The following is a 112,937-nucleotide window of genomic DNA, read 5'->3' on the forward strand; positions in this document are numbered from 1 at the left end:
GGGCCTGGCCAACCGCGGCTACGTGATGGAGTCCGGCGAGATCACCATGACCGGCCCGGCCAAGCAGCTGCTGGCCGACCCCAAGGTGCGCGCGGCCTACCTGGGCGAATAAACCGCCGGCACCAGGCGATGCGGCCGCGCGGGAGTGCCGCCGCATCGCCAAGTCCTTCACCGCCAGCTCCAGGAGTGACCATGCAAAGATGCCGGCATGGAACACGCTGAGGACGGCCCCGGACCCCAAGGCCAGCACGCCGGCGAGGCCCGCTGGCGCGGGCTGTTCGAGCGCATGGGCGAAGGCTTCTTCGTCGCCGAGGCCCTGCGCGACGCCGCGGGCCGCATGACAGACTTCCGCTTCGTCGAGGTCAACCCGGCCTTCGAGCGGCTCACCGGCATCCCCATGCAGCACGCACTGGGCCGCCCGGTGCGCGAAGTCATTCCGGGCGTGCCGGACGATCTCATACGCACTTACGCCCGCGTGGTGGACAGCGGCGAGCCCGCGGAGTTCGAAGTGCACGTGCCCGCGCTCAACGACCGCTGGTACGAGGCCCGCGCCCGCGCCCTGGGCCACGGCCAGTTCTGCGTGCTCTTCCTGGAGATCACCCAGCGCAAGGCCGTGGAGCTGGCGCTGGTGCGCAGCGAGGCGCGCTACCGCACGCTGTTCGAGTCCATAGACGAGGGCTTTTGCATCCTGCAGTTGCTCTTCGACGCCGCGGGGCAGCCGCACGACTACCGCTTCGTGGAGATCAACCCGGCCTTCGAGCGCCACACCGGCATGGCCGGCGCGCTTGGGCGCACGGCGCGCGAGCTCATTCCCAACCTGGAGCTGACGTGGGTGCACACCTACGCGCGCGTGGCGGTCTCGGGCGAGCCGCTGCGCTTCGAGGACCACGCGCCCTCCATGGGCCGCTGGTTCGACGTGTTCGCCTTTCGCATCGGCAACCCGGCCGAGCACAAGGTGGCGCTGCTGTTCAGCGACATCACGCAGCGCAAGCAGGTGGAGCAGGCGCTGCGCGAGGCTGACGCGCGCAAGGACGAGTTTCTCGCCACCCTGGCGCACGAGCTGCGCAACCCGCTGGCGCCCATCTCCAACGGCCTGGCCATACTGCGCCACGCCGAGGCCGGCAGCGCCGTGGGCGTGCGCGCGCGGGAGCTGATGGAGCGCCAGCTCGCCCACATGGTCCGGCTGGTGGACGATTTGCTCGACGTCTCCCGCGTGAGCCGCGGCAAGGTGGAGCTGCGCAAGGCTACGGTGGCGCTGGGCGCGCTGGTGGAAGCCGCGCTGGAGACCAGCCGCCCGCTGCTGGACGCCGCCGGCCACCGGCTGGAGCTGGCGCTGCCCGCCGAGCCCGTGCTGCTGGACGCCGACGCCACGCGGCTGTCGCAGGTCTTGAGCAACCTGCTCAACAACGCCGCCAAGTACACGCGCGAGGGTGGGCATGTGCGCCTGGCCGCGCGTTGCCTGCCGCAGCGGCGCGTGAGCATCGCCGTGAGCGACAACGGCATAGGCATACCGCCGCAGATGCTGGACAAGGTGTTCGACCTGTTCACGCAGGTGGGCGCCGCGCTGGAGCGCTCGCAGGGCGGCCTGGGCATTGGGCTGTCGCTGGCGCGGCGCCTGGTGGAGATGCACGGCGGCCACATCAGCGCCGCCAGCGACGGGGCGGGGCGGGGCAGCACCTTCACGGTCGAGCTGCCCACGCTGTGAAGGGTTGCCTGATGCAGGCCAACTTATGCATGCATTGCCCTATTTTTTCAGCCCCGCGTCAGCCGCTTTGACCACGATGCCTGCCTGCATTTTTGAGGAATGAGCATGGCAATGAAGTACGTCGTGATCGGTGCCGGCCCCGCCGGCGTGCGGGCCGTGGAGGCGCTGCGCGAGCACGACCCGGATGGGCTGATCACGCTGGTCAGTGGCGAGCCGGGCGAGCCCTATGCCCGCATGGCGATCCCCTACATCCTCAACGGCTCGATTGACGAAGCCGGCGCGCTGCAGCGCAAGACGCCGCTGCACTACGAGACGCTGGGCATCCGCTACCTCAACCGCAAGGCGCTGCGCGTGCAGGCCCGGCCCACTGGCGGCACGGTGGAGCTGGACGACGGCAGCACGCTGGACTACGACCGGCTGCTGGTGGCCACGGGCTCCTCGCCCTCGCTGCCGCCCATTCCCGGCACGGACCTGCCCGGCGTGGTGACGTGCTGGACGCTGGAAGACGCCCGCGCCATTGCCGACAAGCTCAAGCCCGGCGCCCGCGTGGTGATGATCGGTGCCGGCTTCGTGGCGGGCGTGTGCATGAAGGCGCTGGTGGGCACGGGCGTGAAGCTGTCGGTGATTGCCGGCCGTGCCGGGCAGATCCTGCGCACCATGATGACCCCCGTGGGCAGCCGCATGCTGCAGCGCTGGCTGGAGGGCAAGGGCGTGGAGGTGATCACCTCCGGCCGCACCGAGCGCATCGAGCCCGGTCCGCGCCTGGTGATGGACACGCGCACCATTGACGCCGACCTCATCATCCTGGCCACCGGCGTGCACCCCAACATCGCCTTCCTGGAGGGCACGGGCGCCAAGATCGACCAGGGCATCCTCATCGACGACCGCATGCGCACCACGGTGCCTTGCGTGTACGCCGCGGGCGACGTGGCGCAGGGCCGCGACTTCTCGACGGGCGAGTGGGTGGTGCACGCGCTGCAGCCCACGGCCACGGAGCACGGGCGCATTGCGGCGCTCAACATGGTGGGCAAGGACGTGCCCTACCGCGGCAGCCTGAGCATGAACGTGCTGGACACGGTGGGCCTGATCTCGCACACCTTTGGCGAGTGGAAGGGCCGCGAGGGCGGTGAAGTCGTGGAGCTGACCGACGAGGCGCGCAACCTGTACACCCGGCTGTGCTTCCACGGCGACCGCCTGGTGGGCGCCATCACCATAGGCCAGCCGCGCCACGTGGGCGCCCTGCGCGGGCTGATCCACTCCGGCCGCGCGCTGGGTGAGTGGAAGGCGGAGTTGATGCAGAACCCGCACAAGGTGATGGAAGCCTTCGTGGGGCTGACGCACGCCTGAGCGGCGTCATCCGCTGGACAGGAAGCCGCCAAGGGCGGCTTCCAGTTCAGCCCGGAATCTCAGGCTCCACCAGCGCCGCCAATTGCGCCAGGGATTCTTGCCAGCCGAAATAACACATTTCGACGGGAATGGCCTCCGGAATGCCGGACTGCACGATGCGCATGTCCGTGCCGCAGGACACCTCCGTCAATTCAATCGTGACCTGCAATTCGCCGGGCAGGTTGGGGTCGTCAAACCGGTCCGTGTAGCGAATGCGCTGGCCTGGTTCCAATTCCAGATACTCGCCGCCAAAGGAGTGGGCGTGGCCGGAGCCGAAATTGGTGAACGACATTTTGAATGTGCCGCCGACCTTGGCTTCCAGGTGGTGTACCTGGCAGGTAAAGCCATGGGGCGGCAGCCATTTCGCGAGTGCATCGCCCTCCACAAATGCTCGATAAACCCGTTGGGCCGGTGCGCGCAGCACGCGGTGAAGATGAACAGTGCCGGTGGGCATGGTGCGTCTCCTGAATAGGCGGTGATGTCGCCGTCGACGGATGTGGACTGGCAGGAAATCAGAGAGCGTTCATTGCATACTTTCTCTTGAATTCCGGTATCCAGTCTTCGTGCCTTGGGTTGTGCTCGATTTCCCTGACCAATTCTTGTGTGCTGATAGCGACTACTCTGGATTTTAATTCTTCAGGCAAGAAGCTGGTAAGAAATGGCATCAAGCTGCGCCTGTCTTCACCGGTGCGACTTGAAAACACGGGACTTCGTTCATCGCTCAGCAGGACGAAAGTGCCATTTTTTTCGATGGAGAAAAGAATTTCCCTGAAGAACTGGTAGTGCATGGCAAATATGCACTGGCGTTCATTCTTCAATTGGTCCGTGATGCCGTGCTTGCTCATGAGCGGCCAATATTTTCGGCCGATGAAGTGCAAAAAGCAATCGTCTTCAAAGCCAATGGGGCTGGCTCCAGAACAGTCTCCAAGCCCAAACACTGAACAGCCGCCGAATGCTCTTTCATCGAATTTCGACTCGATGAAAATGAAGGGCTGGCCGTTCTTGTCTTTGAGTGCAATATCGATGGAGGTGGGTTGCCCCGCGTCCTCGTTGAACACTTTCCTGTCCTCGTATTCGAAAACGGCTTCGGCGATTTCCGAGGCGCCTTCCACGTTCTTGGATTTCAACAAGGAGATGAGTGGAGAATAATCTTGTCTCGTAATGAGCGGTCCAATGAGATTGAATGCCATGGCCTGGCTGCTCATCCCATGATGGAGATATTTGTGCAGAGGGAAAGGCGATTTTTTCTCGGAGGCGGCTTCGCGCTGCTTTTGAATATAGTCGGCTACTTCAGGCAGAATCAGGTTGGATGGCCATTGTTCCCATTCTCCCAGGCAGTAGGGCATGTGAGTATGCGTGGGAAGCTTCTTGGACTTGAACCAATCAGCGGCCGCCAGCCTCAGCATCTCCGAAAACTTTTTTTGTTTTAGAAGGGGCCATTGAAGGGCCCGTTTTTTACTGTTGGTTGGGTGTTGCATGTTCCGAAAATTGATAGACCGTGAGCTTGCGATCAACGCCGAATAGGCAAAGGGCTTTTCTCAAGCGTGCGCAGCACCGAACTGGATTTGCTGCATCGTATACCGGGGTCGTCGGCCCTGTTACGCGGGAACATGAATGTGCCCCTTGATATGTTTGAGATTGGCCACGATGGTGAATGTCATGATGACCAGCAAAGACCAGGAGCTCCATTTTCCGATATGGACTGCCGACCACGCTCCCACATTCATCAAAATATGATGGACTGTTTTAGATGGCACCCTTTTATTGGGTAAAAGGCAAAATGTGTGGCTTATCTGCTTCGGCCGAAATTTTTGGGAATGTGCACGGGCAATACAAGTGAAACATCGGTTGGTTCGCCATTCACCAGGTAAGGATCAAATCGCATTGCCCTTATGGCGCGCAACGATGCTTCATCCAGGTCTGCATTTCCACAGGAAGACAGAAGTGCTGTCCGAACCACTGCGCCGTCCGTGGCTACATGCGCTCGGATGATGGCAGGACCGGTCACTTTGCCCTTCACCACTATGGCCGGAATACGTATTTCGAATTCCGAGGTGGTTCTCAAGTCTTCGATTTTGACCACGGTTGAAGGCCAACTTTCATTTGCCGCGCAGCAGAAAGGGGCTGCGAAGACCAGCAAGCTGATGGCAATGAATATCCGTGAGAAAAATTGCATTGGGAGGTTTATGGTTTTCATGGAATTCTTGTGAGTTCGGCGGTCGGAGCAAACACAGCTTTTTCGATCTTTTGAAAATTAGGGTCGGGTTGATAAGACGGAAATTTGGTGCTTAAGCTTGATTAGGTCGAAGAGGTCGCCAAGTTCCACAAGGATTTCCGTAGGACCGCCCGCGAGAAATGTCAGTTCGGCGGCTAGTTGTGAGCGATATGTCACGCACACCACTCTCGCAAAAACGCAGTGCAGTTTAGAGATGAAGCGGACCAATAAATTGCGATGATAGCAGCCCTCAACGTTCGAAGAGAGGGCTGTTGTAACGGTAAAGCTACGAAGGGTGCTCAAAACCGCGGCTTATAGATATTCCGTTATGGTAGAATTTTTGAAGCGATTTACCACTTTTTTGCGAAATTGCTTTTTACGGCGGTAAAAATATACGAGTTCAAGCCGTGCCCCTGGGTGGCTAAGGTTTTCATCCGATCAACCATAGCCCTGCCTGGCTGAATATGGTTGTATAGATAGTTGCGATGTGTGCCAGATTTGAATACCACGTGAATTGAGTCGTCAGCTGACTCATATGCTACTACATTCGAGTTTCCGTTGAGATTGCGGTAAGGTGTCATCTTTCCTCTTGAAAAACGGTTGGCCTAATGTGTGCGCTCAGTAGGTCTCAAATTAGGGTTTGAGGCGACCAAAAATATTTTTGATCCTTGAGATTGACAGGATCGAAGGCCATCTAGCCTTGCACCGATTTTCGTAGCATCGCCTGCGAGAACCAGAAAGCGGACTGTAAGCCGTGAGCAATACGTCACACGCACCGTCTCTGCAAACGCCGCAGTGCATTTCAAAGACGAAACAGACCGACAACTCATAGCGCCAGCATCACTCAACGTAAATTGACCCGATCGGTAACTGGGCGCCGCCGCGGCATGAACAACTCGAACGTGGCATTTCCACTCTACGCACTGCCTTGGCATATCGCGCTAACTCGCCCTCCGCTATAGATTCAGCGGCGGATGGACAGGACTGATACACGAAGCGACTTCGACACCTGGAAATTTCGCGTCGCCAAGTCTTTAGTCGCCTTGGAAATTCAGGAGCTGGCCTTGACGAAAATCAGATTAAACCGCCTAGCCTGCTAGACCGCCTGCGTTCACAGGACCAAGCGCTTCGTTGTTTTCACGAAGACACCGTCCAAAAAATAAGCGAGAAGAAATCACAAAATTTCTTTCCCGCCTTTAATCAATATCAAGTTAAAGCCGCTTTGCTGTTGCTTTATCTCAATGTCCTAAAAGTTGATTTGTTTTGGCTGGTCAGCATCGTTTTCTCCCGCTCGCCGCGTGCGCTCAGTCCAGCCGCCCAGGCGACAGCGCCCGCACATCCACCCCCTGGTCCTGCAACCCCTGCGGCAGCGGCTCGCCCAAAGCCAGGCTGCGCGCCAGCAGCGCCGCGCCCGGCGCGCTCTGTATGCCGTAGCCGCCTTGCGCGGCCAGCCAGAAGAAGCCTTCGGCCTGCACGTCCCAGCCGATCACCATGTCGCCGTCGGCCACGAAGGAGCGCAAACCCGCCCAGGTGTGCCCCGGGCGGCGGATGGTCATGGTGGTGGCCTGCTCGATGCGGTAGATGCCCATCGCCACGTCCAGCTCTTCCGGCACCACGTCGTGCGGCGCCACCGGGTCGGCATTGGCCGGCGAGCCCAGCAACTGCCCCGCATCCGGCTTGAAGTAATAGCTCTCGTCCACGCCCACCACCGCCGGCCAGCGGCTGGCGTCCACGCCCGCGGGCGCCGAGAAGGTAAAGGCGCTGCGCCGCCGCGGCTCCAGGCCGATCAGGCGCACGCCGGCCAGCTTCGCAATCTCGTCGGCCCAGGCGCCGGCGGCATTCACCACGTGGCGCGCCTGCACGGCTTGCCCGTCGGCCAGCCGCACGGTCCACAGGCCGTCCGCGCGCGACAGCGCCACCACCTCCGCGTGGTTGCGCACCTGCCCGCCGCGCTGGCGCAGCCCGCGCAGGTAGCCCTGGTGCAGCGCGTGCACGTCGATGTCGCTGGCGCTGTCCTCGGCCAGGCCCGCGCCCGTGGCCTCGGGGCGCAGGCAGGGCACCAGCGCCAGCATCTCGTCGCGGCCCACGCGGCGCACGCCGCCGCCGCGCTCGGAGAGTTCCCGCCACGCCGCCTCCAGCAGCTCGCCCTGGTCCGGCTGCGCCACGTGCAGCACGCCGCGCGGCGACAGCAGCGGCTCGCTGCCGAACACCTCCGGCGGCGCGTCGAAGAAGGCGCGGCTGGCCCGCGTGAGCGCGCGTATGGCCGGCGTGCCGTAGCTCTCCATGTACAGCGCCGCCGAGCGGCCCGTAGTGTGGTAGCCCGGCTGGCTCTCTCGCTCCAGCAGCAGCACGCCGGCCCGCTCCGCAATCTCATAAGCGGCCGAGGCGCCGGCAATGCCGGCACCGATCACGATGAAATCAAAACGGTCCATGGCGTTTCAGACCGCCGAGGCGGTGCCGGTGGAGGTGCCGCCCAGCACGGGCGGCGCGGTGACGATGGAGTCCAGCGCCGGCTCGGCCCGCCGCAGCCGGCCCGCGTCCGGCACCGGCCGGCGCAGCGCGTCCATGCCGTTGAAGGCCTGCTCCATCGCGTGCGCCACGCCCAGCGTGTGGCGGTCGGCGCGGAAGCGCCCAACCACCTGCAGGCCGAAAGGCATGCCCGCGTGGTCCGTGCCGCAGGGCAGGCTCAGCGCGGGGTGCGTGGTCAGCGTGGTGACGTAGGTCAGCGACAGCCAGCGGTAGTAGTTCTCCTGGGCCTGCCCGTTGATGGTGGCGGCGTGCGGCTGCGTCCAGGGGAAGGGCGACACGGGCGTGGTGGGCGCCAGGATCACGTCCACGTCGCGGAAGGCGGCCTGGAAGCGCGCCAGGATGCGCGTCTGCTCGGCCTGCGCCCAGGCGCAGTCCAGCAGCCGCATCGCGGCGCCCATCTCGTAGTTGGCGCGCGGGTTGGGGCCCAGGCTCATCGGGTCGCGCTCGTAGGCCTCGCGCATGCCGGCCACGAAGGCCTCGGCGCGCAGCACGTCGAAGCAGCGGTGCACCTCGCCCAAGTCCAGCGCCAGCGGCTCGCAACTGCGGAAGAGGTGGCGCATGGCCTGCACCTTCTCGCGGAACACGGCGCGTATGCCGTCGTCCACGGCGCAGGCGCCGAAGTCCTCGGTGTAGCCCACGCGCAGGCCGCTCAGGTCCACGTCCTGCGGCAGCAAGAAGCTCATCGGGTCCAGCTCGTAGGTCAGCGGGTCGGTGGCCGATACGCCGGCCGTGGCCGCGAGCTGCAGGCAGGCGTCGGCCACGGTGCGGCCCATGGGGCCGACCACGGAGATGGGCGTCCAGCCCAGCGGCTTGCGCGAGCTGGGCACCACGCCGGGCGAGGGCCGGAAGCCCACCACGCCGCACTTGGCCGCCGGAATGCGCAGCGAGCCGCCCGTGTCCGAGCCCGTGCACACCGGCAGCAGGTCCAGCGCCAGCGCCGCGGCCGAGCCGCCGGAGGAGCCGCCCGCGTTCAGGTTCGGGTTGAAGGGGTTGCCCGTGGCGCCCCAGACCGGGTTGAAGCTGTTCGCGCCCGCGCCCATCTCCGGCACGTTGGTCTTGCCCGCCACGATGGCGCCGGCCGCGCGCAGCCGCGCCACCAGCACGTTGTCGGCCGCCGGCACGTTGCCGCGGTGTATGGGCGAGCCGTAGGTGGTGAGCAGCCCGGCCGTCTCTTCCAGGTCCTTCACGCCCAGCGGCAGGCCGTGCAGCAGGCCCAGCGGCTCGCCCTTCATGACGGCCTGCTCGGCGGCGCGGGCCTCCTCGCGGGCGCGCTCGAAGCAGGTGGCGGTGACGGCGTTGACGTAGGGGTTCACCGCCTCGATGCGCGCGATGCATGCCTGCAGCAGCTCGACCGGCGAGAGCTGCCGCGCACCGATGCGGCGGCGCATCTCGACGGCGCTCAGGGCGGTGATGTCGGTGTTCTGCATGGGGTTTGTCTCTCTCGGTTTTTGGGGGTGTCAGTGAAGTCAGCGGCTCAGGCCGCGCGCGGCCACGGGCCACACGGCTTCGACGCGCTCGCCGCGGAAGGCCACGATCTCGTCGTGCAAATTGAAAGTCGGGTCGCAGTGGCCGGGCACCAGGCGCAGCAGGCTGCCCAGCGCGGGCAGCGGTGCGCCCGCCACGAGGCCGTGCTCGTCGTTGGCTTGTGTGTAGGCCAACGCGCCATCGGCGGGCCACAGCACCGGCAGGCCGCACTCCAGCGTCAGCGATTTGAGCCCCGCGTCCACCACGGCGTGCGTACCCGCGGCCGTGCTCATCACGCGCGTGGCGACGAACAAGGCGTGCTCGAAGCGCAGCGCGCCGGCCTCGTTGTCGGCGTAGTCGCGGTCCATGAAGGCGTAGGAGCCCGGCTGCAGCTCGGTGTAGACGCCGCTTTCCAGGTCCCACTCCACGCTGCCCGTGCCGCCGCCGGTGACGGTGGCGCAGCGCACCCCGGCGTTTTCCAGCGCCGTCACGACCTCGCCGGCCCGCGCCGCCGCGCGCAGCGCCTGTTCGCGCCGCTCGGCCCGGCTGCGCAGGTGCTGCAGCCCGCCCTGGTAGGCCTGCAGCCCGGCGAAGCTCAATTGCGGATGCGGCGCCAGCCGCTGCAGCAGCCGCTGCACGGCGGCCGCGTCGGCCACGCCGCAGCGGCCCTGGCCGATGTCGATTTCCACCAGCACGTCGAGGGAGCTGCCGGCCTCGCGCGTGGCCTCGGCCAGCGTGTCCACCTGCGCGGCGTCGTCCACGCACACGCTCAAGCGGGCCTGGCGAGCCCACTGCGCCAGCGCGCGCGCCTTGAGCGGCGAGGCCAGCTCGTTGCTCACGTGCACGTCGCGCACCCCGGCAAGCAGGAAGGGCAGCGCCTCGCTGGCCTTCTGGCAGCACACGCCCACCGCGCCGCGCGCCATCTGCGCCAGCGCCACGGCAGGGCACTTGTGCGCCTTGGCATGCGGGCGCAAGTGCACGCCGGCGGCGTCGGCCGCGGCCTGCATGCGGGCCAGGTTGCGCTCGAAGGCGTCCAGGTCCAGCAGCAGGGCGGGCGTGTCCACCTCGGCAAGGGCTTGGCCCGCCGTGGCGGCGGGCGGGAAGGGCAGGAAACCTTCCGTCATGGGCATGGCGTGAGCCTTTCGGTCAGTCGGCGGTGATGTGGGCGCGCTGCGCAGTTTCACGCATCAGCGGCAGCTCCTTTTGGATGAGCGCCTCCACTGCCGCGCCGTTCTGGTAGCCGGGCTCGAAGCCGCTGGCCGCGAGTTTCTCCCGCACGTCCGGCTGCTCCATCACCTCGGCCAGCGCCTTCTCCAGCTTGGCCTTCACCGCGGGCGGCAGGCCGCGCGGGGCCACCACCGCCAGCCAGGTGTCGGCGTCCAGGGCGTAGCCGCTTTCGGCGAAGGTGGGCACGCCCGGCAGCAGCGTGGAGCGCTTGGCCGTGGTGACGGCGATGGGCTTGATCTTGCCGCCCTTGAGCTGCGGAATGGCCGCGGCCACGGTGTCCACGGCAAAGGGCACCTGGCCGCCCATGAGGTCCGTCATCGCCGGGGCGCTGCCCTTGTAGGGCACGTGCATGAGCTGCGTGCCGGTGATGTGCGCCAGCAGCTCGCCGGTGAAGTGCGCCGTGGAGCCGTTGCCGAAGGAGGCGAAGGCCAGCTTGCCGGGCTGCGACTTGGCCAGCGCGACGAACTCCTTGGGGTTGTTGGCCGGCACGTCCTTATTGGCCAGCAGGATCAATCCCGTGCGCGCCACCAGCCCCACCGGCTCGAAGCTCTTCACGGGGTCGTAGGGCAGCTTGGGCTGGATGGCCGGGTTGACGGTGAAGGTGGTGCCCGAGCTCACCAGCAGCGTGTGGCCATCGGCCGGGGCCTTGGCCACGAAGCTGGCGCCAATGACGGTGCCGGCGCCGGCGCGGTTGTCCGCCATCACGGTCTGGCCCAGCTTGGCCTCCAGCGCCTTGGCCAGCAGCCGCCCGGCCACGTCGGTGGCACCGCCCGGCGGGAAGGGGATCACCAGTTGGATCGGCTTGGTGGGGTACGTCGTGTCCGCCGCCCAGGCAACGCCCAGCGGCGCCGCGAGCGCCGCGGCCGCAACCGTGGCATGGAGCAGGAAAGTGGGCTTCTTCATGGGGCGTTCCTTTGGGCGGGGGTGGTTGAGAGAGAAACCTTGCGTGGAATTCAGGCTGCCGCGTCTGAAGCGGCGGCGGCCTCCTGGCCGCGGGCCAGGAAGCGGGCGTACTCGTCCTCGGGGACGAACAGGCCCCCGGTGGTCCAGGCGATGTGCGTGGCCGCGGCCATGTGCAGCCGCAGGCCGTGCCGCTCGATGTAGGCCTGGCCCGCGGACGTGTCGCGCAGCATGGCGGGGCCGGTGAAGCCGGCCGCGGCCGAGGGCTCAATGCGCAGCCCCTCGGTGCGGGCGGCGGCGTGCAGCAGCTTGAACAGCGTCTCGTCCTGCACCGTGTAGACGCCGCCCAGCAACGGCCCCGCCACGGCGGCGGCCAGCTCCGAGGCGCTGGGCACGGCCAGGCCGTCGGCCTCGGTGCGGTTGTCCAGGCCCACGTCGTAGACCGACGGGTTGCTGCCCAAAAATTCGAAGCCCGGCGTGGTGGCCAGCATCTGCAGCAGGAAGCACGGCGATGCCGTGGGCTCGGCGAAGAAGCAGTGCACGTGGGGGCCGAAGATCTGCGCCAGGCCGAAGGCGACACCGCCCGGCGCGCCGCCCACGCCGCAGGGCAGGTACACGAAGAGCGGGTGCTGCGCGTCCACCGGGCGGCCCAGGGCGGCCAGTTGCCGCGCCAGGTGCGGGGCCGCGGCGGCGTAGCCCAGGAACAGCGAGCGCGAGCGCTCGTCGTCCACGAAGTGGCAAGCCGGGTCGGCCTCGGCCTCGCGGCGGCCCGCGGCCACGGCCTGGGCGTAGTCGCCCGCGTGCTCCACCACGTCCACGCCGCGTGCGCGCAGCCGGGCCTTTTTCCAGTCCTTGGCGTCGGCCGACATGTGCACCACGGCCTTGAAGCCCAGGGCCGAGGCCATCACGCCAATGGCCAGGCCCAGGTTGCCCGTGGAGCCCACGGCCACCTGGTGGCGGGCGAACAGGGCGCGCGCGGCCGGGCCGGCCAGCACGCGGTAGTCGCCGTCCGGCGTGAGCAGGCCATGGCGCAGCGCCAGCGCCTCGGCGTGCTCCAGCACCTCGTGGATGCCGCCGCGCGCCTTGACGGAGCCCGCCACCGGCAGGCCGTGGTCGGCCTTCACGAACAGGGTGCCGAAGTCCGGCGACAGGCCCAGCGCCTGCTGCAGCGCGGGCACGGGCAGCAGTTCGGACTCGATCACGCCCTCCCGCGCCTGCAGCTCCGGGAACAGCCCGGCCAGCAGCGGCGCGAAGCGGCGCCAGCGCGCCACGGCCGCCTCCACATCAAGCTGGCTAATACCTGCGCCGTTTGGCGCCTGGGCGGCGGGCCGCGGCGCGGTGGCCGCCCACAGCACCGGCTCGCCCCGCTGCAGGGCTTGAAGGTCGAAGGTGCCCGCCTGCTGGGCGGCAAGGGTGCCGGCCGGTGCGGTGCCCGGCGGGGTTGCGGTGGTCGGTTGCGGCATGGAGTCGTCTTTATTCGTCGTCTGGTGTTGCCATGGTGGGCCGGCCGGCGCTGCCGCGCAAAGCATTTATATTGCCCTGGTCATTAGTCAAACTGGGGCATGACGTGGATACCAGGCTCTCTCCGTCCGTTCTTGCATGGTTGCGGTGCTTCGAAGCCGCAGCCCGGTGCATGAGCTTCACCAAGGCCGCCACGGAGTTGTGCGTGACGCAGGGCGCGGTGAGCCAGCAGGTCAAGCAACTTGAGGGCTGGCTGCAGCGGCCGCTGTTCCTGCGCAGCCCGCGCAGCCTGGTGCTCACGCCGGAGGGGCAGTGGCTGGCCTCGGTGGTGCGCGAGTCCTTCCAGGCCATAGAGGGCACGCTGGTGCAGTTGCGCATCCCGCCGGCCGCGGGGCCGCTGGCGCTGAGCTGCGCGCCGTCCTTCGCCATGGGCTGGCTCACGCCGCGCCTGGGCGACTTCTATCGCAGCCACCCGGACATCGGCCTGCGCGTCATCGGCGAGTTCCATGCGCTGGACCGCGAGCGCATGGCGCGCGACGAGGTAGCCGCCGCGCTGCGCTACGACCTGGGCCGCTACCAGGACCTGGTGGCCATCGAGATCCTGGACGAATGGCTGCTGCCCGTGGCCAGCCCCGCCTTCCTGGCCGCGCACCCGCAACTGCGCTCGGCGGCGGACCTGCGGCCGGAGCTGCTGTTGCACGACAGCAGCGCCTGGGACGGCGCCGGCCCCTGCGAGGAGTGGGCGCACTGGCTGCGCCACACCGGCGTGGAGCTGCCCGGCCTGGAGCAGGGGCACCACTTCAACCTGTCGCTGCTGGCGCAGGGCGCGGCGCTGGCCGGGCAGGGCATTGCCATTGGGAGGGCGGCGCTGGTGCTGGACGAGCTGGCCGCCGGCCGCCTGGTGGTGCCCTTCGGACTCCCGGTGCGCTCGCGGGCTTCGTACCACTTTGTCTGCCCCATGCAGCGCACGGCGCGCGCGGAAAACGTGCTGGCCTGGCTCACGGCGCAGGCGGCGCGCTTTCGCGTGCAGCGCGACGCGCTGCTGCAGCCGCTCGCGCTCGCGTAGGCGCCGAGCGCATTCAGGGCCAACCCCAAGCGGGAAAACCCCTTCAAGCCGTGGCGCAAGCGGCAAACCGGCTGTCGCAACCGCAAACCGCGCCAGGCCCCCGCGCCACACCATGGCGTCACCTTCCACCCCCCCAAGGAGACGACCATGGACATGCCCAGCACCATCCGCCTGCGCAACGGCGAACCGGCCTGGAAGACCTTCAGCAAGGAGGAATACGCACGGCGCATCGCCACGTTGCGTGCGCAACTCGTGGCCGAGAACATCGACGCCGCGCTCTTCAGCTCCTACCACAACGTCGCCTACTACAGCGACTTCCTCTACTGCAGCTTCGGCCGCTTCTACGGCCTGGCGGTGACGCACGCCAAGACCACCGTCATCGCCGCCAACATCGACGGCGCCCAGCCCTGGCGCAAGTCCGTGGCCGACGACGTGCTCACCTACACCGACTGGCAGCGCGGCAACTTCTTCCGCGCCGCGGCGCAATGCCTGCCCGCGCGCGGGCGCATCGGCGTGGAGCTCGACCACCTGCCCGTGGACCGGCTGCAGGCGCTCAGGGACGCGCTGCCGGGCGTGGAGTTCGTGGACATCTCCGCGGCCTGCATGCGGCTGCGCATGGTCAAGAGCGCCGAGGAGATCGAGTTCATCGCCGCCGGTGCGCAGGTCTGCGACGTGGGCGGCGCGGCGCTGGTGGCCGCGGTGAAGGAGGGCGTGCCGGAGCACGAGGTGGCGCTGGCGTCCACCACGGCCATGGTGCGCGAGATCGCGCGCCGCTACCCCGGCGCCGAGCTGATGGACACCTGGACCTGGTTCCAGTCCGGCCTCAACACCGACGGCGCCCACAACCCGGTGACCACGCGCCGCGTGCAAAAGGGCGACATCCTGAGCCTGAACTGCTTCTCCATGATCAGCGGCTACTACACCGCGCTGGAGCGCACGCTGTTCCTGGACCACGCCAGCGACGCCCATTTGAAACTCTGGGAGATCAACTGCAAGGTCCACGACGAGGGCAAGAAGCTGCTGGTGCCCGGCGCCAGGTGCAGCGACATCGCCCACCAGCTCAACGAGATCTACCTGGAGCACGACCTGCTGCAGTACCGCACCTTCGGCTACGGCCACAGCTTTGGCGTGCTCAGCCACTACTACGGCCGCGAGGCCGGGCTGGAGCTGCGCGAGGACATCGACACCGTGCTGCAGCCCAACATGGTGGTGTCCATGGAGCCCATGATCATGCTGCCTGAAGGCCTGCCCGGCGCGGGCGGCTACCGCGAGCACGACATCCTGGTAATCACGCCCGAGGGCAACCGCAACCTCACCGGTTTCCCCTACGGGCCCGCGCACAACATCATCAAGGCCTGAGCCTTCAGCCGGCGCGCGGCACGCCCGCCCACAGCGGGCGTGCCGCCTTCAACAGCACTCACCCGGGGCTGCGGGCCGTGGCTTCAAGCCCCGGGGCGGCCCAAGGCACAGCAGGGGACACGCATGTCCAAGCAACCCACGTCCGCCATGGCGGGCAGGCCCGCGGCGGGGCACGAGCAGCGCATGCTGCGCCGTGCCGCGGCGGGCAGTTTCGTCGGCAACTTCGTGGAGTGGTTCGACTACGCCGCCTACGGCTACCTGGCCACGGTGATCGCCACCGTGTTCTTCCCGTCGGAGGACAAGACCACGGCGCTGCTGTCCACCTTCGCGGTGTTCGCCATCTCCTTCTTCATACGGCCCCTGGGCGGCATCGTCTGGGGCCACATCGGCGACCGGCTGGGCCGCCGCCAGGCGCTGTCGCTGTCCATCCTGATCATGTCGGCCTCGACCTTCGTCATGGCCTTCCTGCCCGGCCACGAGCGCTGGGGCCTTTGGGCCGCCGTGGCGCTGCTGCTGGTGCGCGTGGTGCAGGGCTTTTCGGCCGCCGGCGAGTACGCGGGCGCCGCGGCCTTCATCGCCGAATACGCCCCGGCCAAAAAGCGCGGCTTCTACACCAGCCTGGTGCCGGCCAGCACCGCCGCGGGCCTGCTGTTCGGCTCGCTGCTGGTGGCCGGGCTGCACGCCTGGCTCACGCCCGCGCAGTTGCACGACTGGGGCTGGCGGCTGCCCTTCCTGCTGGCCGCGCCCTTCGGCCTGATCGGCCGCTGGATACGCAACAGCCTGGAGGACACGCCCGCCTTCCGCGCGCTGGAGGCCAGCACGCTCAACGCGCACGAGGCCACGCCCATTCGCGAGCTGCTTTCTCGCCACCGCCGCGCGCTGCTGGTGGCCCTGGGGGTGGCCTGCCTCAACGCCGTGGGCTTCTACGTGCTGCTGTCCTACATGCCCACCTACCTCAGCACCGAGCAGGGGCTGTCGGAATCGCGCTCCTTCATGGCCGCCACCATCGCGCTGCTCACCTACATCGGCTTCATCTTCGTGGTCGGCGCGGTGTCGGACCGCGTGGGCCGCAAGGCGATGCTGGTGCTGGCCTCGCTGCTGTTCATGGCCGCCAGCGTGCCGCTGTTCGGCGTGCTGGGCGCGGCGGACTACGCCACGCTGGTGCTGGTGCAGATCGCCTTCGGCGCGCTGCTGGCCATGAACGACGGCACGCTGGCGTGCTTCCTGGCCGAGCTGTTCCCCACCCGCGTGCGCTACAGCGGCTTCGCCTTCAGCTTCAACCTGGCCAACACGCTGTTCGGCGGCACGGCACCCTTCGTCTGCACCTGGCTGATACGGCAGACCGGCACGCCGCTGGCGCCGGCTTGGTACCTGGTGGCGGCCGCGTCCGTGGCCCTGGTGGCGCTGTTCTTCGCGCGCCGGCCCGCCGGGCTGTCGCTGGACGCCGTGGGCAGCAAGGCCATGGACGCCGCCTGAAGCCCCGCCCACCCCTGCCGTCCCGACCGCGCCGCCCCGGCGGCGCAGGCGGCAGGCCCAGGACTTTCGCAAGCCCCGCCGCATGAGCATCATCAGCCTTCTTTGCACAGCACCCGGCGCGCTGTCCGGCCCGCGTCCCGCCCTGCGGAGCCGGCCGGCCACGCGCGCGCTCTCGATGATGAATGGCGGCCTGCAACGGTTCGGCTTCCTGGTCGTGCCCAACTTCTCCCTGATCGCGCTGAGCGCGGCCATCGACCCGCTGCGCCTGGCCAACGCGGTGCTGGAGCGGCGGGCCTACGAGTACGCCGTGGTGGCCGCCACCCGCGAGCCCGTGCCTTCGAGCGACGGCATACGCGTGGTGCCCGACCTCACCATGGCCGACGCGCTCGACTTCGACGCGGTGTTCGTGATCGGCCCCAACCCGCTGCCGCGCCAGGGCTACGGCGAGTGCGTCGCCTGGCTGCGCCGCATGGCCGCCGCCGGTGCCACGCTGGGCGGCATAGACACGGGCAGCTACGTGCTGGCCAAGGCCGGGCTGCTCAAGGGCTACCGCTGCACCATCCACTGGGAGGACCGCGACGCGCTGCTGGAGGACTTTCCCGGCATCGAGGTCTCCGAGCAGCTCTTCGAGATCGACCGCGACCGCCACACCTGCAGCGGCGGCATCAGCCCGCTGGACATGATGACCACGCTGCTGAGCCGCCCGCCGGGCAGCCGCGCCCTGGCCGAGCAGGTCTCGGACCTGCTGGTGGCGCAGCGCCGCGGCGGCGAGGAAAAGCAGGTCGTCCCGCTGCGCCACCGCCTGGCCGGTGGCCACCCGCTGGTGGTCTCGGCGCTGGAGATGATGGAAAGCAACCTGGAGGAGCCGCTGAGCCCCACCGAGATCGCCGGCTACCTGGGCATCTCGCGGCGCCAGCTGGAGCGGCTGTTCAGCGAGCAGCTGGGCATGTCGCCCGCGCGCAAGTACCTGCAACTGCGCCTGGAGCGCGCGCGGCGCGCGCTGCTGCGCAGCTCCCGCGCGCCGGAGGACATCGCGCAGTCCACCGGCTTCGTCTCCATGCCCCACTTCATCACCCGCTACCGCGAGGCCTACGGCTACACGCCGGCCGCCGATCGCGCCAAGCACCGCTCCTGAACCACGGCGGCCGCGGGGCGTGGCGAGTGCCGCCCGCGCCCGCGCCTGAAGGACCCAGCCCATGAACGCTTTCCACCGCGGCGCAGTGGCGCCCCTTGCGCCTGTTGCGCCCGCCCCGTCCGCGCGTCCCGCGCTCAACGTCGGCTTCGTGCTCGCGCCCAGCTTCACCATGGTGGCCTTCTCCGGCTTCCTGGACGCCTTGCGCCTAGCCGCGGACGAGGGCGACCGCAGCCGCCCCATCCATTGCCGCTGGAGCGTGCTGGCCGAGGAGCTGCGGCCCCAGCGCGCGAGCAACGGCGTGGAGGTGATGCCCACGGCGCGCCTGGGCGATCCGTCGGCCTTCGACTACATCGTGGTGGTGGGCGGGCTGCTGCACGGCGAGCAGAAGGTGCCGGCCGCGGTCACCGAGTTCCTGCGCGCCGCTGCCGCGCGCGGCGTGCCGCTGGTGGGCCTGTGCACCGGCGCCTTCGTCCTGGCGCGCGCCGGGCTGATGGAGGGCCGGCGCTGCTGCGTGAGCTGGTACCACCATCAGGAGTTCGTCCGCGAGTTCCCGCTGCTGCGCGCGGAGTCGCACGAGATGTTCGTGGTGGACCGCGACCGGCTCACCTGCGCCGGCGGCACCAGCGTCGTCCACCTCGCGGCCTGGCTGCTGGAGCGCCACTGCGGCAAGGCCGCCGCGGGCAAGGCGCTGCGCATCCTGCTGGAGGAGGGCGCCTTGCCCGCGCGCACGCCGCAACCTCAACCCGAGCTGGCCGAGAGCACCGCCGACCAGCGCGTGCGCCAGGCCATGTGGCTGATGGAGCAGAACCGCTCCAGCCCCATGCCGCTGCCCGCGGTGGCGCAGCAGGTCCACCTCAGCGTGCGCCACCTGGAGCGGCGCTTTCGCAAAGCCATAGGCATGAGCCCGCACGAGTTCTCGGTGCGGCTGCGGCTGCGCCACGCCCACTGGCTGGCCAGCCACACGCAAATGCCCCTGTCGCAGATCGCGCTGGAGTGCGGCTTCAGCGACAGCTCCAGCTTTTCAAGGCGCTTTCGCGAGGTGTTCAGCTACCCGGCCAGCACGCTGCGGCGCGGGCAGGCGGGCGTCGAGGCCGCCGGTGCGCCGCGGCCCGCGGCCGAGCCCGGCGCGGGCGGCTGGCCGCTCAGCGCTGCAGCAGCGCCGCGGCCTGCGGCGCCGGCAGCGCGGGGCTGAACAGCCAGCCCTGGTAGGCCTCGCAGCCCAGCTCGCGCAGCCGCTGCAGCTGCTCCGGCTTTTCCACGCCCTCGGCCACGATGCTGCAGCCCAGCGTGTGGCCCAGGCCGATGACGGCGCGCACGATGGCCTCGTCGCTGGCGTCCTGCGCCATGTCGCGCACGAAGGAGCGGTCGATCTTGATTGCCGTGATGGGGAATGCCTTGAGCCATGCCAGCGACGAGTGCCCGGTGCCGAAGTCGTCCAGGTGCACCTCCACGCCCAGCTCCACCAGCGCCTGCAACTGCTCGGCCACGGTGGCGAAGTCGTCGATCACGGCCGACTCCGTCACCTCCACCGACAGCCGCTGCGCCGGCACGCCGTGGCGCTGCAGCTCCTGCGCGATGCGCGCCACCAGCCCCGGGTGCAGGAACTCGCGCGGCGAGAGGTTGATCGCCACGCGCGCGGTGAAGCCCTCGTCCTGCCACTGCCGCATCTGCCGGCAGGCCATGCGCAGCACGGCCTCGCCCAGCGCGCCTATGAGCCCGGTGTCCTCCGCCACGGGGATGAACACGCCCGGCGGCACCACGCCCAGCTCCGCGTCGGTCCAGCGCAGCAGCGCCTCGAAGCCGTGCACCTGGCCGCTGGCCACGTCCACCTGGGGCTGGAAGTGCAGCGACAGCGCGTCCTCGCGCAGCGCGGCCTGCAGCCGCGCGTGCACGCGCAGCGCCTGGCGCGCGCGCTCGCCCAGCGCGGCGTCGTACAGCGTGGTCTGGCCGCGGCCCAGGCGCTTGGACTCGTGCAGCGCCAGGTCGGCGCAGCGCAGCAGCAGGTCGGCGTCCTGCGCGTGCGCAGGGCAGTCGGCCAGGCCCATGGCCGCCGCCACCGGCCACTCCAGCGTGCCGCAGCGCACGCCCGGCGCCAGCGCCTGCGCGAGCTGCCGCGCCAGCTCGGCCGGCGCCAGTTGCGGCGCGATCACGCCGAACACGTCGCCGCCCAAGCGGGCCACGAAGCAGCTGGCGGGCAGCGTGGCGACCAGCCGGTCCGCCAGCGCCTTGAGCAGCATGTCGGCCGCGCTGCCGCCGTGGCGTTCGTTGACCTGCTTGAAGCCCACGCAGTTCATCATGGCCACGGCCGCGGTGCCGCCGGCCTGTCCCGCGGCCTGTGCGATGGCCTGCCGCAGCGCCTCCACGAAGCGCCAGCGGTTGGGCAGCCCGGTGAGCATGTCGTGCGTGGCGCGGTGCTCCAGCTCGGCCTGGTGGGCACGGCGGTGCGAGACGTCGCTCACGCAGGCCGTCATGCGCATGCCGCCGGCCATTTGCGTGCGCGTCACCGAGACCTCCACGTCCAGCAGCGTGCCGTCCTTGCGCTGCCCCGGCACCGAGGCCAGGCGGCGGTCGGCAGCGTCGTCGCCGTTGGCCCAATCGGCACGGTGGTGCGCGTGGCGCTCGTGCAGGTGCGCGGGCAGCAGCAGGTCCACCGGACGGCCCTGGAGCTCGCCCGCGCCCCAGCCGAACATGGACTCCAGCGCGCGGTTGGCCAGCTGGATCTCGCCCTGCGGGTTGATCACCACCACGCCCACGGGCGCGAGCTCCAGCAGCGCGCGGTACTCGGCGCCGCGCTGCTCGATCTCCAGGCGCGCCTGCTCCAGGCGCAGGTAGGGGCGCTTCACGCGCTGCAGGAACATGACGCGGTAGAGGCAGCCGTAGGCCAGCACCTTGTAGACGTGGCCCAGCAGGTTGGTCGCGGAAGTGATGCGGTCGCCGTAGATCACGAAGAAGCACTCGCCCAGCAGCATGAGCAGCAGTGCGTCGCACAGCGGCGCGTGGTCGGCGCGCCGCGGGGGCGGCATGGCCGCCATGCGCAGGAGCTGCACCCCCAGCGCCACGGCCAGCAGGGCCATGATGGCGCCCTCGGCCGCCAGCTTCAGCGTCGTGAGCCCCTGGCCGGGCACGAAGGTGTGCGGGAACAGCTCGGGCCGGAACACCGCCAGCACGCCCAGCACCAGGCTCAGGGCCACGCCCGCCAGCACGGCGCGCGCCGCCGCGTGGGCGCCCACGCCCTGCGCCGCGCGCGGGAAGCACCAGGCGATGAGCGCGACCGCCCCCAGCAAGCGCGCCAGCAGCCACAGCACGATGGACTTGTGCGGCGTGTTCTCCGAGACGAAATGCGGCATGCCCGCGAAGGACAGCAGGTGCAGCAGGTCCAGCACGGCCACGGCGATGAAAGCCGCGCCCAGCGCGCGGCTCATGGCGCGCCGGCGCTGGTCGAGCACGCAACTGGCGGTCAGGCCCACCGACATGCTCACCACCACCGCCACCACCTCCAGCAGCGTGTGCAGCGACAAGAACTCGGCCTGCGGCAGCGCCACGTCCAGCGCGCCGCCGCTCCAGGCCTGCACGTACAGCAGCGGCGCCATCACCACCAGTGCCGCCACCCAGGCGGCGGGCCGCCACAGCGCCAGGCGCGTCAGGGCCCCGGTTGGGCTGGCGGGCAGGGAGGTGGACCGGTCTGGAATTTCTGCGGACATGCGGGCTATTCAGGGTGGCGGACTCCATCAGCCGCCGGGCGCGCCAGCGCGCGCTCCCCAGGCCGGGCGGATGCTCAGCCCCCCAGTGTGACCGGTGGGTCACTTGGCCGGTGCCCGGAAGAGCGGGCCTTATGCCGTCCATTCCTGCCGTCCGCACCGCGCGGCACTTACCCCCCGCTGCTGTGGATAACTCTGTGGTGTACCTGCAGGCGGCGGCGCCAAGTGATTGATTTCACAGGCGTTGACTCGCCGTGCCTCAAAAAGAGGCAATTTGGGGCTGGAACGCTGCTGCGGCGGCAGCCGCGGGCCGCGCCGGGGGCTTCAGGCCACGCGCTGGCGCTGCGTGCCCAGCACTGCGCCGTCCAGGGTGAGCACGTCGCCCCGGTGCAGGTAGCGCGGCGGCTGGCGGCCCATGCCCACGCCGGCGGGCGTGCCGGTGAGCACCACGTCGCCGGGCTGCAGCGTCATGAAGCTGCTGAGGTAGGCCACGAGGTGGGCGACGGGAAAGATCATGTCGGCCGTGCTGCCGCGCTGCATCACCGTGCCGTTGAGCGCGAGTTGCAGCGGCAGGGCTTGCGGGTCGGGGATCTCGTCGCAAGTCACCAGCCAGGGCCCAAGCGGGCCGAAGCCGTCGAAACTCTTGCCCTTGGTCCATTGGCCGTTGCGGCGCAGTTGCCAGTCGCGCTCGGACACGTCGTTGGCCAGGCAGTAGCCGGCCACGTGCGACAGGGCCTGCGACGCCGGCACCCGGCGCGCGGCCGTGCCCATCACCACCGCCAGCTCGATCTCCCAGTCGGTGGCCGTGGAGCCTGGCGGCAGCGGCAGCTCGTCGTTTGGGCCGGCCAGGGCCGTGACGGCCTTGTTGAACACGATGGGTTCCGTGGGCGCCTCCAGAGCGGCTTCGCGGGCGTGGTCGCGGTAGTTAAGGCCTATGGCGATGCACTGGCGCACGCCGCCCACGGGCGGCCCAAGCCGCGTGTCGGCGGGCAGCAGCGGCATGCGCTCCAGGTCTATGGCGGCCAGGGCGCGCAGCTTGTCCGGGGACAGCCATTGGGGCGTGATGTCCTCCACCAGCAGCGAGAGGTCGCGCGGGCGGCCCTGGCCGTCCAGCGCACCGGCGCGCTCGGCGCCGGGCGGCCCGTGGCGCAGCAGCTTCATGGCGCGGCCCTCACGCGAAGATGCTTTCGAGGTCCGCCTCGCCCGCGCTGCCGCCCAAGTTGAGGCTGCTCTCGATGTGGTCGAGATGGTGCAGCATCAACGACTGCGCGGACTCCACGTCGCCGCGCTTGACCGCGGCCACGATCTCCTCGTGCTCGTCGGCGCGGCAGCTCGTGGCCGTGGGCGCGTCGTAGAGCGAGATGATCAGGCAGGTCAGCGTGGAGAGCTCGCGCATGGTGCGCGCCAGGGCCGAGTTGCCGGCCAGCTCGGCCAGCAGCGTGTGGAATTCGCCCGACAGGCGGACGATGGCGCGCTTGTCCTCGCGGCGGCGGGCGTCGGCTTCCTGGTCGAGGTGGCGGCGCAGCCGCTGCAGCTTCACGTCGTCCAGCGTCGCCACCAGGCGGCGCAGCACGCCGGGCTCTATGAGGCGGCGGGCCTCGAACACGTCCTGCGCCTGCTCTATGGTGGGCTTGGCGACGAAGGCGCCGCGCTGCGGAACCAGCTCCACCACCTGCTCGTGCGCCAGCCGCGCCAGCACCTCGCGGATCTTGGCGCGGCTGGTGCCGAAGATGGTGGCCAGCCGGTCTTCGCCCAGCTTGGTGCCGGGCACCAGCCGGTGCTCCAGGATGGCCGCCGAGATTTTTTCAACGATCTCGTCGAAGGTGTGTTCGCGGCCGGCGGCCTCGGCGCGCGCAGTGGCTTTGGATGGCATCACGTCGGATTTTAGGGACGGGGGTGAGGTGGGGCTCGCGCAGTCCCGGCAAACGAGCTTCACGGGCGGTGGCTGCCGGCCAGCAGCCGCGCCAGGGCCTCGCTCAGGCCCTGGTTGGGTTTGACGGGCGGCGGCGCGAAGCTGCCGCGGCGCGCGGGCACCGGGGCCAGCGACACCAGGCTTTGCGCGTGGTTCACGGCGCTGGAGACGCCGTCGACCACCGGCACGGGAATGCGCTGCCGGATCGTGCGCGCCAGCCCGGCCAGCGGCGCACCGGCGATGATGATGACGTCCGCGCCGTCGTCCTCCACGGCCGAGCGGCACAGCGCCTGCAGCCGCTCGGCGTGGTCCTCCTGCACCGTGGCGATGTCGCGCAGCGGCTGGTCCAGGCTGCGGATGCTGGCCAGCCTGTCCAGCAGCCCGTTGGCCTGCACCGTCTCGCGGTACCAGGCCTGTATGCGCGCGGAGATGGCGATGATGGAAAAGCGCTGGCCCAGCATGCAGGCGCTCATGAGCGCCGCCTCGGTCAGGCCCACCACGGGAATGTCCAGCGCCTCGCGCAGGCCCGCCAGGCCCGGGTCGCCGAAGGCGGCCACCACGATGGCGTCGTGCTCGCGCCAGTGCTCGGCCGCCAGCGTGGCTGCGGCGTAGGCGCCAATGAGGGCCTCGAAGCGCGTTTCGATGTAGGCCACGCCCAGCGGCGCGGTGAGCACGCGCACCTCGGTGCCGGGCGCGGCGGCGCGCCTGGCCTCGGCCTCTATGAGGTCCGAAACGCTCTGGGACGTGTTGGGGTTGATGAGCAGGAGCTTCATGGCGGTGTCCTTGGCTGGAGGCACGGCGGCGCTCAGGCCGCGGCGCTGCGCTTGGGCAGCAGGCTTGGGCGGCCGCGGCGCAGGAAGCGGCCGGCGCCGGGGCGGGGGTGGAACTGCCGGCCGTCCCAGACCACGTCGCCGCCGGCCAGGGTGAGCGCGGGCCAGGCCTGCAACTCCATGCCCTCGTAGGGCGTGTAGTCCACGGCGTGGTGCAGTTGCGTGTTGGCGATGGTGCGCGGCGACTCGTCCCACACCACCAGGTCGGCGTCGGCGCCCACGGCGATGGTGCCCTTGCGCGGGTGCAGCCCGTAGGCCTTGGCGGGGTTGGTGGAGGTCAGCTCCACGAAGCGGTTGATGGTGATGCGCCCCTCCAGCACGCCCTTGGAGTACAGCAGCGGCAGCCGCGTCTCTATGCCCGGAATGCCGTTGGGAATGTGGCGGAAGGCCACCTCCTCGCCGCCGGGCTTCTTGCCCTGCGTGCCTTCGTAGCTGAAGGGCGCGTGGTCGGAGGAAAAGATGGTGAACAGCCCGTCGGCCAGGCCGCGCCAGATCACGTCCTGGTTGGCGCGGTTGCGCGGCGGCGGGCTGCACACGCAGCGCGCGCCCAGGTAGTTGTCGTCCAGCCCCAGGTCCTCGGCGGTGAGGAAGAGGTATTGCGGGCAGGTCTCGGCGAAGACGTTGAGCCCCTGCGCGCGGGCCCAGCGGATCTGCTCCACCGCCTCGCGGCCGGAGACGTGGACGATCATGATGGGCACGTCCACCAGCTCCGACAGCGCGATGGCGCGGTGCGTGGCCTCGCGCTCCACCAGCAGCGGCCGCGCGTGGGCGTGGAAGCGCGGCGCGGTGCGGCCGCTGGCCTCCAGCCGCTTGCTCAGCCACTCGATGCAGTCGGCGTTCTCCGCATGGATCATGGCCATGGCGTCGTGCCGGCGCGCCACCTCCAGCACGTCCAGGATCTGGCCGTCGTCGAGCTTGAGGTCGTCGTAGGTCATGTAGATCTTGAACGAGGTGTAGCCCTCGGCGATGAGCCGCGGCAGCTCCTCGTTCAAGACCTGCGGCGTGGGGTCGCTCACGATGAGGTGGAAGGCGTGGTCCACGTGGGCGCGGCCTTCGGCGCGGTGGTGGTAGTCCTGCACCGCGGCCAGCAGCGACTGGCCCTTTTGTTGCGCGGCAAACGGGATCACGGTGGTGGTGCCGCCGCAGGCCGCGGCGCGGGTGCCGCTGTCGAAGTCGTCGGCCATGCGCACCGGCGCTTCCATGGGCTGGTCGAGGTGGCAGTGCGCGTCCACGCCGCCGGGCGTGACCCAGCGGTGGGCGGCGTCCAGCTCGCGTGCGCCGGGCGGCAGCGCCAGGCCCAGCTGCACGATGCGCCCGTCGCGCACGGCGATGTCGGCCTCGAAGCAGTCGCTGGCCGTGGCGATGCGCGCGTTGCGAATCACCAGATCAAAGGCTTGGGAATCCATGGTCTTGGCTCTTGAAAAAGGGCAAGCGTTGGGCACCGCGTCGGGCGGCGCCGTGACGCGGCGACTCGTCGAAGAGGCTGCCCCAGCCCCGCAGCGCGCGCGTGTCGGCGCCGGCCATGCGCAGCGCCTTCCACACCACGGTGGAGACGGTGTCGTACAGCGGCACGCCGGTGCGCTCCTCCAGCGTGCTGGCCAGTTGCGCCGCGCGCAGGTTGGTGCAGAAGGTGGTGATGGCGTCGGGCTTGTCGCGCGCCACCTCGCACACCAGCTCCGTGAGCGTCTGCGGCGACACCTCGGCAAAGCGGAAGTTGACGTGCAGGTCCAGGTGGCGCTCGGCCACGCACTGGATGCCCCGCGCCGCGTAGTTGGCGACGATGCGCTGCTGCACCTCGGCCACGTAGGGCGTCACCAGGCCGAGCGTGCGCGCGCCGCGCAGTTGCAGCGCCTCATTGAGCGCCAGCACCGAGGTGGTGGCGGGGATGCCGGTGGCCTCGGCGATGCGGCTGCACAGCCGCTCGTCGGCTTCGAAGCCCAGCCAGCCGGCCGAGGTGCCGCTCCAGCAGATCACGTCCACCCGCGCGTCGGCCAGCAGCCGCGCGGCTTCGAGGATCTTGCTGTCGTCGAACTGGCGCAGCGCCGCGTCGCGCAGCGAGATCTCGGTGACGGGAAAGCGCGCGAAGTGCGCCGAGGCGCCGGGCACGCGCGAGACCATCTCGCTGGTCAGCGGCTCCAGGGCGGTGTTGGAGGAGGGGGTGAGCACCCCGATGCGGTAGCGTTGGTTCATGGTGAGCTGTTGCGTTGGCAATGGCGGGGCTTACAGCCGCGGCGTGTCGGTCGGGTCGGCGCTGGTGCCGGGCTCGGTGGGCGCCTGGCGCGCCAGGTCGAGCTCGCGCTGCAGCGCGTTGGCGTCGGTGCCGTCCTGCGCGCCGCGCTCGATGGCGGGCAGCACGTAGTCGTTGACGACGCTTCTGAAGGTCTTGACGTTGTCGGCGTCGCGCAGGCCGCCGGCGATGGAGAGCATGCTCGTCATCACCACCACCGTCCTGCGCTGCGGCAGCACCGCGATGAACTGGCCCTTGAAGCCCATGGCGTCCACCTCGGGCTCGCCGCGCACGATGTGGTTGACCCACCAGTAGTAGCCGAAGTCCGGCGCCGCGTGCGGCGTCGTCATCTGCTGGATCCACGCCTGCGGGACGAGCTGCCGCCCCTGCCAGCGGCCCTGGTCCAGCACCAGCTGGCCGATCTTGGCCATGTCCATGGGGCGCAGGCGCAGGCCCCAGCCTGACGAGACCAGCCCGGTGTCGTCCGCACGCTCCCAGGCGGCGTTGACCATGCCCAGGGGCTCGAACAGCGCGCGGCGGGCGTACTGCTCGACGGGCATGCCGGCGCCGGCGCTGAGCATGGCCGCGGCGATGACGGGGTTGATGTCGGTGTACTCGAAGCTGCGCCCGGGCGCCTCCTTCTGGCGCGTGCCGGCCGCCAGCGCCAGGCGGTCCGGCGCGCCGTAGTAGATGGGATCGTCCTTGGGCTTGAAGTCGTAGTGCAGCCCGCTGGACATGGACAGCACGTGGCGCAGCGTCACCTCGCGCTTGTCGGCGAAGCCCGCCGCCAGGGGCGGGCGCCAGCGGCCGACCACGTCGGCCGCCTTGTCGTCCAGCGACAGCTGGCCGTCGCGCACGAGCATGCCCGCCAGCAGCGAGCTCACGCTCTTGGTGATGGAGTAGAGCTCGTAGTTGTGGCCGCGCTGGAGCTGGTCGCCGTAGCGCTCGAAGACGAGCTTGCCGTCCTTGACCACGAGCAGGCTGCGCACGGCCAGCTTGTCGCGGCGCAGCCACTGCGACAGGTCCACCAGCTTGGCGGAGTCCATGCCGACGGCTTCGGGTGCCGCGGCGGGAAAGTCCACCGGGTTGGTTTGCGCCCGCGGCGCCGTGGCGGCCAGGCCCAGGCCGAACGCCAGGGCGGCTTGCAGGAAGAGGGGTTTCATCGTCGTGCCTCCTGGTTCAGACCGGAATCTTCTTGCTGTAGTCGATCAGCAGCGTCGAGCACACGAACAGGCCCGCGCCGGCCGCCGCGAACAGCATGAGCGCCATGAAGTAGGAGCCCGTGGCCTGCACGATGAGGCCCACGATGATGGGCACGCCGATGCCGGCGCAGTTGCCGCCCAGGTTCATGGTGCCGCCCAGGAAGCCCACGCGGTCGCGCGTGCCCAGGATGGACGGCACGCACCAGAACAGGCCGCACCAGCGCAGGAAGAACAGCGTCACCGACAGCAGCGCCACCACGGCCACCGGGTCCTTGATCTGCGCCACCATGTAGATGGAGACGGTCGCAACCACCGAGGCGATGCCGAACAGCGTGCGCAGCACCTTGCTCTGCGAGGCGCCGGCGGCGCGCCACTTGTCGGCGATCCAGCCGCCGAACATCTCGCCCACGAAGCCCGAGAAGAACATGATGAACACGGCGCCGCCCATCTGCTTGATGTCGAAGCCGTGCACCTTGGCGAGGTAGTTGGGCATCCAGGTCAGCAGCCCGTAGAACAGGGCGTTGAAGCACATCCAGCCGAAGAACATGCCCCACACCGAGCGGTAGCGGAAAAAGTCGAGCACGCGGCCGCTGGTGGCCTTGGGCGCATTGGCGGCATCTTCGGCGTGGGACGCCTCGATGTAGTGGGCCTCGGCCTCGTTCACGCCGGGATGCTCGCGCGGGTGGTTGCGGATGTAGCTCCAGGCGAAGAAGCCGGCCACCACGGTGCCGACGCCGGCGATGACGAAGGCCAGCCGCCACGAGCCCAGCGCCGCGATCAGCCCCGAGATCAGGATGGCCCCCAGCGCCGCGCCCAGCGGCGCGCCGCCGTCCAGCAGCGTGGCGCCGCGGCCGCGTTCGTTCTGCGTCATCCAGATGCCGTTGAGCTTGCCGCCCGCCGGGTAGATGGGCGCCTCGGCCGCGCCCAGGCCCAGCCGCGTCACCAGCAGGCTGACCCAGCCCGTGCACACCGCGGCGATGGCCTGGAAGAAGCCCCAGCCCAGCGTGGCGCCGGCAATGGCCACGCGCGGGCCGAAGCGGTCGGCCAGCATGCCGCCGGGAATCTGCATGAGGGCATAGGTCCAGAAGAAGGAGCTCAGCAGCAGGCCTTGCGTGGCCGGGCCGATGTCGAACTCCTTGGCGATCAGCGGCATGGCCACCGACAGCGAGGCGCGGTCGATGTAGTTGATCGAGATGAGAAACAACATCATCAAGAAGATCTTCCAGCGCACCTTGGTGGGCTGCAGCGCTGGGTTGGCGATTGCCGCCGTGGGGGCTTGCATCGTTCGTCTCCGGTGGTTTGGGCGCGTGCCGGCGGGGGTTCGTACCGGGGTGGCCGCGCACTGGTCTTGAAAGGCAGGCGGCCCGTGCCCACTGCAAGTGTCCGGACGTCGACACAGGCCGTGGCTGAAATCTAGGTGCTGTCGACAAAAGTGTCAAAAGCATTGTCGACAAAAATGTCGACGATTAAGGTAAACACTTAGGCCTGCAGTGCCGGCGCGCTTGCGGCCGGTATAAGCACGCCCTGGGACGGACCAGCAGGAGGCCATGGAGATGAGGAAGGTGTGCATCGTGGGCGCGGGCGCCATAGGCGGCCTGATCGGGGCGCGGCTGGCGGCGGCGGGCGAGGTGGAGGTGAGCGCGCTGGCGCGCGGCGCGACGCTGCAGGCGCTGCGCACGCACGGCTGGCGGCTGCAGACCGCCCTTGGTGCCGTGACGGGCCCGGCGCGGGCCAGCGAGGCCGCGGCCGAGCTGGGCGAGCAGGACCTGGTGGTGATCGCCGTGAAGGGCCCGGCGCTGACCGGGGTTGCGCGCGGGCTGGCGCCGCTGCTGGGCCCGCGCACGCTGGTGCTGCCGGCCATGAACGGCGTGCCCTGGTGGTTCTGCCAGGGCTGGCCGGGATTCGAGGAGCCGCTGCGCAGCGTGGACCCGGGCGGCGTGGTCGCCCGCGCCATTCCCTTCGATCAGGTCCTGGGCTGCGTGGTGCACGCCAGCACCTTCACCAGCGAGCCGGGGCTGGTGGTGCACCGCATGGGCGACGGGCTCATCGTGGGCGAGCCCCGGGGCGGGCGCAGCGAGCGTGCCGAGGGCGTGGTGCAACTGCTCGCGCGCGCCGGCTTCAACGCCACGCACTCGGCCGACGTGCGCTTTGACGCCTGGTTCAAGCTCTGGGGCAACCTGACCATGAACCCGGTGAGCGCGCTCACCGGTGCCACCGTGGACCGCGTGCTGGCCGATGCGCTGGTGCGCGACTTCTGCTCCGCGGCCATGCGCGAGGCGGCGGCCATAGGCGAGCGGCTGGGCTGCGCCGTCGCCCAAAGCCCCGAGGACCGCCACGCCGTCACGGCCAGGCTGGGGGCCGTCAAGACGTCCATGCTGCAGGACGTGGAGGCCGGCCGCGCGCTGGAGCTGGACGCCATCGTGGGCGCCGTGCACGAGATGGGCCAGCGCCTGGGGGTGCCCACGCCCAACGTGAGCGCGCTGCTGGGCCTCACGCGGCTGTTTGGGCGGGTGCGGGGGCTGTACCCGCAGGCGTGAGGCCGTTCAGGGAAAGCGCAGGAGCGCCGCCGCAGCCCTGCGCCGCGGCGCCTCAGTCCGCCTTGAACCCGCTGGCCTTCACGATGCCGGCCCAGCGCTGCGTTTCCGCCTTGACCACGCGCTCGGTTTCCATGCGCGTGAGGCCGGTGACGGTGAAGCCCGCCTCCTGCAGCTTCTGGCGCACCTGCGGCGCCTGGACGGCGGCCACGGCCTGGCGGCCCAGTTGATCGGCCACGGCCGCAGGCGTGCCCGCCGGGACGAACAGCGCGAACCAGGCCGAGAAGTCCAGCTTGGGCCAGCCCGCCTCGGCAAAGGTGGCGACGTCCGGCAGCAGCGGCGAGCGCACCGCGGCGGTGGTGGCCAGCGCGCGCAGCTTGCCGCCCTTGACCTGGGGCACGGCCAGCGCCGTGGAGACGAAGGCGGCCTGCACGTCGCCGGCCACCAGCGCCGTGATGGCGTCGCCCGTGGCGCGGTAGTGCACGGGCTCTATGCGCAGTTGCGCCTGCTCGGCCAGCAGCTCGGCGCCGAAGTGGCCCGGCGTGCCGGCGCCGAAGGTGGCGAAGTTCACCCGGTCGCCGGCCGACTTGGCCTTGGCGGCGGCGAGAAAGCCTTTCAAATCCTGCGCGGGCGAGCCGGCGGGCACGACCAGGACGAAGTCCGAGCGCACCACCTCGGCCACCGGCAGCAGCTCGCGCGCCGGGTCGTAGGGCAGCTTGCTGTAGGCCGCCGGGGCGATGGCGATGGAGCCCACCTCGCCCAACAGCACCGTGCTGCCGTCGGCCGCGCTCTTGGCCACGGCCTGCGTGGCGATCTGCCCGCCCGCGCCGGCGCGGTTGTCGATGACCACGGGCTGCTTCATCACTTCACCCAACTGCTGGCCCAAGGTGCGGGCCAGCACGTCGGGGCCGGTGCCGGGCGGAAAGCCCACGACGAGTTTCAGCGGGCTTTGCGCGGCCGCCCCCAGCGGGGGCAGGGCCAGCGCGCCCAGGCTCAGCATCAGGTGGCGGCGGCGCATGGCGGGTGTCTCCGGGTCTTCTTGATGTGCGCCAGTGTGTTGGGCGGACGGCGGCGGGGCTGTCATCCCAGAGGACGACAGGAAAGGCCTGCCTGTCATCCTCTGGGTGGACTGCCGGCGGGCAGCGCCTGCGCCAGCATGGCGCACCGCACCAGACACCCCGCCACCCCCATGTCCCAGCCCGCCGATGTCTCCTTCCCCAGCGCCCCGGCGCTGACGCCGCTGTGCCGCATCACCTGCGAGGTCGATGCGCTGGTGAGCCTGGGTCCCGCGCCGGGCGGCGAGCGCCGCTACGTACCGCTGGGCGGCGGCACCGTGCGGGGGCCGGAGATGAACGGCGAGCTGGTGCCCGGCGGCGTGGACTGGCAGGTGCTGCGCGCCGACGGCGTGCTGCAGATCGCCGCGCACTACGTGCTGCGCCTGGACGACGGCAGCCTGGTGGAGGTGCAAAGCGACGGGCTGCGCCATGGCCCAGCGGAAGTGATGGCGCGGCTGGCACGCGGCGAGGCTGTGGCGCCGCACGAGTATTTCTTTCGCACCCTCGTGCGCTTCACCACCGGCGCGCCGGCTTGGGCGCACCTGAACAAGACCATGGCCATCGCCGTGGGCCAGCGCGAGGCGAGGCGCGTGGTGCTGGACTTGTATCGGCTGGCTTGAGGCTCAGGCAGCGGCTGCGGCCATGAAGGCGGCGAACAGCTCGCTCTTGAAACGCATGTCCAGCCGCTCGAAGGCCCGCGCGCGGTAGGTCTTGACGGTGGCCAGGCTCAGGCCGAGGTCGGCGGCGATGCCGTCGTAGGTCATGCCGCGCAGCAGCCGCTCCAGCACGTCCAGCTCGCGCGGGGTGAGGGCGTCGCAGCGCCGGCGCAGGGCCTCGCGGTGCGTGGGCGCGGCGGCGGGCGCGGGCAGGGCGGCGAAAGGGCCGTCCGCCACCGCCTGCTCGCCCTGCCACGACGCATGCCGCGCCACGGCGGCCAGCAGCAGCGGGGCGATCCGGCCGAAGCGGGCGACGTGGTCGCCCGTGAAGCCCGCATGTGGCGCGTGGCGGTAGAGGTTGACGGCCAGCAGCGAGCCGTCGGCTTCCAGCCGCGCCACGGACAGCCGCTCGGCCATGCCGTGGCGCAGGTAGATGGCTTGGCGGTGGTCGGCGCTGGGCGCCTCGTCGGCGTGCATGCGCAGCATCACGGCGCGTTGGGCGCCGCCTTGGGCGCGCACGGCGTCGAAGCTGCGGTCGCGCCGGTACAGGCCTGCGTCGCGGTAGATGGCGAAGCATTCGCCCGTGCTGTCGGGCACGCCGCGGCTGGCGGCGCAATGCAGCCGGGGTGCGCGGCGCGGATGCAGCCGGTACACGGCCCAGGAGGCGGCGCCCACCGCCTCGTCCAGCCCGGCCAGGGTGTCGGCGGCAAAGCTGGGCCGGCCCACGGCGGCGACCGCGCGTGCCAGCGCCGCCTCGGCCGGGTCCAGGGCCGTGTCCTTGAGCGTCCATGCCTGCATGGCGGGTCTCCTTGCGCGCCGGTGGATCAACGCCGCGGGGCCGGCGGCGGGCCGTTGGCGTGTGGGCTCAGAAGTCGCCGGCCCCGTCGGCCGCGCCCGCGGCCAGCGCCAGCGTATCCGCTGCCGCGCGCGGGTCGCGGCGCAGGGCGTCCAGTTGCGCCAGCAACGCGTCCAGCTCCGGCAGCAATTGCGTGAAGTACACGGCCGCCGTGGCCTGCTTGCGGCGGGTGAAGGCGGCCTCGCCGTCATGCGCGGCCGCGTCGTCGGCGCGGGCCCACAGCGCACCCAGCAGCGCCAGGCCGCAGCCGCGCAGCGCGGCCGGGGCCACGAGGCCGGCGGGGGCGTCGGCGTCCATCACGGCGCGCAGGCTGGACAGCAGCCGCTCGGCCGCCGCCGCGGCGGGCGCGGCCCAGGGCGACGCCACGCGTTCCAGCAGCCGGTCGAGCAACCGGGCCAGCGCCTGGGCGTGGTCCGGCAGCAGCCGGCGCTGCCACAGGTCCAGCGCCTGGATCTCGTTGGTGCCCTCGTAGAGCAGGGACACGCGCAGGTCGCGCAGGCGTTGTTCGACGCCCCATTCCGACACGTAGCCATGCCCGCCGAACACCTGCAGCGCGTCGCTGACGGAAGTGAAGCCTTGGGCGGTAAGCAGCGCCTTGACGATGGGGGTGAGCAGCGACGCTTCGCGCAGCGCGTGCTCGCGCTCGGCGGGCTCGGGGTGGGCGTGGGCCTCGTCCAGCCGCAGGGCGGTCCACAGCGCCAGCATGCGGCCGCCCTCGGTCCAGGCGCGGGTGTGGGCCAGCAGGCGCTGCACGGGGGCGTGGCGCAGGATGGGCGCGCCGCCCTGGGCGCGGTCCAGCGCGTAGCTCTGTGCCTGGGCGAGCGCCGCCGCGGCGGCGCCCACGCCTTGCAGGCCGACGTTGATGCGGGCGGCGTTCATCATCACGAACATGGCGTTCAGGCCCCGGCCCGCCTCGCCCACGCGCCAGCCCGTGGCGCCGTCGAAGCGCAGCACGCAGGTCGGGCTGGCGTGCAGGCCCATCTTCTCCTCGATGCGCTCCACCACCACGGCGTTGCGGGTGCCGTCCGGCAGCCACTTGGGCACCAGGAAGAGGCTCAGGCCGCGCGAGCCGGGCGCGGCGTCCGGCAGCCGCGCCAGGACGAGGTGAACGATCTGGTGGGTGAGGTCGTGGTCGCCGCCGGAGATGAAGATCTTGGTGCCTTCCACGCGCACGCTGCCGTCGTCGTGGGGCGTGGCGCGGGTGCGGCAGCCGCCCAAGTCGCTGCCGGCCTGCGGCTCGGTCAGGGCCATGGTCACCAGGCTGCGCCCGGCGGCGATGTCGGCGAGGTAGCGGTCCTTGAGCTCCGGGCTGCCGTGGGCGTGCAGGCAGGCATAGCCGCCGTGCAGGATGCCGAAGTACATGCCCCAGCCCGGGTTGGTGGCGCTCACGGCCTCGTGCAGCACGGCGTCCACCACGTGGGGCAGGCCCTGGCCGCCGTCCTCGGGGTGGCAGGCCAGCAGCGGCCAGCCGGCTTCCACGAACTCGCTCCAGGCCCAGGCGAAGCCGGTGGGCGCGCGCACGTTGCCGCCTTCGAGGTGGCAGCCCTCGCGGTCGCCCGCGGCGTTGAGCGGCGCGAGCAGCCCGTTGCAGAACTCGTGGGCAGCCTCGGCGACCTGGGAGATGAGGTCGGCGTCCACCTCGGCATAAGGCGGCAGCGCCGCCAGTGCGGCTGGGGCCTGCAGCAGGTGCTGCAGGACGAAGCGGGTGTCGCGAAGGGCGTCGGTCACGGTGGGTCCTGGAGGGGTTGGAAGGGGTGTAGAGACAGGAAAGGGCGGTCCTGAGAAGACGGGTTGGATGTCGTCTGCCGTCAGCAAGGGCGCTTCGCCCTCTGCCCCGTCATGCCCGCTTTCGCGGGCACGACGGACGAGGGTGCGAAGCGCCTTCGCACCGTCCGCGACTCACGCCTCCGGCGTGAACCCCACCTTCTTGACGATGGGCCCCCAGGCGGCGTTTTCCTCGCGCACGGCGCGGGCGATGTCCTCCGGCGTGTTGGCGCCGGCTTCCAGGCCGAGCTGGGCGAAGGCGTCTATCGTGTCCTGCGTGGACACGGCCGCCTTGATGGCCGCCGCGGCGCGGTTGACCACCTCGGCCGGCGTCTTGAGCGGCAGGAAGAAGCCGTACCACTCCTGCATCACCAGCGACTTGAAGCCCTGTTCGGCATAGGTCGGCACGTCCGGCAGGAAGCGCGAGCGCTGCGCGCCGGAGGTGGCCAGCACGCGCACCTTGCCGTTCTTGATGTAGGGAAGGTGGTCGCCGATGGGCGAGCTCATGGCGGCGATCTGGCCGCCCACGAGGTCCTGCACGCCGGGGGCGGAGCCGCGGTAGGGCACGTGGTTGAGGTCCACGCCGCTTTCCTTGGCCAGCAGCGCCGCCACGAAGTGGTTGGGCGTGCCCGCGCCCGGCGTGGCGTAGCTGGCCTTGGAGGGGTTGGCCTTGGCCCAGGCCAGGAAGTCCTTGAGCGTCTTGACGCTGTCGGGCACGGCCGGCCCAACCGCCAGGGCGAAGTTGATGCTGCAGGCGGTGGAGACGGGGATGAAGTCGTTGATGCCGTAACTCAGGCTCTTGTAGATGTGCGGGTACAGCGTGATGGGCGACGCGGGCGACAGGAGCATCGTGGTGCCGTCCGGCGCGCTGCGCTTGAGCTCCTCCACGGCCAGGCGCCCGCCCACGCCGGGCTTGTTCTCCACCAGCGAGATCTTGGCGAAGCTGCCGCGCAGCCGCTCGCCCACGCGGCGCGAGACGGCGTCGGTCGTGCCGCCCGCGGGGAAGCCGCAGAGCACGCGCGTCTGCTCCACCAGCGTCTGCGCCTGCGCCAGGCGCGGCAGGCCCAGCAGGCCCAGCAGGGAAAGGCTGCCGCCGGCGGTGGCGGCGAGGAACTGTCTGCGATCCAGCGTCATGGTCAAGTCTCCTGAGTAGTGGCCGGCCGCTGCTGCGGCCTGTTGGTGTGGTTTTGGGTGCCGGGGGTGCCGGGGTGGCCGCAGAGCCGTGAGGTGTTGGGCTTGGGGCCTTGGGCTTCGGTGTGGGGAGCGCTTGCGCCGTCAGCGCGGCGCCATGCGCAGCGCGCCGTCTATCCGTATGACTTCGCCGTTGAGGTGGCCGTTGGCGGCGATGTGCGCGGCCAGTTGGGCAAACTCTTCGGGGCGCCCAAGCTGCTTGGGGAAGGGAATGGACGCGGCCAGCGATTGCTGCACCTCGGCCGGCAGCTCCTGCAGCAGCGGCGTGGCGAACAGGCCCGGCGCAATGGTCATGACGCGGATGCCCCACTGCGCGAGGTCGCGCGCCAGCGGCAGCGTCATGGCGGTGATGCCGCCCTTGGAGGCGGCGTAGGCCTCCTGGCCGACCTGGCCGTCGAAGGCGGCGACGCTGGCGGTGTTGACGATGACGCCGCGCTCGCCCGCGGCGTTCAGCGGCTCCAGCTTGGCGGCCTGCGCGGCAAAGAGGCGCACGACGTTGTAGGTGCCCACCAGGTTGACGCGCACCGTGCGCTCGAAGTCGGCCAGCGGCGCGGGCGAGCCGTCGCGCTGGATGACGCGCTTGGCGCCGCCGATGCCGGCCACGTTCATGAGGATGCGCGCGGGGCCGAAGGCTTCGCGGGCCATGGCCAGGGCGCGGACGACGCTGGCCTCGTCGGTGATGTCGCAGTGCAGCGCCAGGCCGTTGATGTCGGCGGCCACGCGCTTGGCGCCGGCCTCGTTGACGTCCAGCACCGCCACCTGCGCGCCCAAGCGGGCGAGCTCGCGCGCGGTGGCCTCGCCGAGGCCCGATCCGCCGCCGGTGACGAGAGCGGCTTGTCCGTGGATGTCCATGTGCTTGTTTCCTTGTTGGTGCGACTTTGGGCTGGCTGTTCTTTGTGTCGGCCGTTGCTCGTGTGGGCTGTCGTCTGCGTGGGGGCAGCCGACGCCGGCATCGCTGCGTTTACTGCTTCGTCATCCCCGCGAAGGCGGGGATCCAGGCGGCCCCAAGCCGGAGCGCAGCGGCCTTGCAGGCACGTTGAACCCAAGAACCCGGCAGGCCTGCCGCTCAGCTTGCGGCCTCCCTGGGGGCCGCCTGGATTCCCGCCTTCGCGGGAATGACGAAGTGGGGGGCGGGGCGCATCTGCTGACGGCCTACGAGGGTTCATCCAAGGCGTGCCGCAGCAGTTCCCCATCACCCCCTCACCGCCGCGGCACGATCAACCACGGGTCCGAGCCCTCGTACATCGCTTCCACCAGCGGCGCGCGGGTGGCGAGCACGGCGCGCTGGTTGATGGAGCCCTTGTCGGTGACCTCGCCCTTGTCCAGCGAGGGCGGCTCCACCAGCACGTGCAGCCGCGCCACGCGGCTGGCGCTGCCCGTGCCCTCGGCCCACAGCCGGTCGGCCAGGCGCTGGAAGAAGTCGCGCACCGCCGCGTGGTGCAGCACCTCGGGTGCCGGCGTGCCCGCAGGCAGCGCGGCGAGCTTGCGGCACTCGTCCAGGCGCGGGAACACCATCAGCCCCACTTCGCCGCGGTTCAGGCCCGTGACCACCGCGTCCGCCACGCAAGGCGCGCCGGCCAGCATCACCTTGGAGCGCAGCGGGCCCACGCTCACGAAGGTGCCGGTGGAGAGCTTGAAATCCTCGGCAATGCGGCCGTCGAAGAGCAGGCCCTTTTGCGGGTCCGTCGCGTCCACGAACTTCACGGCGTCGCCGGTGCAATAGAAGCCTTCATCGTCGAAGGCCTCGGCCGTCTGCTGCGGGTTGCGCCAGTAGCCGGGCATGACGTTGGGCCCGCGGAAGCGGATTTCCACCTTGTCGGCCACCGGCACCAGCTTCACGTCCACGCCCGGGCAGGGCAGGCCGACGTGGCCGGTCTGCAGCTCCTTGTTGAGCGCGAAGGTGCAGGACGGGGCCGTCTCCGTCATGCCCAGGCCCGTGATCATCAGGATGCGCTCGCCGACGGTGGCCTCGGCATGGGCGTGCAGCTTGTCGAGAGTCGCCTGCGACAGCACGGCGCCGGCGTACTTGAACAGCTTCACGCGGGCAAAGAGCGTCTTGCGCAGCTGCTCGTCCGTGTCCATGGCGGCGGCGATCTCGTCGAAGCCGCGGGGCACGTTGAAGTAGATGGTCGGGGAAATCTCGCGCAGGTTGCGCAGCGTCTCGGCCATGCCGGCGGCCGTTGGGCGGCCGTCGTCGATGTAGAGCGTGCCGCCGTGGTAGAGCGTGATGCCCACGTTGTGGTTGCCGCCGAAGGTGTGGTTCCAGGGCAGCCAGTCCACGAGCACGGGCGGCTCGTCCTGCAGGAAGGGGTAGGCCTGCGTGGCCATCTGCAGGTTGGCGCACATCATGCGCTGGGTGTTGACCACGCCCTTGGGCGCCTTGGTGGAGCCGGAGGTGAACAGGAACTTCACGATGGTGTCCGGCCCCACCTCGGCATGCGCCAGCTCCTCGCGGGTGCCGGGCTCGGTGGCGGTGAGGGCGGAGAAGGGCGTCACGGCGCGGCCTTCCAGGCTGCCTTCGGCCAGCACCACTTCCACGTCCTCGCCAACGACCGCTTCGATGGCCCTGGCATAGCGCGCGTCGGCGGCGAAGACCAGGCCGGGCGTGGTCACGCTGAAGATGTGGCGCAGCTTGGCGAAGTCGGTGGCCACCAGCGAGTACGCGGGCGAGATGGGCACGTAGGGCACGCCCACCCACTGCGCGGCCGTGGACAGGATGAAATGCTCCAGGTCGTTGTCCGACAGGATGGCGATGGGGCGCTGCGCCGACAGCGGCCGGGTCGCCAGCGCCTGGCCCACGCGCTGGGCCAGCTCCAGCATCTGCGCGTAGGTGATGCGGCGCCAATCGCCGCCCATCGCCGGGTCGCGCTTGGCGACGAAGGTGCGGTTGGGCGCCACGCGGGCCCAGCGCTCCAGCCGGTCGGTGAGCCGCGCGGGATAGGGCTGCAGCGGCTCGGTGGATCGCAGCACCAGCACGCCGCCTTGCTTTTCTTCGATGGTCGCGCTCAGGCAGCCGCCGACACGCGCCGCCCGGTACTTGGCCAGGATGCTCATGGCTTGTCTCCTCGTGTCTCAGTGTGGGGGGCGTGCGGGCTCAGCCCTTGAGCACCTTGCCGGCGCGCTTTTCCAGGAAGGCGCGCAGCCGCTCCTGGGCGTCGGGCGTGCTCTCGGCGACGGCGGCCATCAGGCTCTCGGTGAACTGGCCCTCGGACTGCGACTGGTCGGCGATGCGCGGCAGCGCGTGCATGACGGCGTAGTTGCTCATGGGGGCGTTGGTGGCGATGCGGCGGGCCAGCTCCACGGCCTTGTCCAGCGCCTGGCCCTCGGCCACGCGGTACTGCACCAGGCCGACGGCCTGGGCCTCGTCGGCGTCGTAGACGCGGCCGGTGAGCATGAGGTCGGTCATGCGCGACACGCCGATGAGGCGCGGAATGCGCACCGAGCCGCCGCCGCCCACGAAGATGCCGCGCTGCCCCTCGGGCAGGCCGAAGTAGGCCGAGTCGTCGGCCACGCGGATGTGGCAGCTCGACGCCAGCTCCAGCCCGCCGCCCACCACCGCGCCATGCAGCGCGGCCACGACCGGCACGCGGCCGAACTGCACGGCGTCAAAGGCCGCATGCCACATGCGCGAGTGCTGCACGCCGGCACCGATGTCGCGCTCCACCAGCTCCGACAGGTCCAGCCCGGCGCAGAAGTGCTCGCCCTCGCCGCTGACCACCACCGCGCGGGTGGCCTGCGGCAGGTTGATGAACACGGTGTGCAACTGCTGGATGAGCGGATCGCTGATGGCGTTGCGCTTGGCCGGGCGCATCAGGCGCACGTGCAGCACGGGGCCGCAGGTTTCCACGTGCAGCAGGTCCAGATCGGCCAGCAGGCCGGCGGCGGGGGTGAAGTCGGGATGCATGGTTGTTCGGTGTGGTGCGTTGATGGTTAATAGTCTTAAGCAAATTGACGGGTGGTGATCTTGGTGTTTTCCCTGAATACACAGTCATAGTTGTGAATGTGGGCTGGACGGGTTAGGGGAATCCCGGTGATGCGGACTCTGAATGATTAATAAACTTAAGCATATGCCGTTGCCCAGGAGTCTCCAGGGCCGTTCCGGGCGCGGCATGAAGTCCAACAACAGCACAGGAGACCTCGTTGCCCATGCGTACCAAGCCTTTCGTTATCGGACCCGCTTTGCCGCTGGGGTTGGGCGCGCTGGCGCTGTTGTCGCTGGCCGCCTGCGGCGGCAGCGGCGATGACGCCGCGCCCGTTCCCGCCGACACGGCCCATGCGCTGCCGCAGCTGGCCGCCGCCACCCCAGCCGCGCTGGCGGGCGGCTGCGACGAGCTGGGCGCCAAGCTGGCGGGGCAGGCCGGCACCGTCATCGACAAGGTCAGCACGGTCGCGGCCGGCACGGTGCTGACGGCCAGCACGCCGGCTCCCGAGCACTGCCTGGTGGAAGGCCACATGGCCCAGCGCACCAGCACGGTGGACGGCCGCAGCTACGCCGTCGGCTTCCAGTTGCGCCTGCCCAAGGCCTGGAACGGGCGCTTCTATTACCAGGCCAACGGCGGCATGGACGGCGCGGTGGTGCCCGCAGCGGGCGCCCTGGGCGGCGGGCCGCTCACCGGCGCGCTGGTCCAGGGCTTTGCCGTGATCAGCTCGGACGCGGGCCACCAGCCCAACACCGACCCCACCTTCGGCATCGATCCGCAGGCGCGGCTGGACTACGGCTACCAGGCCGTGGAGAAGCTCACGCCCATGGCCAAGGAGTCCATACGCCGCGCCTACGGCAAGGCGCCGGACCGCTCCTACTTCGGCGGCTGCTCCAACGGCGGGCGCCACACCTTCGTGGCCGCGGCGCGGCACCCGGACTGGTACGACGGCTACCTCGCCGGTGCGCCGGGTTTCAATTTGCCCAAGGCGGCGGTGGCCAGCATCTGGGGCGGGCAGCGCTACGCCTCGCTGGTGGCCGCGCCCAACGACCCGGCCACGCCGGCGGGCCTGGAAACGGCCTTCACGCTGGCGGAGCGCCAGCTCGTGGGCCGCGCCGTGCTGGCCAAGTGCGATGCGCTGGACGGCGCCGCCGACGGCCTGGTGCAGGACACGGCGGCCTGCCAGGCGGCCTTCAACCTGGCGCGCGACGTGCCCAGTTGCGGCAGCGGCGGGCGCGACGGCAGTTGCCTGAGCGACGCGCAGAAGACGGTGGTGGCCTCCATCTTTGCCGGCGCCACCACCAGCACCGGCGCCCCGATCTACGCCAGCTTCCCCTGGGACAGCGGCATCGCCGGCAGCGGCATCGCCTCCTGGGAGTTCGCCTCGCCGCTGCAGCGCGACGCGGGCGCCGTGGCCTTCATCTTCAACACGCCGCCGCAAGCGGCCGCCGGCTTCGACGGCGCGGCCTTCGCGCTGGGCGCCAGCATCGATGCGCTGGCCGCGGGCATCACGGCCACGGCCGGGGTCTATGCCGAGTCGGCCATGGGCTTCATGGCCCCGCCCAATCCGACGGACCTGGGCGCGCTCAAGAACCGCGGCGCCAAGATGATGGTCTACCACGGCGTGGGCGACCCGATCTTCTCGGTCAACGACACCGCCGCCTGGTATGACGGCCTGCGCGCCAGCAACGGCGGCGATGCCGGCAGCTTCGCCAGGCTCTACCGCGTGCCCGGCATGGGCCACTGCTCCGGCGGCCCGGCCACGGACCAGTTCGACATGCTCACGCCGCTGGTGAAGTGGGTGGAGCAGGGCCAGGCGCCGCAGGCCGTCGTGGCCTCGGCGCGCGGCGGCGTCAACGCCGACGTGCCCGCAAGCTGGGCCGCGGACCGCACCCGCCCGCTGTGCCCCTACCCGCAGGTCGCGCGCTACAAGGGCAGCGGCAGCCTGGAGGCGGCTGAAAGCTTCAGCTGCCAGTGATCAACCTCGCACGGCCTGCCCCAAGGCGGGCCGTGCATTCCCCCGAGACACCCATGGACCTCGACAAGCTCATCGCCATAGACATCCACACGCACGCCGAGGTGTCGTGCTGGAACCCCTTCGACAACTACGCCGAGGAGTACGACCGCGCCGCCGACAAGTACTTCAAGAACGGCAAGCGGCCGACTATCGCCGAGACGGTGGCCTACTACCGCGAGCGCAACATCGGCCTGGTGATGTTCACGGTGGACTCGGAGGCCAAGCTCGGTCGCCGGCGCATTCCCAACGAGGAGATCGCGCGGGCCGCGCGCGACAACGCGGACATGATGGTCGCCTTCGCAAGCATCGACCCGCACAAGGGCAAGATGGGCGCGCGCGAGGCGCGGCGGCTGATCGAGGAAGAGGGCGTCAAGGGCTTCAAGTTCCACCCGACGGTGCAGGACTTCCTGCCCTACGACCGCATGGCCTGGCCCATCTACGAGGTCATCGCCGAGTACAAGCTGCCGGCCATCTTCCACAGCGGCCACTCCGGCATCGGCAGCGGCATGCGCTGCGGCGGCGGTTTGAAGCTCGCCAACTCCAACCCCATGCTGCTGGAGGAGGTGGCCATCGACTGGCCGGACATCGAGATCGTCATCGCCCACCCGAGCTGGCCGTGGCAGGACGAGGCGCTGTCGCTGGCGCTGCACAAGCCCAACGTCTGGATAGACCTCTCCGGCTGGAGCCCCAAGTATTTCCCGGCGCAACTGGTGCAGTACGCCAACTCGCTGCTCAAGGACCGCATGCTCTTCGGCAGCGACTACCCCCTCATCACGCCGGAGCGCTGGATGAAGGATTTCGACGAGGCCGGCTTCAAGCCTGAAGTCAAGCCGCTCATCTTCAAGGAGAACGCGGCGCGGCTGCTGCGTCTCAGGTGAAGGAGGCCTGCGCTTGCCCGTGCAACGCGCAGCCGATGCAGTTCCACAACCAAAGGAAGGGAACGAGGAGACATGAACAAGCACACCCTCATTGCCGCCGCGGCCCTGGCCGCCGCGGCCGGCGCCGCGCAGGCGCAGGCGCAGGCGCCTGCCGGCGTGCAGCTCTACGGCCTGATCGACGTGGCCGTCGAGCGGCTCAACCACGTGGCGCCCACCGGCGGCGCGGCCAACGGCGGCACGCTCACGCGCATGCCCAACATCACGGCCACGCTGCCCTCGCGCTGGGGCCTGCGCGGCAGCGAGGACCTGGGCGGCGGCCTGCGCGCCATCTTCACGCTGGAGTCCGGCTTCGGCCCGGACACGGGCGGGCTCAACCAGTCCGGGCGGCTGTTCGGCCGCCAGGCCTTCGTCGGCCTGGCCGGCCCCGGCTGGGGCCAGGTGACGCTGGGGCGGCAGTACAGCTACTTCTACCTGTCCATGCTGGACGCGGGCATCTTCGGCCCCAACATCTACGGCGTGGGCTCGCTGGACCCCTACATCCCGCAGGCGCGCTTTGACAACGCCATCGCCTGGCAGGGCCGCTGGGGCGCCTTCAGCGCGGGCCTGAACTACAGCTTGGGCCGCGACATCGGCGCCGCGCCGGGCGGCACGGCCTGCGGCGGCGAGAGCGCCGCCGACAAGCAGGCCTGCCGCGCCGCCTCGGCCATGCTCAAGTACGACACCGAGGGCTGGGGCGGCGCCCTGGCGTGGGACCGCCAGCGCGGCGGCGCGGGCTCCTCGGCCACGGCCGGGCTGACCTCCAGCGACCTGCACGACCAGCGCCTCTTCGCCACCGCCTACGCCAAGCTGGGCGCGTGGAAGGTGGGCGCGGGCTGGATCCGGCGCGACAACGAGTCCGTCACCGCCATCGCGCGGCGCAGCGACATCGGCTACGTGGAGGCGGCCTACGCCGTCACCCCGGCGCTGTCGCTGGAGGCGCAGCTGGCCAAGCTGGACTACCGCGGCAGCGACAACCAGGCGACCCTGCTGTCGCTGCGCACGACCTATGCGCTGTCCAAGCGCACGGCGGCCTACGTGACGGCCGGGCACATCCGCAACGACGGCGCGCGCATGAACGTGTCGGCCAGCGGCGGCTCGCCCGGCGGCCTGCCCGCCTTCGACGGCTCGCAGACCGGCCTGGCCGTGGGCGTGCGGCACGCGTTCTGACGCGCCGGCCGTTCGGCACGGGCGGCGTGGCCCGGTAGCATTCCGGCCCTCCGGTTTGATGCGCCACGCCGCCTTTGCCCATGACCCAGGACACCGCCCGCACGCAACGCCTGCTCGACCAGCTCCGCCGCCTGTTCCTGCTGCCCGAGGCGCCCGCGCCTGAGCTGGCCGCGCTGCAGCGGCAGCTCATGGGCGGCGAGGCGGCCTCGCCAGCCTTCACGGACGCCCAGGGCCGCGTGCGGCTGATGGCCGTGGGCCTGCACGGCGTCTCGCGCGGGCAGGGCGATGCGCACTGCGCCGCGCTGCTGCACCTGGGCAAGGCGCTGATCGAGGACTTGTCGCTGCCCGAAGCGGCCTTCTCCGTCAATGGCCGCGAGGGCTACGACTTGTGGCTGCCGCTGGCCGAGCCGGTGCCGGCCGACGAGGCGCGCGAGTTCCTGTCGCTGCTCCAGGAGGCGTACCTGCCGGAGCTGCCCGCCGTGCGGCTGCGGCCGGGCGCCGCGGGCGATGCCGCCACGCCCGCCGGCGGCGTGGCGCTGCCGCCGGGGCTGCATGCGGCCACCGCGCTGTGGTCGGTGTTCATCGCGCCCGGGCTGGCGCCCTCGTTCAGCGCGGAAGCCGGCATAGACCTGCCGCCCAACCTCGACAAGCAGGCCGAGCTGCTGGCGCGGCTGGAGCCCATCCCGCCAGCCCTGTTCCAGGAGGCGCTGGGCCGCCTGCGCCAGCGCGTGCGGGGTGCGGTACCGGCGCAGGAAGCCGGCGCGGCTGCGGCGTGCGCCCAAGCGGAAGCACCGCCCGCGCCTGCCGTGGGGGAGCGTGCGGCGCCGGGGCCGCTGGCGGGCGTGCGCGACGAGCTGATGCGCGCGCTCACCGACACGGCGGCCGCCGTGGTGGCCACGCCGTTTCCCGGGCTGACCAGCCTGCTGCACGGCGGCTTTCGCGCCGGGCGGCTGTACCTGCTGCTGGCCCCGCCCAAGGCCGGCAAGACGACGCTGGCGGCGCATTGCCTGGACCATGCCGCGGCCAACGGCCACCCGGCGCTGTATGCGGGCTACGAGATGGCGCGCGAGCAGCTCGTCCATGGCGCGCTGGCGCGCCGGCTCAAGCTGGACGCGCGGCGCATCGAAGGCGGCCTGCTGGCGCCGGAGGACGTCGTGCGCGTGGCCGCGGCGCTGGACGCCTATCTCGCCCGCGAGGGCCAGGCGCTGACGCTGTGGGAAGCGGACGCGGCCGTGGGCCTGGCCGGGCTGGCGGCGTGGGCGCGGGCGGCGCGCGAGTCCTTCGCGGGCAGGACGCCGCTGCTGGTGGTGGACCCGCTGCCGCTGCTGCGCAGCGGCATTGCGGCGCTGGACGCGCACGCCGACGCCGCCCATCGCCTGGGCGCCCTGGCCGCGGCCTGCAAGGACCTGGCGCGCGGCACCGGCGCCGCGGTGCTGGCGCTGTGTCCCGCGGGCGGGCCGCTGGCCGGCGACGTGCAGGAGCTGCCGGACGGGCGCGAGGTTCAAGCCCTTTATGGCGCCGCCGACGGCGTGCTGGTGCTGCAGGCGTCCGGCCCGCGTGCGGCCGACGAGGCCACGCCGCAGCGCCTGCAGTTGTCGCTGGCGCTGCACCGCGGGCGCACGGGCCGCGTGCTGCTGGACCACTGGCGCGCCTTCCATGCGATGGAGGAGGCGGCGGTGGGCGAGGGGCAGCCCGGCCTGGCGCGGGATTGAGCGCAGGTCGCGCAGGGGCTTGTCCTTCGCCGTCCCGTGCATTGCGCATGGCCGGGACGATATTTAGTTTCTTCCCTACCGTCCGAGCGGCATTGCTTGCTGCTACTGTGGGTCTTCACAGTGGAGGTCCACACCATGGCCCGTGCATTCAACACCCCTCCCGCGTCCCGGCGCGAAGCCCGGCGCGAAGCCCTGCGTGACGGCCTGCCGCTGACCGTGGAACTGCTCAAGAACCGGCTGGCCTGCGACATCCCGGTGGGCTACGTGGAGGACTACGTGGCGCTGGACTGGCTGGAATGGCATGGCGGCACGTTGCGGCTCACGGCCACGGGCCAGAACGTGTGCCGCTACGCGACGTCGATGCAGCACAAGCGGCAGGCGTAGGCGGCGGGCCGCGCCGGGCTGGCGCCGCAAGCCTTTGCGGCGTGCGGCGGCTTGTGGTGTTCCCGGCTCTTGTCCGGTTTCAGCGCTTGGTCAGTGCCATCAGCACATCGGCGTACCACGCGCAGTTGAGGCCCAGGGCCTCGTCCTGCACCAGATCGCGGCTGGCCATGTCCATGCGCGCCGAGTGCACACCCAGCAGCTTCCACGGCAGCGCCTTGAGCGCGGCGTTGGGCGCCGGGTCGCGCATCACCACGGGAGCGCCGCTGGTGCCGCGGTGGGTACGCGCATCGGTCAGGAAATAACCCTGTCCCTGGAAGCGCAGGCCGAACGACGAGGCGATCGCCGCCTGGCGCACGACGGGCAGATGGTGCAGCGCGTCGTGAAAGCCCAGGGGAAAGCCTGGGATCAGCAGCGGGCTGCCGACTTCCACGTCCTCCAGCGATGACTGCAGGTGTGCCGGCGTGAACGCGGCGAAGGCCATGGCGCGGGGCAGGGCCGCGCGGTCCAGCTCGACGGCGGCCACGTCTATGGCGCCGCCGTCGTCACCGGCATCGCGCCACACGCTGCGGCCGTCGCGGTACAGCAGCATGGAGAAGGCCACGGAGCGGCCCAGGTCTGCGCTGTCGGTGTGCAGTTCCAGCTCCATGCGGTCGGGGAAATGCCCGCTGGGTTCGTCGTGCAGCACGTGGCGGCTGGTGACCACGAACAGCCGGCCTTCGCGCTCGAAAAAGAAGCCGCTGGCGCCCGTGAGCACGCGGTCCTGCTCGTACGTGGTGATGCGTGCCGCGGCCAGCAGCAAGGGCTCTATGGCGCCTATGCGGCGGCCGGTCATTGCGCCGCCTTGGGCGCGGGTGCCAGCAGGTCGTGCGTGCGCCGCACGTCGTGCTCGAAGGCGGCGATGGAGTGCTCGGAGATGGGCGTGTGCAGCAGCGCGGTGCGTGCCATTTCGGCGCAGCGCTCGAATGTGGCCGGGAGTTGGGCGCGGGCCGATGCAGGCATGACCTGCAGCAGCGCGGTGATCAGCGCGTCCAGGGCCACGAGGTTGCCCTTGAGCTCGCAGATGCGCTCGGTGGCTTCCTGCAGGTTGTTCATCGCGGCTCCTCAAAATGAAAAAAGCCGCGGCCGGGGGCCGCGGCTTGGTCGCCATGGAGGCCGTGCCGGGCACGGCCTGCGGTCATCAGACCGGGCGGATGTTGGAGGCTTGCGGGCCCTTCTGGCCTTGCGTCACTTCGAACTGCACGCGCTGCTGCTCGCTCAGCGAGCGAAAGCCGCCGTTGTTCTGGATCTGGCTGAAGTGGGCGAACAAGTCCTTGCTGCCGTCATCGGGAGTGATGAAGCCGAAGCCCTTGCCATCGTCGAACCACTTCACGGTGCCGGTTTGAGTCGTCATGTCGAAATCTCTCTGTGCTGTTTCACGCGCCACACATGCGGCGCAGGCAGAGACGCCAAGAAAATCATCCAGAGATTCGACCGGAACCGGCCGGCGGCGCCAGCGGAAAACAGAGGAGACCTGTTGAAGACGGTCTTGAGTACCTACCCGGACACCTTAACACCAAGACCCGGCGCTTGCCGGCGCGGGGCTTTGCGGGCCGTCTTTGTTTCGAAGGCATGGTGCAGGTCGCAGTACCCCTTCAGGTTGACAACGCAACCAGGTGAGCCGGGCCGCAGCCGTGCCAAGACAGGACTGGCCATGGGGCCGTCTCAGCCCCGCCGTGGGCTCCTGGTACGAGAAGTGCTACATTAACGCGTTCGCACGCGCGATGCGTGCCCACTCCTGCAAGCCTGTACGCGACCGACGCAGCCTTGCTCGCCTCGCCTCTTCGGTCACGTTGCCGGCGCCGCCGGCCCTTCAAGAAGGCAAGGGCGGCTTCGCGGCCTGTTTGGGCCCTGTGAAGGGGCCGTCTCCCGTGTTCCCCTGCCTCCACGCAAGGCGCCGGCTTTTTCGGCAGGCTTGCGCTGCCGGCCGCATTGAGAGATTTCCATCGACATTTTCACCACCGTCGGCAAGTACCGCGTCTCGCCCTTGGCCAAGCAGCGCCATGACGGCCGTTACACGGCTTCCGTCTCCATCCGCAGCGGCACGCACGACCGCGTGATGCGCCTCATTCCCGTCTTCGACACCGCCCAGGCGGCGCTGTGCCATGCCCAGTCCGAGGGTCTGGCGTGGATCGATGACCGTACAACCACACTACAGAAAGCGTGATGCCATGGCCAAGGAAGAACTCATCTCCATGAACGGAGTCGTGCGCGAGGTGTTGCCCGACTCGAGGTTTCGCGTGTCGCTGGAAAACGGGCATGAGCTCGTGGCGTACACGGCCGGGCGCATGAAGAAGCACCATATTCGCATCTTGGCCGGCGACAACGTGTCGCTGGAGCTGTCGCCCTACGACCTCAGCAAGGGCCGCATCACCTTCCGCCACCTGGAGCGTCGCGGCCCGCCGCCGGCCAACGTATCGCGTCCGCGCGGCCCGGCGCGTTGATGCGCCGGCGGCCCGGGCCCTGACCACCTTTTGCAAGGCGCCGTTCAGGCGCCGTGCTTCGGGGCTCACGCCCCGGGCGTGCACCGCGCGGCTCAGCCCAGCGCCTGGGCGCTGTCGCGCAAGGCCGCACCGGCCTGGGCCATGGCGCCCAGCGCCTGCTCGCCGTCGGCGGGCTGCACGTTCACTGCCGCGACCGCGTCGCGCAGCACCACCACGTCAAACCCGTGCTCCCGCGCGTCCAGCACCGTGCTCTTGACGCAGTAGTCGGTAGCCAGGCCGCCGACGAAGAGGCGCCGCACCCCGGCGGCCTTCAATTGCGCGGCCAGCTCCGTGCCGGCGAAGCCGGAGTAGGCCTCCTGGCCCGTCTCGGTTCCCTTGGACACGACGGTGGCGCCCGGGGGCCATTGCAGCGCTTGCGGGAATGCCGCGCCCGCGCTGCCCGCCACGCAGTGGGGCGGCCAGGGGCCGCCCTGCGCGGTGAAGGAACAGTGCGCGGCGGGGTGCCAGTCGCGCGTGGCGAACACCGGCAGGCCTTGCCGCGCGAAGGCGGCCAGGCAGCGCTGCAGCGGCGCCAGCACCCGGTCGCCTTGCGGCACGGCCAGGGCGCCGCCGGGCAGGAAGTCGTGCTGCACGTCCACGAGCAGCAGCGCGTCGCCGGGGCCGGGGGGCGCGTCGCGGGCGGCGTCGGGGGAAAGCGTCGGGTTCATCGAGCGGGTTTGTTTGGGCGGTTGGTTGGGCAGGGCCGGCCGCGGGTGCGGCCCTCAGGGGTCTATACCATGCCGGCGCACCATCAATACCGGCACGGGCGCACAGCGCAGCGTGATTTCCGCATCGCTGCCCAGCGCCAGCCGCGTGAGGCCGCGGCGGCCGTGCGTGCCCATGACGATGAGCCGGCAGCTTTGCTGGGACGCCGACTCGGCGATCAAGTCGCCCACGCGGCCGGAGATCATCTCGCGCACCAGGCTTTCGGCCGGGACGCCGGCCTCGCTGGCGTCCCGGCTGGCCTGGGCGAGCAGCTCCTTGCCGAAGTCCCACAAGTCCTGGCGCAGCGCCTCGGCGTTGGTGGCTGCGGCCATGTCGATGAGCAGCGGGTATTCGTTGACCACGTGCAGCAGCACGAGGGTGGACTTGAGCTCGCGGGCCAGGGCGATGGCTTCGCGCAGGCCTTGGGCGGCGGCGTCGCTGCCGTCTATGGGGACGAGGATCCTGGCGTACATCCGGCTTCTCCAAGTGGTGCCGCGGGGGGCGGCGGGTGGGTCATCCGACGGCTGGGCCGTCGGCCCTGTCCTGCTGCACGAGCAGCACGGGAACCAGCGCGGCATGCACCACGCGCTCGGCGTCGCTGCCCAGCAGCAGCCGGGTGCGGCCGTTGCGGCCGTGCGTGCCCATGACGATGAGGCTGCAGTCCTGGCGCGTGGCCTCGTCCACGATGGCGGCGGACACGCGGCTGGACATCACCTCGCGCAGCACCGTGTCGCAGGCCACGCCGGACTGTCCGGCCTGCTGGCCGCAGGCCTGCAGCAAGGCCTGGCCGCGGGCCAGCAGCGCCTCGCGCGCCTCGTCGAAGCCGGCCTGTGTCGCCTTGGCCAGCAGCAGTTGGTAGGTGTCCACCACGTGCAGCAGCACCAGCGCGGAACCCAGGGCGCGACCCAGCGCGGCCGCTTCGCGCAGTGCGCGCACGGAGGCGTCGCTGCCATCCACCGGAACCAGGATTCTTGGGTACACGGTGTCCTCCGTTAGAGCTTGCCAGGCGGGGCACGGTGCGGAAGCGCCCGCGCGAGAACCCATTTTTCGAGAGGAAGGGGTGCTTGGCTTGATCAGGCGCAAGTTTGCGGCCGACCCTCACGCAGCCGAGGGGACGCGGGTGGGCGCCCGGCAGGGCCGTGCCGGGTGTCGGCCTGGTGCGGGCACACATCGGCCATGGGGGCGAACGCGCAGCGGGAGGCGCGCCTCGCGCACCCGGGTGCGGCTCAATCCGGCGCCGCCTGCGCGCCGTCCACGTAGAACACCAGGGCCGGGGGCTGCTCGCCGGGGCTGATGGACAGCGGCTGGCGCTGCAGCCGGCCGCGGTGCAGCAGGTCCACGTCGTACTGGCCGCCGGGCAGGTCCACCAGCACCCATGAGCCCGTGAGCATGCGGTCGTAGCCGGGCCGGGGCGTCGCTTGGTCGGCGGGGCCGGGCTGCTGCGTGATGCGCAGCCGTGCGCCCTGCACGGGCTGCAGCGGCGCGGCGTGGCCGGCCACCATCACCAGCAGGTTGTGCTGCGCGCGGCGGACGATGAGCTGCGTCTCGTCCTGCGGGTCGCTGCCGCCTTCGGCATAGGGCCAGCCCGCGGGGCTGGTGCCGGTGAGCACGGCAGCACCCACGCCCAGGGTCAGCGCGGCGCAGGCCGCGGCCAGCAGGCAGGGGATGCGATTGCTGTTCATGACAAAGCCTCCGCGCAGGTGCGGCCGGCCGCGCGCCCGCAGCCGCGAGCCGCCGGCGCGTGCCGCGCACCCTTGGTACAGCTTAGGCGGTCGCCTTGGCCCAGTTTTGACTTTGTGCAAGCCGCCGGCGGCTGCGGACCGTCCACGTGTAACGCCCTGTGCGGCGCCCGCGTGGGCCGGGGGCACTGCCAGGGCTGCCAGGGCTGTCAGGGCTGGCAGGGCAGGTAGGGCAGGTGGCGGCATCGCGCCGGCCTGGCGGGCGGGCGCAGGCCCTGCCGTCCCGGGCGGACTTGCGCGGGTGCGGGTGCCGGCGGCCGGTGGGCGACTGGCCCGCATCTTGATAGGTGAGGGCATCCACCTTGGGGAACAACGACATGACAGACCTCGCCTTGCAACCCGCTGCGCCGGCCGATCCCGAACGCCGCCAATGGCTCATCGCCACCGGTGCCGCCGGCAGCGCTGCCGCCGTGGCCACGGCCGTGCCCTTCGTTTCCACCTTCGCGCCCAGCGAGCGGGCCAAGGCCCTGGGTGCGGCAGTGGAAGTGGACGTCAGCGACATCCCGCCCGGCGGCATGAAGACCGTGGAGTGGCGCGGCAAGCCGGTATGGGTAGTGCGGCGCACGCCGGAGATGATCGCGGCGCTGCAGAAGAACACCGGTGCGCTGGCCGACCCCGCGTCCGCCCGGGACCAGCAGCCCGCCTACGCCCGCAATGCCGGCCGCTCCATACGGCCGGAGCTGTTCGTGGCGGTGGGCATTTGCACGCACCTGGGCTGCTCGCCCAGCGCCGCGCCCGCGGGCGGCGGCAACGCCAGCCTGCCCGCGGACTGGGCCGGCGGCTACCTCTGCCCCTGCCACGGCTCCACGTTCGATGGTGCCGGGCGCGTGTTCAGGAACAAGCCCGCGCCGACCAACCTGGAAGTGCCGCCGCACCGCTACGTGAGCGATACGCGGCTGCTCGTCGGCGAGGACAAGGCCTGAGCGCTGCCATGTACTTCCGCATGCTGCACGACGAGGCCTGCGGCTCGGTGAGCTACCTGCTGGCCGACCTGGACGCCGGCGAGGCCGTGCTCGTGGACCCGCGCGGCACGGACGCGCCGGTGCTGCTGGCCATGCTCGACGAGCATCGGCTGCGCCTGCGCTGGATGCTGCGCACGCATGAGCACGACGCGGCCCTGCCGCCCGGCGAGCGCAGGGCGCTGCAGGCGCTGCAGGCGCCGCTGATCATGCACGAGGCCCCCCACGGGGCCGTGGCCCCCGCAGCGCCGCCGGTGCTGCCCTTTGGCGGCGAAGTGATCCGGGTGCTGGCGACACCGGGCCACACCCGGGGCTGCCTGAGCTTCCTGTGGCGCGACCGGCTGTTTTGCGGCAGTCTGCTGGCGGTGGACGCCTGCCCCTTCCAGCCGTGGCCGGCCGACCCCGAGGCGCTGTGGGACAGCGTCACGCAGCAGGTCTTCACGTTGCCGGCCGAGACGCTGCTGTTCAGCGGCCATGCACGCGCCGCGCGCGCGGTAAGCCAGGTGCTGGAGCAGCGCCGCACGCATCCGTGGTTCGCGCACGCGACGCGCGACGAATTCCTGGCGCGGGTGGCGTGCCTGGCGGCGCCGCCGCGCGACAGCGCTTCCTGACGTGCTTGGCGCGGGCGGCGGGTGGCGGCAGCCGCCCGGTGGCCCACGCTCACGCAGCCCCCGGTCCCGCCAACAAAAAAGGGACGCCGCGGCGTCCCAAGGTCTCCCTCCGGGGCCCGCTTCTTCGGCGGGCCTGCCGTGCCCGGCTCATCGGGGCAGCACGAAGGTGGACTTTTCGCGCAGCGTGCGCGCGGGCTCGCCGGCCGAGGCCTGGCGCTCGATGGTGAAGTGGATCTCGTGCGCGCCGGCCGGCGTGGCGGCGGCCGTTTCCGGCGGCACGCGCAGCAGCACCGTCACCCACTGCGCCTCGGCCGGGCCCAGCGTGAGCTTGACGGGCTCGGCCAGTTGCAGCCCCGGCAGGCCATCGACCGAGACGCCATAGGCCTGCGGGGCTTCGGCGGCGTTCATGACCTGCAGCCGGTAGACGTTCTCCACGAAGCCGCCTTCGACCTGGCGCGCCAGCGTCGAGCGGTCGCGGACGATGTCGGCCTTGAACGGCGTGCGCAGGGCGATGCTGGCGCCCACGGCGAGGCAGATCACGATGAGGATGGCCGTGTAGATCAGGATGCGCGGGCGCCGCACGCGGGCCAGGACCTGGCCGCGCGTGAGGTGCTGCTGCAGCCCGTTTTGCGTGTCGTAGCGCACCAGGCCGCGGGCGTAGCCCATCTTGTCCATCACCTCGTCACAGGCGTCCACGCAGGCGGCGCAGCCGATGCACTCGTACTGCAGGCCCTTGCGGATGTCTATGCCGGTTGGGCAGACCTGGACGCACAGTGTGCAGTCGATGCACGAGCCCAGGCCGGCCTGGGCCGGGTCCACCTTCTTGGAGCGGGCGCCGCGCGGCTCGCCGCGCTCGGCGTCGTAGCTGATGATGAGCGTGTCCTTGTCGAACATGGCGCTCTGGAAGCGCGCGTAGGGGCACATGTACTTGCACACCTGCTCGCGCATGAAGCCGGCGTTGCCCCAGGTGGCGAAGCCGTAGAACAGCACCCAGAAGGTTTCCCAGGGGCTGGTGGTGAAGCTCATGACCTCGCCGGCCAGCGTCTTGATGGGCGTGAAGTAGCCCACGAAGGTGAAGCCGGTCCAGAGCGCGATGGCGATCCACGCGGCCTGCTTGCCGCCCTTGCGCAGCAGCTTCTCGGCGCCCCAGGGCGCGGCGTCCAGCCGGATGCGGGCGGTGCGCTCGCCTTCGAACTTGCGCTCCACCCACATGAAGATCTCGGTGTAGACCGTCTGCGGGCAGGCGTAGCCGCACCACAGCCGGCCGCCCACGGCGGTGAAGAGGAACAGCCCGTAGGCCGAGACCATGAGCAGCGCCGAGAGGTAGATCAGGTCCTGCGGATAGAAGATCAGGCCGAAGAGGAAGAAGCGCCGCGCGCCCAGGTCGAACAGCACGGCCTGGCGGTCGTTCCACATCAGCCACGGCAGCCCGTAGAAGACGAGCTGCGTCAGCCACACCAGGGCCCAGCGCCAGTGGTTGAACTGCCCCTTCACCGAGCGGGCGTAGATCTTCTTGCGGGGCTGGTACAGCGAGATGAGCTTGGGCTTGCCGCTGTCGCCGGCCTCGCCCTGGGCGGGAGTGGGGACGGTGTTCATGTGCCGACATCCCAAGAAACGTGCCAGCGACCCCTGGCCGCGCCAGGTGCTTGCGCGACAAGCACTTGGCGCCGCAGGCCGGCCGCGGCCTGCCAGCCGGGTGGCGTGCGGCTGCCGCGGCTGGCAGGGCGTGGCAGTAGTGGCGGCAGTGGCGGCAGTGCGGGCGACCTCGATGCGGCCGGGGCCGGCGGCGCGGCCGTCCGGTTCAGCCCACGCGCGGGCCGATGTACTCGGTGGCCAGGACGAAGTGGTTCATGCGGTAGTGCATGGTCATGTCGGGCAGGGCGCGGCCGCCGAAGTACCAGTTGATCCACGGGCCGCGCAGCGCCATCTCGGGGTGGCAGCGCCAGCGCAGGCCGCGGCGCTCGCTCACGAGCACGCCGTCGAGCCAGGTGTCGAGCTCGCCGTCGGGGACGGACTCGCCGTTGCCCAGCTCGTCGTAGGGACCGGTGACGGAATTGATCTTGATGCGCTGCTCCACGCAGTGCCAGCGCCCCTTGGCGATGGCCGCGCTGCCCAAGCGCTCGATCACGCCGTAGTCGCTGGGCTGGTCCAGCGAGTAGACGTAGTCCTGCAGCGGGCGCAGCCGCGAGTAGGGGTTGCCGTCGCCGGGGTCTATGCCGGCGCACAGGCGCACGGAATGGCCGTCGTAGCCCCAGCGGTCGGCGAGCTGCACGCCGCCGGAGCTGCCCGCGGGCCAGAAGTGCTTCTTGCCGGAGCCGCGGCGTCCGCCGTTGCCGGTGATGGAGTACCAGTAGCCGCCGGCGTAGTCGTTCCACCAGCCCATGCGCAGGTCCCAGCCCAGGGCGATCTTGTGGACGTCCGCGGTGCTGTTCCAGTCGTCTTCCAGCATGAAGTACAGCCGGCAGTAGAGCTCGTCATACGTGGCGGGCAGGGCCGGGCGCAGCGGGTCGGCGGCGTCGCCGCGCAGGAGCTGCGTGACGGCGTGGAAGGAGGCGTGGGTCTGGGGAACGAACTGCCCGCGCAGCATGGTCGTGCCCGGTGCATCGGGGTCGGGCAGTTGCTGGCAGGGGTTGCGCGAGTCGGTGAGGACCTCATCGAACACCGCGCCGCGCGCGAGGTTGCCAAAGTCGCCGCAGCGCAGCACCGAGGGGTGCGACTTCAGCGCCGCCTCGCCCTGGGCCGCCAGGCCCATGCGCGGCGCCTGGCCGTCCGTGCCGAGATTGAAGCGCGGCGCATCGACCTCGAACACCTTGACCGTGAACACGTAGTTGGCCTGCAGGCAGTTGAGCCGCATCAGCGCGGACTGCACCGAGCCCTGCACCGCGCTCAGGTCGAACTGCACCATGACGGGGGCCGAGGGCTTGTGGGTGGCGCTTTGCCGCGTGTCCGGGCTGCGGTAGGTGGAGGGGTCGAAGCCGCAGAGCATGCCGGCGCAGTTGAAGCTGCCCTGGTCGGTGGTGACCAGCAGTTGCGGCGGCACCTCGGACTCGCGCCCGCTCCAGATGGCGTAGGCGGAGCCCGTGGTGCCGCTGCCGCGCAGGAAGGCGCCGCGGTTCTCGCCGCTGTCCACCCAGTGCCGTACCAGCGCGGTGATGTCCACCTCGTAGACGCGCGGCTGGCCGCTCACGGGGAAGCTGGCCCAGGGCACGTCGCCCTGGGGCAGGCCTTGGGCGTCCAGCCAGTCGCCGGTGTTGCGGTGCTTCCACGGCAGTGCGAGGTGGCGGCTCCAGAAGTCGCGGCTGGGCCCGCTGCCGGCGTCCCACAACAAAAACTGCGGCGGCGCCTGCGGTGTCTGCGCCGGCGTGTTGCCGGCGACTTCCTTGGCCTGCTCGGTGGCCAGGGGCGCCGCCGTGGTGCCGGACGTGGGCATGGAGAGGTCCAGGCCGCTGTCTTCCCCGCCGCCGCAGCCGGCCAGCATGAGCGCCGACAGCGTGGACATGGCCTGTCGCCGGTTGAGGTTCAGCATCTTGTCCTCCTTGTTGAGTTCGCAACTATTAGCCGACAGCAACCCGCTGTGGATGCGGTTGGCCGCGTTGCGTGACGCCGCGTTGGGCGCTGGGCGCAGGTGGCGGTGCTGCCTTGCCGTCCTGCCCTTGCCCTGCTCATCGGCGCTGCGCAAAGCAAGATGAGGGCTCGTGGCAGAAATTTTTCCGTGCCCGCGGCAGCGGCCTGGCCGGCGGGCGGCCGGTGCCGGCGCCTCGCCTAAGATGCCGGCACCGTGAGCCTCTCCTTCCACCTCGATGACCTGCGCGTTTTTTGCCTGGCGGCGCGCCGGGGCAGCTTTGCCGCCACGGCCAAGGAGCTGGGCACGTCGCCGGCCTTCGTGAGCAAGCGCATTGCGATCCTGGAGCGGTCGCTGGGCGTGAGCCTGTTTCACCGCGCCTCGCGCCGCGTGTCGGTGACCGAGGACGGCGAAGCGGTGTTTCGCTCCGCGCAGCAGATCCTGGAGGAGGTGGGCCGCCTGGGCGAGACGGTGGCCGGCGGCAAGGCCGAGCCGCGCGGGGCGCTGCGCATCAGCAGCGGCTTTCGCCTTGGGCGGCGCCACGTGGCGCCGGCGCTGTCGCTGCTGGCGCGGCGGCATCCGGGGCTGGACATCTGGCTGGAGGTGGTGGACCGCCAGGTGGACCTGATCGCCGAGGACATCGACCTGGACCTGCGCGTGGGCGAGGTGCACGAGCCGCACCTGGTGGCGCACCGCATCGTTCCTGCGTTTCGCATGCTGTGCGCCGCGCCCAGCTACCTGCAGCGCATGGGCCACCCCAAGACGCTGGCCGACCTGGCGCAGCACGAGTGCCTGCTGCTGCGCGAGCGCGACCTGCCCTTTGGCGTGTGGCGGCTCAACGGCCCAAACGGGCTGGAGACGGTGAAGGTCAGCGGCGCGCTGGCCTCCAACAATGCCGACATCGTGCGCGTATGGGCGCGGGACGGGCACGGCATCCTGCTGGCCTCGGACTGGGACGTGGCCGCCAGCCTGGCCGGCGGCGAGCTGGTGCGCGTGCTGCCCGCCTACAGCCACCCGGCCGACGTGTGGGGCGTCACGCCGCTGCGCTCCAGCCAGTCGGCCAAGGTGCGCGTGTGCGTGGCCTTCCTGCGGGAGCAGTTGACGCGCGGGCCCTACGCGCTCGGCGGCGCGGGTAGCGCAGGCTGAAGGCGGCCGCTCGCGAGGGCCAGCGTTTCAGCGACTGCAGTCGCTTCAGGCGCGGCAGGCGCTGCCCGCGCCCGCCAGCCGCGCGGCGTGCTCGCGCCCGCTGAGCCAGGTGCCCAGCGCGCCGCAGGTCGCGATGGCGGCGATGCCGCCCACCGCCAGCGCGTCGGGCGCGTGGCGGAACACCAGCCAGCCCGCCAGCGTCGCAAAGCCGATCTGCGCATACAGCCAGGGCGTGAGCAGCGCCACCGGCGCGCGGCGGTAGGCCAGGATGAGCAGGAAGTGCCCCACCGTGCTGACCAGGCCTACCAGCAGCAGCAGCGCCCACAGCACGCCGGAGCCCAGCGGCTGCCAGGCGAAGGGCAGCGCCGCGCTGGCCACCAGCGCGCCCACGGCGCCGGTATAGAAGTGCATGGTGCCCGGGTCGTCGGTGCGCGCCAGGCGGCTGGTGACGATCTGGAAGCCGGTGTTGGTGGCCAGCGCGCCCAAGGGCATGAGCAGCGTCCAGTCGAACACGTCGCTGCCGGGCTGTATGACGGCCAGGGCGCCTGCGAAGCCGCCGCCCGCGCACAGCCAGCGCGCCGGCGAGATGCGCTCGCGCAGCGCGGTAGCGGCAACGAGCGTCATCACCAGCGGCGTGAGCATCACGATGGCCGTGACCTCGCCCACCGGCATGTGCTTGAAACTCATGAAAGCGAAGGCGCTGCACGACAGCAGCAGCAGCGCGCGCAGCGCGTGCAGGCCCGGGCGCCGGGTGTGAAACAGCGTCTTCCCGCGCGTGGGCAGCAGCACCACGCTCGTGGACACCGCCTGGAACAGGTAGCGCACCCACAGCGCCATGGCCAGCGGCACGCCGGTGCTGATGAGCTTGGTGGTGGCGTCCAGGGTGGCGAAGCAGGCCACTGCCAGCAGCAGCAGCCCTATGCCATGCAGGGCGCGGGAGGAGGGGTTCAAAGGGCGGCCTGATGCAGATCAAGAAAACGGCCTCCAGCCTAAGGAACACGGAACGTAAAACCAAGCCCTATGCCGTGGAGTCTCGATTCACGAAGTGTTGACGATCCGCGTCTTGCGTGCCCGGGATGCCGGCCGGCAAGCCGCTGGGCGCTGCCGGCCGTTACAGCCGCAGCGCTTGAGTACACCGCGGCAGGTGACGAAAGCGCGCGCAAGGTGTAGATGCATGCATCGGCCCAATGGCCGCCCGCGGCGGGGAAGCGATGCAGAAGAACCGATCCGGCCTTGAGGAGCTCGAACGCCTGGAGCGCGCCTTGCGCACGCTCTCCGGCTGCAACCGTGCCCTGCTGCGTGCGCGCAGCGAGGATGCGCTGCTGCGCGAAATCTGCCGCGTGGTGGTGGAGGAGGCGGGCTACCGCATGGCGCGCATCGGCCGCGCCGAGCACGACGAGGACAAGACCGTCACGCTGCTGGCGCAGGCCGGCATTCCGCTGGACGAGGCCGACATGCACGCGCTGCGCTGGAACGACAGCGAGCGCGGCCACAGCGCCACGGGGCTGGCCATCAGCACCGGGCAGCCGCACCTCATCAACGACGCGCAGGGCGGCGACTTCCCGCCGTTCTGGCGCGACTTCTCGCGGCGCTGGGGGCTGGGCTCGGTGCTGTCGCTGCCGCTGCGCATAGAAGGCGAGATCTTCGGCGCGCTCACCATCGCGGCGCCGGAGCCTGACGCGTTCGACGGGCGCGAGCGCCGCATCCTGGACGAGGTGGCCGACGACCTGGCCTTCGGCCTGGAAATCCTGCGCCTGCGCCGGCGGCGCGAGCAGGCCGAAGCCGAGGTGCGCCATCTCAACCGCGCGCTGCGGGTGCGCGCGGCGGTCAACCACGCGCTGGCGCAGGCCGCCGACGAGGCGGCGCTGCTGCAGGAGGTCTGCCGCGTGGCGGTGCAGGAGTGCGGCTACCGGCTGGCCTGGGTGGGCTACCTGCAGCAGGACGAGGCGCTGACCCTGTGCCCAATGGCCCACGCCGGGCTGGAAGAGGGTTTTCTCTCGCTGCGGCGCAACTGGAACACCAGCCGCCTGGGGCGCACCCTGGCCGAGCGCATGGAGGCGGGCGAACCCATGGTGCTGCGCGACGTGGTGCACGACCCCGACTACCCCTTCCGGAAGGACGCACGCGAGCGCGGCTACGGCTCGGTGGTGGTGCTGCCGCTGCGCGTGGACGGCGTGCTCACGGGCTCCTTCCACATCCTGGCCGCGGAGACCGACGCCTTCGACGACAAGGAGGTGCAACTGCTCCTGGCCACCGCCGTGGACCTGGGCTTTGGGCTGGCGGCGCTGCGCCACCGCGTCAAGGCCGCGGCGGCGGAGGAAACCATCCGCCGCATGGCCTACTTCGACGCCGTGACGCGGCTGCCCAACCAGGCGCGGCTGCGCGAGCTGCTGGAAGACGCCATTGCCGCCGCGCGCGAGGAGCGCCGGCCGCTGGCCGTGGTGCGCGTGGGCCTCATGCACCTGCGCGAGGTCAACGAGGCCCTGGGCAGCACCGAGGTGGACCGCCTGATGCGCGCCGCGGCGCAGCGGCTGCAGGCCGTGGTGGGCGAGGGCGGGCTCTTGGGCCGGCTCACCGAGGCCGAGTTCGCCCTGCTGCTGCCGCGCGCCGGTGCCGAGGCCGCCTGCCGGGTGGCGCAGCAGTGCGTGGCGGCGCTGGACGAGCCGGTGGACATGTCGGCCTTCCTGCTGGACGCGCGCGCCAGTGCCGGCATCAGCCTGTACCCGGGCCACGGCGCGGACGCCGAGATGCTCATCCGGCGCAGCGGCATCGCGCTCATGCAGGCGCGCGGCGCGGGCTCGCCCGTGGCGGTGTTCAAGATGGGGCTGGACCGCGAGTCCGCACAGCGCATGGCGCTCATGAGCGAGCTGCGCGGCGCCATAGAGCGCGACGAGCTCATGCTTTATTGCCAGCCCAAGATGCACATGGCCTCCGGCGAGGTCTGCGGCGCCGAGGCGCTGGTGCGCTGGAACCACCCGCGCCTGGGCCAGGTGAACCCGGGCAGCTTCATCAAGCTGGCCGAGCAGACGGGGCTGATCACGCCGCTGACCTTCTGGATGCTGGACGCCACGCTGCGCCAAAGCCACGCCTGGCACGAGCAGGGGCGGTGCGCGCAGCCGCTGTCGGTCAACCTCTCCGCGCGCGACCTGCACGACCCGCGGTTGCTGGAACGCATCGAGCATGCGCTGGCCACCTGGGGGGCGGAGCCGGACTGGATCGAATTCGAGCTCACCGAGAGCGCGCTCATGCAGGACCCGACCGCCGCGCTGGAGACCTTGGCGCGGCTCAAGCGTCTGGATCTGCGCCTGGCCATCGACGACTACGGGACGGGCTACTCGTCGCTGTCCTACCTGCAGCGGCTGCCGGTGGACGCGATCAAGATCGACCAGTCCTTCGTGGCGGCCATGCAGCACGACGACGGCTCCACCGCCATCGTCCGCTCCACCATAGAGCTGGCCCACAGCCTGCACCTGCAGGTGGTGGCCGAAGGGGTGGAGGACGACGCGACGCTGGAGGAACTGGCCGCGCTGCACTGCGACATGGCGCAGGGCTACTGCATCAGCCGCCCGCTGCCGGCCGACGATTTCCTGGGCTGGTGCGCGGCGCGGGCGTGAGCCCGGTCAGGACCGGCATTGACTTGCCGCTCGGGAAACTGCGGCATATACACGATCCTTTAACACTCTACGTATGACATAAAGTAACCGCCGTGTATAGTCCAGACCCATCCTAGGGGTCGTGGAATCCGCTGGCGCTGGGAGTAGCGGCGCGATGCGGAAAGTGCTGGAGAGCCTTTTCAACGTTGCCCTGGGCAATGCAGGAACTCTCCTGCGGCTGTTTTCAGGTTGTTTTTCTCCGGAAGCTCAAGGTTTCCGGGCGACAAATTCATCAGGCCGTTTCCGGGTTGCCGGTCAACGCCCACCTGGCAGGTCGCCACTGCATTGATTGGGTTGGTTGATTTTGGAGGGTTGGGTGAAACCGGTCACGACGCACGTGAAAAAAGTATCTCCAGGAGAAGTCATACTCTCCGAGGGATATATGGGCCTGCCTGCGATTTTCGTCATCAAGGATGGCCAGGTCGAAATTTCCATCACGCGCGACGACATTCGTATCGTCCTGGGCACGCTGGGCAAGGGGCAGTTTTTCGGCGAGGACGTGCTGGTGTCGTCCGAGCCGCGGCGCTATACCGCGCGGGCCTTGAGCTATTGCGAGCTGCAGGTGGTGGAAGCGGCGGCGGTGAAGGTCGCCATGGAGGGCATCCCGAGCTTCCTGCGCCACATGCTGCGCTCGCTGATACAGGCGGCCATGAAGAAGGACGAGCAGCTCGCCGGCCACGAGAACATCCAGCGCCAGTCCGACATCCTGAGCTGTGCCCACATCCTTGCGCTCATGGGGGCGGCCGATGCGCCCGCGCGCGCCGCGCGCCGCGAGCGGGAGGGCGAGCCCAACCTGCCCGTGGCGGACGTGATCAGAAGGATTCGCGACGTCACCGGGCACTCCCGCCGCCATGTGGCCGCCACGCTCAAGCGCATGGCCATGCTCAACCTCATCTCGCTCAACAACGGCAGCGTGAGCCTGGACGCCAATGCCGACGGCGTCGTTTCCGCCGCGCAGACGCTCTCTTTCCATCCCACGGCCATCGTCACCCGTGCGCAGGAGCTGGCCAAGCACAATTTTGACGGCCGGCTCCAAGGGGAGCTGGAGCTCATAGGCCTGGACGACTTGGAAACCCTCACCGGCGTGGAACGCAATCAGCTTCTCAAGAAGCTGGCCGCCGCGGAAATTGCCGAAGACGTCTTCAATTTCAGCCGCACCGAGGTGCTGCGCTTCATCTCGGAAAAGGGCCGGGATTATTTCGCCAAGCGCCAGAACCGGGGTCAGCTCGAATCGGTGGACGATCTGCTGTACGTGGACAAGCGCATTTTGTTCGATGTGCTCAATGGTGTTGACGAATTTGACCTGGCCAAACTGTTCCAGCAGATCAGCGACAAGGAATTGCTGACCAAGCTGTACGGCTGCCTGTCCAAGTCCAAGCGCGAGGAAATCGAAAAGATCGTGGCACAGAGCGATGGCGGGGATCCCTACGAGGCCGAGCAGGTCGAGCAGACCGTGCTCGAAGCCGTGAAGGCGCTGCGCCGCCCGCCCGGTGCGTCGGCGCAGGCGGCGGAGCCGGCCTCGCCCTACTGACGCCGGCGGGTTTCAGTTCTCCACGGCGGCGCCGATAAAGAGCAGCAGACAACATAGGAAGTACCCGCCATGGATTTCTTGACCATCGTCGGCGCGCTGGTGGCGCTGGCCGCCATAGGGACGGGTTTTGCCCTGGAAGGCGGCAACCTGCTGGTGCTGCTGCAGACCGAGGCGCTGTTGATCGTGGTCGGCGGCACCTTGGGCGCGGTGATGATCCAGAACACCTGGATCCGGTTTTTTGACGGCGTCAAACAACTGCGCTGGGTATTTTCCTCGCCCAAGCCCGTGGACCGTGACAGCCTGGCGCAACTGCTGGAATGGGGCCGCAAGGCCAAGATGGAAGGCATGCTGGGCCTGGAAAACGTGGATACGGCCGGCATCAGCCAATTTGCCGCACGGGGGCTGCAATTGCTGGCCAACGGCGTGCCCACGCCGGTGATCGACGATGCGCTGCGCCGTGAGCTGGAAGCGTATGAGCGCAACCAGACGGCGGCTGCGAAAATCTGGCATCAGGCCGGCGGATATTCGCCCACCTTCGGCATCGTGGGCGCCGTGCTGGGCCTGATTCAAATGACCAGCCACATCACCGAGCCCGTCGAATTGGGCAAGGGTATTGCAGTGGCTTTCGTGGCCACGCTGTATGGCGTGGGCCTGGCCAATCTGGCCTACCTGCCGGTGTACGGAAAAATCAAGGCCCAGATCGATAACGAGCTGCGTTACCGGAAGCTGTATCTGGATGGAATCTTGGCCATTTCCCGCAAGGAATCGCCCAAGACGATAGAAACCCGCCTGGTGGGTGACGTGCGGCAGCGCGCCGACGAAGTGCTGGCCTGATTCTGGAGATTCCCGCCATGGCCACGCAGGACGCCGGCACACCCGCGCCGACCCCCCCGACCGTGAGTCCCGCCAAGGCGGCGGCCACGGTGTCCCAACTGCTGCAAACCCAGCCGGAGGCGCCATTCACGGCTATTGGCGACCGCGGCTGGCGACCCAAGGAACAGCACGACGAGGAGGAATCCGGCTCCGAGCGCTGGCTGGTTTCCTATGCCGATTTCATTACCTTGCTGATGGTGATGTTCATGATGCTGTACGCCCTGCAGCTCGTGAAAAACAAGGACGTCGTGATGAGCGACCTGGTGCGGCAAGACAAAACCCAGGCCACCCAGAATGTCGCCGCTCAAAACACGCAGGATGAAAAGGCCGCGGCGCTGATGGAAAATTTGACGGCGCTGGGTGACAACAGCGACGTGAAACTCTCACGCACTGCCGCCGGCGTGGAAATATCGCTGAATGCCCGGCTGCTGTTTGCCTCGGGCGATGCGCGGCTCTTGCCCGCCGCGCTGCCGGTACTCAAGAGCGTCACGAAAGCGCTGAAGGACGTGCCGCGCAACAATATCCTGGTGCAAGGCCATACCGACAGCCAGCCGATATCCAACGGCCGCTTCGAATCCAACTGGGAGTTGTCCTCGGCGCGTGCCGGTGTGGTGGTGCGCTATTTGGTGGAGCATGGCATCGAGCCTTATCGGCTGGCCTCCATGGGGCGGGCTGACAACGTGCCGGCGGCGCTGGGCGATACGCCGGAAGCGTATGCGGCGAACCGGCGCGTGACGATATTGGTGCAGTACTGAAATTGCTGTAATTGGTGCACGCCGTGTCCGGCGTGTCAGCCCAATTCGGCTCGATATTGTCTCAGCGTCACCAGCACTATTTCCTGAAGGCCTTCCCCCTGGTGGTTTTCCAGGTGCCGCAGGAGGCCGCTGCGCATCCTCGGCTCCCAATAGCGCTGTAGATGCATCGCAAGATCGCGACATGCTTCCTCTTGGTCCGGCATGGCATTGAAAAAATCGCCAATGCTGTTGGCCATGCGCACCAGGTTGTCCGTGCTGCGGTGTCCGTTCATTTCAATGGCTCCTAATTTCAGGCCGCCAGCGGCGTGATGTTCAAACGGCTCGCCGCGCTGTAGGCCATCCAGTCGCGCCCGCGCGCAAAGCCGATCAGGCACAGGCCCGCCTCCTGCGCCGTGTCCACCGCCAGCGCCGTGGGCGCGGAAATGGCCGCCAGGGTGCCCACGCCGGCGCGCACGGTTTTCTGGACCATTTCGTAGCTGGCGCGGCTGGTGACGGCGAAGAAGCCGGCGGACGCGTCCACCCGGCCGCGGGCCAGGGCGCCTATGAGCTTGTCCAGTGCGTTGTGGCGGCCCACGTCCTCGCGCAGTCGCCACAGCTCGCCGCTGGGCCCGCACCATGCAGCGGCATGCGTGGCGCCCGTGGCGCCCTGCAGCACCTGGTGCGCACGCATGGCGGCCAGGGCGCAGGCGACCGATGAGGCCTCCAGCGCCATGGGCGCCACGCGCCGGTCGCAGCGCGGCAGGGCGTGCGCCAGGCTCTCCGTGCCGCACAGCCCGCAGCCGGTGCGCCCGGCCAGGGTGCGGCGGCGCTCCTTCAGCCGGGTGAGGCAGCGGCTGGCGATCTCCACGTGCACCACCACGCCGCGGTCCACCGCCTCGATCTCCAGGTCGTGGATGTCGTTGGCATGGTCCACCAGGCCTTCGCTGAGCGAGAAGCCGTAGGCGAAGTCTTCCAGGTCCAGCGGCGTGGCCAGCATCACGGCGTGCGAGATGCCGTTGAACTGCAGCGCCACGGGTACCTCGTCGGCCACGTCGTCGCCCACCACGCTGGCCACGCCGCCCTGGCAGCGCAGGGCCTGCAGGCGGCGGGCGCCGGGATGCGTCATGAAGTCGGCGGCGCCCATGTCATTTCTCCATCACCAGGGCGGCTTCGGCGGCGGCAGCTTCGCCGCGGCGCTCCAGCGCGTCCAGTTGCTGCCGGTTGAACGCCTCGTAGCCGCGCTGCCATTCGGAGGGCTGCGCCACCTTGCTCACCTGCACCGCGGTCACCTTGTACTCGGGGCAGTTGGTGGCCCAATCGGAGCTGTCGGTGGTGATGACGTTGGCGCCGGACTCGGGGAAGTGGAACGTGGTGTAGACCACGCCGGGCTGCATGCGCTCGCTCAGCACCGCGCGCAGCACCGTCTCGCCCGCGCGGCTGGTGATGCCGACCCAGTCGCCCTCGCGCAGGCCGCGCTCCTCGGCGTCGTGGGGATGGATCTCCAGCCTGTCCTCGTCGTGCCAGCGGTTGTTGTCGGTGCGCCGGGTCTGCGCGCCGACGTTGTACTGGCTGAGGATGCGCCCCGTGGTGAGCACCAGCGGGAAGCGGCGCGTGACCTTCTCGGCCGTGGCCACGTACTGCGTGATCACGAAGCGCCCCTTGCCGCGCACGAAGCCGTCGACGTGCATGGTGGGCGTGCCGGCCTCGGCCGTGTCCTCGTTGCAGGGCCACTGCACGCTGCCCAATTTGTCCAGCTTGGCGTAGCTCACGCCGCGGAAGCTGGGCGTGAGGCGCGCGATCTCGTCCATCACTTGCGAGGGGTGCGCGTAGGGCATGGGGTAGCCCAGCGCCTCGGCCAGCTTCACGGTGACTTCCCAGTCGGCCAGGCCGCCCAGCGGCTTCATGACCTTGCGCACGCGCGAGATGCGGCGCTCGGCATTGGTGAAGGTGCCGTCCTTTTCCAGGAAGCTGGAGCCGGGCAGGAAGACGTGGGCGTATTTGGCCGTCTCGTTGAGGAAGATGTCCTGCACCACCAGGCACTCCAGGCGCGAGAGGGCCTCCGTCACGTGCTGGGTGTTGGGGTCGGACTGCACGATGTCCTCGCCCTGCACGTACAGGCCCTTGAACGAGCCTTCCAGCGCCGCATCGAACATGTTGGGGATGCGCAGCCCCGGTTCGGCCGAGAGCGCCACGCCCCAGGCGGCCTCGAACTCGGCGCGCACGGTGCTGTCGGACACGTGGCGGTAGCCCGGCAGCTCGTGCGGGAAGCTGCCCATGTCGCAAGAGCCCTGCACGTTGTTCTGGCCGCGCAGCGGGTTCACGCCCACGCCCTCGCGGCCCACGTTGCCCGTGGCCATGGCGAGGTTGGCGATGCCCATGACCATGGTCGAGCCCTGCGCGTGCTCGGTCACGCCCAAGCCGTAATAGATGGCGGCGTTGCCGCCCGTGGCGTACAGCCGCGCGGCACCGCGCACCTCCCGCGCCGGCACGCCCGTGACGGCTTCGGTCGCCTCCGGCGAGTTGTCGGCCCGCGCCACGAACTCGCGCCACTGCCGGAAGCTGCGGTCCTCGCAGCGCTCGGCGATGAAGAGCTCGTCGAGCAGCCCCTCGGTAACGATCACGTGCGCCAGCGCCGTCACCAGCGCCACGTTGGTGCCCGGGCGCAGTTGCAAGTGGAAGTCGGCTGCCACGTGCGGCGAGGCCACGAGGTCTGTGCGCCGCGGGTCCACCACGATCAGCTTCGCGCCCTCGCGCAGGCGCTTCTTCATGCGTGAGGCGAACACCGGGTGCGCATCGGTCGGGTTGGCGCCTATGACCATGATCACGTCGGACTGCTCGACGGACTTGAAGGTCTGCGTGCCGGCCGAGGTGCCGAAGGTCTGGCCCAGCCCGTAGCCGGTGGGCGAGTGGCACACGCGGGCACAGGTGTCCACGTTGTTGTTGCCGAAGGCCGCGCGTATGAGCTTTTGCACGAGGTAGGCCTCCTCGTTGGTGCAGCGGCTGGAGGTGATGCCGCCCACGGCGTCGTGGCCGTGCCGGGCCTGGATGCGCTTGAACTCGGACGCGGCGTGCGCGATGGCCTCGTCCCAGCTCACCTCGCGCCACGGGTCGGTGATGCGCTCGCGGACCATGGGCTTGGTGATGCGGTCCTTGTGCGTGGCATAGCCCCAGGCGAAGCGGCCCTTGACGCAGGAGTGGCCGTCGTTGGCCTGGCCGTCCTTCCACGGCGTCATGCGCACCACCTGCTCGCCCTTGACCTCGGTCTTGAAGCCGCAGCCCACGCCGCAATAGGCGCAGGTGGTGACGACGCTCTTGGTCGGCATGCCCAGCGCGACCACGCTCTTGTCCTGCAGCGTGCCCGTCGGACAGGCCTGCACGCAGGCGCCGCAGCTCACGCACTCGCTGTCCATGAAGGCCTGGTCCTGCCCCGGCGAGACGCGGCTGTCGAAGCCGCGGCCGGAGATGGTGAGGGCGAACGTGCCCTGCGTCTCCTCGCAGGCGCGCACGCAGCGGTTGCAGACGATGCACTTGCTGGCGTCGTAGGTGAAATAGGGGTTGGACTCGTCCTTGGCCGCGCCCAAGTGGTTCTTGCCCTCCATCCCGTAGCGCACGTTGCGCAGGCCCACCGTGCCCGCCATGTCCTGCAGCTCGCAGTCGCCGTTGGCGGCGCAGGTGAGGCAGTCCAGCGGGTGGTCGGAGATGTAGAGCTCCATCACGTCGTGGCGCAGCTTCTGAAGCTTGTCGCTTTGCGTGCGCACCTTCATGCCGGCTTCGGCCGGCGTGGTGCACGAGGCCGGGAAGCCGCGCCGGCCCTCGATCTCCACCAGGCACAGCCGGCAGGAGCCGAAGGGCTCCAGGCTGTCGGTGGCGCACAGCTTGGGCACGGACACGCCGGCTTCGATGGCCGCGCGCATCAGCGAGGTGCCCGCGGGCACGGTGACGGCCTGGCCGTCGATTTCCAGCGTCACCTGCTGGTCCGAGGCGCGCTTGGGCGTGCCGTAGTCCACGTCGTCATGAGGCAGCATGTCGGGGCTCCCAGAATTCCTGGATCAGGGTTGAGGCTTGTTCTGTCGGGCTCAGGCCGCTTGCTCGTCGTCGCCGAGCAGGCCGAAGTCGCGCGGGTAGTGGTCGAGCGCGGAGAGCACGGGGTAGGGCGTCATGCCGCCCATGGCGCACAGGCTGCCGGCCAGCATGGTGTCGCACAGGTCGCGCAGCAGCCGCACCTGCTGAGGCCGGTTGTGGTTGCGGACGATGCGGTCTATCACTTCCACGCCGCGCGTGGAGCCGATGCGGCAGGGCGTGCACTTGCCGCAGCTCTCGGCGGCACAGAACTCCATGGCAAAGCGCGCCATCTGCGCCATGTCCACCGAGTCGTCGTGCACCACCACGCCGCCATGGCCCAGCACCAGGCCCTGGGCCGAGTAAGCGTCGTAGTCCAGCGGGAGGTCCCAATGGGACTGCGGCACGTAGGCGCCTAGCGGGCCGCCCACCTGTATGGCCTTCACGGGCCGGCCGCTGGCCGTGCCGCCGCCGATGTCGAACACCAGCTCGCGCAGGCTCAGGCCAAAGGGCAGTTCGAACAGGCCGCCGCGCTTGACGTTGCCCGCGAGCTGGAAGGGCAAGGTGCCGCGCGAGCGGCCGGCGCCGAAGTCGCGGTAGAAGGCGGCGCCGTGCTCCAGGATGGTGGGCACGGCCGCGAAGGTCAGCACGTTGTTGATGACGGTGGGCTGGCCGAAGAGGCCGCTCAGGGCCGGCAGCGGCGGCTTTGCGCGGACGATGCCGCGCTTGCCCTCCAGGCTCTCCAGCATGGCCGTCTCCTCGCCGCAGACGTAGGAGCCGCCGCCCACGCGCACCGCGATGTCAAACGTGATGCCGGAACCCAGCATGGACTTGCCCAGCACGCCAGCCTCGCGCGCGGCCTGCACGGCGGCCGTGAAGGTGCGCACCGCATGCGGGTACTCGGAGCGGATGTAGATGAAGCCCAGCGAGGCGCCCACGGCCAGCGCGGCGATGGCCATGCCTTCGATGAGCAGGTAGGGGTCGCCTTCCATGAGCATGCGGTCGGCGAAGGTGCCGGAGTCACCTTCATCCGCATTGCAGACCACGTACTTGGTGTCGGAGGCCGCCTGGGCCACGGTGCGCCACTTGATGCCGGCGGGGAAGGCCGCGCCGCCGCGCCCGCGCAAGCCGGAGTCCAGCACCTGCTGCACGATGTCCGTGCCCGGCATGGCCAGTGCCGCCTTGAGGCCCTGCCAGGGCACGGGCGCCAGCGGGTCGTTGAGCCCGCAGCGGGCGAAGGTCAGGCGCTGCTGGCGCTTGAAGGCGGGCAGCTCTTCCACGGGGCCCAGGCGCAGCGGGTGCTCGCCGCCTTGCAGCAGCCCGGCTTCGAAGAGGGAGCGCACGTCCTGCGGCTGCACGGGGCCGTAGGCGATGCGGCCGGCGGGCGTTTGCACTTCCACCAGCGTTTCCAGCCACAGCAGCCCGCGCGAGCCGTTGCGCAGGATGCGCACGGGCACCCCCGCGGCGCCGGCCTGCGCGGCGATGGAACAGGCCACGAGGTCCGCGTCGGCGGCCAGGGCGGCGGCGTCGCGGGAGACGTAGATGGTGGTGGCGGCGTTGGCGTTCATGGCGGCTTGGCCAGCGTCGGCGTTCACGGGGCTCATCGCGCGCCTCCCACGTCGTCCAGCAGTTCATCGAGCTTGGCCGAGCTCATGCGGCCATAGGGCTGGCCTTCCAGCATGACGGCCGGCGCCATGGCGCACAGGCCCAGGCAGTACACGGGCTCGACTTCACAGTGCGCGCCGCAGTGCTGCGCGTGGGAGAGGAGCTGCTCGCCGCCGACGCTGCGGCAGGCCTCGGCGCGGCAGACCTGCAGGACCGGGCCCTTGGGCGGCTCGGATCGAAAGTGGTGGTAGTAGGTGAGCACGCCATGCACCTCGGCGCGCGAGAGGTTCAGCGCCTGCGCGATCTGCGCCACGGCCTGTTGCGGCACGTGGCCCAGCGCCTCCTGCACGCCGTGCAGCACCGGCATCAGCGGGCCGTGCAGGCCGGCGCGTTCCGCGAGAACCCTGCCGACGGCTTGCCGGTCGTAGGAATCGGTCTGGTTCATTCGATGTCCCCTGGTGGCCTGTGGTTGGGCGGACTATCCAAGGGGCCTGCGAATTCGGCCGTTGACTGCGATCAATTTTCGGAAATCAAGGGAAAGCACTGACATGGACTGATATTCCCGGGTCGAGATCTGTTTACTGCGCTGCAGCAAATACCCGGGTGACGAGCGCGCGGGCCATTGCAGGCACTGCATGAAAAGCGCAAGCCGGCGCAGACAAGCGCGTCTGACAGAAGATGCATAGTCAACTACAAAACGAAAAACACCTTCTGAACTGCGAACATCGTCGCAAGTGATTTGAAGGTGTACCTCTGAAGGCGGGTTCCCCGTGGGTTCTCCCGGGTGTTGTGCAACGTGACTTAGGGACCTAGGGAAACCGCCTATCCGAGTTTTTGGGTTATTGACCGCAGTCAAGAGTTTTTTGGGGGTGCAAATCCGACATTGGCTCCCGCCACCAACGGCTCCAACACCGAGGAGTGCAACCCAATGAACCCGCAGTTTCCGGCTTCCCAAGCCACGCCAGACATCGCTCGCGGCCCAATGTTCCGATGGGGACAGCTGCTCATAGGCATCGTCTGCATGGCGATGATCGCCAACCTTCAATACGGATGGACGCTATTCGTCAACCCCATTGCCGACAAGTACGGCTGGTCCCGGGCGGCCATTCAAATCGCCTTCACCATCTTCGTGCTCACGGAAACCTGGCTGGTGCCCGTTGAAGGCTACCTGGTGGACAAGTTTGGCCCGCGCCCCGTGGTGCTGGGTGGTGGCGCACTCTGTGGCATCGGCTGGGTGATGAACTCCTACGCCGACAGCCTGACCCTGCTGTATTTCGCCGCGGCCGTCAGCGGCGTCGGTGCCGGCGCGGTGTACGGCACTTGCGTGGGCAACGCGCTCAAGTGGTTCCCTGACCGCCGAGGCCTGGCCGCAGGCATGACGGCCGCGGGCTTTGGCGCGGGCTCGGCGCTGACCATCCTGCCCATCACGGCGATGATCAAGTCGCAGGGCTACGAAGCGGCCTTCTTCTACTTCGGCATCGGCCAAGGCATTGCCACCATGCTGCTGGCGCTGTGCCTGCTGGACCCGAACAAGGTCATGAAGACGGTCAAGACCATGGCCACCAACCTGCAGCAGTCGCGCCGCGACTACGCGCCCACGGAAGTGGTGCGCAAGCCGGTGTTCTGGGTGATGTACCTGATGTTCGTGATGGTGGCGGCCGGCGGCTTGATGGCCACGGCGCAGCTCGCGCCCATCGCCAAGGACTTCAAGATCGCCGACGTGCCCGTGAGCATCATGGGCCTGGCCCTGCCCGCGTTGACCTTCGCCATGGCCATCGATCGCGTGCTCAACGGCCTGACGCGCCCCTTCTTCGGCTGGGTGTCGGACAAGATCGGCCGTGAGCAGACTATGTTCTTCGCGTTCACCATCGAAACCATCAGCATCCTGGGCCTGTACCACATGGGCCACAACCCGCTGGCCTTCGTGCTCTTCACGGGCCTCGTGTTCTTCGCCTGGGGCGAGATCTACAGCCTGTTCCCCTCCACCTGTGCCGACACCTTCGGCTCCAAGTTTGCCGCCTCCAACGCCGGCATGCTCTACACCGCCAAGGGCACGGCCTCGCTGCTGGTGCCGCTGTCCAGCGTGCTGGTGACGTCCAGCGGCAGCTGGGAAACGGTATTCACCGTGGCGGCCGTGATGAACGCAGTGGCCGCGCTGATGGCCTGGTTCGTCTTGCGCCCCATGCGCCGCAAGTTCATCGACCAGGCCCGCGCGGCAGCGGAAGTGCAGCAGACGAAGGATGGCAAGTCCTTCGCGGGAGCCGCCTGACCACGGCCCCTGCTCACCCGTGCGCAGCCTACTCTGAACCACTCGCCGGCTGCGCACGGGCCCGCTCCCCAATGTCCTCCTTCCAGGGCACCAATGCACCATTGGGTGCGCGAACAACGAAGTGGTCAATTTCCGAAAATTGACCGCAGTCAATGGAACAAATCGCAGCGCCGGGTGAAAGTTTCTCCAAGCCCGGTACTGATCTCAGCCACCACGGCGACCCCAACAGCCACCTTTTGAAGCACGAGGAATAAGACATGTCCAGCGTCATCGAGAAGTCCCCGGCCACCCGCGTGGCACCCGTGGCCACCCTGGCGGAGACCGGCGTGCAGGCCGCGGCGCCGGTGGTGGAGCAGCAGCAGGAGCAGCTCACCGACGGCTTCCACCTGGTCATAGACGCGCTCAAGCTCAACGACATCGACACCATTTTCGGCCTGCCCGGCATTCCCATCACCGACCTCACGCGGCTGGCCCAAGCCGAGGGCATGCGCGTGATCTCCTTCCGCCACGAGCAGAACGCGGGCCACGCGGCCGCCGCCGCGGGCTTCCTCACGCAAAAGCCCGGCATTTGCCTCACGGTGTCGGCCCCCGGCTTCCTCAACGGACTCACCGCGCTGGCCAACGCCACGGTGAACTGCTTCCCCATGATCCTGATCAGCGGCTCCAGCGAGCGCGAGATCGTGGACCTGGCCCAAGGCGACTACGAGGAGATGGACCAGCTCAACGCGGCCAAGCCCTTCTGCAAGGCCGCTTTCCGCGTCTTGCACGCCCAGGACATTGGTATCGGCATTGCCCGCGCCATCCGCGCGGCGTGCTCCGGCCGCCCCGGCGGTGTTTACCTGGACCTGCCCGCCAAGCTGTTCTCGCAGACCATGGAGGCCGAGGCCGGCCGCCGCTCGCTGGTCAAGGTGCAGGACCCGGCACCGCGCCAGTTGCCCGCGCCGGACACGGTGGCGCGCGCGCTGGAACTGCTCAAGGGCGCCAAGCGACCGCTGATCCTGCTGGGCAAGGGTGCGGCTTATGCGCAGGCGGACACGGAAATCCGCGAGCTGGTGGAGCGCAGCGGCATCCCTTATCTGCCCATGTCCATGGCCAAGGGCCTGCTGCCTGACACGCACGTGCAGTCGGCGGCTGCCGCCCGCTCTTACGTGCTGGCCGAGGCCGACGTGGTGGTGCTGGTGGGTGCGCGGCTGAACTGGCTGCTGTCGCACGGCAAGGGCAAGACCTGGGGTGCCGAGCCCAAGAAGTTCATACAGATCGACATCTCTCCCACCGAGATCGACAGCAACGTGCCCATCAGCGCGCCGCTGGTGGGCGACATCGGTTCGTGCGTGTCGGCGCTGCTGGCGGGCATGGGCAGCGGCTGGCAGAAGCCGCCGGCCGAGTGGACCGGCGCCATCGCGCAGCGCAAGGACAAGAACCTGTCCAAGATGGCGCAGACGCTGGAGTCCAAGGCCTTTCCCATGAACTTCCACGGCGCGCTGGGCGCGATCCGCAAGGTGGTGCAGGAGCGGCCGGATGCGATCGTGGTCAACGAGGGCGCCAACACGCTGGACTTCGCCCGCTCCATCGTGGACATGTACGAGCCGCGCAAGCGCCTGGACGTGGGCACCTGGGGCGTGATGGGCATCGGCATGGGCTTCGCCGTCGCCGCGGCCGTGACCACCGGCAAGCCCGTCATCGCCATCGAGGGCGACAGCGCCTTCGGCTTCAGCGGTATGGAGGTGGAGACCATCTGCCGCTATCAACTGCCGGTGTGCATCGTGATCTTCAACAACAACGGCGTCTACAAGGGCACGGACGTCAACCAGACCGGTGGTGCGGACCCGGCGCCCACCGTGTTCGTCAAGGACGCCCGCTACGACTTGATGATGACGGCCTTCGGCGGCCACGGCGTCACCGCCACCACGCCGGACGAGCTGGGCCGCGCCATGCGCGAAGCCATCGCTTCCGGCCGGCCCACGCTGATCAACGCCGTCATCGACGAGACGGCCGGCACCGAGAGCGGCCGCATCACCAACCTCAACCCCACGCGTGCGGCCACCAAGAAGTAAGCCGCAGGCGAGCTCACAGCTTCACACCCACACACGCCCACACGGCAACCCATCAAGGAGCGAATCATGACGAAACCTCTTGAAGGCATCCGCATCATCGACTTCACGCACGTGCAGGCCGGCCCCGCGTGCACCCAACTGCTGGCCTGGTTCGGCGCGGACGTGATCAAGGTCGAGCGCCCGGGCTCCGGTGATGTCACGCGCAACCAGTTGCGCGACATCCCCGATGCCGACGCGCTCTACTTCACCATGCTCAACAGCAACAAGCGCTCGCTGACGCTGGACACCAAGACCTCCGACGGCAAGGAAGTGCTGGAGAAGCTGATCAAGTGCTCCGACGTGATGGTGGAGAACTTTGGCCCCGGTGCGCTGGATCGCATGGGTTTCACCTGGGAGCGCATCCTGGAGCTGAACCCGAAGATGATCCTGGCCTCGGTCAAGGGCTTCAGCGACGGCCACCACTACTCGGACCTCAAGGTCTACGAGAACGTGGCGCAGTGCGCGGGCGGCGCCGCTTCCACCACGGGCTTCTGGGACGGCCCCCCGACCGTGAGCGCCGCCGCTCTCGGCGACTCCAACACGGGCATGCACCTGGCCATCGGTATCCTGACCGCGCTGCGCGGGCGGGACAAGACCGGCCAGGGCCAGAAGGTGGCTGTCTCCATGCAGGACGCCGTGCTGAACCTGTGCCGTGTCAAGCTGCGCGACCAGCAGCGCCTGGAGCGCGTGGGCTACCTCAAGGAGTATCCGCAGTACCCGCACGGCACGTTCAGCGACGTGGTGCCGCGCGGCGGCAACGCCGGCGGCGGCGGCCAGCCGGGCTGGGTGCTCAAGTGCAAGGGCTGGGAGACGGACCCCAACGCCTACATCTACTTCACGGTGCAGGACCACGCCTGGCCCCCGATCTGCCGCGCGCTGGGGCGCCCGCAGTGGATCGACGACCCGGCCTACAACACGCCCGATGCGCGCCAGCCGCACATCTTCGAGATCTTCAAGACCATAGAGGAGTGGCTGTCGGACAAGACCAAGTACGAGGCGGTGGACATCCTGCGCAAGTTCGACATTCCGTGCGCGCCGGTGCTGTCGATGAAGGAACTGGCGGTTGACGAGAGCCTGCGCGCCAGCGGCTCCATCGTGGAAGTGGAGCATCCCAAGCGGGGCAAGTACCTCACGGTGGGCAGCCCCATCAAGTTTTCGGGTTTGAAGCCCGAGATCACGGCGTCGCCGCTGCTGGGCGAGCACACCGACGAGGTGCTGGCGGAGTTGGGCTATGACGGCGACCAGATCGCCACCTTCCACGCCGTGGGCGTGGTCTGACACCAGGCCCTTTTGGTCAGGGAGACGACCATGCGCCCCGTCGTTGTCCTGAAAGCGCCGGCACCAGAGGGCGTTGTCGATCACGCCGCCTACGTGGCGCGCGGCGGTTATCGGCTGCTCAAGCGCTGTGTGGCCGGTGAGCTCGACGTCGAGATGGTGTTGCGCAGCGTGGGTGAAAGCGGACTGTTTGGCGCGCAAGGGCCGGCGGCAATGGAGTGGGAGCGCGTGCACCGCGAGCCCACGCCGCGGCTGATGGAGGCGTGCGCAGGGCAGGACGAGCGCAGCGGCGGCGACCGTGTGCTGCTGCAGCGCAACCCGCATCGCTGTTTCGAAGGCCTGTTGATTGCGGCTTGGGCGATGGGCGCATCGCACTTGCGCTTGATGCTGGTGCGCGGCGGCCATGCCGCGTTGCAGGCCATGCTGGCTGCGGAGTTGGTGAAGCTGCGCAGGCGCAGGCCCTACCCTGGCATGCCCGACATCGTGCTGGGTTGCTGCGATACACAACCTCGGTTTGAAGCCGGCATCTCCAGGCTGCGCCAGGGCATCGAAACGCTCTACTGGGTGCCGGATATTCTGGATGGCGGCGCTGAATGGTTTGCTGCGCAACGGATGCGGCCCAGGATGGAATTTGCCTGATCCTGACTGCCCAGCCATGAAACCCTCGGTTCTCAAACGACGGGGCTGAGCGCCTGGAGACGCAGTGGGCCGGGCCGGCGCTGGCTAGCATGTATGCGACGTTGATGCGCCGTGGATACCAGCCACGGATGTACGAGGCCGGGGTTCTTGGCGGCGGCAACATGTTCCCCGGGTACCAAGGTGGTCCTGACGTCGGTGCGGCGAATGTTGCATGGGTCATGGACCGGCTTGCCGCCGACGGTGTGCGCGTGACGCACGTGGACGTGGGCGGCACCTGCTACCGAAAGCTGGATTGGACGGTGGGCGCCCGGAGCGTACGGGTGCAGTCCGTGCCGCTAGAAAATGGCTTCGTGGGCGTGCGTGCGCCGGTAGGGAGGCGGTGGTGAGTATCGGCGTGTTTGTCGTGGACGATTCCGCGTTGGTCAGGCAGACGGTTGCATTCCTGCTGCAGGACCATGCCAAGTTGACAATTCTCGGCAGTGCCCCGAACCCCGTTCTGGCCGAGCCCATGATTCGCAAGTTGAATCCGAACGTGCTCTTGCTGGACGTCGAGATGCCGGGCATGGATGGGCTGACGTTCCTGCGGAAGATGATGGAGGTCATGCCCATCCCCACCGTGGTTTTCAGCACGCTGGCAACCGAGGGCAGCAAGGTGGCCTTGGAGGCGCTAGCCTTGGGCGCCGTGAGCGTGTTGGCCAAGCCGCGTCTGGGCTTGCGCCAGTACATAGAGGCATCTCGCCGTGAGCTCGTGCTGGCCTTGAAGACGGCGGCGCAGAGCCATCCGCGCGCGGGCCGCATTGCCAGGCCGGCGCAGGCGAGGCAAGCGGTGTCGCCCGTGCTTCACGCGCTCAGCGTCAACAAGCCCGTCGTCTTGGGCAGCAGCACGGGAGGGACGCAGGCGATCGAGCAGATTCTCACGGCGCTGCCTGCCGATGCGCCTGCCATGGCCATCGTGCAGCACATGCCTGAGAAGTTCACTGCGCTGTTTTCGCAGCGTGTGAACGAGCTGTGTGCCATGTCGGTTCGCGAAGCCCGCCATGGCGACCGCATGCAGCGCGGCACCGTGCTCATTGCGCCCGGCGGCAAGCACCTGTCATTGCGCAAGGCGGGTGGGCAGTACTATGCAGTGGTCACCGACGGTCCCACCGTCAATCGCCACAAGCCTTCAGTAGACGTGCTGTTTCGCAGCGCAGCCGAATGTGCGGGTGCGGATGTCTTGGCCATTTTGCTGACCGGCATGGGCGATGACGGCGCTCGCGGCATGAAGGTGCTGCACGATGGCGGTGGGCGCACGATTGCCCAGGACGAGGCCTCCTGCGTCGTCTTCGGCATGCCCAAGGAAGCCATCAAGCTCGGCGCCGTGGACGCCGTGTTGCCCCTGGACGCGATGGTCGAGGCGATCCTGCAGTTTGACGCGCGGGGCTGAGGCTCGCGGCGCTAGATTTTTCCGCGCTGCTTCAGGCGGCTGAGCGTTTCCGCCGTGAGATTGAGAAAGGACGCCAATTCCTTGCGCGGAATCTGCTCATTGATCACGGGATGCTTGCGCATGAAACGGTGCACGCGGCCCGGCGCGTCCAGCAGGTGCAGCGTGATGGTGTGCGCCATGATTTCGCTCATCACGCGCATCACGTGGTACTCGAACACCTCCTTGAACTTCGGGTGCCGGTCCATGAACTCGACCCACTTGGGCATGGGCAGCTTGGCCACGCGGCCCTTGACCACCCCGATGATGCTGTAGGGCGTGGGTGTGTTCAGCCGCCAGGCGGCGTAGCTGGTCTCCATGTCGTCCGCGCCCGCGAAGCGCAGGATCATCTCCTTGGCGTCGGCGTTGGTGACGGCGCGCTTGAGCACGCCTTCAAGCACGAAGTACTGCTCCATCTCGTGCACGCCCTGGTGCAGGAGGTAGTCGCCCTTGTTGAAGTCGCGCACCTCCAGCAACGCCTCCAGTTCCTCGCGCTCGGCGTCGTTCAGGTCCTTGAGAACGACGTTTTGCCTGAGCTGCACATGGATCACGTTGCGCTGACGGTGGTTCGCCACGGAAGAAATCACTGCAGCCACTGCACATCACCCCGGGTATTTACTGACCTGGCCGATTGACCGCAGTCAACGGCGCTTTTGAGGCGCGATTTCTACCATGGCTCGCCAGGAAATCACCGATTTCCACCGATTTGACAGCAGGAGCGTGACCATGACGAAACCCCTTGAAGGCATCCGCATCATCGACTTCACGCACGTGCAGGCCGGCCCCGCGTGCACCCAACTGCTGGCCTGGTTCGGCGCGGACGTGATCAAGGTCGAGCGCCCGGGCTCCGGTGATGTCACGCGCAACCAGTTGCGCGACATCCCCGATGCCGACGCGCTCTACTTCACCATGCTCAACAGCAACAAGCGCTCGCTGACGCTGGACACCAAGACCTCCGACGGCAAGGAAGTGCTGGAGAAGCTGATCAAGTGCTCCGACGTGATGGTGGAGAACTTTGGCCCCGGTGCACTGGACCGCATGGGTTTCACCTGGGAGCGCATCCTGGAGCTGAACCCGAAGATGATCCTGGCCTCGGTCAAGGGCTTTAGCGACGGACACCACTACTCGGACCTCAAGGTCTACGAGAACGTGGCGCAGTGCGCGGGCGGCGCTGCCTCCACCACGGGCTTCTGGGACGGCCCCCCGACCGTGAGCGCCGCCGCTCTCGGCGACTCCAACACGGGCATGCACCTGGCCATCGGCATCCTGACCGCGCTGCGCGGGCGGGACAAGACCGGCCAGGGCCAGAAGGTGGCTGTTTCCATGCAGGACGCCGTGCTGAACCTGTGCCGCGTCAAGCTGCGCGACCAGCAGCGCCTGGAGCGCGTGGGCTACCTCAAGGAGTATCCGCAGTACCCGCACGGCACGTTCAGCGACGTGGTGCCGCGCGGCGGCAACGCCGGCGGCGGCGGCCAGCCGGGCTGGGTGCTCAAGTGCAAGGGCTGGGAGACGGACCCCAACGCCTACATCTACTTCACGGTGCAGGACCACGCCTGGCCCCCGATTTGCCGCGCGCTGGGCCGCCCGCAGTGGATCGACGACCCGGCCTACAACACGCCCGATGCGCGCCAGCCGCACATCTTCGAGATTTTCAAGACGATAGAGGAGTGGCTGTCGGACAAGACCAAGTACGAGGCGGTGGACATCCTGCGCAAGTTCGACATTCCGTGCGCGCCGGTGCTGTCGATGAAGGAACTGGCGGTTGACGAGAGCCTGCGCGCCAGCGGCTCCATCGTGGAAGTGGAGCATCCCAAGCGGGGCAAGTACCTCACGGTGGGCAGCCCCATCAAGTTCTCGGGTCTGAAGCCCGAGATCACGGCGTCGCCGCTGCTGGGCGAGCACACCGACGAGGTGCTGGCGGAGTTGGGCTATGACGGCGACCAGATCGCCACCTTCCACGCCGTGGGCGTGGTCTGAAGCTGATTGAAGCACAACGGGAGACCACCATGCCTGCCATCGATTTCGAGCAGTTGGTGAAGTCCATGGGCGACGCGGTGGTCGTCACCGATGGCGCCGGCGCCATCGTGTTCTGGAACGCGGCGGCCACGCGCATCTTTGGCTTCACTGAAGCCGATGCGTTGGGCCAGTCGCTGGACCTCATCATCCCCGAGCGCCAGCGCGGCCGGCACTGGGATGGCTACAACAAGACCATGGCGTCGGCCCAGACCCGCTACGGCACCACGCTGCTGAAAGTGCCCGCGCTGCACAAGGACGGGCACACCCTGTCCATCGCCTTCACCGTGATGCTGCTCACCGGCGTGCAGGGAGAAGTGCAGGGCGTGGGCGCGGTCATACGCGACGAGACGTCGCGTTTCCAGGACGAGCGAGCGCTGCGCAAGCGCATCGCCGAGCTGGAAGCCCGCCTGGCCGCCGAGCCCAGTGGCGCGGCCTGAGGCCGACACAGCCCATTCGCCCAATTCGCCTATTTCACGCGCGGGCACCGGGATGCCGCGCGCCATTGATTTGCACAACCTAGGGGACATTGATGAACAAGGCTTTGAGCGGCGTTCGCATTCTGGACTTCACGCATGTCCAGTCGGGGCCCACCTGCACCCAGTTGCTGGCCTGGCTGGGGGCGGACGTGATCAAGGTGGAGCGGCCGGGCGAGGGTGACGCCACGCGCGCGCAGTTGCGCGACATCCCGGGCGTGGACAGCCTCTACTTCACCATGCTCAACCACAACAAGCGCTCGGTGACGCTCAACACCAAGAAGCCGCGCGGCAAGCAGGTGCTGGAGTCGCTGATCAAGAAATGCGACGTGCTGGTCGAGAACTTCGCACCCGGCGCCATGGAGCGCATGGGCATGAGCTGGGAGCACATCCATAAACTCAACCCACGCATGATCTTGGCTTCCGTCAAGGGCTTTGGCCCAGGCCGCTACGAGGACTGCAAGGTCTACGAGAACGTGGCGCAGTGCGCGGGCGGTGCGGCCTCCACCACGGGTTTCGATGACGGCCTGCCGGTGGTGAGCGGTGCACAGATCGGCGACAGCGGCACGGGCCTGCACCTGGCATTGGGCATCCTGGCGGCGCTGTACCAGCGCACGCACAGCGGCCGCGGCCAGAAGGTGCTGGCGCCCATGCAGGATGCCGTGCTCAACCTCTGCCGCGTGAAGCTGCGCGACCAGCAGCGGCTGGAGCGCACGGGGTCGTTGCACGAGTATCCGCAGTATCCGGACGGCAAGTTCGGCGAAGCCGTGCCGCGTGCCGGCAATGCCTCCGGCGGCGGCCAGCCCGGCTGGATCCTGCGCTGCAAGGGCTGGGAGACGGACCCGAATGCCTACATCTACTTCATCACGCAGGCGGCCGTGTGGCCGGCGGTGTGCAAGGTGATTGGCGAGGAAGGCTGGATCACGGATGAGGCCTATGCCACGCCCCAGGCACGGCTGTTGCACTTGAAGCCCATCTTCGCCCGCATCGAGCAGTGGACCATGACCAAGACCAAGTTCGAGGCCATGGAGATCCTCAATGAATTCGACATTCCCTGCGGGCCGATTCTCTCGATGAAGGAGATTGCCGAGGACCCGTGGCTGCGCAAGAGCGGCACGGTGGTGGAGGTGGAGCACCCCACGCGCGGCAAGCACCTGACGGTGGGCAACCCCATCAAGCTCTCGGACAGCCCCACCGAGGTCCAGCGCGCCCCGCTGTTGGGCGAGCACACCGACGAAGTGCTGCGCGAACTGGGCTACAGCGAATCCGACCTGGCCTTGCTGAGGGAAGAAGGATCGATTTGATCCTTGCTCGATATCCCTGCTGAACGGTATTCGCCATTCCTGTCGCGGCGGGAATGGCGGTCCTTATTTTGAGGCGAGCTTTCGTTCATCCGGCCGGCATCCATAAACCGCCGTAAATGGTTTCCAGAAAAACAATCAACTGTTGTTAACCAGCTTGGCTCCATAAACTGGATTCGTCCATTCCGATACTGCAAGGAGAAGGTGATGTTCAACGACCTGCCCCTGGAATTCCGGATCGAGGAAATCGAGCGCAACGCGTACAACGCGGCTTTTTACGAGCTGGGCCTGCGCTGGTACTGGGATACCGAAACCTACGCGGCGCTGTTGCGCCACAGCGCGCAGCCGGCCGAGCGCATACAGCATTACCTGCGCACGCAGCAGCCGCACCTGCTCACGGCCTATGACGCGGACTTCCTGGCCCGCGCCATCCAGGAGGGCATGCTGCGCCGCAAGGACAGCGCGCGCCCGGTGTGCGACTGGTCCAAGGTGACCGGCTGCGAGTTGGGCATTTGAGCCGGCACCCACGGTTGACTCACTGAAGGCGCGGTGGCCATGTCCATACTCGTCAACAAGCACACCCGCGTGATCCTGCAGGGCGGCGACGGCGGCGCCGGCCCGGGCTGCAGCGCCGCCTGGCGCGCCGGCGGCCGCGCGGGGCGCGCCTGCATCGTTGCAGGCGTACCTTATGGCCCTACCCAGGACATGCCCGCGGGCGTGCCGCTTTTTGCCAGCGTGCGCGAGGCCAGGGCCGAATCCGGCGCGACGGCGTCCGTCATCTGCGTGCCGCCGATGTTCGCAGCCCGCGCCATCGAGGAAGCGCTGGACGCAGAGCTGGAGCTGGTTATCTGCCTGACCGAAGGCGCGCCTGAGGAGCCCATGCGGCGTGTGCGCCAGCGCGTGCGCGAGCAGGGCACGCGGCTGCTGGATCGCTCCTGCGGCCTGGTCACGCCGGGCGAGATCCATATCGGCCCGCTGGCAGGCCAGGCGCTGCGGCGCGGCCGCATAGGCGTGGTGTCGCGCTCGGCCGCGCTGGCGAGCCTGGCGGCCGGGCAGCTGGCGGGCTACGGCCTGGGAGAGTCCACGGTGGTGGGTTTGGGCGAGCCTGGCGGCTGCGGCCTGGGCACGCTGGACGTGCTGCGCCTCTTCGACCAGGACCCCGGCACCGACGCCGTGCTGCTGGCCGGCAGCCTGGACGCGCGCGCCGACGCCGACTGCGCCCACTGGGTGCAGCGCCACATGCGCAAGCCCGTGGTGGTGTTCGGCCAAGGGTCGGACGCGCTGCCCGCGGGCCTGCCGAGCACGCGCAACCCTGCCGCGATGGGCGACCTGGTCGCCGCCGCCGTCGAGCCGCAGTGGCTGCCCTTCGACTGAACACGATCCGCGATCACGCTATTTCACTTCGCATCAAGGACCACCATGAGCACTCTCTGGATTCGTTACGAGCTCGACGGGCAAGCAGGCTTCGGCCGCCTGGAAGGCCAGCGCGTGCATGAGCACCGCGGCGACCTCTTCGGCCGCCACGAGGCAACGGGGCGCAGCGTCGCGCTGGGCGACGTGCGGGTGCTGCCACCCACGCAGCCGAGCAAGGTGGTGGCGATGTGGAACAACTTCGGCGAGCTGCGCGCCAAGCTCAAGCTGGGCATGCCGCAGGAGCCGCTGTACCTGCTCAAGTCGCCCAACTCCTGGTCGGCGCATGGCGCGCCCATTGAGATGCCACGCTGCGGCGGCAAGGTGGTGTTCGAGGGCGAGCTGGGCATCGTCATGGGCCGGCGCTGCAGCGGCGTGAGCGAGGCGCAGGCTCTGGAACACGTGTTCGGCTACACCTGCGCCAATGAAGTGACGCAGGCCGAGATTCTCAACCGCGACGCCAGCTTCGCGCAGTGGGTGCGCGCCAAGGGCTTCGACACCTTCTGCCCCATGGGGCCGGCCATCGCCACGGGCCTGGACCCGCAAAGCCTGCGCGTGCGCACGCTGCTGGACGGCCAGGTGCGGCAGGACTACCCCATCAGCGACATGACGTTTGCCGTGCCGCGCCTGGTCAGCCTGATTTCCCAGGACATGACGCTGCTGCCCGGCGACGTCATTCTCTGCGGCACCTCCGTGGGCGTGGGCTCCATGAAGCCCGGCAGCACGGTGGAAGTCGAGATCGAAGGCATAGGCCGCCTGAGCAACCAGCTGGTTGAGCGCTCCACCGCCTGAGGCGGGAACAGCCCAACTCCAGCCATCGCAATCATCCCATTCCATCCATCAGCAGCAGCATTCACCACAGGAGCTTATTCATGAAAATCGCCATCATCGGCGCGGGCGCCATCGGAGGGCTGGTTGGCGCGAAGCTGGCGCTTGCGGGCGAGGACGTCACCTTCCTCGTGCGCGGGCGCAACCTGCAGGCCATCCGCGAGCATGGCGTCAAGCTGGTCACGGCCGAGGGTTGGGAGCACACCGCCAACAACGTGCGCGCCACCGACGACTACGCCGAGGCCGGCCCGCAGGACCTGGTGATCCTGGCCATGAAGGCGCACCAGGTGGAGGCCGTGGTGCCCGAGCTGCCCAAGCTGTTTGGGCCGGACACGGCGGTGGTGACCATGCAGAACGGCATTCCCTACTGGTACTTCCAGCGCCACGGCGGCGAGCACGAGGGTAAGCAGGTGACGACGGTGGACCCGTCCGGCGCCATCGCCGCAGGCATTCCGGCCGAGCGCGTGATCGGCTGCGTGGTCTACCCGGCCTCGGAGCTGGTGGCGCCGGGCGTCATACGCCACATCGAGGGCGACCGTTTTCCGCTGGGCGAGCTGGACGGCAACATCACGCCGCGCGTGCAGGCCATTGCCGAGCGCTTCGCCAACGCCGGCTTCAAGGCGCCAGTGCTGGACAACATCCGCGCCGAGATCTGGCTCAAGCTCTGGGGCAACCTGACTTTCAATCCCATCAGCGCGCTCACGCATTCGACGCTGGAGGACATCTGCCGCTTCCCGCTGTCGCGGGAAGTCGCCGCGTCCATGATGCGCGAGGCACAGGACGTCGCGACCAGGCTGGGCATCAGCTTCCGCGTGCCGCTGGAAAAGCGCATTGCCGGCGCGGAAAAGGTGGGCAAGCACAAGACGTCCATGCTGCAGGACGTGGAGGCCGGGCGCGAGCCGGAAATCGACGCGCTGGTGGGATCGGTGGTGGAGCTCGCCCGCCTCACGGGCACGCCCACGCCGCACATAGACACGGTGTTCGGCCTGGTGAAACTGCTGGCCAAGACCATGGGCGACGAGGGCGGGCAGGTGCGGCTGCAGGCCATGGCGCCGGCGCAACCGGGGGAAGCTGCTGCCTCGGCACGGTTGGCGGCCTGATTCCTTTAGCGTCACATGCGGCGCACATGCGTGTCCATGAGGGGCCGGCAGTGATGCCGGCTCCAACACGTCAGTCCCGCCCGGCGCGATGAAACACGCGACCTTCCGGCAGTTGAAAGTGTTCGAGTCGGTGGCTCGGCACTTGAGCTATTCGCGCGCGGCCGAGGAGCTCTATCTCACGCAGCCTGCCGTCTCCATACAGATTCGCAAGCTGGAAGAGCACGCGGGCCATCCGCTGTTCGAGCAGTTTGGCAAGAAGGTCTATTTGACGCCTGCCGGTGCGGAATTGCTGCAGATCAGCCGCGCCATCATCCAGCAGTTCGAAGCCGCCGAGGCCGCCATGGCGCAGTTCAGCGGCGTGGCAGGCGGCAAGCTCAACGTGGGCGTCATCAGCGCGGGCGACTATTTTTTTCCGCGGCTATTGGTCGATTTCCTGGGCCGGCATGCGGGTGTGCAGCTCAACTTCACGGTGCACAACCGGGAAGAGCTGCTGTCGCACATAGAGCAGAACCTGACCGATCTGGCGGTCATGGTCAGGCCACCCAATGACCTGGACACCGTCAACGAAGCCTTCGCGCCGCACCCCTATGTGGTCGTGGCGCCGCCGCAGCACGAGCTGGTGGGGCGCTCGCGGCTGGAGGTCGGGGAGGTGATGCGCCAGCCCTTCATCGTCCGCGAGCGCGGATCGGACACATGGAAGTCCATGCAGGAAGGCTTTGGGGGCGATCTGTCGGCGCTCAACGTCGCCATGGAAATCCGCAGCACCGAGACCATCAAGCAGGCCGTGATGGCGGGGATGGGCTTGAGCTTTTTGTCCGCGCACACGGTCTCGCGCGAACTGCAGGCGGGAAGCCTGCGCGTGCTGGACGTCCAGGGCTTGCCGTTGATGCTGCACTGGTACGTGGTGCACCGCTTGGGCAAGCGCCTGCCGCCGGTGGCGCAGGCGTTCAAGGATTTTTTGATCAGCGACGGCGCGTCGCTGATCCGTCACATCGTCCCGGCGTGACCGTCCGGGGCGGGAAAGGAGGCTGAAACCTCAGCGATCAGCGCTTGAAGGCCTGGAGCACCAGGCGTTTGTGGTTGCGCTGGCGCAGCAACTCGCGCACGGCGTTGTAGACGATGCCCGCGGGCGTGGCCGCGAACAGCTCGCTCCAGGCGGCGTTCACAGAGGCGTTTTGCGCCTGCGGCTTGTAGGAAGGGTTCGACGAGGAAACAGTGGACTTCATGTTGTGTCTCGCGAAAAAACGTCTGGACTGACGCCAGTTTAGGGTAAACCCCAGCTGGTTAACAACTCTTTTGTTGTTTCGCCCCATCGTGATGCAAGGATTGGCACACAGGAAATCACGGTAGAGCAGTGTTGAAGTCAGCAAGCAGGGAGCATGCCTGCGCCACGCCGGCCACAGGGCCGGTGCGCGGGTGGTTTTTTGCCTGTCGTTGCGTGATCAACCGGCAGCGGCTGGCCTGGGCTGCAGGCCTTGCAGCCCAGCCTTTGCGAGGCGTACGTGCCTCGCGAATCAGGGCGCAGCGGCGGCGTGCTGGGCGGGCAGGGGCGCGTCGGTGCCCAGCTTTTCCGTCGTCTCGCGCGCCAGAGCCGGGTTGAGGCGGTTGAGCGAAGCGAGCGCCTGCTGCTCCTGTTGCGCTTGGCCGCTTCGGTGGTAGAGCTCCGCCAGCGCCGCCCAACTGCGGCTGAAGCCCGGGTTCACCGTCAGGCTGCGCTGCCAGGTTTGGGATGCCGCCTCGTCGCGGCCCAAGTTGGCGTTGGCCAGGGCGCGCAGGTAAAGCGGCTCGGCGTCGGCGGCGTCCTCGCGCATCCAGCGCTCGGTCAGTTGCAGCAGCGCGTCCCATTGGCCGGCGCTTTCCATGGCGGCGGCTTGCAGGAAGTTGGGCAGGGTGTTCACCGGTCCTTGCCAGAAGCCTTGGCCGTCGTGCGGCTTCACGTCCACGGCGCGTGCCTGGGCCTGCTCGGCTGCGGGCAGCCATTCCACTGGCATGGCGTAGTAATTGGACCGGCCGCCGGGCAGGCGGAAGGTGAGGATGCCCACGAGCCGGCCCTGTTCGTCGAACAGTCCGCCGCCGCTGGCGCCGGAGCTGAAGCCGTTGCTGCACTGGATGACCTGGCTGCCGCCCCATTGGTGCAGTGCTACCACGCTGCCGCCGCTGATGCGCAGCGCCGGCCCGCCGGTGTAGCCCAGCGCGGCCAAGTCCTGGCCCTCGCGCAGCGAGCCGGCCTTTCCGAGCGCCACCGGCTTGTGCGGCAGCTCGGGGACTTGCAGCAGGCAAAGGTCGTGTACGGCGTCCACCGTCTGCGCCTGCACGGGCCAGCGTGAGCCCGCCTGCACCACGGTGATGGACTGGGCCCGCCGCGTGACGTGGCAATTCGTCACCACGCGCTCCTTGGCGATGACCACGCCGGAGCCCACCTGCATGCGCCCGCTGTCTTCCTGCGACTCGATGCGCAGCACGCTGCCACCCAACTCGATGAGCGAGCGCCGGTCGAAATCCGCCTGCGCAGGGCCTGCGGCCACCGTGCCTGCGGCCAGCACCAGGGTGCCCCACAGGCGGCCCGCCGGGACCGGAACTGCTTGCAGTTCAGCCGGGCCGCGCCGTCGGCGTGCGCCTCTTGCGAAGAGTGACGCCAACGCCTGCTTCAGCCTGCTGAATCCCATACTGCACCATTTCCTTGCGACAAGATGAGCACGTTCCAGGCCTGCCAAATGGGCAGCCCTTCGGTTATTCAAATGAATAAAACCCCTTGATCCCCGCACGGAAAAATGCGGGGATGTTCAACTTGGGTCAGGTGCGAATCAGTATAAGTGCTGATGTTGCGGTGCAGCAAAGCCTTCCGCTGCAGTCGGATACCGCATTCGACATGGCCCGGCATGGGCGTTTGCTGGCCCGCGCATCAGGCTGGATTGAAACGGACCAGCGGGCCGGGAAGAGTAATTCCCGGTGCCGAAGTCGTTGATATTTCGTGATTTTTTGTCTATGCCGGCGGTGTGATGTGTAACGAGGCTGAATTCCGGCTGCTTCGTTGTGAGAATGGTGAATATGTGGAGTGTGTTTTATCTGCTCTCGTGAATTTAATAATATTTTGAATATGCATCCTCAGCGGTAATGCACTGTGAAACTATTGATGGACTGGGTTTTCTTTTGCCGTTTGAAGGTGAATGTGTGTTGGGTCTCGTTGCTGCGGGGTTTTGAGCTTTGAACATGAACCATTGGAAGAACACAGGCGTGGCTGCAGCCTTGTGCGGCCTGCTGGCACTGGGTGCGGTGGCCGCGCCGGCGCACTGGTACCTCTGGCGCAGCAAGCTCGACGGCAAGACTTTTTGCCATCAGACCTCGCCTGGCGAAGGCTGGGAGCGCGTGGGCGGGCCGTTCCGGGATTTGCGCTGCGAGAAGCCGGCGTGATCCGGTTGCACGGCGGCGCAGCCCGCCTGCACGCCGACTGCAAAAGCGGCGTTTATCAATAGCCAGAAATTATCAAATGGACCCCGCGCCTGGCGGCGCGAATACTGGCTCCAACACGACGGCAGGGGCGCCGCGTCCTCACTCCGGGGACCGCGGCCAACGACCCGGCCGCCCAAAGGAGACAACATGCTGTTCGACCGCCGCCAACTCCTGGCTGCAGCGCTGGCTGCGGCCTGCGCGCCCGCCGCACTGGCCCAAGCCTGGCCCGCCAAGGCCATCAAGGTCATCGTCCCGTTCCCGCCCGGCGGGGGCACGGACATCATTGCCCGCGAGGTGACGCAAACGGTCGCCACGGCCACGGGCTGGACCTTCGTCATCGACAACCGTCCCGGCGCCGGCGGCAACCTGGGCGTGGACACCACCGCCAAGTCGCCGGCCGACGGCTACACGCTGGTGCTGGGCCAGACCAGCAACCTCGCCATCAACCCCAGCCTCTACGCCAAGCTGCCCTACAACCCGGTAAAGGACCTGGCGCCCATCGCCATGGTAGCCACCGCGCCGCTGGCCATCGTGGTGTCCGCCACCTCGCCGTACAAGACGCTGGCCGACCTCGTCAGCGCCGCCAAGGCCAAGCCGGGCGTGGTGAACTTCGCCTCTCCGGGCAACGGCACGGTGGCGCACCTCACGGGCGACTTGTTCCAGAAGGCCGCAGGCGTGCGCTTCCAGCACATTCCCTACAAGGGCGCCAACCAGGCGCTGAACGACGTGATTGGCGGCCAGGTGGACATGTACCTGTCCTCGGTGACCTCGGTGCTGCAGCAAATTCGCAACGGCAAGCTGCGCCCGCTGGCGGTGAGCTCGGCCAAGCGCGTGGACGACCTGCCACAAACGCCCACCGTGGCCGAGGCCGGCTACAAGGGTTTCGATGCGTCGACCTGGTTCGGTTTCCTGGCCCCGGCCGGCACGCCCAAGGACGTCGTGGCGCGCCTCAACACCGAGTTCAACAAGGCGTTGCAGCAGCCTGACCTGCGCAAGCGCTTGGGCGAAGAGGGCGCCGACCCGGCCGGCGGCAGCCCCGATCAGTTCGCTGCCCTGATACGCGACGAGATCCAGCGCTGGGGCAAGGTCGTCAAGGACGCCGGCACCAAGCTGGACTGACCCGGCCCCACGCACCGCCACCGTTTCATCTTTCCCGCCGCGCCGCTTTCGCACCCGCGCGGCCCCTTGGTTCCCAACGGAGATTCACCATGAGTCAAGCCGCCGCATTGCCCGACGTCATCCGCGACATCGAGCGCCTGTCCTCCGACGTCGTCAAGCAGGCGTCCGAATTTGCTTCTTCCATCCTGGCCGACGTGGCTGGCCGCCGCGGCGCGCTGCACGGCCGCATCCAGCCGCTGAGCCCCTCCATGCGCTTCGCGGGCACGGCCATCACCGTGGAAGTGCGCCCCGGTGACAACCTCATGATCCACGCCGCCATGGCCATTGCGCAGCCGGGCGACGTGATCGTCGTGGACGGCAAGGGCGACCTTTCCAGCGCGCTGATGGGCGAGATCATGTCGCAGCAGTGCGTGGCGCTGGGCATCGCCGCGGTCGTCATCGACGGCGCCGTGCGCGACAGCGAGGCCATCCGCGAGCTGGGCTTTCCCATGTTCGCCGCGGGCCTCAACCCCAACGGGCCGACCAAGAACATCGCCGGCCGCCTGAACCACCCCATCTCCATCGGCGGCGTCACGGTGCACCCGGGCGACCTGGTGGTGGGCGATGCCGACGGCGTCACCGTGGTCGAGCGCGCCAAGGCCGCCTCGCTGCTGCCGCTGGCCGCCGAGAAGGTTGACATGGAAACCAAGCGAATTGCCGGCATCAAGAGCCGCCAGGCGCTGCGTCCGGCCTGGCTGGACGGCGCCCTGCGTACCGCCGGCGTGCTCAAGGACGGGGAGACGCTGTGATGAGCAGCCGCAAGCCCGTCTTCCTGATCACCGGCGCGGACCTGGCGCCGCAAGCGCTGGCGCTGCTGGGCGACTACGAGGTGGTCTACGCCGGCAAGACGCCTACCGAGGCCGACATCGTGGCGCTGTGCAAGCAGCACGACCCGGTGGCCATCATCGTGCGCTACAGCAAGGTGGGCGCCGCGGCGATGGATGCGGCGCCGTCCCTGAAGGTCATCTCCAAGCACGGCAGCGGCACCGACACCATTGACAAGGCCGCTGCCGCCCAGCGCGGCATACAGGTCAAGGCCGCCGTGGGCGCCAACGCCGCGGCCGTGGCCGAGCAGGCGCTGGCGCTGCTGCTGGCCTGCGCCAAGTCCGTGGTGCAGCTCAACGAGCGCATGCACGCGGGCCATTGGGACAAGGCCACGCACAAGAGCGTGGAGCTGGCGGGCCGCACCGTGGGCCTCATCGGCCTGGGCGCCATAGGCCTGCGCTTTGCGCGCATGGCCGACGCCATGGGCCTGCGCGTCCTGGGCTTCGACCCCTACGCCAAGGACTTGCCGGACTACGTGCACAGCGTGGACCTGGAGACGATCTGGCGTGAGTCGGACGCCCTCTCGCTGCACTGCCCGCTCACCAGCGACAACGCCAAGCTGATCAATGTGAACACGCTGGCGCAGTGCAAGCGCGGCGTGATCGTGATCAACACGGCGCGCGGCGGCCTCATCGACGAGGACGCGCTGCTGCAGGCCGTACGCGACGGCCAGGTGCACAGCGCGGGGCTGGACAGCTTTGCGGTGGAGCCCATGACGGCGCCGCACCCTTTCCACGGCGAGCCGCGCATCCTGCTGAGCCCCCACATCGGCGGCGTGACCAGCGACGCCTACGTGAACATGGGCGTGGGCGCGGCCAAGAACGCGCTGGCGGTGCTAGCCAATTGAGCAGCGCCAGCCTTGTAGGAGGCCCGCTTGCGGGCCGAACCGTGGCCCGGCTGCAATTCGGCCCGCAAGCGGGCCTCCTACAAAAGCTCGGTGCGCTCTTGCAGGCCGAACAGCAAACAGAACACAACGGAGACAAGCCATGAAATTCTTCAACGTCCTGGCCGGCGCCGGCCTGCTGGCCGCCGCCACGCTGGCCCAGGCGCAGGCCTATCCCAGCAAGCCGGTCAAGATCATCGTCCCGTACCCGCCCGGCGGCGCCGTGGACGTGGTCACGCGCAAGATGGCTGCGCAGCTCCAGGCCCAAACCGGCCAGACCTTCTTCGTCGAGAACAAGGCCGGCGCCACCGGCACCATTGGCGTGATGGCCGCCGTGCACGCGCCGGCCGACGGCTACACCCTGGTGGCCAACGACACCACCTACGCGCTGCTGCCGCACATCTTCAAGAAGCTGCCCTTCGACCACCAGAAGGACCTGGTGCCGGTGTCGGCCTTCATGTTCGCCCCCATGGCGCTGGTGGTGCGGGCCGAGAGCGGCCACAAGACGCTGGCCGACCTGGTGGCCGCGGCCAAGGCCAAGCCCGAGTCCGTCAGCTACGGCACAGGCGGCGCCGGGACGACGCCGCACTTCGCCGCCGAGGCACTGGGCATCGCCACGGGAGCACGCTTCATGCACGTGCCCTTCAAGGGCGCGGGCGAGGCCACGCTGGCCGTGCTGTCCGGCACCATCGATTTCCAGATGGCCTCCACGCCCGGCGTGATCGGACAGGTCAAGGGCGGCAAGGCGCGGCTGCTGGCCGTCAGCGGCGAGCAGCGTTTGCCTTCGCTGCCGGACGTGCCCACCTTCGCCCAAGCCGGCGTCAAGGATTTCAGCGTGGTGAACTTCACCGGCCTGTGGGCGCCCAAGGGCACGCCGGCCGAGGTGACGGCGCGGCTGCAAAAGGAAATTGCCGCCGCCATGGGTACGGCCGAGATGAAAACCTATGCCGACAGCATTGCCGCGCTGCCGGGCTACTGGGGCGCCGCTGAGTTCGGCAAGACGCTGGCCGAGCGCACCGCCTACTGGGGCAAGATCGCCGCCAACACGGCCTTCGAGCGGCAGTAATCAAGATGTTCCTCCTCCAAGCCCCCCAGGTCCGCGACGCCGAGGTTTTTACGAGCATGCCGCCGGAGTTCCGGCGCACGGGCGTGCGCTCGGCCTGGGCGGACGCCAACCGCGGCGGCGTGCCCTGCGACTCCTTCCTGGAAGGGCCGGTGTTCGACGCCGCGGGCAGGCTCTACGTCTCGGACATCCCTTTCGGCCGCATCTTCCGCATCGACGCGCAGGGCGGCTGGACGCAGGTGGCCGAGTACGACGGCGAGCCCAACGGCATGAAGTTCCTGAACGAGCGGGAACTGCTCATCACCGACTACAAGAACGGCCTCATGGTGTGCGATACCGCCACCGGCGCCGTGCGGCCCTTCCTGGAGCGGCGCAACAGCGAGCGCTTCCGCGGGGTGAACGACCTCACCTTCGACTCGCAGGGCAGCCTCTACTTCACCGACCAGGGCCAGAGCGGCCTGCACGACCCCACGGGCCGCGTCTACCGCCTGCGTCCAACGGGGCAACTGGACTTGCTGCTGTCCAACGTGCCCAGCCCCAACGGCGTGGTGCTGTCCAAGGACGAGAAGGTACTGTTCGTCGCCGTGACGCGCGGCAACTGCGTCTGGCGCGTGCCGCTGATGGCCGACGGCAGCGTTTCCAAAGCCAGTCAGTTCTTCACGTCCTACGGCCCAAGCGGCCCGGACGGCCTGGCCATGGACGAGGCGGGGCGCCTCTTCGTCGCCAACCCTGGCCTGGGCTACTGTTGGGTGCTCAACCACCGTGCCGAGCCCGTGCAGGTGATCCGCAGCCCCGCGGGCGCGTCGCTCACGAACCTGGCCTTCGGCGGCGAGGACAGGCGCACGCTGTACTGCACGGAGTCGGTGTCCGGCTCCATTCTCATGGCGCGCATGGACACGCCCGGCTTGCCTTGCGCCCGGCCCGCGCAGCCGCCGCGCGCCACGCCCGCCGCCTGACGCAGGCCCTGCAGGCGAGGCAGCCGCATGAAGCCGCCCGCTTGAAAACATACTCGGAGACAAGCCATGAGATTGCTTCAACGTGCCGGCCTGCGCCGGCTGGCCGCGGCCTTGCTGGGCTGCCTGGCGCTGGGCGCGCAGGCACAGCCGCAACTCTGCGCAGGCAAGCCTGTGAAACTGGTGGTGCCGTTTCCGCCCGGCGGCAACGTGGACCTGAGCGCGCGCATCCTGCAACCGGAGCTCGGCAAGCGGCTTGGGCAGCCGGTGATCATCGACAACCGGGCTGGCGCCGGCGGCACGCTGGGCCTGGACGCCGTGGCCAAGTCCGCGCCGGACGGCTGCGTGCTGGGCATCGCCTCGCCCGTCAACCACCTCGCGGCCCCGGCGCTGTACCCCAAGCTGCCCTACGACCCGGTGCGCAGCTTCACGCCCATAGGCCTGGTGGCCAGCGTGCCCATGGTGCTGGTGGTCGGCCCGTCCTCGCCGGTGCGTGACGTGCGGGAGCTGATCGACTTGGCCAAGTCGCGCAAGGCGCCGCTGACCATGGCTTCCGCGGGCAGCGGCAGCGGCAACCACATCGTGGGCGAGCTGTTGCAGGAGGCGGCGGGCATCAAGTTCATCCACGTGCCCTACAAGGGCAGCTCCCCGGCCAACACCGATGTGGCCGGTGGCCACGTGGATTTGCACATCGACCAGCTCTCCTCGCTGTTGCCGCTGCTGCAGGCCGGCAAGCTGCGCCCGCTGGCCGTGACCACCGCCAAGCGCTCGCCGCTGCTGCCCGCAGTGCCGACGCTGGCGGAGTCCGGCGTGCCGGGCTTCGACGCCAGCACCACGCTGGGCCTGGTCATGCCCGCCGGGGTGGTGCCGGACGTCGCGGCGCAGCTCAACGCGCTGCTCAACGAGGTGCTGCAGCAGCCTGCGGTGCAGGATCAGTTCGCCAAGCTGGGCGCCCAAGCGCGGCCGGGCACGCGCGAGCAGTACGCGGAGTTCATACGTACGGAAGTGGCGCGCACGGCCCGCATCGTCCGCCAGGCCAACATCACGCTGGACTGACACCGCCATGCCGCACAACGCCATGCCCTTTGCCGCCGTGGACGCGCACTTCCACGTCATCGCGCCGCAAGAAGCCTTTCCCCAGCACCTGGGCCGCAGCTACACCGCGGCCGAAGCCCCGCTGGAGCGCTGGCGCCAGACGCTGGGCCCCTTGGGCGTGACGCGCGGTGTCGTGGTGCAGCCCAGCTTCTACGGCACGGACAACCGCGTGCTGCTGCGCGCCCTGGCCGAGGGCGGCGGCGACGTGGTGGGCATCGCGGCGGTGGGCGCGGACGTGGGCGACGCCGAGTTGGCCGCATTGGTCCAAGCCGGCGTGCGCGGCGTTCGCATGGCGCATTTCGAGTTGGACGACCCCAGGCGCATGGGCGGCTTCGTGATGCTGGCCGACGCGCTGGCGCCGCTGGCCCCCCGCTTGCGGGCACATGGGTTGCACCTGCAACTGCTCACGGACAGCCGGCTGCTGGCCGACATCGCGCCCGCGCTGCGCGCCGCGGGCGTGCCGGTGGTGCTGGACCACATGGGCCGCACCCCGGCGGCGCTGGGCGTGCAGCACGCCGGCATGCACGCCCTGTGCGCCCTGATGGACGAGGGCTGGCTGTGGGTCAAGCTCTCGGGCGCGGCCAACATTTCGCAGCAGCCCGGCTGGGACGATGCGGGCGCCGTGCACCGGCGGCTGCTGGCCGCCAACGCCCAGCGGCTGGTATGGGGCTCGGACTGGCCGCACACGCGCTCGCATGGCGCCGTGGTGCATACCGGGGACCTGTGGCAGTGCCTGTTGGACTGGACCCCCAACACGGCCGACCGCCGCCGGGTGCTGCACGACAACCCCAAGGCGCTTTACGGCCTGAAGTGAACGGCTTCCGGGCCGCACACGTTTACGCCCGTCTGCACTGCTGTCCAAGAAGAGCCATGCAGGACTTGGCATCCCGTCAGTCAAGAGGTTTCGCCCTCTACTTCGTCATTCCCGCGAAGGCGGGAATCCAGGCGGTCCCCAAGTCGGCCTGCAGCTCGTGAGCCGGCGACCCAAGGTCCAGCACCACAGCCTTCCTCCTTTATCTCTGCGTTCTGACGTGGGGCCGCCTGGATTCCCGCCTTCGCGGGAATGACGACTTGGGGGGCGCTGCGGGCAGGCCTCCGGCGGGCTGCTGCTCACTATCCCCCCGGCCGGCACGGCACCCGTCCGCAGGCAGGCGCGGCAGCGCACGCCGCCTCAAGGCGCCGCGGCCTTCTTGCGCGCGTGCGGTTGTGACGAAGCCGCCGTGCGCCGTGCGCGTCCCTTTGCGTCGGCCTGGCCGTCCTGGACGCCCGCGAACAGCTCGATGAGCCGCTGCGCCGCCGGCAGCAGGTAGCTGTCGGCCCTGTAAGTGACGCTCAGGCGCCGCCGCATGGTCGTCTCCTTGAGCACCACTTCCCGCAGCGGCGTGCCTTCGCCGACGTGGTGGCGCGACACGAAGCTCAGCAGCCCCGTTTGCGCGATCAGCGGCGGCAGCATGAACAGCATGGTGCTTTCCACCTGCACCACCGGCCGCGGCAGCCGCGCGCGATCAAAAGCGCTGTCCAGCCAGTCGCGCGTGGGCGCGCCCGGCGGCTGCAGCACCCACTGGTAAGCGCTGAGGCCGGCCATCGTCACCGGCGCCTTGAACACCGGGTGGTCGGCGCTGGCGGCCACCACGATGTTGTCCTCGGCCAGCGGCCTGGACACGAAGCCCGCCTCGGCCGGCGTTTCCGTCGCCACCATCAGGTCGATTTCGCCGGCCTTGAGCTGCGGCTTGAGCGCGTCCACCAGCGCCACCACGGTTTTCAGGGTCACGGCCGGTGCCTCGGCCAGCAGTTGCCGCGTCACCGCCGGCAGCAGGAACTGCGCCGCCGTGGGCACCACGCCCACGCGCACGTGGCCGGACAGGCCCCGGCCGATGTCGCCGATCTCGCGCTTGGCGTCCTCCACGTCGAAGCGCATGCGCTGCGCCCACTTCTGCAGCACCACCCCGGCCGGCGTGAGCCGAATGCCGCGCCCCGACTTCTCGAACAGTGGCGCGCCGCACGCCTCTTCCAGCCGCCGCACGCAGCTCGTGAGCGCGGGCTGCGTGCGGTGCAGACGCTGTGCCGCGCGGCCTATGTGCTGCAGCTCGGCAATCGTCTCGAAGTAGCGCAGGTCACGCAGGTCCATACCAAAAGCTCCATGAATGGGTCGGCAGGAATTATCAAATGGACGTGCAGACCTCACGCGCAAATACTTGCGCGCAGCCGGTGATTGAAGCTCACACCCGTTGCGGTGCCCGCGCTCGCCGGCCGGCGTCAAAAGACTGCCTGAATCCCTTCACCAAGCCGAAAACTCCGCTGATGGTTTTTCTATCAACGGTTTTCATGGCGCCTGCACCACAAGCCCAAAGGAGACCCATGTCCATTCGACATCACGCCCGCGCCACGCTGGCCACCACCATGCTGCTGGGCCTGCCCGCGCTGGCGTTGGCCCAAACCAACGTCACGGTCTACGGCATCGTCGATGCCAGCGTGCGCCGCGCCGACAACGCCGGCCCGGACGGCCAGTCGGTAACCTCGCTCAACGATGGCGTCTACGTCGGCAGCCGCTTCGGCCTGCGCGGCAGCGAGGACTTGGGCGGCGGCATGAAGGCCGTGTTCACGCTGGAAAACGGCTTCGATCCCTCCAGCGGCGCCCTGGGCAACGCCAGCTCCAGCGCCGGCAACGGCAACTCGGCCGCGGCGGGCGGGCGCCTGTTCGGCCGCGAGGCTTCCGTGGGCCTGGACACGCCGCTGGGCCTGGTGACGCTGGGCCGCCAGTACACGCTGGCGCACCCGCTGTCGGGCCGCTTCCAGCCGCAGCCCAACCCGAACCTGGATGCCATCTCCATGTTCAGCACCCACCATGTGGCGCGCCAGGACAACATGGCCCGCTACTACAAGCAGTTCGGCCCGGTGGGCGTTTACGCCAGCTACACCTTCAACGAGGGCAACGGCCGCGGGCGCGGCGTGGGCGCGAGCTACACCGCCGGACCGTTGGACCTGACCGCCTACTACCAGGAGGTGAACAACGCGGGCGACACCGTCACGCGCGGCATTGCCGGCCTGGGCGGCAGTTGGCTCTTCACCAAGGATTTCAAGGCTTTCCTGGGCTACATGAAGCGCAACGACCGCGGCACCGGCCCGCAGCAGGAAAACGACGTGGTCAGCATTGGCGCCAACTACAACCTCACGCCGACCCTGGTGCTGACCGCCAACTACGCGCAGGACCGCCAGAGCGACGTGAACGCGGGCAAGCGCAAGATGGGTTACGTGGGCCTGGACTACCTGTTCTCCAAGCGCACGGACCTCTACGCCGAGGTGGACAACAACCGCCTGAGCGGCGCCTACCCGCTGCCGCGCTTCATGGGCACCCGCGACTCGGCCACCAGCGTGTCCGTGGGCCTGCGCCACCGGTTCTGACGTCCTGGCCGAATCGGCCCCCCGGCGGGTCCGTGCGCGGGTCAGGCTTTCTTCGCCGCCCGCACTGCCAGTGCCCCGTCGCCGGCCTTGCGCTGGCTGTAGGGCGCGGTGAACGCGCCGTCCTCGCCCGGCACCCAGCCGCGGAACAGGCTTTCCTGCGCCACGCTGGCCACCAGCGTGCCTTCCCGGTTCCACACCTTGCCCTGCGTGAGCCCGCGCGCGCTGGCGTTGGCGGCGGCCTGCGCTTCCACCAGCAGCCACTCGTCGGCGCGTACGGGGGCGTGGAACCACAGCGCGTGGTTGAGGCTGGCCACGTACAGGCCCGTGCCGGTGCGCGCGTCCAGCAGCGGCGCCAGCGCCACCATGGGGAACCAGTAGTCCGACAGGTAGCCCAGCGCGGCGCGGTGCAGGTTGGGCGCGTCGCCCAATTCGTCGCTGGCGCGAATCCAGTAGCGCAGCGTGCCGCTGGGCTCGCGGTGCAGCAGGAAGTGCTCGGCGTCCAGCGGGCGCATCTCCAGCGAGCGCGAGCCGCCCATGCGCTCGCGGGCGGCCGGGTCCAGCCGGTCGGCCAGGTGCTGCACGGCCTCGCGCAGCGACGGTAAATCTTCAGGCGGCGGCACGCCGTCCGGCAGGGTGGAGCCGGTCACCGGCCCCGGCTCGCCGCGATGGAAGCTGACGTTGGCGCTGAACACCAGCCGCTCGCCCTGGCGGCCGATGACGTGCTGGGTGATGAAGTTGAGGCCGGACAGCAGCCGGCGCACGTCGAACTGCAGCGGTTGATCAGCCAAGCCGGGCGCGAGGAAATTCAGATGCAGGCTGTGCGCCGCCATGGCGCGCCCAAGCCCGTGAGCGGCGGCCATGAGGGCTTGGCCTATGAGCTGGCCGCCGAAGATGGCGCCGTTGACGTTGGTGGCGACGCGGTCGTTGGCGAGCACGCCATCGGCGCCGGGCTCCGGCGTCAGCAATTGGGCCAGCTCATGCCGGTCCCAGCCCGCACGGGGCGGGGCCAAGTCGGGCTGCACGGTGTTCAGCGGGCGGTGTTGGTCGCTCATGCGCGGCTCCGGCAGCGGGCTGCTGTTTGAGAAGGCTTGGGCGCGTTGGGCCGGCGAGGGCCGTGGGCGGCGTGCATGCTGTGCTGCTCCTTGCGTGCACCGGGGGCCGGCGACTGCATGTTTCGTGTGGCGGGCGGCATGGTAGCGGCACGTCAGCGGGCGCCTTGGCCGCGATGGGTCGCTTTTCAGCCGATCAGCTCGCCCGGGTTGGGCCGACCATGCGCCCCATGCGCAGTTCCGGCAGCTCTACCGTCATTCACCTCCACGCCGAGGCGCCGCCGAAACCCGCCCTGGGCGCACCCTGCAACGGCTGCGGCGTGTGCTGTGCGGTGGAGGCTTGTCCGTTGGGGGTGCTGGTGAGCCGTAGGCGGCAGGGGCGGTGCGTGGCGTTGCAGTGGAGCGATACGGGTTCGCTTTACCGCTGCGGCCTGGTGGCGCAGCCGGCCGACTTTCTGCCGCGCGGCCTGAGTTGGGCTGCGCCGCTGCTGGCGCGCTGGGCCCAGCGGTGGATTGCGGCGGGGCAGGGGTGTGATTCGGCTTGCAGCGTGGGGTGACGCTCAGGCCACCGCCGCTCACAGCACGTGGGCGCAGGCGGCCTCGGCGTGCGCTGGCCTCAATTTCATTGGCCGGGAGTGGCCGATTGGGCAGCTTTAAATTTCATGTCCAATTCGAATAAGAGATCCGTTCTCATCAACGATTGCGAATTCGCGCATACCCCAGGGCTTGTCTTCGATGGCTGTGATACGAGGTATGCCTTTGGAGGGCAAGCCGAGCAAATGAAACTCTGAGTAAAGCAAGTCCGCATCGGTCACTCTGAAATAGCATCCAAAGGCTGATTCGGAAGGAACGAGGGCCTGGTGAAGAAAGAAATGAATTTCCAGCGTGCCTCGGTCAGCGATGGCGTAGTCGCCTCCAGGCGACACAGGTTTCACGCTGAATCCGAGGCGCTTGTAAAAATCGCTGGTCCGCTCCATCGAGATCGCAGGCAGTTGAGGAATGGATTTGTTGTTCATGACTTCACACGGTCCGGTTTCAGTCGAAGATCAGGCTGCACTGCAGCATACACGTTATTCAAGAATTAATTTTTGCGGAATTGGCGAAGCGGTGTAAATGCCAGTGCTGCCTAAAAGGCCGCCGACAAAGAAAGACGCCCAAGTTTTATTGTTGGCATTACGCTTCGACCGGAGTACACAGTTCAACCAGTATTCCGTCAGGGCAGCGCACATAAGACATCACTTGTCCCCAAGGTTTCGTGATGGGTGCGGATATTTTTCTTGCGCCCGCGGCTACGGCCTTGCTGTGGGCAAGATGCACATCTATAGTGACGAAGGCAATTTCGAACCCGAGCGGCTGCGGCGAGCTGTGCGCCTGCACATGGCCTTCAGGGAAATTCATGTCATCCAATTCATGCGCTGCAAAAGATAAAGTGGTTTCTCCGGTATCCAGCTCTCCATAAGTACCGCTCTCGTGGAGAAATTTTCTCGAAAGTCCGAATGCCTTTTCAAAGAAGGTTAGAGAATCCGCAACATCGGGCGCGTAGGCCATGGTATGGTCGAGTTTTATTTGAGTTGCTTTGGGGTGTTTTGAAGGGTAATGTGCGAATTCAGCGGTCGGGAAAGGTGTAGATTATTTTGATCCGCTGGTAAGTGGGGTGGCATTGGTTCGAAAGATATTCGACACTGGAGATTGAGGAGGTTGAAAAGATGGCTCATTTTTGCGCCGATTTTTGGTGTCGTCTGTACGAAATGTCGATCGAGTAGCTGTCTTTAATTGATATGTCACGCGTGCCATTCTCCTAAATGCTTCGACGCAGTTTCGAGATGGAAAAAGCGATAGTTCATGTTTATTAAAGAGGCTCGCCAAGCAAATTGTTTAAATATAAATATACGCCTTTGGCGTTTCGCTTAATCATGCCCTCGTAATGAGAGAAGGGCTCGGAGGTGCAAAGAAATTTGCGTTGTTCTGAAGATAGGCTCTTGAAAATTATCCTAATATCTTGCTCGTTACGGCGCATTGCCTTGAGTATTCCAGTGGCAGGAATGGTGCCGGAAGTGCAAGAATCTGGCGCAGCCGATCCTGCAATAACTACAGTCGATCCCAAGTAAAGGTCAGTATGCTTGATAACATACCATGAATCGGTAAAGCCATATTTGTACGATCTGGAAACGCTGTCGCAGGACTGCAGAGAGTTCAAAAAAAAGATTCGACTCTGGTATTTATCTATAAGGCAGGTGCGAATGTTGATTTCGTTTCTGCAGTTGTTTCTCTCCCGAAGCCAAAACTTTTGCTCTTTCAAAAATTCTGTTTTTTGTTGTTTCGAGCAAGGAAGATTTTTCCAAGCAAAATTCAAATCAGCATCCAACTTCATAATAGTGGCATCGCTGCATAGTAAACTCCCGATGTTTCCCGCATCACAGTGATTCTTGCAGAAACCAACACCAGGAACAGAGATGGATGCCAAGAGAAAGAACGATAGTCGGATGGATAGCATGTAAAAGTCGTGTTATGGTCAACGCTAGATTTCAGCGGCCGGGAAAAGCGCAGCTTTTGCTGGTCCGCTGCAAAGTCGGGTTGAGAGCAGCCCAGTAAAAATTTGGCCGCCTAGTCTAAGCCGACCGAAGAGGCCACCCGGCCCTGCGCTGATTTTCGTAGCGCCGCCTGTGAGAAATGCCAGCCGGGCAACCTGCCGTGAGCGATATGTCACGCGCGCCGCCCCCGAGAATACCGCGCTGCAGTTCCTTTGACGCGCCTAACGTTAATTGACCCGCTTAATAACAAAACGCCGATGCGGCCTAAGCAACTTCAAGCCGTAATCATCCTCTGACCGCATTGTCTCGACGAGTTAGCCGATTCGTTCTTCATCCCGGGTCTGCCAGGAGTGCGATAGGCCGTCTAAAAAAAGCACCGGATGGCCATTGCTGGTGCCATGAACGTCGCCGAACCATAGAATTTCTCCATCGCCAAGTTCACCACTGAATAAGTAAATCCAGGCCTCGGGCTTGACGAAAATCAGCCCGCACCGCCCGGCCTGCGTACGGACCCACGGCTACGCCACCAGTCAGTACGTCATTCTTTTCCTTGAAAAGCGCCATGCCAAGAAAATCGACGCGGAAAAAATCACGGAATCCTTTCCTTGGCTCCACCTAGGGCGACAGGTTTGAGCCGCTGCGCAGAAACAGGGCGGGGCAACGCCGTCTGCCCGCGGGCCCGAGATTGCGCGTGAAAGAGCTGGAATTTGATTGCCGCGGTATCGCCGCGCACCCGTGAAATGGCAACGCGGCCCATGCCGGGCCGCGCCACTGCTGCCGCGCCAGGCACGGCAATGGATCGATCACCGCCGGCCAAGGCTATGACTTGGCCGGCAGCGTGGAATGGTGCTCACCACGGGGCCATCACGGCTCCGCCCCTCACAACACATGCCCGCAAGCCGCCTCCGGCGTCCGCGTATCCATATTCCTCCCGCGGTTCAGATGGTCATCAATCTCCGCAGCCGCCCCAATCATCCGCCCGTACAAAAACACGGTGAACGCCGCGTTCTCCAGGTCGCGCACGCTCAGCGTCCCGGCCTGGTAATCGCTCCACAGCATCCCCAGCAGCAGCGCGGCAATCACGGCGTCCACGTTCACGCAGAACACGTAGGGCGTGGCGCCCACGTCGTACAGCGCCTGCGCCAGCTCGCGGTAGAAGGCGTGGAAGACGTTGTAGCGGCCGTGCTCCTGCATGTACTGCGCGATGAAGCGCTCGCGCGGATCGACGTTCACCGGCTTGCCCTTGAACACCGGGTGGTGCACGCCGGGCAGGGCGCGCAGCTCCTGCCCCGCCTCCTTGGCCGCGCGCTTCTCCACCTTGTAGGCCTTGGCGAACGCGGTGGCCATGGCTTTCAAATCCAGCCCGTGGTTGGGATCGGACGGGTCCTTCAGCTTGCAGCCCTTGAACTGCTCCAGCAGGAAGGCCATGCCCTCGAAGCCGTTGCCGCCGTGGCTGTAGCCGGTGTGGGTGAGGAAGCCGACCATGGCCTTGTTGATCTGCACGCGCTGGGGCGTCTGCGGGCCGTCGGCCGACACCGCGCCCTTGGCACCCTGCGCCGAGATGGAGCCCGGGCCGTTGGACACCAGCAGGCCAATGAGCATCTGCAGCGGCAGCGCCTGCTCGGCCGTGGGCTTGCGCCCGCTGATGGCCAGGGCGCACAGGTCGGCCATGGTCCAGCTGCCGTAGCGCTCGGCCTGCGAGATGCCCGCCAGCGACCCCCACTGGTGCTTCTCGGCCGGAATGGTGGAGCCCACCATCACGCCGTAAAGCCGCAAGTACCACGGCAGCGTCTCGGCCGTGAGGCGGCTGATGCGCTTGCGCAGCAGCGGGCCCCAGGCAATGGTCACGGAGATGGCGGCCAGGATGGCGTCGCGCGACAACGCGATGTCCTGCGCCAGCAGGAAGTCCAGGAAGACGGACTTCACCTTGCGCTTGCGCACGGCCTGCAGCATGGCCTTGGGGTGCGTGTCCTTGGCCTCATCCGCGCGCTGCGTGAACAGGGCACGCTGGGCTTCGTCCAGCTTGAGGCGCGAGCAGTCAAAACCTTCCTGGCTGCCGTCCTTCAGGCCCGAGCCCAGGAACAGCTCGATGAGCGTGCGCGTGCAGGCCAGGGCGCGCTCCACGCGCTTGGGGCCGACGATGGCCGCCGCCGTGGCCATGATGGCGTTGGGCGCGTTGCCCGCGTCGCGCGCGGCCTGCGCGGCAATCAATACCGGGTCGCCCACCAGGTTGACCTCGGCGGCCACGGCGATGTCCAGCAGCGCGCGCTCGTTGGGCCCCGCCACCTCGTGCACCAGCGGCAGCGCGAACACGGCCTGCAGCGGCTGCAGCGCCAGCTCCAGCACCGGGTGTCCGTGCACCGAGGTCACCTGCGTGGCCGGGTCCATCTGCGAGGCGCCGGACTTGTCCTTCATGTTCTGCCGCGCCACGACCGCGCCCACCTGGCGGCTCAGCGCCTCGATCTGCGCCGCGTAGGGTTCCGGCGCAGGCACGGGCGGCAGCGCCAGCTCGGCCGGCAGCTTCAGGCCCTGGTCGTTGGCCATCCAAGGCTTCAGGCTCAGGCTGCCGCGCGGCGGGAAGTCGGGCTTGGCGCCGCTGAGTGCCATCACGGCCGTGAGCGCCGCCGGGATGTGGGCGATGTTGGTGACCACCGCGCCCTTGCGCGACACCACCGGGTTCTCCGGCGTGAACAGCGCGTCCACGCCCAGCGACTCCATGAACCAGCGCTCCTTGTCCTGCGCGCTGTCGCCGGAGCCGGCCATGGCGCCGGCGTGGCCCACGGCGCGCGTGAGCTTGGACTTCCAGCGTCCGACCACGCAGGCCACCACGGGCTTGCCGAAGTCCAGGGCGTGCTCGTAGTAGCCGCCGGGCTCGGCGTAGAGCACCGCGGCGCGCGAGCGGCCGTCGTTGCGGAAGGCGTGCGCGAAGTCGCGCGCCGCGTAGTGGATGTAGACGTCCTTGCCCGACGACACGAGGGTGGTCGTGCCCCAGCCCTCGCTGGCCAGGTACTGGGCGATGGTGGTGGTGAAGCCGCCGGAGTTGGAGAAGATGGCCACCGAGCCCTGCAGCAGCGAGTCCTCGGGCAAATCGCCGCCCAGCGCGCCGCCGATGCGCACGCGGTTCCAGGAGTCGGCCACGCCCAGGCAGTTGCCGCCGATGATGTCCACGCCCGCCTGCTGGGCCATGGCGCGTATCTCGCGCGCGTCGTGCACGGCAATCTTCTCCGTGACGATCACGATCTTGCGCAGCCCCGGATTGACGCGGATGAGCTCGGCCACGCCGTCGCGCACGCCCGAGGGCGGCAGGTAGACCACGCCGGTGTTGAACTCCAAGCCCGCGTTGAGGCCCTCGCGCACGTTGTTGAAGACGGGGATGTTGCCCGCGGCGGTCTTGAGCACCTGCCCGCCGCGCCCGGGCGAGGTGCCGAACACCACGTTGGCGCCGGAGAAGGCGTGGCTGGTGGGCGTGACCTGGCGCGACTCGCCGCCCAGGATGTTCAAGACGCACACGCGGTCGCCGCGCGTGGCCACGTCGGCCAGGGAGTTGATGCCTACGTAGTAGGGGAAGCTGGAAATGCCTCGTGCATGCATGGTCGTGTCTCCTGGATCTCTTTAGGCGGCGTTCTTGAGGCCCAGTTGGGCAGCGATGGCGGCGCGGCCGCCGGCCTTCATCCAGTCGTCCATGCGCTTGGCGTAGTTCACGACCTCGGAGATCGCGCTGTCGAAGCCGAAGAAGCGGTAGGGCAGGCCCAGCGCCTCGCAGGTGTCGGCCAGGGCTCCGAAGCCGCGCACGAGGTTGGGGCCGCCGCGGCCCACCACCACGTACAGCGGCGTGGGGCCGTGGGTGGCGAAGTGCTCGCGCAGTGCGTCGCCCATGGCGCGCAGCGTCTCGTGGATGTCGGTGTTGTTGGACTTGCCGCCGATGATGAACAGCACGTTGGACTGCGCCAGGAAGTGCCGGTAGCAGATCCTGGCCACCTGCTTCATCTTCTCGTAGGGCGGGTTGCCGCCGAAGTCCGACGAGATGCTCGCCGCCTCGCCCAGCACTTCGGTCACCAGCGAGTTGGCGCCGCCGCCGAAGGTGGGCGCCAGGATGGTGCCGCGCTCGTTGATCACGAACACGTCCGACTGGCCCTGGTGCGTGCGCAGCTCGTTGACTTCCTGCTCGAAGGCGCCCACGTCCGCGGCGAACAGGTGCTGCGGCAGGTTCAGGCGCGCCACGCGCGGGTCGTCGCGGTCGAAACCGCACTTGAAGTCGCAGGCCACGGGCGTGAGCTTGCCGCTGCCGTCCACGCGCATGCGGATCGGGTTGAGCTCCAGCGTCGTCATGCCGTAGTGGTGCATCAGCTCCCACAGCTTGGGCAGGTGCTGCACCAGCGGGGAGATGATCTCCTTCGGCGCGCCGATGTCCGTGAGCGCGTTGGCGACCACGAAGGCCTTGAGGCCCGTGAGCGCGTCGAAGGGCACGGTGGCGATCTCGCTCTTGTCCAGCTCCTCGATGTCCACGCCGCCGCGGTGCGTGAGCGTCATGGTCGGGGCGCGGTAGCGGGTGTCGTCGGTGATGGCGAAGTACACCTCGTGCTCGGCGGGCACGCCGCCCTCGAAGGTCACGCCGTTGGCCTTGGCCGTGGCGTTGCCGTGGCGGTGCTCGGCGAAGTACAGGCGTTCCTTCTCGGCCAGCGCGGTACGCAGGTCGGTGGCGCGGCCGATGAGGCCGGACTTGCCCTTCTTGCCCACGCCGCCCTTGAACAGCGGCTTGATGAACACCTGGCCGTGGCGGCGGATGAGGGCCTGGATCTCATCTTCCGAGGCGTCGGGGCCTAGAACCTCCGCGGCCGGAAAATCGACGTGGCGCAATAACTGCGCGCCGTAAAGCATGCCGGTGATTTGCATGAAATCTCCTTCAAAGGGTGAGGCAAGGCAGCACGGCAACCAATGCCGCACAGGTTTTTGAAAGTCACGAAAATCAGGTGTTCACGGCGGCAGGATATTGAAACCAATACTTGGTCAATAACTGTTCAATACCTGGCCATCCCGCTCGCAAAAGCGCGAATCGGAATCTGGAATCTGGAATCTCGCACCGCGCCGGGAACTGCAGTGCGTTTACTTAAGTATTCCGGCGGGCGCTGTCAGTCTGCTGTCAGCTTGCCTAGGGTTAGTACCCGGTGCGGGGCTGAATTGCTACCAAATATGAATCCGGCCGTCCATGAAAAAGGCGCCCTGTTTGGGCGCCTTGGGAGCAATTTGGCAAGCGCTGGTGGCGGCCGGTGTTTTGATATTGAGCGGGCTTGGACGCGGTTTCGGGTTGCATTTTCAAGCCCGCCCTGGTTGCCCGTCAGAAATTGTGGCGCATGCCGAATTCCACGCCGCGCGAGGAGCCGCCCGCTGCCAAGCCGCTGGCGCCGCCGGAAATGGCGTAGGCCAGCGCGCCGCTGTTGGAGATGTGCGAGAGCGTGCCGTACAGCGCCGTGCGCTTGGAGAGGTTGTGCACGTAGCCCAGGCCGAGCTGGCGGGCGTGGTTGTCGTCCAGCGACGCGGCGCCCACGCTGCCGGAGAAGCTCACGCGCTGCAGCGAGGCCTTGATTTCGCCGTTGCCCACCGGAATCCAGGCGCCCAGCAGCACGTTGTTCTGGCGGGCGTCGGCCTGCTCGAAGCGGCGCAGGGCCAGCGACACGCGCACCATGCCGAAGTCGTAGAGCGCGGCGATCACGCGGTCGTCGAAGTGGCCCGCGGTGGTGAGGTTGTTCTCGGTGCGGGTGAGGGCGCCTGAGACCACCAGCGGCCCGGCCGCATAGCCCAGCCGCGCGCCCTTGACCTTGTGCTGGCCATTGGCGGCGGTGCCGTTTTCGTCCGACGCCCACATCAGGCCGCCTTCCAGGCCCCCCCAGCCGGCAGGCATCAGCCACTGCACGGCGTTGCTGGTGCGCGTGGTCGTGTTGGGCGAGGCGCCGAAGGACGACTTGATGGGGCCGACCGGCGTGGCGGACACGAAGTTGGCCGAGGCCGCCACCCCCACGTGGCTGAACGGGTCGAAGCGCACCCAGTTGGTGTAGCTGGGCACGTAGTCGCGGCCCAGGCGCAGCTCGCCGGCCTGCTTGCTGGCCAGGCTCAGCGTTGCGCGCCGGTCGAACAGGGTGTTGGCGGTGGTGTTGGCACCGGTGTCCAGCGCCACGCCGCTTTCCAGGTGGAAGCCGGCGCTCAGGCCGCCGCCCAAGTCCTCGGTGCCGCGGAAGATGAAGCGGCTGGTGGCGTTGGAGCCGCTGACCAGCGAGGTGACGCCGCCCAGATCCTCGTTGCGCACGTGGCGCACGGCCGAGTCGGCAATGCCGCTGAGCGTCACGCCGCTTTGCGCCCAAGCGCCGCCCATGCTCGCGGCGCCCAGCGCCAGGCCCCATGCCGCTTTCGTTTTCTTGTTCATCAATTGTCCCCGGTGATGGCTGTTCTCGTGATGGCGTTGCGCTCAGCGCCTCACTTCGCCACGGGGTCCAGGCCGGTCGCCTTGATGATGGGCGCCGCCGCCGGCGAGGCCAGGAACTTCACGAGTTGCTTGGCCAGCTCAGGCTCCTTGCTGCCCACGGCCAGGCCGGCGGAGAAGAACACCTTTTGCTGCACCTCTTCAGGCAGCGGGCCGACGAACTCGATGTCCTTGAAGGGCAGCAGCTCGCTCACCTGCTGGAAGCCCACGTCGGCCTCGCCGCGCGTGAGCACCGTGCCCACGCGCTCGCTCATGATCTTCTTGGACTTGTCCTTGATCTGGTCCCACACGCCCAGCTTGGGGAACAGCTCGTTGGAGAGATAGGTGCCGCTGGCGCTGGCGGAGTAGGCGATGGACTTGGCTTCCAGCACCGTCTTCTTCAGCGCATCGACCGTGGAGATGTCCGGCTTGGGCAGGCCCTTGCGCACCGACAGGCCGATGAGCGAGCGGCCCAGGTCCACGCGGGTGTTGGGAACGACCTTGCCTTCCTTGGCTAGCGCGTCCAGCGCGCCGTCGGCCAGGATGACGATGTCGAACTGCTCGCCGCGCGCCAGGCGGCTGGGGATGGAGTCCTGTGCGTTGCCCATGGAGGCGCCGTAGGCCGTGATGACCTTGTGGCCCGTGGCGGCCTCGAACAGCGGCACCAGTTCCTTGTACGCGGCCGTGAAGCCGCCGGAGCTGACCACGCGGATCTCGCCGGCCATGGCCGAGGCGGCCACGCCCAGCGCGAGACCGGCGACGAGGAAGGCGCGGCGGGATGCTTTGAAAAGGGTGTTCATGGACTTGTCTCCGGGTGTTGTGGTGTTGTTGCTGCGAGAGCAGCTTGTTGCGTGCGCTATGGGGTAGGCGGCAAGAAAAACGGTCGTCATTCCCGCGAAGGCGGGAATCCAGGCGGTCCCCAAGCCGGCCGCGAGCAGGGGCGCGGGAGAACCGACGCCGTCGTGCCTGCAGGACGGCTTACGTTCCGGCGTGGGACCGCCTGGGTCCCCGCCTGCGCGGGGATGACGAAGTAGAGGGCGGGGCCGACCCGCTTGCGGCCGGCGTCAAGGGCCGCCTCAGTCTTCCTTCATCTGCGCCGCCTTGGCGATGGGCGCCAGCCGCGCCTTCTCCGTCGCCAGGAACTTCTTGAAGTCCTCGCGCGAGCCGCCTTGCGGGTCGATGGCCATGGGGATCAGCTTGGCCCGCAGCTCAGGCGATTTAAGCGCCGCGTTCACCGCCGCGTTCATCTTGTCCAGGATGGCGTCCGGCGTGCCCTTGGGGGCGAACACGCCCGACCAGTGGCCGATCACGAGGTCCTTGAAGCCTTGCTCTTCGGCGGTGGGCAGGTCAGGCAGCGCGGCGATGCGGCGGTTCCAGGTCGAGGCGATGGGCTTGAGCTTGTTGCCCTTGATCTGCGGCATCACCACGGGGCTGCCTTCGGAGGTCACGTCCACCTGCTTGCCCACCACGGCGGCCATGCCCTCGGAGCCGCTCTTGTAGGGAACGATCTGCATCTTGGCGCCGGCCTTGAGGTTGAGCATCTCCGCCACGAAGTGCGGCGTGCTGCCCGTGCCGGCGGTCGCGAAGTTCAGGCCCTGGCCGGCTTTGGAGGCGGCGATCAGGCCCTTCAGGTCCTTGATGGGCGAATCGGCCGGCACCACGATCACCGAGGGGCTCACGGCCATCATGACCACGGGGACGAGGTCGTCCTCCTTGTAGGGCATGCGCGACTTGATCATCGCGTTGGTGATCACGCCGGCCGCGGGCGCCAGGAAGGTGTAGCCGTCCGGCGCGGACTTGGCCACGATGTCCGAGCCCAGCAGCGAGCCGGCGCCGGGCTTGTTCTCGATGATGATGGTCTGGCCCAACTGCTTGGAAGCGCCTTCGGCCACCGCGCGCGCCACGATGTCGTTGGCACCGCCCGGGCCGAAGGGCACCACGAAGCGGATCGGCTTCGTCGGCCAGGCCTGCGCCTGGGCCTGGCCGGCCACGCCGGTGAATGCGCAGGCAACCAATGCGGCCAGCGCGGCACGGCGCGGCAGGGAATTCGTCGTGGACATCGCTTTTGTCTCCGGTCTTGATTGATGGATGAATGGTAGGAATCACCCATTGATCTGTGAATTGCATTGTTTTTATGATTCCATGCATGTCACGCATCAATTTCGCCCTGGAAGAGCTGCAGGCTTTCGTGGCCGTGGCCGACCGCTGCAATTTCCGGCTGGCGGCCGAGCACCTGTGCATCTCGCAGCCGGCGCTCAGCCGCCGCATCGACAAGCTGGAAACCGCCCTGGGCCTGCGGCTGCTGGAGCGCACCACGCGGCAGGTGGACCTGACCGAGGGCGGGCGGCACTTCCTGGAGCGGGCGCGGCAGACGCTGGAAGACCTGGAGGACGCCGTGGCGCGCCTGTCGGACAGCGCGCAGGCGCGGCGCGGGCAGGTGACGGTGGCCTGCGTGCCCTCGGTGGCGCAGCACGTGCTGCCGGGCATCCTGCAGCGCTTTGCGCAGCAGCAGCCCAACGTGCGCGTGCGCATCATTGACGACAGTGCCCACCGCGTGCTGGCCGCTGTGGTCAGCGGCGAGGCGGACTTCGGCCTGAATTTCACGGGGGCGCAGGAGCCGGACGTGGAGTTCGACATGCTGGGCCGCGACGACTACGTGCTGGTCATGCCCCAGGGCCACGCGCTGGCCGGCCGCGGGCACGTGGCCTGGGTGGAGCTGGCGGGTCAGAAGATGGTGGCCGTTTCGCGCCAGAGCGCCAACCGGCTGCTGGTGGACCAGGCCCTGGCCCCGCTGGCGCAGCGCCCGCTGTGGTTCTACGAGACGGAGCACGTGGCCGGCGCGCTTGGGCTGGTGGCCGCCGGGCTGGGTTTGGCCGCGCTGCCGCGCCTGTCGGTGCCGCCGCGCCACGAGGCGCTGTGCCGCGTGCCGCTGGTCGATCCGGTGGTCAGCCGCGTGGTGGGGCTGGTCACGCGGCGCGGGCGGCCGCTGTCGCCCACGGCGGCGCTGCTGTGCGAGCAGGTGCGGCTCAGCCGCAAGGCTTTCGAGCCCACGGCCGGCGCTTCAGACCAGGCCTAGCGCGCCCAACACCGCTCCCGCGCCCAACAGCCACAGCAGGTGCACCCGCGTGCGCCACACCAGCAGCGTGACCACGGCGCCCAGCAGCCACAGCCGCCAGTCGGCGTGCCAGTCGCCGCCGGCACGGCCCAGCAGCCAGGCCGTGGACAGCAGCACCCCCACCACGATGGGCCCCATGCCCTGGCGGAAGGCACGCACCACCGGCCGCTCGCGGTGCTTGTGGCCCAGCCGCGCGGCCCAGAGCGTCAGCAGCGAGCTGGGCGCCAGCATGCCCAGGGTGCACACCGCCACGCCCAGCAGCGCCAGCGCCACGCTCCACACGGTGCCCGCGTTTGGGCCGGCGGCGTTCAAGCCCAGTTGCCAGCCCAGCAGCGCCACGAACAGCACGTTGGGGCCGGGCGCCGCCTGCGCCAGCGTGATGGCGGCACTGAACTGCGCGTCGCTCAGCCAGGCCTGGCCGTCCACCAGGTAGCGGTGCAGCTGCGGGGCCAGCGTCACCGCGCCGCCCACGGCCAGCAGCGAAATCGAGAGCTGATGCAGCAGCAGGTGCAGCCAGTCCAGCGCGCTCATGTCACGCTTCCTTGAGCAGCCGCCGCCAGGTCAGGCACCAGGCGGCGCCACCCAAGCCCAGCACGATCACGAACAGCGGCCAGCGCAGCAGCGCCAGCGCGGCAAAGGCCGCGGCGGCGAAGGCCAGCACCAACGTGAAACCCAGCGGATGGCGCCGCAGCCCGGCCAGCAACTTGAGACTCGTGCCGGCGATCAGCCCTGCCGCCACCGCGCCCATGCCGCGCAGCGCGCCCGCCGCCTCGGCGTGGCCGGAAAGGCTGCCGTAGAGCGTGGCCAGCGCGATCAGCAGCGCCAGCGGCAGCACCAGCAGCCCGCCCAGGGCCGTGACGGCGCCGCGCCAGCCGAAGTGCCGGTCGCCGAACATCAGCGCCAGGTTGCACACGTTGGGGCCCGGCATGACCTGGGCCACGGCCCAGTCCTCGATGAAAGCGTCGTTGCTGAGCCAGCCGCGCTTTTCCACCAGCTCGCGCTGCACCACGGCCATCACGCCGCCGAAGCCTTGCAGCGACATCCAGGAGAAGGCCCAGAACAGCTCCAGCAGGCCGCGCGGTGCGGCACCCGCCGTGGTGGCGGTCTCGGTGGCGGCAGGGACGCCCCGTTCGCTCATTGGATGGTGATCTTGCGATCCCGTATCACGCGCCCCCACAGCGCGTGCTCGCGCTCCATGGTCTTGGCCAGCTCATCGCGCGTGCCGGGCTGCGGCGTGAGGCCGTGGTGGTCCAGCTCCTTCACCACGCCGGGGTCCTTGAGCACCTTGTTGAGCTCCACGTTCCAGCGGTCCAGCACCGGCTTGGGCACCTTGGAGGACGCCACGAAGGCGTACCAGTTGGTGGCGCTGTAGCCCGGGTAGCCGGACTCGGCGATGGTGGGCACCTTGGGCAGCGCCGGCAGCCGCTGCGGCCCCGTGCTCGCCAGCGGGATGAGCTTGCCGCTTTCGATGTGCGGCTGCGCCGTGGACAGCGTCGAGTAGTAGGCGGACACGCGCCCGCCGAGCAAGTCCTGCAGCGCCGGCGCGCCGCCCTTGTACGGGATGTGCGTGGTTTCGATCTTGGCCATGTCGTCCAGCAGCTCGCCGCCCAGGTGCGAGGCCGAGCCGGGGCCCGTGGAGGCGTAGTCCAGCTTGCCCGGGTTCTTCTTTGCGTAGGCAACGAAATCCGCAAAAGTCTTGATGCCCAGGCCCGAATGCACCACCAGGACATTGGGGAAATTCACGCCCATGGTGATGGGCGCGAGGTCCTTGAACGGGTCGTAGGGCAGCTTCATCAGGTGCGGCGCGATGGTCAGCGGGCCGACCGAGCCGAACAGGATCACGCTGCCGTCGCTGGGCCCCTGCGCCGCGAACTGGTGCGCGATGTTGCCGCCCGCGCCGGGCTTGTTGTCTATGACCACCGGCACCCCGATGTTCTCGCCGAGCTTCTTGCTGATGATGCGCGCCGCCGTGTCCGCCGCGCCGCCCGCGGCGAAGCCGACCAGCATGGTCACGTTCTTCTTGGGCGGGAAGTCCTGCGCCTGGGCCGTGCTCCAGGCGCTGGCGCTCAGGGTGGCGAGGGCACAGGTGCCGGCCGTGCGCAGCAGTTGGCGTTTGTTCATGCGGTGTCTCCAGTCAGCGGTTTGTTGATCTCTTGGGTCTGCTTCAAGCCCATACTAGAAAGCGGCCATTGATCCGTGAATTGCATTGTTTTCATGGCTTGATGCGCAGCGCACATCAAAGCCGGCCCGCGCGGGTGGCGCGGGCCGGCGTGGTGGACTTCAGTCCGCGCCCAGGCCAATGGGGTTGGGCTGGCGCTTCTCCACCGCATGGCGCAGCAGCGAGGCCGTGCGGTAGATGCCGTGGGCGAACTTGCCGTAGGGCAGCGTGGCGAACAGCGCCAGCACCGCGCCCAGGTGCAGGCACAGCAGCA

102 protein-coding genes and 2 pseudogenes (1 of these 104 running past the window's edge) are annotated in these 112,937 nt (G+C 68.7%); 48 read left to right on the forward strand and 56 right to left on the reverse strand.

Going from position 1 to position 112,937, the window contains the following annotated elements; genetic code table 11:
• From SM757_RS05795 to SM757_RS05805, 3 genes are all read left to right on the forward strand, one after another.
• The coding region (locus SM757_RS05795; protein ID WP_456062118.1) for an ABC transporter ATP-binding protein C-terminal domain-containing protein at positions 1 to 112 on the forward strand (112 nt) is incomplete at its 5' end.
• 96 nt (positions 113 to 208) lie between these two features.
• Positions 209 to 1,705, forward strand: coding sequence for a sensor histidine kinase (locus tag SM757_RS05800; RefSeq protein ID WP_322464741.1), 1,497 nt, complete (start codon positions 209 to 211; stop codon positions 1,703 to 1,705).
• Positions 1,706 to 1,810: 105 nt separating this feature from the next.
• Positions 1,811 to 3,052 (forward strand): NAD(P)/FAD-dependent oxidoreductase, encoded by a 1,242-nt coding sequence (locus tag SM757_RS05805; protein ID WP_322464742.1) that lies wholly within the window; start codon positions 1,811 to 1,813, stop codon positions 3,050 to 3,052.
• A 46-nt stretch (positions 3,053 to 3,098) separates the two neighbouring features.
• Here SM757_RS05805 and SM757_RS05810 read toward each other — a convergent pair whose 3' ends face one another.
• From SM757_RS05810 to SM757_RS05850, 9 genes and pseudogenes are all read right to left on the reverse strand, one after another.
• Positions 3,099 to 3,545, reverse strand: a complete 447-nt coding sequence (locus SM757_RS05810; protein ID WP_322464743.1) for an SRPBCC family protein — start codon at positions 3,543 to 3,545, stop codon at positions 3,099 to 3,101.
• 58 nt (positions 3,546 to 3,603) lie between these two features.
• Positions 3,604 to 4,569 (reverse strand): PGN_0703 family putative restriction endonuclease, encoded by a 966-nt coding sequence (locus tag SM757_RS05815; protein ID WP_322464744.1) that lies wholly within the window; start codon positions 4,567 to 4,569, stop codon positions 3,604 to 3,606.
• 120 nt (positions 4,570 to 4,689) lie between these two features.
• Positions 4,690 to 4,812 (reverse strand): annotated as a pseudogene (locus SM757_RS05820) (DUF817 domain-containing protein); the annotation flags it as partial.
• Between the two features lie 68 nt (positions 4,813 to 4,880).
• On the reverse strand, positions 4,881 to 5,288 hold the full coding sequence (locus SM757_RS05825) for an energy transducer TonB (protein ID WP_322464745.1): 408 nt from the start codon (positions 5,286 to 5,288) through the stop codon (positions 4,881 to 4,883).
• A gap of 1,322 nt (positions 5,289 to 6,610) precedes the next feature.
• Positions 6,611 to 7,738: an NAD(P)/FAD-dependent oxidoreductase gene (locus SM757_RS05830; protein WP_322464746.1), complete on the reverse strand. Its 1,128-nt coding sequence runs from the start codon at positions 7,736 to 7,738 to the stop codon at positions 6,611 to 6,613.
• A gap of 6 nt (positions 7,739 to 7,744) precedes the next feature.
• Entirely contained in the window at positions 7,745 to 9,262 is a 1,518-nt protein-coding gene (locus SM757_RS05835; protein WP_322464747.1) for an amidase, read from the reverse strand.
• Positions 9,263 to 9,301: 39 nt separating this feature from the next.
• On the reverse strand, positions 9,302 to 10,423 hold the full coding sequence (locus tag SM757_RS05840) for a DSD1 family PLP-dependent enzyme (protein WP_322464823.1): 1,122 nt from the start codon (positions 10,421 to 10,423) through the stop codon (positions 9,302 to 9,304).
• Between the two features lie 22 nt (positions 10,424 to 10,445).
• Positions 10,446 to 11,429, reverse strand: coding sequence for a Bug family tripartite tricarboxylate transporter substrate binding protein (locus tag SM757_RS05845; protein WP_322464748.1), 984 nt, complete (start codon positions 11,427 to 11,429; stop codon positions 10,446 to 10,448).
• 50 nt (positions 11,430 to 11,479) lie between these two features.
• A complete protein-coding gene (locus tag SM757_RS05850) occupies positions 11,480 to 12,889 on the reverse strand; it encodes a D-serine ammonia-lyase (protein WP_322464749.1) in 1,410 nt (469 codons plus the stop codon).
• 104 nt (positions 12,890 to 12,993) lie between these two features.
• On the opposite strand from SM757_RS05850, the gene SM757_RS05855 reads away from it, so the two are divergent.
• From SM757_RS05855 to SM757_RS05875, 5 genes are all read left to right on the forward strand, one after another.
• Positions 12,994 to 13,953 carry a LysR substrate-binding domain-containing protein gene (locus SM757_RS05855; protein ID WP_322464750.1) on the forward strand — a complete coding sequence of 320 codons (960 nt, stop codon included), beginning with the start codon at positions 12,994 to 12,996 and terminating at the stop codon, positions 13,951 to 13,953.
• Between the two features lie 147 nt (positions 13,954 to 14,100).
• Complete coding sequence (locus tag SM757_RS05860; protein WP_322464751.1) at positions 14,101 to 15,312, forward strand: M24 family metallopeptidase; 1,212 nt, start codon at positions 14,101 to 14,103, stop codon at positions 15,310 to 15,312.
• Between the two features lie 123 nt (positions 15,313 to 15,435).
• Entirely contained in the window at positions 15,436 to 16,788 is a 1,353-nt protein-coding gene (locus tag SM757_RS05865; RefSeq protein WP_322464752.1) for an MFS transporter, read from the forward strand.
• An 82-nt stretch (positions 16,789 to 16,870) separates the two neighbouring features.
• Positions 16,871 to 17,923: a GlxA family transcriptional regulator gene (locus SM757_RS05870; protein WP_322464753.1), complete on the forward strand. Its 1,053-nt coding sequence runs from the start codon at positions 16,871 to 16,873 to the stop codon at positions 17,921 to 17,923.
• A gap of 61 nt (positions 17,924 to 17,984) precedes the next feature.
• Positions 17,985 to 19,115, forward strand: a complete 1,131-nt coding sequence (locus tag SM757_RS05875) for a GlxA family transcriptional regulator (RefSeq protein ID WP_322464754.1) — start codon at positions 17,985 to 17,987, stop codon at positions 19,113 to 19,115.
• On the opposite strand, the gene SM757_RS05880 is transcribed toward SM757_RS05875, so the two are convergent.
• The 8 genes from SM757_RS05880 to SM757_RS05915 form a co-directional block, all read right to left on the reverse strand.
• Positions 19,066 to 21,624, reverse strand: a complete 2,559-nt coding sequence (locus SM757_RS05880) for a bifunctional diguanylate cyclase/phosphodiesterase (protein WP_322464755.1) — start codon at positions 21,622 to 21,624, stop codon at positions 19,066 to 19,068. The two genes, SM757_RS05875 and SM757_RS05880, sit on opposite strands and share 50 nt — an antisense overlap.
• 321 nt (positions 21,625 to 21,945) lie before the next feature.
• The gene (locus SM757_RS05885; protein ID WP_066337963.1) at positions 21,946 to 22,782 is read right to left on the reverse strand and encodes a fumarylacetoacetate hydrolase family protein; all 837 of its coding nucleotides are present in this window, start codon (positions 22,780 to 22,782) and stop codon (positions 21,946 to 21,948) included.
• A gap of 10 nt (positions 22,783 to 22,792) precedes the next feature.
• Positions 22,793 to 23,494, reverse strand: coding sequence for a GntR family transcriptional regulator (locus SM757_RS05890; RefSeq protein WP_066337962.1), 702 nt, complete (start codon positions 23,492 to 23,494; stop codon positions 22,793 to 22,795).
• 59 nt (positions 23,495 to 23,553) lie between these two features.
• Positions 23,554 to 24,306 carry an aspartate/glutamate racemase family protein gene (locus tag SM757_RS05895; RefSeq protein WP_066337960.1) on the reverse strand — a complete coding sequence of 251 codons (753 nt, stop codon included), beginning with the start codon at positions 24,304 to 24,306 and terminating at the stop codon, positions 23,554 to 23,556.
• A 32-nt stretch (positions 24,307 to 24,338) separates the two neighbouring features.
• The gene (gene hydA / locus SM757_RS05900) at positions 24,339 to 25,769 is read right to left on the reverse strand and encodes a dihydropyrimidinase (protein WP_322464756.1); all 1,431 of its coding nucleotides are present in this window, start codon (positions 25,767 to 25,769) and stop codon (positions 24,339 to 24,341) included.
• Positions 25,750 to 26,553, reverse strand: a complete 804-nt coding sequence (locus SM757_RS05905; RefSeq protein WP_322464757.1) for a maleate cis-trans isomerase family protein — start codon at positions 26,551 to 26,553, stop codon at positions 25,750 to 25,752. Before SM757_RS05905 ends, hydA begins: the two co-directional genes overlap by 20 nt.
• Before the next feature lie 30 nt (positions 26,554 to 26,583).
• A complete protein-coding gene (locus tag SM757_RS05910; protein ID WP_322464758.1) occupies positions 26,584 to 27,753 on the reverse strand; it encodes a serine hydrolase domain-containing protein in 1,170 nt (389 codons plus the stop codon).
• Positions 27,754 to 27,769: 16 nt separating this feature from the next.
• Complete coding sequence (locus tag SM757_RS05915) at positions 27,770 to 29,074, reverse strand: MFS transporter (RefSeq protein ID WP_322464759.1); 1,305 nt, start codon at positions 29,072 to 29,074, stop codon at positions 27,770 to 27,772.
• A 265-nt stretch (positions 29,075 to 29,339) separates the two neighbouring features.
• Between SM757_RS05915 and SM757_RS05920 the strand changes: the two genes are divergently transcribed.
• On the forward strand, positions 29,340 to 30,329 hold the full coding sequence (locus tag SM757_RS05920; RefSeq protein ID WP_322464760.1) for a 2-dehydropantoate 2-reductase: 990 nt from the start codon (positions 29,340 to 29,342) through the stop codon (positions 30,327 to 30,329).
• 52 nt (positions 30,330 to 30,381) lie between these two features.
• Here SM757_RS05920 and SM757_RS05925 read toward each other — a convergent pair whose 3' ends face one another.
• A complete protein-coding gene (locus SM757_RS05925; RefSeq protein ID WP_322464761.1) occupies positions 30,382 to 31,344 on the reverse strand; it encodes a Bug family tripartite tricarboxylate transporter substrate binding protein in 963 nt (320 codons plus the stop codon).
• A gap of 171 nt (positions 31,345 to 31,515) precedes the next feature.
• On the opposite strand from SM757_RS05925, the gene SM757_RS05930 reads away from it, so the two are divergent.
• A complete protein-coding gene (locus SM757_RS05930; RefSeq protein WP_322464762.1) occupies positions 31,516 to 32,001 on the forward strand; it encodes a DUF3237 domain-containing protein in 486 nt (161 codons plus the stop codon).
• 3 nt (positions 32,002 to 32,004) lie between these two features.
• Here the strand turns inward: SM757_RS05930 and SM757_RS05935 are convergent, their stop codons facing one another.
• From SM757_RS05935 to SM757_RS05960, 6 genes are all read right to left on the reverse strand, one after another.
• Positions 32,005 to 32,835, reverse strand: a complete 831-nt coding sequence (locus tag SM757_RS05935) for a helix-turn-helix transcriptional regulator (RefSeq protein ID WP_066337950.1) — start codon at positions 32,833 to 32,835, stop codon at positions 32,005 to 32,007.
• A gap of 67 nt (positions 32,836 to 32,902) precedes the next feature.
• On the reverse strand, positions 32,903 to 34,621 hold the full coding sequence (locus SM757_RS05940) for an acyl-CoA dehydrogenase family protein (protein WP_322464763.1): 1,719 nt from the start codon (positions 34,619 to 34,621) through the stop codon (positions 32,903 to 32,905).
• Positions 34,622 to 34,792: 171 nt separating this feature from the next.
• Complete coding sequence (locus SM757_RS05945) at positions 34,793 to 35,791, reverse strand: Bug family tripartite tricarboxylate transporter substrate binding protein (protein WP_322464764.1); 999 nt, start codon at positions 35,789 to 35,791, stop codon at positions 34,793 to 34,795.
• A gap of 141 nt (positions 35,792 to 35,932) precedes the next feature.
• Complete coding sequence (locus SM757_RS05950; RefSeq protein WP_066337945.1) at positions 35,933 to 36,700, reverse strand: SDR family NAD(P)-dependent oxidoreductase; 768 nt, start codon at positions 36,698 to 36,700, stop codon at positions 35,933 to 35,935.
• Between the two features lie 348 nt (positions 36,701 to 37,048).
• On the reverse strand, positions 37,049 to 38,902 hold the full coding sequence (locus SM757_RS05955) for a feruloyl-CoA synthase (protein ID WP_322464765.1): 1,854 nt from the start codon (positions 38,900 to 38,902) through the stop codon (positions 37,049 to 37,051).
• A 40-nt stretch (positions 38,903 to 38,942) separates the two neighbouring features.
• A complete protein-coding gene (locus SM757_RS05960) occupies positions 38,943 to 39,752 on the reverse strand; it encodes a crotonase/enoyl-CoA hydratase family protein (protein WP_084267613.1) in 810 nt (269 codons plus the stop codon).
• A gap of 242 nt (positions 39,753 to 39,994) precedes the next feature.
• On the opposite strand from SM757_RS05960, the gene SM757_RS05965 reads away from it, so the two are divergent.
• The 5 genes from SM757_RS05965 to SM757_RS05985 all read left to right on the forward strand — a co-directional run bounded on the left by SM757_RS05965 (position 39,995) and on the right by SM757_RS05985 (position 45,965).
• The gene (locus SM757_RS05965) at positions 39,995 to 41,746 is read left to right on the forward strand and encodes a tannase/feruloyl esterase family alpha/beta hydrolase (RefSeq protein WP_322464766.1); all 1,752 of its coding nucleotides are present in this window, start codon (positions 39,995 to 39,997) and stop codon (positions 41,744 to 41,746) included.
• A 53-nt stretch (positions 41,747 to 41,799) separates the two neighbouring features.
• Complete coding sequence (locus SM757_RS05970; RefSeq protein ID WP_322464767.1) at positions 41,800 to 42,663, forward strand: amidohydrolase family protein; 864 nt, start codon at positions 41,800 to 41,802, stop codon at positions 42,661 to 42,663.
• A gap of 72 nt (positions 42,664 to 42,735) precedes the next feature.
• The gene (locus tag SM757_RS05975; RefSeq protein ID WP_322464768.1) at positions 42,736 to 43,869 is read left to right on the forward strand and encodes a porin; all 1,134 of its coding nucleotides are present in this window, start codon (positions 42,736 to 42,738) and stop codon (positions 43,867 to 43,869) included.
• A gap of 80 nt (positions 43,870 to 43,949) precedes the next feature.
• A complete protein-coding gene (locus tag SM757_RS05980) occupies positions 43,950 to 45,581 on the forward strand; it encodes a DnaB-like helicase C-terminal domain-containing protein (RefSeq protein ID WP_322464769.1) in 1,632 nt (543 codons plus the stop codon).
• A gap of 135 nt (positions 45,582 to 45,716) precedes the next feature.
• The gene (locus tag SM757_RS05985; protein WP_066337934.1) at positions 45,717 to 45,965 is read left to right on the forward strand and encodes a hypothetical protein; all 249 of its coding nucleotides are present in this window, start codon (positions 45,717 to 45,719) and stop codon (positions 45,963 to 45,965) included.
• A gap of 79 nt (positions 45,966 to 46,044) precedes the next feature.
• On the opposite strand, the gene SM757_RS05990 is transcribed toward SM757_RS05985, so the two are convergent.
• The 3 genes from SM757_RS05990 to SM757_RS06000 all read right to left on the reverse strand — a co-directional run bounded on the left by SM757_RS05990 (position 46,045) and on the right by SM757_RS06000 (position 47,355).
• Positions 46,045 to 46,797, reverse strand: a complete 753-nt coding sequence (locus tag SM757_RS05990; protein ID WP_066337933.1) for a trypsin-like serine peptidase — start codon at positions 46,795 to 46,797, stop codon at positions 46,045 to 46,047.
• Entirely contained in the window at positions 46,794 to 47,057 is a 264-nt protein-coding gene (locus tag SM757_RS05995; protein WP_066337931.1) for a hypothetical protein, read from the reverse strand. Before SM757_RS05995 ends, SM757_RS05990 begins: the two co-directional genes overlap by 4 nt.
• A gap of 85 nt (positions 47,058 to 47,142) precedes the next feature.
• Positions 47,143 to 47,355: a cold-shock protein gene (locus SM757_RS06000; RefSeq protein WP_066337929.1), complete on the reverse strand. Its 213-nt coding sequence runs from the start codon at positions 47,353 to 47,355 to the stop codon at positions 47,143 to 47,145.
• A 633-nt stretch (positions 47,356 to 47,988) separates the two neighbouring features.
• Here SM757_RS06000 and SM757_RS06005 point away from each other — a divergent pair.
• Complete coding sequence (locus SM757_RS06005) at positions 47,989 to 48,168, forward strand: hypothetical protein (RefSeq protein WP_322464770.1); 180 nt, start codon at positions 47,989 to 47,991, stop codon at positions 48,166 to 48,168.
• Positions 48,169 to 48,172: 4 nt separating this feature from the next.
• Positions 48,173 to 48,445 carry a translation initiation factor IF-1 gene (infA, locus tag SM757_RS06010; protein WP_066337923.1) on the forward strand — a complete coding sequence of 91 codons (273 nt, stop codon included), beginning with the start codon at positions 48,173 to 48,175 and terminating at the stop codon, positions 48,443 to 48,445.
• A 92-nt stretch (positions 48,446 to 48,537) separates the two neighbouring features.
• On the opposite strand, the gene SM757_RS06015 is transcribed toward infA, so the two are convergent.
• From SM757_RS06015 to SM757_RS06030, 4 genes are all read right to left on the reverse strand, one after another.
• Positions 48,538 to 49,152: an isochorismatase family protein gene (locus SM757_RS06015; RefSeq protein WP_066337922.1), complete on the reverse strand. Its 615-nt coding sequence runs from the start codon at positions 49,150 to 49,152 to the stop codon at positions 48,538 to 48,540.
• Between the two features lie 54 nt (positions 49,153 to 49,206).
• On the reverse strand, positions 49,207 to 49,662 hold the full coding sequence (locus tag SM757_RS06020; protein ID WP_066337920.1) for a universal stress protein: 456 nt from the start codon (positions 49,660 to 49,662) through the stop codon (positions 49,207 to 49,209).
• A gap of 40 nt (positions 49,663 to 49,702) precedes the next feature.
• Complete coding sequence (locus SM757_RS06025; protein ID WP_322464771.1) at positions 49,703 to 50,170, reverse strand: universal stress protein; 468 nt, start codon at positions 50,168 to 50,170, stop codon at positions 49,703 to 49,705.
• Positions 50,171 to 50,415: 245 nt separating this feature from the next.
• A complete protein-coding gene (locus tag SM757_RS06030; protein ID WP_322464772.1) occupies positions 50,416 to 50,871 on the reverse strand; it encodes a hypothetical protein in 456 nt (151 codons plus the stop codon).
• 374 nt (positions 50,872 to 51,245) lie between these two features.
• On the opposite strand from SM757_RS06030, the gene petA reads away from it, so the two are divergent.
• Positions 51,246 to 51,851: a ubiquinol-cytochrome c reductase iron-sulfur subunit gene (petA, locus tag SM757_RS06035; protein ID WP_322464773.1), complete on the forward strand. Its 606-nt coding sequence runs from the start codon at positions 51,246 to 51,248 to the stop codon at positions 51,849 to 51,851.
• 8 nt (positions 51,852 to 51,859) lie between these two features.
• On the forward strand, positions 51,860 to 52,498 hold the full coding sequence (locus SM757_RS06040; RefSeq protein ID WP_322464774.1) for an MBL fold metallo-hydrolase: 639 nt from the start codon (positions 51,860 to 51,862) through the stop codon (positions 52,496 to 52,498).
• A 147-nt stretch (positions 52,499 to 52,645) separates the two neighbouring features.
• On the opposite strand, the gene ccoG is transcribed toward SM757_RS06040, so the two are convergent.
• Both ccoG and SM757_RS06050 read right to left on the reverse strand, forming a co-directional pair.
• Entirely contained in the window at positions 52,646 to 54,094 is a 1,449-nt protein-coding gene (ccoG, locus tag SM757_RS06045) for a cytochrome c oxidase accessory protein CcoG (RefSeq protein ID WP_322464775.1), read from the reverse strand.
• Positions 54,095 to 54,299: 205 nt separating this feature from the next.
• On the reverse strand, positions 54,300 to 56,024 hold the full coding sequence (locus SM757_RS06050; protein ID WP_322464776.1) for a hypothetical protein: 1,725 nt from the start codon (positions 56,022 to 56,024) through the stop codon (positions 54,300 to 54,302).
• A 252-nt stretch (positions 56,025 to 56,276) separates the two neighbouring features.
• On the opposite strand from SM757_RS06050, the gene SM757_RS06055 reads away from it, so the two are divergent.
• The gene (locus SM757_RS06055) at positions 56,277 to 57,206 is read left to right on the forward strand and encodes a LysR substrate-binding domain-containing protein (protein WP_066342051.1); all 930 of its coding nucleotides are present in this window, start codon (positions 56,277 to 56,279) and stop codon (positions 57,204 to 57,206) included.
• Between the two features lie 45 nt (positions 57,207 to 57,251).
• Here the strand turns inward: SM757_RS06055 and SM757_RS06060 are convergent, their stop codons facing one another.
• Positions 57,252 to 58,157 carry a DMT family transporter gene (locus SM757_RS06060; protein WP_322464777.1) on the reverse strand — a complete coding sequence of 302 codons (906 nt, stop codon included), beginning with the start codon at positions 58,155 to 58,157 and terminating at the stop codon, positions 57,252 to 57,254.
• Positions 58,158 to 58,417: 260 nt separating this feature from the next.
• Between SM757_RS06060 and SM757_RS06065 the strand changes: the two genes are divergently transcribed.
• The 4 genes from SM757_RS06065 to SM757_RS06080 all read left to right on the forward strand — a co-directional run bounded on the left by SM757_RS06065 (position 58,418) and on the right by SM757_RS06080 (position 64,018).
• Complete coding sequence (locus SM757_RS06065; RefSeq protein ID WP_322464778.1) at positions 58,418 to 60,820, forward strand: bifunctional diguanylate cyclase/phosphodiesterase; 2,403 nt, start codon at positions 58,418 to 58,420, stop codon at positions 60,818 to 60,820.
• A 376-nt stretch (positions 60,821 to 61,196) separates the two neighbouring features.
• Positions 61,197 to 62,390, forward strand: coding sequence for a cyclic nucleotide-binding domain-containing protein (locus tag SM757_RS06070; RefSeq protein ID WP_322464824.1), 1,194 nt, complete (start codon positions 61,197 to 61,199; stop codon positions 62,388 to 62,390).
• Positions 62,391 to 62,459: 69 nt separating this feature from the next.
• A complete protein-coding gene (locus tag SM757_RS06075; RefSeq protein WP_066342048.1) occupies positions 62,460 to 63,224 on the forward strand; it encodes a flagellar motor protein in 765 nt (254 codons plus the stop codon).
• A 17-nt stretch (positions 63,225 to 63,241) separates the two neighbouring features.
• The gene (locus SM757_RS06080) at positions 63,242 to 64,018 is read left to right on the forward strand and encodes an OmpA/MotB family protein (protein ID WP_084267931.1); all 777 of its coding nucleotides are present in this window, start codon (positions 63,242 to 63,244) and stop codon (positions 64,016 to 64,018) included.
• A 35-nt stretch (positions 64,019 to 64,053) separates the two neighbouring features.
• Here SM757_RS06080 and SM757_RS06085 read toward each other — a convergent pair whose 3' ends face one another.
• Genes SM757_RS06085 through SM757_RS06105 form a run of 5 tightly spaced genes read right to left on the reverse strand, consistent with a single transcriptional unit; the run spans position 64,054 to position 70,106 of the window.
• Positions 64,054 to 64,290 carry a formate dehydrogenase subunit delta gene (locus SM757_RS06085; RefSeq protein WP_322464779.1) on the reverse strand — a complete coding sequence of 79 codons (237 nt, stop codon included), beginning with the start codon at positions 64,288 to 64,290 and terminating at the stop codon, positions 64,054 to 64,056.
• Between the two features lie 17 nt (positions 64,291 to 64,307).
• On the reverse strand, positions 64,308 to 65,141 hold the full coding sequence (gene fdhD, locus SM757_RS06090; RefSeq protein WP_322464780.1) for a formate dehydrogenase accessory sulfurtransferase FdhD: 834 nt from the start codon (positions 65,139 to 65,141) through the stop codon (positions 64,308 to 64,310).
• A 1-nt stretch (position 65,142) separates the two neighbouring features.
• Positions 65,143 to 68,022: a formate dehydrogenase subunit alpha gene (fdhF, locus tag SM757_RS06095; protein ID WP_322464781.1), complete on the reverse strand. Its 2,880-nt coding sequence runs from the start codon at positions 68,020 to 68,022 to the stop codon at positions 65,143 to 65,145.
• Positions 68,023 to 68,073: 51 nt separating this feature from the next.
• Positions 68,074 to 69,624: a formate dehydrogenase beta subunit gene (locus SM757_RS06100; protein WP_322464825.1), complete on the reverse strand. Its 1,551-nt coding sequence runs from the start codon at positions 69,622 to 69,624 to the stop codon at positions 68,074 to 68,076.
• 32 nt (positions 69,625 to 69,656) lie between these two features.
• Positions 69,657 to 70,106: an NAD(P)H-dependent oxidoreductase subunit E gene (locus SM757_RS06105; protein ID WP_084267930.1), complete on the reverse strand. Its 450-nt coding sequence runs from the start codon at positions 70,104 to 70,106 to the stop codon at positions 69,657 to 69,659.
• Between the two features lie 537 nt (positions 70,107 to 70,643).
• Between SM757_RS06105 and oxlT the strand changes: the two genes are divergently transcribed.
• The 6 genes and pseudogenes from oxlT to SM757_RS06135 all read left to right on the forward strand — a co-directional run bounded on the left by oxlT (position 70,644) and on the right by SM757_RS06135 (position 77,363).
• Entirely contained in the window at positions 70,644 to 71,930 is a 1,287-nt protein-coding gene (gene oxlT / locus SM757_RS06110) for an oxalate/formate MFS antiporter (protein ID WP_169806010.1), read from the forward strand.
• 257 nt (positions 71,931 to 72,187) lie between these two features.
• On the forward strand, positions 72,188 to 73,984 hold the full coding sequence (gene oxc / locus SM757_RS06115) for an oxalyl-CoA decarboxylase (RefSeq protein ID WP_084267929.1): 1,797 nt from the start codon (positions 72,188 to 72,190) through the stop codon (positions 73,982 to 73,984).
• Positions 73,985 to 74,050: 66 nt separating this feature from the next.
• Entirely contained in the window at positions 74,051 to 75,301 is a 1,251-nt protein-coding gene (frc, locus tag SM757_RS06120; protein WP_322464782.1) for a formyl-CoA transferase, read from the forward strand.
• A 93-nt stretch (positions 75,302 to 75,394) separates the two neighbouring features.
• Positions 75,395 to 75,937, forward strand: a complete 543-nt coding sequence (locus SM757_RS06125; RefSeq protein WP_066343577.1) for a hypothetical protein — start codon at positions 75,395 to 75,397, stop codon at positions 75,935 to 75,937.
• Positions 75,938 to 75,987: 50 nt separating this feature from the next.
• Positions 75,988 to 76,323: pseudogene (locus SM757_RS06130) on the forward strand (hypothetical protein); the annotation flags it as partial.
• Entirely contained in the window at positions 76,320 to 77,363 is a 1,044-nt protein-coding gene (locus tag SM757_RS06135) for a protein-glutamate methylesterase/protein-glutamine glutaminase (RefSeq protein WP_322464783.1), read from the forward strand. The pseudogene SM757_RS06130 and the gene SM757_RS06135, both read left to right, overlap by 4 nt.
• 11 nt (positions 77,364 to 77,374) lie before the next feature.
• Here the strand turns inward: SM757_RS06135 and SM757_RS06140 are convergent, their stop codons facing one another.
• A complete protein-coding gene (locus SM757_RS06140; RefSeq protein ID WP_322464826.1) occupies positions 77,375 to 77,983 on the reverse strand; it encodes a Crp/Fnr family transcriptional regulator in 609 nt (202 codons plus the stop codon).
• A gap of 142 nt (positions 77,984 to 78,125) precedes the next feature.
• Between SM757_RS06140 and frc (SM757_RS06145) the strand changes: the two genes are divergently transcribed.
• From frc (SM757_RS06145) to SM757_RS06180, 8 genes are all read left to right on the forward strand, one after another.
• Entirely contained in the window at positions 78,126 to 79,376 is a 1,251-nt protein-coding gene (gene frc / locus SM757_RS06145; RefSeq protein WP_322464782.1) for a formyl-CoA transferase, read from the forward strand.
• Between the two features lie 29 nt (positions 79,377 to 79,405).
• On the forward strand, positions 79,406 to 79,852 hold the full coding sequence (locus tag SM757_RS06150) for a PAS domain-containing protein (RefSeq protein WP_322464784.1): 447 nt from the start codon (positions 79,406 to 79,408) through the stop codon (positions 79,850 to 79,852).
• A 92-nt stretch (positions 79,853 to 79,944) separates the two neighbouring features.
• Complete coding sequence (frc, locus tag SM757_RS06155) at positions 79,945 to 81,192, forward strand: formyl-CoA transferase (protein WP_322464785.1); 1,248 nt, start codon at positions 79,945 to 79,947, stop codon at positions 81,190 to 81,192.
• Positions 81,193 to 81,396: 204 nt separating this feature from the next.
• Positions 81,397 to 81,705, forward strand: a complete 309-nt coding sequence (locus SM757_RS06160) for an HAD family hydrolase (protein WP_066342591.1) — start codon at positions 81,397 to 81,399, stop codon at positions 81,703 to 81,705.
• Positions 81,706 to 81,744: 39 nt separating this feature from the next.
• Positions 81,745 to 82,563: a hypothetical protein gene (locus tag SM757_RS06165; protein WP_066342589.1), complete on the forward strand. Its 819-nt coding sequence runs from the start codon at positions 81,745 to 81,747 to the stop codon at positions 82,561 to 82,563.
• Positions 82,564 to 82,608: 45 nt separating this feature from the next.
• Complete coding sequence (locus tag SM757_RS06170) at positions 82,609 to 83,391, forward strand: fumarylacetoacetate hydrolase family protein (protein WP_322464786.1); 783 nt, start codon at positions 82,609 to 82,611, stop codon at positions 83,389 to 83,391.
• Between the two features lie 80 nt (positions 83,392 to 83,471).
• A complete protein-coding gene (locus SM757_RS06175) occupies positions 83,472 to 84,527 on the forward strand; it encodes a 2-dehydropantoate 2-reductase (RefSeq protein ID WP_322464787.1) in 1,056 nt (351 codons plus the stop codon).
• 88 nt (positions 84,528 to 84,615) lie between these two features.
• Positions 84,616 to 85,533: a LysR family transcriptional regulator gene (locus tag SM757_RS06180; protein WP_066342586.1), complete on the forward strand. Its 918-nt coding sequence runs from the start codon at positions 84,616 to 84,618 to the stop codon at positions 85,531 to 85,533.
• A gap of 37 nt (positions 85,534 to 85,570) precedes the next feature.
• Here SM757_RS06180 and SM757_RS06185 read toward each other — a convergent pair whose 3' ends face one another.
• Complete coding sequence (locus tag SM757_RS06185; RefSeq protein ID WP_322464788.1) at positions 85,571 to 85,753, reverse strand: hypothetical protein; 183 nt, start codon at positions 85,751 to 85,753, stop codon at positions 85,571 to 85,573.
• Between the two features lie 288 nt (positions 85,754 to 86,041).
• Complete coding sequence (locus SM757_RS06190) at positions 86,042 to 87,052, reverse strand: serine protease (protein WP_322464789.1); 1,011 nt, start codon at positions 87,050 to 87,052, stop codon at positions 86,042 to 86,044.
• Between the two features lie 685 nt (positions 87,053 to 87,737).
• On the opposite strand from SM757_RS06190, the gene SM757_RS06195 reads away from it, so the two are divergent.
• From SM757_RS06195 to SM757_RS06230, 8 genes are all read left to right on the forward strand, one after another.
• Positions 87,738 to 87,938 (forward strand): hypothetical protein, encoded by a 201-nt coding sequence (locus tag SM757_RS06195; RefSeq protein ID WP_066342583.1) that lies wholly within the window; start codon positions 87,738 to 87,740, stop codon positions 87,936 to 87,938.
• A 186-nt stretch (positions 87,939 to 88,124) separates the two neighbouring features.
• Complete coding sequence (locus SM757_RS06200; protein WP_322464790.1) at positions 88,125 to 89,096, forward strand: Bug family tripartite tricarboxylate transporter substrate binding protein; 972 nt, start codon at positions 88,125 to 88,127, stop codon at positions 89,094 to 89,096.
• 89 nt (positions 89,097 to 89,185) lie between these two features.
• Complete coding sequence (locus SM757_RS06205) at positions 89,186 to 89,884, forward strand: RraA family protein (RefSeq protein ID WP_322464791.1); 699 nt, start codon at positions 89,186 to 89,188, stop codon at positions 89,882 to 89,884.
• Entirely contained in the window at positions 89,884 to 90,807 is a 924-nt protein-coding gene (locus tag SM757_RS06210) for an NAD(P)-dependent oxidoreductase (protein ID WP_322464792.1), read from the forward strand. Before SM757_RS06205 ends, SM757_RS06210 begins: the two co-directional genes overlap by 1 nt.
• 139 nt (positions 90,808 to 90,946) lie before the next feature.
• The gene (locus SM757_RS06215) at positions 90,947 to 91,909 is read left to right on the forward strand and encodes a Bug family tripartite tricarboxylate transporter substrate binding protein (protein ID WP_066342579.1); all 963 of its coding nucleotides are present in this window, start codon (positions 90,947 to 90,949) and stop codon (positions 91,907 to 91,909) included.
• 5 nt (positions 91,910 to 91,914) lie between these two features.
• On the forward strand, positions 91,915 to 92,862 hold the full coding sequence (locus tag SM757_RS06220; RefSeq protein ID WP_322464793.1) for an SMP-30/gluconolactonase/LRE family protein: 948 nt from the start codon (positions 91,915 to 91,917) through the stop codon (positions 92,860 to 92,862).
• A gap of 66 nt (positions 92,863 to 92,928) precedes the next feature.
• On the forward strand, positions 92,929 to 93,915 hold the full coding sequence (locus tag SM757_RS06225) for a Bug family tripartite tricarboxylate transporter substrate binding protein (protein ID WP_322464794.1): 987 nt from the start codon (positions 92,929 to 92,931) through the stop codon (positions 93,913 to 93,915).
• 7 nt (positions 93,916 to 93,922) lie between these two features.
• Positions 93,923 to 94,768, forward strand: a complete 846-nt coding sequence (locus SM757_RS06230) for an amidohydrolase family protein (protein ID WP_322464795.1) — start codon at positions 93,923 to 93,925, stop codon at positions 94,766 to 94,768.
• Positions 94,769 to 95,125: 357 nt separating this feature from the next.
• On the opposite strand, the gene SM757_RS06235 is transcribed toward SM757_RS06230, so the two are convergent.
• Positions 95,126 to 96,082, reverse strand: a complete 957-nt coding sequence (locus SM757_RS06235) for a LysR family transcriptional regulator (RefSeq protein ID WP_322464796.1) — start codon at positions 96,080 to 96,082, stop codon at positions 95,126 to 95,128.
• Positions 96,083 to 96,312: 230 nt separating this feature from the next.
• On the opposite strand from SM757_RS06235, the gene SM757_RS06240 reads away from it, so the two are divergent.
• Positions 96,313 to 97,356 (forward strand): porin, encoded by a 1,044-nt coding sequence (locus SM757_RS06240; RefSeq protein WP_066343131.1) that lies wholly within the window; start codon positions 96,313 to 96,315, stop codon positions 97,354 to 97,356.
• Positions 97,357 to 97,397: 41 nt separating this feature from the next.
• Here the strand turns inward: SM757_RS06240 and SM757_RS06245 are convergent, their stop codons facing one another.
• From SM757_RS06245 to SM757_RS06285, 9 genes are all read right to left on the reverse strand, one after another.
• Entirely contained in the window at positions 97,398 to 98,408 is a 1,011-nt protein-coding gene (locus tag SM757_RS06245) for an acyl-CoA thioesterase (protein WP_322464797.1), read from the reverse strand.
• Positions 98,409 to 99,058: 650 nt separating this feature from the next.
• The gene (locus SM757_RS06250; protein WP_322464798.1) at positions 99,059 to 99,421 is read right to left on the reverse strand and encodes a bleomycin resistance protein; all 363 of its coding nucleotides are present in this window, start codon (positions 99,419 to 99,421) and stop codon (positions 99,059 to 99,061) included.
• A 157-nt stretch (positions 99,422 to 99,578) separates the two neighbouring features.
• Positions 99,579 to 99,971 carry a VOC family protein gene (locus SM757_RS06255; RefSeq protein ID WP_322464827.1) on the reverse strand — a complete coding sequence of 131 codons (393 nt, stop codon included), beginning with the start codon at positions 99,969 to 99,971 and terminating at the stop codon, positions 99,579 to 99,581.
• 283 nt (positions 99,972 to 100,254) lie between these two features.
• Positions 100,255 to 100,899 (reverse strand): lysozyme inhibitor LprI family protein, encoded by a 645-nt coding sequence (locus SM757_RS06260; RefSeq protein ID WP_322464799.1) that lies wholly within the window; start codon positions 100,897 to 100,899, stop codon positions 100,255 to 100,257.
• Between the two features lie 916 nt (positions 100,900 to 101,815).
• On the reverse strand, positions 101,816 to 104,527 hold the full coding sequence (locus SM757_RS06265; protein ID WP_322464800.1) for a CoA-binding protein: 2,712 nt from the start codon (positions 104,525 to 104,527) through the stop codon (positions 101,816 to 101,818).
• A 21-nt stretch (positions 104,528 to 104,548) separates the two neighbouring features.
• Positions 104,549 to 105,829 (reverse strand): ATP-grasp domain-containing protein, encoded by a 1,281-nt coding sequence (locus SM757_RS06270; protein ID WP_322464801.1) that lies wholly within the window; start codon positions 105,827 to 105,829, stop codon positions 104,549 to 104,551.
• A 442-nt stretch (positions 105,830 to 106,271) separates the two neighbouring features.
• Positions 106,272 to 107,354 carry a porin gene (locus tag SM757_RS06275; protein WP_066343466.1) on the reverse strand — a complete coding sequence of 361 codons (1,083 nt, stop codon included), beginning with the start codon at positions 107,352 to 107,354 and terminating at the stop codon, positions 106,272 to 106,274.
• A 50-nt stretch (positions 107,355 to 107,404) separates the two neighbouring features.
• The gene (gene modA / locus SM757_RS06280) at positions 107,405 to 108,190 is read right to left on the reverse strand and encodes a molybdate ABC transporter substrate-binding protein (RefSeq protein ID WP_066343464.1); all 786 of its coding nucleotides are present in this window, start codon (positions 108,188 to 108,190) and stop codon (positions 107,405 to 107,407) included.
• A gap of 276 nt (positions 108,191 to 108,466) precedes the next feature.
• Positions 108,467 to 109,450: a Bug family tripartite tricarboxylate transporter substrate binding protein gene (locus SM757_RS06285; protein WP_322464802.1), complete on the reverse strand. Its 984-nt coding sequence runs from the start codon at positions 109,448 to 109,450 to the stop codon at positions 108,467 to 108,469.
• 86 nt (positions 109,451 to 109,536) lie between these two features.
• On the opposite strand from SM757_RS06285, the gene SM757_RS06290 reads away from it, so the two are divergent.
• Positions 109,537 to 110,466, forward strand: coding sequence for a LysR family transcriptional regulator (locus SM757_RS06290; protein ID WP_322464803.1), 930 nt, complete (start codon positions 109,537 to 109,539; stop codon positions 110,464 to 110,466).
• Here SM757_RS06290 and SM757_RS06295 read toward each other — a convergent pair.
• From SM757_RS06295 to tcuB, 4 genes are all read right to left on the reverse strand, one after another.
• The gene (locus SM757_RS06295) at positions 110,452 to 111,036 is read right to left on the reverse strand and encodes a chromate transporter (protein ID WP_066343142.1); all 585 of its coding nucleotides are present in this window, start codon (positions 111,034 to 111,036) and stop codon (positions 110,452 to 110,454) included. The two genes, SM757_RS06290 and SM757_RS06295, sit on opposite strands and share 15 nt — an antisense overlap.
• A 1-nt stretch (position 111,037) precedes the next feature.
• Complete coding sequence (locus SM757_RS06300; protein ID WP_322464804.1) at positions 111,038 to 111,643, reverse strand: chromate transporter; 606 nt, start codon at positions 111,641 to 111,643, stop codon at positions 111,038 to 111,040.
• The gene (locus SM757_RS06305) at positions 111,640 to 112,626 is read right to left on the reverse strand and encodes a Bug family tripartite tricarboxylate transporter substrate binding protein (protein WP_322464805.1); all 987 of its coding nucleotides are present in this window, start codon (positions 112,624 to 112,626) and stop codon (positions 111,640 to 111,642) included. Before SM757_RS06305 ends, SM757_RS06300 begins: the two co-directional genes overlap by 4 nt.
• A gap of 159 nt (positions 112,627 to 112,785) precedes the next feature.
• A protein-coding gene (gene tcuB, locus SM757_RS06310) for a tricarballylate utilization 4Fe-4S protein TcuB (RefSeq protein ID WP_322464806.1) crosses the window boundary here: on the reverse strand, positions 112,786 to 112,937 show its end. Its footprint extends 1,021 nt past the window's final position; 152 of the gene's 1,173 nt are visible here — the last part of the coding sequence; the start codon falls outside the window, past its right edge; the stop codon is at positions 112,786 to 112,788.

Origin of the sequence: Azohydromonas lata, assembly GCF_034427735.1 — a bacterium.
Classification (GTDB): domain Bacteria; phylum Pseudomonadota; class Gammaproteobacteria; order Burkholderiales; family Burkholderiaceae_C; genus Azohydromonas; species Azohydromonas lata.

Coding starts and splice junctions, on each gene's coding strand:
- SM757_RS06245 (WP_322464797.1), bottom strand. CDS start 98,408: ATGAGCGACCAACACCGCCCGCTGAACACCGTGCAGCCCGACTTGGCC.
- SM757_RS06215 (WP_066342579.1), top strand. CDS start 90,947: ATGAAATTCTTCAACGTCCTGGCCGGCGCCGGCCTGCTGGCCGCCGCC.
- SM757_RS06040 (WP_322464774.1), top strand. CDS start 51,860: ATGTACTTCCGCATGCTGCACGACGAGGCCTGCGGCTCGGTGAGCTAC.
- SM757_RS06230 (WP_322464795.1), top strand. CDS start 93,923: ATGCCGCACAACGCCATGCCCTTTGCCGCCGTGGACGCGCACTTCCAC.
- SM757_RS06240 (WP_066343131.1), top strand. CDS start 96,313: ATGTCCATTCGACATCACGCCCGCGCCACGCTGGCCACCACCATGCTG.
- SM757_RS06185 (WP_322464788.1), bottom strand. CDS start 85,753: ATGAAGTCCACTGTTTCCTCGTCGAACCCTTCCTACAAGCCGCAGGCG.
- SM757_RS05930 (WP_322464762.1), top strand. CDS start 31,516: ATGTCCCAGCCCGCCGATGTCTCCTTCCCCAGCGCCCCGGCGCTGACG.
- SM757_RS06205 (WP_322464791.1), top strand. CDS start 89,186: ATGAGTCAAGCCGCCGCATTGCCCGACGTCATCCGCGACATCGAGCGC.
- SM757_RS06210 (WP_322464792.1), top strand. CDS start 89,884: ATGAGCAGCCGCAAGCCCGTCTTCCTGATCACCGGCGCGGACCTGGCG.
- SM757_RS06150 (WP_322464784.1), top strand. CDS start 79,406: ATGCCTGCCATCGATTTCGAGCAGTTGGTGAAGTCCATGGGCGACGCG.
- SM757_RS05825 (WP_322464745.1), bottom strand. CDS start 5,288: ATGAAAACCATAAACCTCCCAATGCAATTTTTCTCACGGATATTCATT.
- SM757_RS05970 (WP_322464767.1), top strand. CDS start 41,800: ATGGACCTCGACAAGCTCATCGCCATAGACATCCACACGCACGCCGAG.
- SM757_RS05910 (WP_322464758.1), bottom strand. CDS start 27,753: ATGAAACCCCTCTTCCTGCAAGCCGCCCTGGCGTTCGGCCTGGGCCTG.
- SM757_RS06305 (WP_322464805.1), bottom strand. CDS start 112,626: ATGAACAAACGCCAACTGCTGCGCACGGCCGGCACCTGTGCCCTCGCC.
- SM757_RS06225 (WP_322464794.1), top strand. CDS start 92,929: ATGAGATTGCTTCAACGTGCCGGCCTGCGCCGGCTGGCCGCGGCCTTG.
- SM757_RS05830 (WP_322464746.1), bottom strand. CDS start 7,738: ATGGACCGTTTTGATTTCATCGTGATCGGTGCCGGCATTGCCGGCGCC.
- SM757_RS05980 (WP_322464769.1), top strand. CDS start 43,950: ATGACCCAGGACACCGCCCGCACGCAACGCCTGCTCGACCAGCTCCGC.
- SM757_RS06235 (WP_322464796.1), bottom strand. CDS start 96,082: ATGGACCTGCGTGACCTGCGCTACTTCGAGACGATTGCCGAGCTGCAG.
- SM757_RS06165 (WP_066342589.1), top strand. CDS start 81,745: ATGTCCATACTCGTCAACAAGCACACCCGCGTGATCCTGCAGGGCGGC.
- SM757_RS06220 (WP_322464793.1), top strand. CDS start 91,915: ATGTTCCTCCTCCAAGCCCCCCAGGTCCGCGACGCCGAGGTTTTTACG.
- frc (WP_322464785.1), top strand. CDS start 79,945: ATGAACAAGGCTTTGAGCGGCGTTCGCATTCTGGACTTCACGCATGTC.
- SM757_RS05905 (WP_322464757.1), bottom strand. CDS start 26,553: ATGAACCAACGCTACCGCATCGGGGTGCTCACCCCCTCCTCCAACACC.
- SM757_RS05865 (WP_322464752.1), top strand. CDS start 15,436: ATGTCCAAGCAACCCACGTCCGCCATGGCGGGCAGGCCCGCGGCGGGG.
- SM757_RS06195 (WP_066342583.1), top strand. CDS start 87,738: ATGAACCATTGGAAGAACACAGGCGTGGCTGCAGCCTTGTGCGGCCTG.
- SM757_RS05810 (WP_322464743.1), bottom strand. CDS start 3,545: ATGCCCACCGGCACTGTTCATCTTCACCGCGTGCTGCGCGCACCGGCC.
- frc (WP_322464782.1), top strand. CDS start 74,051: ATGACGAAACCTCTTGAAGGCATCCGCATCATCGACTTCACGCACGTG.
- SM757_RS06285 (WP_322464802.1), bottom strand. CDS start 109,450: ATGTCCACGACGAATTCCCTGCCGCGCCGTGCCGCGCTGGCCGCATTG.
- SM757_RS05955 (WP_322464765.1), bottom strand. CDS start 38,902: ATGAGCATCCTGGCCAAGTACCGGGCGGCGCGTGTCGGCGGCTGCCTG.
- infA (WP_066337923.1), top strand. CDS start 48,173: ATGGCCAAGGAAGAACTCATCTCCATGAACGGAGTCGTGCGCGAGGTG.
- SM757_RS06175 (WP_322464787.1), top strand. CDS start 83,472: ATGAAAATCGCCATCATCGGCGCGGGCGCCATCGGAGGGCTGGTTGGC.
- SM757_RS06170 (WP_322464786.1), top strand. CDS start 82,609: ATGAGCACTCTCTGGATTCGTTACGAGCTCGACGGGCAAGCAGGCTTC.
- SM757_RS05935 (WP_066337950.1), bottom strand. CDS start 32,835: ATGCAGGCATGGACGCTCAAGGACACGGCCCTGGACCCGGCCGAGGCG.
- SM757_RS06290 (WP_322464803.1), top strand. CDS start 109,537: ATGTCACGCATCAATTTCGCCCTGGAAGAGCTGCAGGCTTTCGTGGCC.
- SM757_RS05850 (WP_322464749.1), bottom strand. CDS start 12,889: ATGCCGCAACCGACCACCGCAACCCCGCCGGGCACCGCACCGGCCGGC.
- fdhD (WP_322464780.1), bottom strand. CDS start 65,141: ATGGGCGCCGCCGACTTCATGACGCATCCCGGCGCCCGCCGCCTGCAG.
- SM757_RS06265 (WP_322464800.1), bottom strand. CDS start 104,527: ATGCATGCACGAGGCATTTCCAGCTTCCCCTACTACGTAGGCATCAAC.
- SM757_RS06030 (WP_322464772.1), bottom strand. CDS start 50,871: ATGAACAGCAATCGCATCCCCTGCCTGCTGGCCGCGGCCTGCGCCGCG.
- petA (WP_322464773.1), top strand. CDS start 51,246: ATGACAGACCTCGCCTTGCAACCCGCTGCGCCGGCCGATCCCGAACGC.
- SM757_RS06105 (WP_084267930.1), bottom strand. CDS start 70,106: ATGAACCAGACCGATTCCTACGACCGGCAAGCCGTCGGCAGGGTTCTC.
- SM757_RS06295 (WP_066343142.1), bottom strand. CDS start 111,036: ATGAGCGCGCTGGACTGGCTGCACCTGCTGCTGCATCAGCTCTCGATT.
- SM757_RS06015 (WP_066337922.1), bottom strand. CDS start 49,152: ATGAACCCGACGCTTTCCCCCGACGCCGCCCGCGACGCGCCCCCCGGC.
- SM757_RS05870 (WP_322464753.1), top strand. CDS start 16,871: ATGAGCATCATCAGCCTTCTTTGCACAGCACCCGGCGCGCTGTCCGGC.
- SM757_RS05885 (WP_066337963.1), bottom strand. CDS start 22,782: ATGAAGCTGCTGCGCCACGGGCCGCCCGGCGCCGAGCGCGCCGGTGCG.
- SM757_RS06100 (WP_322464825.1), bottom strand. CDS start 69,624: ATGAACGCCAACGCCGCCACCACCATCTACGTCTCCCGCGACGCCGCC.
- SM757_RS05880 (WP_322464755.1), bottom strand. CDS start 21,624: ATGTCCGCAGAAATTCCAGACCGGTCCACCTCCCTGCCCGCCAGCCCA.
- SM757_RS05840 (WP_322464823.1), bottom strand. CDS start 10,423: ATGACGGAAGGTTTCCTGCCCTTCCCGCCCGCCGCCACGGCGGGCCAA.
- SM757_RS05890 (WP_066337962.1), bottom strand. CDS start 23,494: ATGCCATCCAAAGCCACTGCGCGCGCCGAGGCCGCCGGCCGCGAACAC.
- SM757_RS06075 (WP_066342048.1), top strand. CDS start 62,460: ATGGATTTCTTGACCATCGTCGGCGCGCTGGTGGCGCTGGCCGCCATA.
- SM757_RS05995 (WP_066337931.1), bottom strand. CDS start 47,057: ATGAACAACCTGCAGGAAGCCACCGAGCGCATCTGCGAGCTCAAGGGC.
- hydA (WP_322464756.1), bottom strand. CDS start 25,769: ATGGATTCCCAAGCCTTTGATCTGGTGATTCGCAACGCGCGCATCGCC.
- SM757_RS05965 (WP_322464766.1), top strand. CDS start 39,995: ATGCGTACCAAGCCTTTCGTTATCGGACCCGCTTTGCCGCTGGGGTTG.
- SM757_RS05950 (WP_066337945.1), bottom strand. CDS start 36,700: ATGGACATCCACGGACAAGCCGCTCTCGTCACCGGCGGCGGATCGGGC.
- SM757_RS05945 (WP_322464764.1), bottom strand. CDS start 35,791: ATGACGCTGGATCGCAGACAGTTCCTCGCCGCCACCGCCGGCGGCAGC.
- oxlT (WP_169806010.1), top strand. CDS start 70,644: ATGTTCCGATGGGGACAGCTGCTCATAGGCATCGTCTGCATGGCGATG.
- SM757_RS06270 (WP_322464801.1), bottom strand. CDS start 105,829: ATGCAAATCACCGGCATGCTTTACGGCGCGCAGTTATTGCGCCACGTC.
- SM757_RS05800 (WP_322464741.1), top strand. CDS start 209: ATGGAACACGCTGAGGACGGCCCCGGACCCCAAGGCCAGCACGCCGGC.
- SM757_RS05985 (WP_066337934.1), top strand. CDS start 45,717: ATGGCCCGTGCATTCAACACCCCTCCCGCGTCCCGGCGCGAAGCCCGG.
- SM757_RS05815 (WP_322464744.1), bottom strand. CDS start 4,569: ATGCAACACCCAACCAACAGTAAAAAACGGGCCCTTCAATGGCCCCTT.
- SM757_RS05860 (WP_322464751.1), top strand. CDS start 14,101: ATGGACATGCCCAGCACCATCCGCCTGCGCAACGGCGAACCGGCCTGG.
- SM757_RS05990 (WP_066337933.1), bottom strand. CDS start 46,797: ATGACCGGCCGCCGCATAGGCGCCATAGAGCCCTTGCTGCTGGCCGCG.
- SM757_RS06000 (WP_066337929.1), bottom strand. CDS start 47,355: ATGACGACTCAAACCGGCACCGTGAAGTGGTTCGACGATGGCAAGGGC.
- SM757_RS05925 (WP_322464761.1), bottom strand. CDS start 31,344: ATGCGCCGCCGCCACCTGATGCTGAGCCTGGGCGCGCTGGCCCTGCCC.
- SM757_RS06300 (WP_322464804.1), bottom strand. CDS start 111,643: ATGAGCGAACGGGGCGTCCCTGCCGCCACCGAGACCGCCACCACGGCG.
- frc (WP_322464782.1), top strand. CDS start 78,126: ATGACGAAACCCCTTGAAGGCATCCGCATCATCGACTTCACGCACGTG.
- SM757_RS06275 (WP_066343466.1), bottom strand. CDS start 107,354: ATGAACAAGAAAACGAAAGCGGCATGGGGCCTGGCGCTGGGCGCCGCG.
- SM757_RS06080 (WP_084267931.1), top strand. CDS start 63,242: ATGGCCACGCAGGACGCCGGCACACCCGCGCCGACCCCCCCGACCGTG.
- modA (WP_066343464.1), bottom strand. CDS start 108,190: ATGAACACCCTTTTCAAAGCATCCCGCCGCGCCTTCCTCGTCGCCGGT.
- ccoG (WP_322464775.1), bottom strand. CDS start 54,094: ATGAACACCGTCCCCACTCCCGCCCAGGGCGAGGCCGGCGACAGCGGC.
- SM757_RS05805 (WP_322464742.1), top strand. CDS start 1,811: ATGGCAATGAAGTACGTCGTGATCGGTGCCGGCCCCGCCGGCGTGCGG.
- SM757_RS06180 (WP_066342586.1), top strand. CDS start 84,616: ATGAAACACGCGACCTTCCGGCAGTTGAAAGTGTTCGAGTCGGTGGCT.
- SM757_RS06020 (WP_066337920.1), bottom strand. CDS start 49,662: ATGTACGCCAGGATCCTCGTCCCCATAGACGGCAGCGACGCCGCCGCC.
- SM757_RS05895 (WP_066337960.1), bottom strand. CDS start 24,306: ATGAAGCTCCTGCTCATCAACCCCAACACGTCCCAGAGCGTTTCGGAC.
- SM757_RS06085 (WP_322464779.1), bottom strand. CDS start 64,290: ATGAACGGACACCGCAGCACGGACAACCTGGTGCGCATGGCCAACAGC.
- SM757_RS06160 (WP_066342591.1), top strand. CDS start 81,397: ATGTTCAACGACCTGCCCCTGGAATTCCGGATCGAGGAAATCGAGCGC.
- SM757_RS05845 (WP_322464748.1), bottom strand. CDS start 11,429: ATGAAGAAGCCCACTTTCCTGCTCCATGCCACGGTTGCGGCCGCGGCG.
- SM757_RS05875 (WP_322464754.1), top strand. CDS start 17,985: ATGAACGCTTTCCACCGCGGCGCAGTGGCGCCCCTTGCGCCTGTTGCG.
- SM757_RS05960 (WP_084267613.1), bottom strand. CDS start 39,752: ATGCATCCCGACTTCACCCCCGCCGCCGGCCTGCTGGCCGATCTGGAC.
- fdhF (WP_322464781.1), bottom strand. CDS start 68,022: ATGCTGCCTCATGACGACGTGGACTACGGCACGCCCAAGCGCGCCTCG.
- SM757_RS06260 (WP_322464799.1), bottom strand. CDS start 100,899: ATGCTATCCATCCGACTATCGTTCTTTCTCTTGGCATCCATCTCTGTT.
- SM757_RS06200 (WP_322464790.1), top strand. CDS start 88,125: ATGCTGTTCGACCGCCGCCAACTCCTGGCTGCAGCGCTGGCTGCGGCC.
- SM757_RS05835 (WP_322464747.1), bottom strand. CDS start 9,262: ATGCAGAACACCGACATCACCGCCCTGAGCGCCGTCGAGATGCGCCGC.
- SM757_RS05920 (WP_322464760.1), top strand. CDS start 29,340: ATGGAGATGAGGAAGGTGTGCATCGTGGGCGCGGGCGCCATAGGCGGC.
- SM757_RS06065 (WP_322464778.1), top strand. CDS start 58,418: ATGCAGAAGAACCGATCCGGCCTTGAGGAGCTCGAACGCCTGGAGCGC.
- SM757_RS06050 (WP_322464776.1), bottom strand. CDS start 56,024: ATGCTGAACCTCAACCGGCGACAGGCCATGTCCACGCTGTCGGCGCTC.
- SM757_RS06250 (WP_322464798.1), bottom strand. CDS start 99,421: ATGAACAACAAATCCATTCCTCAACTGCCTGCGATCTCGATGGAGCGG.
- SM757_RS05915 (WP_322464759.1), bottom strand. CDS start 29,074: ATGCAAGCCCCCACGGCGGCAATCGCCAACCCAGCGCTGCAGCCCACC.
- SM757_RS05975 (WP_322464768.1), top strand. CDS start 42,736: ATGAACAAGCACACCCTCATTGCCGCCGCGGCCCTGGCCGCCGCGGCC.
- oxc (WP_084267929.1), top strand. CDS start 72,188: ATGTCCAGCGTCATCGAGAAGTCCCCGGCCACCCGCGTGGCACCCGTG.